Source organism: Bradyrhizobium sp. HKCCYLRH2015 (assembly GCF_051168215.1).
Classification (GTDB): domain Bacteria; phylum Pseudomonadota; class Alphaproteobacteria; order Rhizobiales; family Xanthobacteraceae; genus Bradyrhizobium.
The window spans coordinates 113,351-222,650 of the sequence record NZ_JBNPUO010000007.1; the positions used below are offsets into that span (position 1 = coordinate 113,351).

At 66.7% G+C, this 109,300-nt stretch carries 109 protein-coding genes, 3 tRNA genes, 1 pseudogene and 1 riboswitch (1 of these 114 only partly in view); of the genes and pseudogenes, 75 read left to right on the forward strand and 38 right to left on the reverse strand.

The window, feature by feature from the left end; translation table 11 throughout:
• The first annotated feature begins 116 nt into the window (after positions 1–116).
• The 4 genes from ccmB (at position 117) to ACQR1H_RS19335 (ending at position 2,423) form a co-directional block, all read left to right on the forward strand.
• Positions 117–785 carry a heme exporter protein CcmB gene (gene ccmB, locus ACQR1H_RS19320; protein ID WP_315740697.1) on the forward strand — a complete coding sequence of 223 codons (669 nt, stop codon included), beginning with the start codon at positions 117–119 and terminating at the stop codon, positions 783–785.
• A 93-nt stretch (positions 786–878) separates the two neighbouring features.
• Positions 879–1,655, forward strand: a complete 777-nt coding sequence (locus tag ACQR1H_RS19325) for a heme ABC transporter permease (RefSeq protein ID WP_315800714.1) — start codon at positions 879–881, stop codon at positions 1,653–1,655.
• A 1-nt stretch (position 1,656) separates the two neighbouring features.
• Positions 1,657–1,836, forward strand: coding sequence for a heme exporter protein CcmD (ccmD, locus tag ACQR1H_RS19330; RefSeq protein WP_315715913.1), 180 nt, complete (start codon positions 1,657–1,659; stop codon positions 1,834–1,836).
• Positions 1,833–2,423 carry a DsbE family thiol:disulfide interchange protein gene (locus tag ACQR1H_RS19335; RefSeq protein ID WP_315800715.1) on the forward strand — a complete coding sequence of 197 codons (591 nt, stop codon included), beginning with the start codon at positions 1,833–1,835 and terminating at the stop codon, positions 2,421–2,423. Before ccmD ends, ACQR1H_RS19335 begins: the two co-directional genes overlap by 4 nt.
• Before the next feature lie 215 nt (positions 2,424–2,638).
• Here ACQR1H_RS19335 and ACQR1H_RS19340 read toward each other — a convergent pair whose 3' ends face one another.
• Together ACQR1H_RS19340 and ftsY are read right to left on the reverse strand one after the other, a co-directional pair.
• Positions 2,639–3,241, reverse strand: a complete 603-nt coding sequence (locus ACQR1H_RS19340; protein ID WP_315800716.1) for a septation protein A — start codon at positions 3,239–3,241, stop codon at positions 2,639–2,641.
• Between the two features lie 85 nt (positions 3,242–3,326).
• Positions 3,327–4,274 (reverse strand): signal recognition particle-docking protein FtsY, encoded by a 948-nt coding sequence (gene ftsY, locus ACQR1H_RS19345; RefSeq protein ID WP_315800717.1) that lies wholly within the window; start codon positions 4,272–4,274, stop codon positions 3,327–3,329.
• A gap of 59 nt (positions 4,275–4,333) precedes the next feature.
• Between ftsY and ACQR1H_RS19350 the strand changes: the two genes are divergently transcribed.
• A complete protein-coding gene (locus ACQR1H_RS19350; RefSeq protein WP_434908044.1) occupies positions 4,334–5,236 on the forward strand; it encodes an RluA family pseudouridine synthase in 903 nt (300 codons plus the stop codon).
• A gap of 101 nt (positions 5,237–5,337) precedes the next feature.
• On the opposite strand, the gene mtaB is transcribed toward ACQR1H_RS19350, so the two are convergent.
• Positions 5,338–6,648: a tRNA (N(6)-L-threonylcarbamoyladenosine(37)-C(2))-methylthiotransferase MtaB gene (mtaB, locus tag ACQR1H_RS19355; protein ID WP_434908045.1), complete on the reverse strand. Its 1,311-nt coding sequence runs from the start codon at positions 6,646–6,648 to the stop codon at positions 5,338–5,340.
• Entirely contained in the window at positions 6,645–7,511 is an 867-nt protein-coding gene (gene dapF, locus ACQR1H_RS19360) for a diaminopimelate epimerase (RefSeq protein ID WP_316215508.1), read from the reverse strand. The genes mtaB and dapF overlap by 4 nt, the downstream gene beginning before the upstream one ends.
• 170 nt (positions 7,512–7,681) lie before the next feature.
• On the opposite strand from dapF, the gene ACQR1H_RS19365 reads away from it, so the two are divergent.
• Both ACQR1H_RS19365 and ACQR1H_RS19370 read left to right on the forward strand, forming a co-directional pair.
• Positions 7,682–8,452 (forward strand): GyrI-like domain-containing protein, encoded by a 771-nt coding sequence (locus ACQR1H_RS19365; protein ID WP_315800721.1) that lies wholly within the window; start codon positions 7,682–7,684, stop codon positions 8,450–8,452.
• 5 nt (positions 8,453–8,457) lie between these two features.
• Positions 8,458–9,168 carry an SIMPL domain-containing protein gene (locus tag ACQR1H_RS19370; RefSeq protein WP_434891438.1) on the forward strand — a complete coding sequence of 237 codons (711 nt, stop codon included), beginning with the start codon at positions 8,458–8,460 and terminating at the stop codon, positions 9,166–9,168.
• A 197-nt stretch (positions 9,169–9,365) separates the two neighbouring features.
• Here the strand turns inward: ACQR1H_RS19370 and ACQR1H_RS19375 are convergent, their stop codons facing one another.
• Positions 9,366–10,358, reverse strand: coding sequence for an MBL fold metallo-hydrolase (locus ACQR1H_RS19375; protein WP_316238532.1), 993 nt, complete (start codon positions 10,356–10,358; stop codon positions 9,366–9,368).
• Between the two features lie 337 nt (positions 10,359–10,695).
• Between ACQR1H_RS19375 and ffh the strand changes: the two genes are divergently transcribed.
• From ffh to ACQR1H_RS19420, 9 genes are all read left to right on the forward strand, one after another.
• On the forward strand, positions 10,696–12,243 hold the full coding sequence (ffh, locus tag ACQR1H_RS19380) for a signal recognition particle protein (RefSeq protein ID WP_434908046.1): 1,548 nt from the start codon (positions 10,696–10,698) through the stop codon (positions 12,241–12,243).
• Between the two features lie 138 nt (positions 12,244–12,381).
• Positions 12,382–12,714: a 30S ribosomal protein S16 gene (rpsP, locus tag ACQR1H_RS19385; protein WP_008964221.1), complete on the forward strand. Its 333-nt coding sequence runs from the start codon at positions 12,382–12,384 to the stop codon at positions 12,712–12,714.
• A 127-nt stretch (positions 12,715–12,841) separates the two neighbouring features.
• On the forward strand, positions 12,842–13,438 hold the full coding sequence (rimM, locus tag ACQR1H_RS19390; protein WP_316238533.1) for a ribosome maturation factor RimM: 597 nt from the start codon (positions 12,842–12,844) through the stop codon (positions 13,436–13,438).
• A 210-nt stretch (positions 13,439–13,648) separates the two neighbouring features.
• Positions 13,649–14,422, forward strand: coding sequence for a tRNA (guanosine(37)-N1)-methyltransferase TrmD (trmD, locus tag ACQR1H_RS19395; RefSeq protein ID WP_316238534.1), 774 nt, complete (start codon positions 13,649–13,651; stop codon positions 14,420–14,422).
• Between the two features lie 109 nt (positions 14,423–14,531).
• A complete protein-coding gene (gene rplS, locus ACQR1H_RS19400) occupies positions 14,532–14,915 on the forward strand; it encodes a 50S ribosomal protein L19 (RefSeq protein ID WP_315800727.1) in 384 nt (127 codons plus the stop codon).
• 407 nt (positions 14,916–15,322) lie between these two features.
• The gene (gene leuC, locus ACQR1H_RS19405) at positions 15,323–16,729 is read left to right on the forward strand and encodes a 3-isopropylmalate dehydratase large subunit (RefSeq protein ID WP_315800728.1); all 1,407 of its coding nucleotides are present in this window, start codon (positions 15,323–15,325) and stop codon (positions 16,727–16,729) included.
• 258 nt (positions 16,730–16,987) lie between these two features.
• Positions 16,988–17,314: a hypothetical protein gene (locus ACQR1H_RS19410; RefSeq protein ID WP_315800729.1), complete on the forward strand. Its 327-nt coding sequence runs from the start codon at positions 16,988–16,990 to the stop codon at positions 17,312–17,314.
• Positions 17,307–17,519, forward strand: a complete 213-nt coding sequence (locus tag ACQR1H_RS19415) for a hypothetical protein (protein WP_316180291.1) — start codon at positions 17,307–17,309, stop codon at positions 17,517–17,519. Before ACQR1H_RS19410 ends, ACQR1H_RS19415 begins: the two co-directional genes overlap by 8 nt.
• Before the next feature lie 181 nt (positions 17,520–17,700).
• A complete protein-coding gene (locus ACQR1H_RS19420) occupies positions 17,701–17,916 on the forward strand; it encodes a hypothetical protein (RefSeq protein WP_434888002.1) in 216 nt (71 codons plus the stop codon).
• An 83-nt stretch (positions 17,917–17,999) separates the two neighbouring features.
• Here ACQR1H_RS19420 and ACQR1H_RS19425 read toward each other — a convergent pair whose 3' ends face one another.
• The 4 genes from ACQR1H_RS19425 to ACQR1H_RS19440 all read right to left on the reverse strand — a co-directional run bounded on the left by ACQR1H_RS19425 (position 18,000) and on the right by ACQR1H_RS19440 (position 20,240).
• A complete protein-coding gene (locus tag ACQR1H_RS19425; RefSeq protein WP_434888001.1) occupies positions 18,000–18,698 on the reverse strand; it encodes a hypothetical protein in 699 nt (232 codons plus the stop codon).
• Between the two features lie 303 nt (positions 18,699–19,001).
• A complete protein-coding gene (locus ACQR1H_RS19430) occupies positions 19,002–19,277 on the reverse strand; it encodes a hypothetical protein (protein WP_315800733.1) in 276 nt (91 codons plus the stop codon).
• Positions 19,278–19,371: 94 nt separating this feature from the next.
• Positions 19,372–19,641 (reverse strand): hypothetical protein, encoded by a 270-nt coding sequence (locus ACQR1H_RS19435; protein ID WP_315800734.1) that lies wholly within the window; start codon positions 19,639–19,641, stop codon positions 19,372–19,374.
• 290 nt (positions 19,642–19,931) lie between these two features.
• Positions 19,932–20,240: a hypothetical protein gene (locus ACQR1H_RS19440; protein ID WP_434888034.1), complete on the reverse strand. Its 309-nt coding sequence runs from the start codon at positions 20,238–20,240 to the stop codon at positions 19,932–19,934.
• A 141-nt stretch (positions 20,241–20,381) separates the two neighbouring features.
• Here ACQR1H_RS19440 and ACQR1H_RS19445 point away from each other — a divergent pair, with 141 nt between their 5' ends.
• The 5 genes from ACQR1H_RS19445 to ACQR1H_RS19465 all read left to right on the forward strand — a co-directional run bounded on the left by ACQR1H_RS19445 (position 20,382) and on the right by ACQR1H_RS19465 (position 23,289).
• Entirely contained in the window at positions 20,382–20,780 is a 399-nt protein-coding gene (locus ACQR1H_RS19445) for a metallopeptidase family protein (protein WP_434908047.1), read from the forward strand.
• 90 nt (positions 20,781–20,870) lie between these two features.
• Complete coding sequence (leuD, locus tag ACQR1H_RS19450) at positions 20,871–21,473, forward strand: 3-isopropylmalate dehydratase small subunit (RefSeq protein WP_434908048.1); 603 nt, start codon at positions 20,871–20,873, stop codon at positions 21,471–21,473.
• 81 nt (positions 21,474–21,554) lie between these two features.
• Complete coding sequence (locus ACQR1H_RS19455; RefSeq protein ID WP_316180286.1) at positions 21,555–22,355, forward strand: hypothetical protein; 801 nt, start codon at positions 21,555–21,557, stop codon at positions 22,353–22,355.
• 111 nt (positions 22,356–22,466) lie between these two features.
• Positions 22,467–22,883 carry a DUF6455 family protein gene (locus ACQR1H_RS19460; protein WP_434881653.1) on the forward strand — a complete coding sequence of 139 codons (417 nt, stop codon included), beginning with the start codon at positions 22,467–22,469 and terminating at the stop codon, positions 22,881–22,883.
• A 34-nt stretch (positions 22,884–22,917) separates the two neighbouring features.
• Entirely contained in the window at positions 22,918–23,289 is a 372-nt protein-coding gene (locus tag ACQR1H_RS19465) for a c-type cytochrome (protein WP_434908049.1), read from the forward strand.
• A 4-nt stretch (positions 23,290–23,293) separates the two neighbouring features.
• Here ACQR1H_RS19465 and ACQR1H_RS19470 read toward each other — a convergent pair whose 3' ends face one another.
• Positions 23,294–24,172 (reverse strand): HpcH/HpaI aldolase/citrate lyase family protein, encoded by an 879-nt coding sequence (locus ACQR1H_RS19470; RefSeq protein ID WP_316238542.1) that lies wholly within the window; start codon positions 24,170–24,172, stop codon positions 23,294–23,296.
• Positions 24,173–24,273: 101 nt separating this feature from the next.
• On the opposite strand from ACQR1H_RS19470, the gene ACQR1H_RS19475 reads away from it, so the two are divergent.
• Positions 24,274–24,918: a carbonic anhydrase gene (locus ACQR1H_RS19475; protein WP_434908050.1), complete on the forward strand. Its 645-nt coding sequence runs from the start codon at positions 24,274–24,276 to the stop codon at positions 24,916–24,918.
• Positions 24,919–24,981: 63 nt separating this feature from the next.
• Here the strand turns inward: ACQR1H_RS19475 and ACQR1H_RS19480 are convergent, their stop codons facing one another.
• Together ACQR1H_RS19480 and ACQR1H_RS19485 are read right to left on the reverse strand one after the other, a co-directional pair.
• Complete coding sequence (locus tag ACQR1H_RS19480) at positions 24,982–25,503, reverse strand: TIGR00645 family protein (RefSeq protein ID WP_434908051.1); 522 nt, start codon at positions 25,501–25,503, stop codon at positions 24,982–24,984.
• A gap of 288 nt (positions 25,504–25,791) precedes the next feature.
• Entirely contained in the window at positions 25,792–26,826 is a 1,035-nt protein-coding gene (locus ACQR1H_RS19485) for an aspartate-semialdehyde dehydrogenase (RefSeq protein WP_316238545.1), read from the reverse strand.
• 114 nt (positions 26,827–26,940) lie between these two features.
• On the opposite strand from ACQR1H_RS19485, the gene ACQR1H_RS19490 reads away from it, so the two are divergent.
• Together ACQR1H_RS19490 and ACQR1H_RS19495 are read left to right on the forward strand one after the other, a co-directional pair.
• Positions 26,941–27,741, forward strand: a complete 801-nt coding sequence (locus ACQR1H_RS19490; protein ID WP_434908052.1) for a hypothetical protein — start codon at positions 26,941–26,943, stop codon at positions 27,739–27,741.
• Between the two features lie 228 nt (positions 27,742–27,969).
• A complete protein-coding gene (locus ACQR1H_RS19495; protein ID WP_315800746.1) occupies positions 27,970–28,353 on the forward strand; it encodes a hypothetical protein in 384 nt (127 codons plus the stop codon).
• A gap of 891 nt (positions 28,354–29,244) precedes the next feature.
• On the opposite strand, the gene leuB is transcribed toward ACQR1H_RS19495, so the two are convergent.
• The gene (leuB, locus tag ACQR1H_RS19500; RefSeq protein ID WP_315800747.1) at positions 29,245–30,357 is read right to left on the reverse strand and encodes a 3-isopropylmalate dehydrogenase; all 1,113 of its coding nucleotides are present in this window, start codon (positions 30,355–30,357) and stop codon (positions 29,245–29,247) included.
• Positions 30,358–30,633: 276 nt separating this feature from the next.
• Here leuB and ACQR1H_RS19505 point away from each other — a divergent pair, with 276 nt between their 5' ends.
• A complete protein-coding gene (locus ACQR1H_RS19505; protein WP_434908053.1) occupies positions 30,634–31,830 on the forward strand; it encodes a YbfB/YjiJ family MFS transporter in 1,197 nt (398 codons plus the stop codon).
• Between the two features lie 166 nt (positions 31,831–31,996).
• Here the strand turns inward: ACQR1H_RS19505 and ACQR1H_RS19510 are convergent, their stop codons facing one another.
• From ACQR1H_RS19510 to ACQR1H_RS19520, 3 genes are all read right to left on the reverse strand, one after another.
• On the reverse strand, positions 31,997–32,779 hold the full coding sequence (locus ACQR1H_RS19510; RefSeq protein WP_316215495.1) for a molybdopterin-dependent oxidoreductase: 783 nt from the start codon (positions 32,777–32,779) through the stop codon (positions 31,997–31,999).
• 14 nt (positions 32,780–32,793) lie between these two features.
• On the reverse strand, positions 32,794–33,447 hold the full coding sequence (locus tag ACQR1H_RS19515) for a cytochrome b/b6 domain-containing protein (RefSeq protein ID WP_434874206.1): 654 nt from the start codon (positions 33,445–33,447) through the stop codon (positions 32,794–32,796).
• Between the two features lie 200 nt (positions 33,448–33,647).
• Positions 33,648–34,202 carry a fasciclin domain-containing protein gene (locus tag ACQR1H_RS19520; protein ID WP_315800751.1) on the reverse strand — a complete coding sequence of 185 codons (555 nt, stop codon included), beginning with the start codon at positions 34,200–34,202 and terminating at the stop codon, positions 33,648–33,650.
• Positions 34,203–34,683: 481 nt separating this feature from the next.
• Here ACQR1H_RS19520 and ACQR1H_RS19525 point away from each other — a divergent pair, with 481 nt between their 5' ends.
• Entirely contained in the window at positions 34,684–35,049 is a 366-nt protein-coding gene (locus tag ACQR1H_RS19525; RefSeq protein ID WP_316215494.1) for a hypothetical protein, read from the forward strand.
• A 12-nt stretch (positions 35,050–35,061) separates the two neighbouring features.
• Here ACQR1H_RS19525 and ACQR1H_RS19530 read toward each other — a convergent pair whose 3' ends face one another.
• Positions 35,062–36,249, reverse strand: a complete 1,188-nt coding sequence (locus tag ACQR1H_RS19530) for a DNA topoisomerase IB (protein WP_434908054.1) — start codon at positions 36,247–36,249, stop codon at positions 35,062–35,064.
• A gap of 377 nt (positions 36,250–36,626) precedes the next feature.
• On the opposite strand from ACQR1H_RS19530, the gene acs reads away from it, so the two are divergent.
• From acs to ACQR1H_RS19545, 3 genes are all read left to right on the forward strand, one after another.
• Positions 36,627–38,579, forward strand: coding sequence for an acetate--CoA ligase (gene acs / locus ACQR1H_RS19535; RefSeq protein WP_434908055.1), 1,953 nt, complete (start codon positions 36,627–36,629; stop codon positions 38,577–38,579).
• A 105-nt stretch (positions 38,580–38,684) separates the two neighbouring features.
• Positions 38,685–39,404 (forward strand): hypothetical protein, encoded by a 720-nt coding sequence (locus ACQR1H_RS19540; RefSeq protein WP_316180267.1) that lies wholly within the window; start codon positions 38,685–38,687, stop codon positions 39,402–39,404.
• 221 nt (positions 39,405–39,625) lie between these two features.
• Positions 39,626–40,120: a L,D-transpeptidase gene (locus ACQR1H_RS19545; RefSeq protein ID WP_315800926.1), complete on the forward strand. Its 495-nt coding sequence runs from the start codon at positions 39,626–39,628 to the stop codon at positions 40,118–40,120.
• Positions 40,121–40,194: 74 nt separating this feature from the next.
• Here the strand turns inward: ACQR1H_RS19545 and ACQR1H_RS19550 are convergent, their stop codons facing one another.
• Entirely contained in the window at positions 40,195–40,431 is a 237-nt protein-coding gene (locus ACQR1H_RS19550) for a DUF1674 domain-containing protein (protein ID WP_316180265.1), read from the reverse strand.
• Between the two features lie 195 nt (positions 40,432–40,626).
• Between ACQR1H_RS19550 and ACQR1H_RS19555 the strand changes: the two genes are divergently transcribed.
• From ACQR1H_RS19555 to purH, 3 genes are all read left to right on the forward strand, one after another.
• On the forward strand, positions 40,627–41,979 hold the full coding sequence (locus ACQR1H_RS19555; RefSeq protein ID WP_434908056.1) for an RsmB/NOP family class I SAM-dependent RNA methyltransferase: 1,353 nt from the start codon (positions 40,627–40,629) through the stop codon (positions 41,977–41,979).
• 244 nt (positions 41,980–42,223) lie between these two features.
• Positions 42,224–43,939 (forward strand): heparinase II/III family protein, encoded by a 1,716-nt coding sequence (locus tag ACQR1H_RS19560; protein WP_434874204.1) that lies wholly within the window; start codon positions 42,224–42,226, stop codon positions 43,937–43,939.
• A 316-nt stretch (positions 43,940–44,255) separates the two neighbouring features.
• A riboswitch (ZMP/ZTP riboswitch) is annotated at positions 44,256–44,336 on the forward strand.
• Between the two features lie 24 nt (positions 44,337–44,360).
• Positions 44,361–45,953 carry a bifunctional phosphoribosylaminoimidazolecarboxamide formyltransferase/IMP cyclohydrolase gene (gene purH, locus ACQR1H_RS19565; RefSeq protein ID WP_315800759.1) on the forward strand — a complete coding sequence of 531 codons (1,593 nt, stop codon included), beginning with the start codon at positions 44,361–44,363 and terminating at the stop codon, positions 45,951–45,953.
• A gap of 113 nt (positions 45,954–46,066) precedes the next feature.
• On the opposite strand, the gene ACQR1H_RS19570 is transcribed toward purH, so the two are convergent.
• Positions 46,067–47,476, reverse strand: coding sequence for an MFS transporter (locus ACQR1H_RS19570; RefSeq protein ID WP_316180259.1), 1,410 nt, complete (start codon positions 47,474–47,476; stop codon positions 46,067–46,069).
• Positions 47,477–47,645: 169 nt separating this feature from the next.
• On the opposite strand from ACQR1H_RS19570, the gene ggt reads away from it, so the two are divergent.
• Positions 47,646–49,352 (forward strand): gamma-glutamyltransferase, encoded by a 1,707-nt coding sequence (ggt, locus tag ACQR1H_RS19575; protein ID WP_316215487.1) that lies wholly within the window; start codon positions 47,646–47,648, stop codon positions 49,350–49,352.
• A 168-nt stretch (positions 49,353–49,520) separates the two neighbouring features.
• Positions 49,521–50,927 (forward strand): serine hydrolase domain-containing protein, encoded by a 1,407-nt coding sequence (locus tag ACQR1H_RS19580; RefSeq protein WP_434908057.1) that lies wholly within the window; start codon positions 49,521–49,523, stop codon positions 50,925–50,927.
• A 9-nt stretch (positions 50,928–50,936) separates the two neighbouring features.
• On the opposite strand, the gene ACQR1H_RS19585 is transcribed toward ACQR1H_RS19580, so the two are convergent.
• On the reverse strand, positions 50,937–51,602 hold the full coding sequence (locus ACQR1H_RS19585; protein ID WP_316215485.1) for a glutathione S-transferase family protein: 666 nt from the start codon (positions 51,600–51,602) through the stop codon (positions 50,937–50,939).
• A 163-nt stretch (positions 51,603–51,765) separates the two neighbouring features.
• Between ACQR1H_RS19585 and ACQR1H_RS19590 the strand changes: the two genes are divergently transcribed.
• From ACQR1H_RS19590 to panE, 5 genes are all read left to right on the forward strand, one after another.
• Positions 51,766–52,338, forward strand: coding sequence for a DUF2239 family protein (locus ACQR1H_RS19590; RefSeq protein ID WP_434908058.1), 573 nt, complete (start codon positions 51,766–51,768; stop codon positions 52,336–52,338).
• A gap of 145 nt (positions 52,339–52,483) precedes the next feature.
• Positions 52,484–53,797 (forward strand): MATE family efflux transporter, encoded by a 1,314-nt coding sequence (locus tag ACQR1H_RS19595; protein WP_434908137.1) that lies wholly within the window; start codon positions 52,484–52,486, stop codon positions 53,795–53,797.
• A 103-nt stretch (positions 53,798–53,900) separates the two neighbouring features.
• Complete coding sequence (locus tag ACQR1H_RS19600; RefSeq protein ID WP_315800765.1) at positions 53,901–54,509, forward strand: 2-hydroxychromene-2-carboxylate isomerase; 609 nt, start codon at positions 53,901–53,903, stop codon at positions 54,507–54,509.
• Between the two features lie 112 nt (positions 54,510–54,621).
• Entirely contained in the window at positions 54,622–55,359 is a 738-nt protein-coding gene (locus tag ACQR1H_RS19605; protein WP_316180249.1) for an SDR family oxidoreductase, read from the forward strand.
• 114 nt (positions 55,360–55,473) lie between these two features.
• The gene (gene panE / locus ACQR1H_RS19610; RefSeq protein WP_316238556.1) at positions 55,474–56,397 is read left to right on the forward strand and encodes a 2-dehydropantoate 2-reductase; all 924 of its coding nucleotides are present in this window, start codon (positions 55,474–55,476) and stop codon (positions 56,395–56,397) included.
• Positions 56,398–56,647: 250 nt separating this feature from the next.
• On the opposite strand, the gene ACQR1H_RS19615 is transcribed toward panE, so the two are convergent.
• Together ACQR1H_RS19615 and ACQR1H_RS19620 are read right to left on the reverse strand one after the other, a co-directional pair.
• Positions 56,648–57,235 (reverse strand): c-type cytochrome, encoded by a 588-nt coding sequence (locus ACQR1H_RS19615; RefSeq protein WP_315800768.1) that lies wholly within the window; start codon positions 57,233–57,235, stop codon positions 56,648–56,650.
• 131 nt (positions 57,236–57,366) lie between these two features.
• Complete coding sequence (locus ACQR1H_RS19620) at positions 57,367–58,644, reverse strand: PQQ-dependent sugar dehydrogenase (RefSeq protein WP_315800769.1); 1,278 nt, start codon at positions 58,642–58,644, stop codon at positions 57,367–57,369.
• Positions 58,645–59,045: 401 nt separating this feature from the next.
• On the opposite strand from ACQR1H_RS19620, the gene ACQR1H_RS19625 reads away from it, so the two are divergent.
• The 3 genes from ACQR1H_RS19625 to ACQR1H_RS19635 all read left to right on the forward strand — a co-directional run bounded on the left by ACQR1H_RS19625 (position 59,046) and on the right by ACQR1H_RS19635 (position 63,345).
• Positions 59,046–60,392 carry an amidase gene (locus ACQR1H_RS19625; protein ID WP_434908059.1) on the forward strand — a complete coding sequence of 449 codons (1,347 nt, stop codon included), beginning with the start codon at positions 59,046–59,048 and terminating at the stop codon, positions 60,390–60,392.
• Between the two features lie 95 nt (positions 60,393–60,487).
• Positions 60,488–61,792, forward strand: a complete 1,305-nt coding sequence (gene pncB, locus ACQR1H_RS19630) for a nicotinate phosphoribosyltransferase (protein ID WP_434895410.1) — start codon at positions 60,488–60,490, stop codon at positions 61,790–61,792.
• 116 nt (positions 61,793–61,908) lie between these two features.
• Entirely contained in the window at positions 61,909–63,345 is a 1,437-nt protein-coding gene (locus ACQR1H_RS19635; RefSeq protein WP_434908060.1) for a caspase family protein, read from the forward strand.
• Between the two features lie 34 nt (positions 63,346–63,379).
• Here ACQR1H_RS19635 and ACQR1H_RS19640 read toward each other — a convergent pair.
• Positions 63,380–63,454: transfer RNA gene (locus ACQR1H_RS19640), tRNA-Gly, on the reverse strand.
• 289 nt (positions 63,455–63,743) lie between these two features.
• Between ACQR1H_RS19640 and trxA the strand changes: the two genes are divergently transcribed.
• Positions 63,744–64,664, forward strand: a complete 921-nt coding sequence (gene trxA, locus ACQR1H_RS19645; protein ID WP_434846061.1) for a thioredoxin — start codon at positions 63,744–63,746, stop codon at positions 64,662–64,664.
• Positions 64,665–64,712: 48 nt separating this feature from the next.
• On the forward strand, positions 64,713–65,387 hold the full coding sequence (locus tag ACQR1H_RS19650) for an LON peptidase substrate-binding domain-containing protein (protein WP_315715855.1): 675 nt from the start codon (positions 64,713–64,715) through the stop codon (positions 65,385–65,387).
• Here the strand turns inward: ACQR1H_RS19650 and ACQR1H_RS19655 are convergent, their stop codons facing one another.
• From ACQR1H_RS19655 to ACQR1H_RS19665, 3 genes are all read right to left on the reverse strand, one after another.
• Positions 65,388–66,218, reverse strand: a complete 831-nt coding sequence (locus tag ACQR1H_RS19655; RefSeq protein WP_315800774.1) for an FTR1 family iron permease — start codon at positions 66,216–66,218, stop codon at positions 65,388–65,390.
• An 11-nt stretch (positions 66,219–66,229) separates the two neighbouring features.
• Positions 66,230–66,526 (reverse strand): cupredoxin domain-containing protein, encoded by a 297-nt coding sequence (locus ACQR1H_RS19660; protein ID WP_315800775.1) that lies wholly within the window; start codon positions 66,524–66,526, stop codon positions 66,230–66,232.
• A 349-nt stretch (positions 66,527–66,875) separates the two neighbouring features.
• Positions 66,876–67,226, reverse strand: coding sequence for a hypothetical protein (locus ACQR1H_RS19665; RefSeq protein ID WP_434908061.1), 351 nt, complete (start codon positions 67,224–67,226; stop codon positions 66,876–66,878).
• Between the two features lie 90 nt (positions 67,227–67,316).
• Here ACQR1H_RS19665 and ACQR1H_RS19670 point away from each other — a divergent pair, with 90 nt between their 5' ends.
• Genes ACQR1H_RS19670 through ACQR1H_RS19680 form a run of 3 tightly spaced genes read left to right on the forward strand, consistent with a single transcriptional unit; the run spans position 67,317 to position 69,046 of the window.
• A complete protein-coding gene (locus tag ACQR1H_RS19670) occupies positions 67,317–67,859 on the forward strand; it encodes a TetR/AcrR family transcriptional regulator (protein WP_315800777.1) in 543 nt (180 codons plus the stop codon).
• A gap of 56 nt (positions 67,860–67,915) precedes the next feature.
• Positions 67,916–68,113: a Trm112 family protein gene (locus tag ACQR1H_RS19675; RefSeq protein WP_434857852.1), complete on the forward strand. Its 198-nt coding sequence runs from the start codon at positions 67,916–67,918 to the stop codon at positions 68,111–68,113.
• Positions 68,114–68,116: 3 nt separating this feature from the next.
• Positions 68,117–69,046, forward strand: coding sequence for an alpha/beta hydrolase (locus ACQR1H_RS19680; protein ID WP_434846063.1), 930 nt, complete (start codon positions 68,117–68,119; stop codon positions 69,044–69,046).
• A gap of 58 nt (positions 69,047–69,104) precedes the next feature.
• Here ACQR1H_RS19680 and ACQR1H_RS19685 read toward each other — a convergent pair.
• Positions 69,105–70,328: pseudogene (locus ACQR1H_RS19685) on the reverse strand (ubiquinone biosynthesis hydroxylase); the annotation flags it as partial.
• Between the two features lie 152 nt (positions 70,329–70,480).
• On the opposite strand from ACQR1H_RS19685, the gene tesB reads away from it, so the two are divergent.
• Entirely contained in the window at positions 70,481–71,356 is an 876-nt protein-coding gene (gene tesB / locus ACQR1H_RS19690) for an acyl-CoA thioesterase II (protein WP_315800779.1), read from the forward strand.
• Between the two features lie 5 nt (positions 71,357–71,361).
• Here the strand turns inward: tesB and ACQR1H_RS19695 are convergent, their stop codons facing one another.
• Complete coding sequence (locus ACQR1H_RS19695; RefSeq protein WP_316238566.1) at positions 71,362–72,237, reverse strand: DUF4339 domain-containing protein; 876 nt, start codon at positions 72,235–72,237, stop codon at positions 71,362–71,364.
• A 208-nt stretch (positions 72,238–72,445) separates the two neighbouring features.
• Between ACQR1H_RS19695 and ACQR1H_RS19700 the strand changes: the two genes are divergently transcribed.
• The 4 genes from ACQR1H_RS19700 (at position 72,446) to ACQR1H_RS19715 (ending at position 76,401) form a co-directional block, all read left to right on the forward strand.
• Positions 72,446–72,784, forward strand: a complete 339-nt coding sequence (locus ACQR1H_RS19700) for a P-II family nitrogen regulator (protein WP_315800781.1) — start codon at positions 72,446–72,448, stop codon at positions 72,782–72,784.
• 92 nt (positions 72,785–72,876) lie between these two features.
• On the forward strand, positions 72,877–74,187 hold the full coding sequence (locus ACQR1H_RS19705) for an ammonium transporter (protein WP_434838808.1): 1,311 nt from the start codon (positions 72,877–72,879) through the stop codon (positions 74,185–74,187).
• Positions 74,188–74,520: 333 nt separating this feature from the next.
• A complete protein-coding gene (locus ACQR1H_RS19710) occupies positions 74,521–74,859 on the forward strand; it encodes a P-II family nitrogen regulator (RefSeq protein WP_006611147.1) in 339 nt (112 codons plus the stop codon).
• Positions 74,860–74,898: 39 nt separating this feature from the next.
• Positions 74,899–76,401, forward strand: coding sequence for an ammonium transporter (locus ACQR1H_RS19715; RefSeq protein WP_315800783.1), 1,503 nt, complete (start codon positions 74,899–74,901; stop codon positions 76,399–76,401).
• A gap of 858 nt (positions 76,402–77,259) precedes the next feature.
• Here the strand turns inward: ACQR1H_RS19715 and ACQR1H_RS19720 are convergent.
• From ACQR1H_RS19720 to tsaD, 4 genes are all read right to left on the reverse strand, one after another.
• Positions 77,260–77,475, reverse strand: coding sequence for a dodecin family protein (locus ACQR1H_RS19720; RefSeq protein WP_315800784.1), 216 nt, complete (start codon positions 77,473–77,475; stop codon positions 77,260–77,262).
• A gap of 325 nt (positions 77,476–77,800) precedes the next feature.
• Positions 77,801–78,214: an EVE domain-containing protein gene (locus ACQR1H_RS19725; RefSeq protein WP_316238568.1), complete on the reverse strand. Its 414-nt coding sequence runs from the start codon at positions 78,212–78,214 to the stop codon at positions 77,801–77,803.
• Positions 78,215–78,398: 184 nt separating this feature from the next.
• Positions 78,399–79,379 (reverse strand): NAD(P)H-dependent glycerol-3-phosphate dehydrogenase, encoded by a 981-nt coding sequence (locus ACQR1H_RS19730; protein WP_315800786.1) that lies wholly within the window; start codon positions 79,377–79,379, stop codon positions 78,399–78,401.
• Positions 79,380–79,620: 241 nt separating this feature from the next.
• Positions 79,621–80,688, reverse strand: coding sequence for a tRNA (adenosine(37)-N6)-threonylcarbamoyltransferase complex transferase subunit TsaD (gene tsaD, locus ACQR1H_RS19735; protein WP_434838806.1), 1,068 nt, complete (start codon positions 80,686–80,688; stop codon positions 79,621–79,623).
• A gap of 140 nt (positions 80,689–80,828) precedes the next feature.
• Here tsaD and ACQR1H_RS19740 point away from each other — a divergent pair, with 140 nt between their 5' ends.
• From ACQR1H_RS19740 to ACQR1H_RS19765, 6 genes are all read left to right on the forward strand, one after another.
• Positions 80,829–81,557 (forward strand): uroporphyrinogen-III synthase, encoded by a 729-nt coding sequence (locus ACQR1H_RS19740; protein WP_434838805.1) that lies wholly within the window; start codon positions 80,829–80,831, stop codon positions 81,555–81,557.
• 50 nt (positions 81,558–81,607) lie between these two features.
• A complete protein-coding gene (locus ACQR1H_RS19745; protein WP_434908062.1) occupies positions 81,608–82,918 on the forward strand; it encodes a COG4223 family protein in 1,311 nt (436 codons plus the stop codon).
• Positions 82,919–82,935: 17 nt separating this feature from the next.
• Positions 82,936–84,834: a heme biosynthesis protein HemY gene (locus tag ACQR1H_RS19750; protein WP_434908063.1), complete on the forward strand. Its 1,899-nt coding sequence runs from the start codon at positions 82,936–82,938 to the stop codon at positions 84,832–84,834.
• Positions 84,835–84,984: 150 nt separating this feature from the next.
• Positions 84,985–85,060 (forward strand) — tRNA-Thr (locus ACQR1H_RS19755).
• Positions 85,061–85,975: 915 nt separating this feature from the next.
• The gene (locus tag ACQR1H_RS19760; RefSeq protein WP_316215472.1) at positions 85,976–87,181 is read left to right on the forward strand and encodes a DGQHR domain-containing protein; all 1,206 of its coding nucleotides are present in this window, start codon (positions 85,976–85,978) and stop codon (positions 87,179–87,181) included.
• A 668-nt stretch (positions 87,182–87,849) separates the two neighbouring features.
• On the forward strand, positions 87,850–89,256 hold the full coding sequence (locus ACQR1H_RS19765; RefSeq protein WP_434908064.1) for a GSCFA domain-containing protein: 1,407 nt from the start codon (positions 87,850–87,852) through the stop codon (positions 89,254–89,256).
• A 34-nt stretch (positions 89,257–89,290) separates the two neighbouring features.
• Here ACQR1H_RS19765 and ACQR1H_RS19770 read toward each other — a convergent pair whose 3' ends face one another.
• Positions 89,291–89,869 carry a hypothetical protein gene (locus ACQR1H_RS19770; protein WP_316180206.1) on the reverse strand — a complete coding sequence of 193 codons (579 nt, stop codon included), beginning with the start codon at positions 89,867–89,869 and terminating at the stop codon, positions 89,291–89,293.
• 429 nt (positions 89,870–90,298) lie between these two features.
• Here ACQR1H_RS19770 and ACQR1H_RS19775 point away from each other — a divergent pair, with 429 nt between their 5' ends.
• Entirely contained in the window at positions 90,299–90,712 is a 414-nt protein-coding gene (locus ACQR1H_RS19775; RefSeq protein WP_316180204.1) for a hypothetical protein, read from the forward strand.
• Between the two features lie 76 nt (positions 90,713–90,788).
• Here the strand turns inward: ACQR1H_RS19775 and ACQR1H_RS19780 are convergent, their stop codons facing one another.
• Positions 90,789–91,832 carry a polysaccharide deacetylase family protein gene (locus tag ACQR1H_RS19780; protein ID WP_316180203.1) on the reverse strand — a complete coding sequence of 348 codons (1,044 nt, stop codon included), beginning with the start codon at positions 91,830–91,832 and terminating at the stop codon, positions 90,789–90,791.
• A gap of 326 nt (positions 91,833–92,158) precedes the next feature.
• On the opposite strand from ACQR1H_RS19780, the gene ACQR1H_RS19785 reads away from it, so the two are divergent.
• Positions 92,159–92,446, forward strand: a complete 288-nt coding sequence (locus ACQR1H_RS19785; protein ID WP_434887976.1) for a hypothetical protein — start codon at positions 92,159–92,161, stop codon at positions 92,444–92,446.
• A gap of 115 nt (positions 92,447–92,561) precedes the next feature.
• Complete coding sequence (locus ACQR1H_RS19790; RefSeq protein ID WP_315800812.1) at positions 92,562–92,777, forward strand: cysteine rich repeat-containing protein; 216 nt, start codon at positions 92,562–92,564, stop codon at positions 92,775–92,777.
• A gap of 8 nt (positions 92,778–92,785) precedes the next feature.
• Here the strand turns inward: ACQR1H_RS19790 and ACQR1H_RS19795 are convergent, their stop codons facing one another.
• The gene (locus ACQR1H_RS19795) at positions 92,786–94,468 is read right to left on the reverse strand and encodes an MFS transporter (RefSeq protein ID WP_434887975.1); all 1,683 of its coding nucleotides are present in this window, start codon (positions 94,466–94,468) and stop codon (positions 92,786–92,788) included.
• 177 nt (positions 94,469–94,645) lie between these two features.
• On the opposite strand from ACQR1H_RS19795, the gene ACQR1H_RS19800 reads away from it, so the two are divergent.
• From ACQR1H_RS19800 to ACQR1H_RS19825, 6 genes are all read left to right on the forward strand, one after another.
• Positions 94,646–96,013 carry a hydrolase gene (locus tag ACQR1H_RS19800; protein ID WP_434908065.1) on the forward strand — a complete coding sequence of 456 codons (1,368 nt, stop codon included), beginning with the start codon at positions 94,646–94,648 and terminating at the stop codon, positions 96,011–96,013.
• Positions 96,014–96,218: 205 nt separating this feature from the next.
• Positions 96,219–97,610 carry a cytochrome P450 gene (locus ACQR1H_RS19805; RefSeq protein WP_315800815.1) on the forward strand — a complete coding sequence of 464 codons (1,392 nt, stop codon included), beginning with the start codon at positions 96,219–96,221 and terminating at the stop codon, positions 97,608–97,610.
• Positions 97,611–97,674: 64 nt separating this feature from the next.
• Positions 97,675–99,084, forward strand: a complete 1,410-nt coding sequence (locus ACQR1H_RS19810; RefSeq protein ID WP_434908066.1) for an adenylate/guanylate cyclase domain-containing protein — start codon at positions 97,675–97,677, stop codon at positions 99,082–99,084.
• A gap of 126 nt (positions 99,085–99,210) precedes the next feature.
• Positions 99,211–99,678 carry a TerB family tellurite resistance protein gene (locus ACQR1H_RS19815; protein WP_315800817.1) on the forward strand — a complete coding sequence of 156 codons (468 nt, stop codon included), beginning with the start codon at positions 99,211–99,213 and terminating at the stop codon, positions 99,676–99,678.
• A 217-nt stretch (positions 99,679–99,895) separates the two neighbouring features.
• Positions 99,896–100,675 carry an SDR family NAD(P)-dependent oxidoreductase gene (locus ACQR1H_RS19820; protein ID WP_315800818.1) on the forward strand — a complete coding sequence of 260 codons (780 nt, stop codon included), beginning with the start codon at positions 99,896–99,898 and terminating at the stop codon, positions 100,673–100,675.
• Between the two features lie 80 nt (positions 100,676–100,755).
• On the forward strand, positions 100,756–101,562 hold the full coding sequence (locus ACQR1H_RS19825; RefSeq protein ID WP_434908067.1) for a glutamine amidotransferase: 807 nt from the start codon (positions 100,756–100,758) through the stop codon (positions 101,560–101,562).
• Between the two features lie 221 nt (positions 101,563–101,783).
• Here ACQR1H_RS19825 and ACQR1H_RS19830 read toward each other — a convergent pair.
• Positions 101,784–101,859: transfer RNA gene (locus ACQR1H_RS19830), tRNA-Ala, on the reverse strand.
• 187 nt (positions 101,860–102,046) lie between these two features.
• Between ACQR1H_RS19830 and ACQR1H_RS19835 the strand changes: the two genes are divergently transcribed.
• Genes ACQR1H_RS19835 through folD form a run of 3 tightly spaced genes read left to right on the forward strand, consistent with a single transcriptional unit; the run spans position 102,047 to position 103,621 of the window.
• Complete coding sequence (locus tag ACQR1H_RS19835) at positions 102,047–102,337, forward strand: YggT family protein (RefSeq protein WP_316180194.1); 291 nt, start codon at positions 102,047–102,049, stop codon at positions 102,335–102,337.
• 9 nt (positions 102,338–102,346) lie between these two features.
• On the forward strand, positions 102,347–102,685 hold the full coding sequence (locus tag ACQR1H_RS19840) for a DUF167 domain-containing protein (RefSeq protein WP_434908068.1): 339 nt from the start codon (positions 102,347–102,349) through the stop codon (positions 102,683–102,685).
• A gap of 51 nt (positions 102,686–102,736) precedes the next feature.
• Positions 102,737–103,621: a bifunctional methylenetetrahydrofolate dehydrogenase/methenyltetrahydrofolate cyclohydrolase FolD gene (folD, locus tag ACQR1H_RS19845; RefSeq protein WP_434908069.1), complete on the forward strand. Its 885-nt coding sequence runs from the start codon at positions 102,737–102,739 to the stop codon at positions 103,619–103,621.
• Between the two features lie 120 nt (positions 103,622–103,741).
• On the opposite strand, the gene ppa is transcribed toward folD, so the two are convergent.
• Together ppa and ACQR1H_RS19855 are read right to left on the reverse strand one after the other, a co-directional pair.
• A complete protein-coding gene (gene ppa / locus ACQR1H_RS19850; protein ID WP_011923519.1) occupies positions 103,742–104,278 on the reverse strand; it encodes an inorganic diphosphatase in 537 nt (178 codons plus the stop codon).
• Positions 104,279–104,450: 172 nt separating this feature from the next.
• The gene (locus ACQR1H_RS19855; RefSeq protein WP_006611902.1) at positions 104,451–104,960 is read right to left on the reverse strand and encodes a GNAT family N-acetyltransferase; all 510 of its coding nucleotides are present in this window, start codon (positions 104,958–104,960) and stop codon (positions 104,451–104,453) included.
• Positions 104,961–105,200: 240 nt separating this feature from the next.
• Between ACQR1H_RS19855 and ACQR1H_RS19860 the strand changes: the two genes are divergently transcribed.
• The 5 genes from ACQR1H_RS19860 to ACQR1H_RS19880 all read left to right on the forward strand — a co-directional run.
• Complete coding sequence (locus tag ACQR1H_RS19860; protein WP_316180190.1) at positions 105,201–106,106, forward strand: dienelactone hydrolase family protein; 906 nt, start codon at positions 105,201–105,203, stop codon at positions 106,104–106,106.
• A gap of 9 nt (positions 106,107–106,115) precedes the next feature.
• Positions 106,116–106,583, forward strand: coding sequence for a DUF2269 family protein (locus ACQR1H_RS19865; RefSeq protein ID WP_434908070.1), 468 nt, complete (start codon positions 106,116–106,118; stop codon positions 106,581–106,583).
• A 10-nt stretch (positions 106,584–106,593) separates the two neighbouring features.
• A complete protein-coding gene (locus tag ACQR1H_RS19870; protein ID WP_434908071.1) occupies positions 106,594–107,922 on the forward strand; it encodes an SDR family oxidoreductase in 1,329 nt (442 codons plus the stop codon).
• Positions 107,922–108,332, forward strand: coding sequence for a thiol-disulfide oxidoreductase DCC family protein (locus ACQR1H_RS19875; protein WP_434908072.1), 411 nt, complete (start codon positions 107,922–107,924; stop codon positions 108,330–108,332). The genes ACQR1H_RS19870 and ACQR1H_RS19875 overlap by 1 nt, the downstream gene beginning before the upstream one ends.
• A gap of 133 nt (positions 108,333–108,465) precedes the next feature.
• On the forward strand, positions 108,466–109,300 hold the 5' portion of the coding sequence (locus ACQR1H_RS19880) for a YeiH family protein (protein WP_434908073.1). 227 nt of this gene lie beyond the right edge of the window; only the first 835 of its 1,062 coding nucleotides appear in the window; the start codon lies at positions 108,466–108,468; the stop codon falls past the right edge of the window.

The following is a 109,300-nucleotide window of genomic DNA, read 5'->3' on the forward strand; positions in this document are numbered from 1 at the left end:
CCGGAGCCACCCCCCTCCCCAGCCCTCCCCCACAAGGAGGAAGGGAACGAAGTGTGCCGGCGGTCGGAGCACGGCTCACTCCCGCGCAATGCGCCATCAGCCCAGGCCCTCCCCGCATGACCGCCCTCGGTGCCCTCATCCGCCGCGACATCCGGATTGCGCTGCGCATCGGCGGCGGCGCGTTGATCGGCGTGCTGTTCTTTCTCACCGTCGTGGTGCTGATGCCGTTCGCGGTAGGGCCCGACCTGGCGCTGCTGACCCGGCTCGGCCCCGCCATCCTCTGGCTCGGTGCCCTGCTCTCCAGCCTGCTCACCCTGGACCGGCTGTTCACCGCCGACCACGAGGACGGCTCGCTCGACCTGGTCGTGATGAGCCGGACACCGCTGGAGCTGGCCTGCGCCGCCAAGGCGCTGGCGCACTGGCTCGCCGCCGGCCTGCCGCTGGTGATCGCGACGCCCGTGCTCGGCCTGCTGCTCAACCTCGACGCCACGGCGACCGGCGCCGTCGCGCTGACGTTATTGGCGGGCACGCCTGCCCTGACCTTCATCGGCATGATCGGTGCCGCGCTGGCGGTGACCATGCACCGCGGCGGGCTGCTGCTGGCCGTCTTGGTGCTGCCACTTTCGATCCCGGTGCTGATCTTCGGCGTCGCGGCGTCGCAGGCGGCCATCGTCGGCCCGCTGCCGTTCGGGGCGCCGTTCTCGATCCTGTGCGCATTGTCGCTGGTGAGTTTCGTGATCGGCCCGTTCGCCGCTGCGACAAGCTTGCGGAACGGGCTGGATTGACCCACCGCCCGCCGGGGTTTGACCATGATCAACTCTTACCTAGCGACGCCGTGCTGATTGCCTGCAACCGCGTCCGCCGTTAACAAGGGTCTCATGTCGCTGATCGACCTCGCCAATCCCACCCGGTTCCTTGCGCTGGCGGCGCGGCTGCTGCCGTGGCTGGCGCTGGTCACGGCCGCGCTGCTGGCTGCCGGCCTGTACCTCTCCGCAGTGGCGCCCGACGACTATCAGCAGGGCGCGACCGTCAAGATCATGTTCATCCACGTGCCCAATGCCTGGCTGTCGATGTTCGTTTGGAGTATCATGAGCATCGCCTCGCTCGGCACCCTGGTGTGGCGGCATCCGCTCGCTGACGTCGCCGCCAAGGCCGCCGCCCCGATCGGCGCCAGCTTCACGTTCCTCGCGCTCCTCACCGGCTCGCTGTGGGGCCGGCCGATGTGGGGCACCTATTGGGAGTGGGATGCGCGGCTGACCTCGGTGCTGATCCTGTTCTTGATGTATCTCGGCCTGATGGCGCTGTGGCGCGCGGTCGAGGATCCCACGCGCGCGGCACGCGCCGCCGCGGTGCTGACGCTGGTTGGCGCGATCAACCTGCCGATCATCAAGTTCTCAGTCGACTGGTGGAACACGCTGCATCAACCGGCGTCGGTGATGCGGATGGGCGGTCCGGCGCTCGACAAGGCCTTCCTGATCCCGCTGCTGGTGATGGCCGTCGGCTTCACCTTCCTGTTCGTGACGCTGCACGTCGCCGCGATGCGCAACGAGATCCTGCGCCGGCGTGTCCGCAGCCTGCAGATGATGCAGGCCCGCACCTACACAACGACCGCACCAGCCGACGATGCGGCAGGCCGGATCGCGGGAGCGGCTTGACATGGACCTTGGCCCCTATACCTCCTTCATCGCCACCTCCTATCTTGCGGCGGCGCTGGTCGTGATGCTGCTGATCGGCTGGATCGCCATCGACTACCGCACCCAGAAGGCGCGCCTGCGCGCGCTCGAGGACAGCGGCATCAGCCGCCGTTCCGGCCGCGCCGCGACGGACATCCAATGACCGAACCGACAGAGCCGGCGCCGCGGCGCCGCTCATTCCTCATGCTGCTGCCGCTGGCGGTGTTCCTCGGGCTGGCGGCGCTGTTCTGGTCGCGCCTCGGCAACGGCGATCCGTCGCAGATTCCCTCCGCGCTGATCGGCCGCCCTGCGCCGGCCACACCGCTGCCGGCGCTGCCAGAGCTGGCGAAGGACGGCACGCCGGTGCCCGGCCTCGACCCGGCTGCGCTCAAGGGCAAGGTCAGCATCGTCAACGTCTGGGCATCGTGGTGCGTGCCCTGCCACGACGAGGCGCCGCTGCTGGTCGAACTCGGCCGCGACAAGCGCTTCCAGATCATCGGCATCAACTACAAGGACGGCGCCGACAACGCCCGCCGCTTCCTCGGCCGCTACGGCAACCCTTACGACGTCGTCGGCGTCGACGGCAACGGCCGCGCCGGCATCGAATGGGGCGTCTACGGCGTGCCCGAGACCTTTGTCGTCGGCCGCGAAGGCACCATCGTCTACAAGCTGGTCGGCCCGATCACGGCGCAGAACATCGACGCCGTGCTGAAGCCGGAAATCGAGAAGGCGCTGAAGGCAGGGAGTTAGTTCGCGGTCGGCAAGTCGTTAGTTTCTCGTCGTTGCAAGTGGACGTGACTGCCGAGCTCGCGCAACGACCCACGGTGTCGTCCCGGCCTTGAGCCGGGACCCATACTCCGCGGCCGTCGTGGTGGGCAAGATGTTAACGACGCGCCTGCCCCAAACTCAAGCCTGTGGTTCTGGGTCCCGGCTCAAGGCCGGGACGACAGCAGAGTTTGCCGCAACTACCCCTTGCTCACATCCCCTTCCGCGGCGTCGCTGGCTTCCAACGAGGCCGGGTCGAGGTGGTAGCGCTTGATCAGCGGCATCTGGGCGATGGCGAAGATCATGGTCAGCGGCACCACGCCGAACGCCTTGAAGCCGACCCAGAAATCGGTGCTCTGCGTGCGCCAGACGATCTCGTTCAGCACCGCCATCGCGGCGAAGAACAGCGCCCAGCGAAACGTCAGGATGCGCCAGCCCGCGGGCGTCAGATTGAACATCTGATCGAACATGATCGCGATGAAGGAGCGATTGAACAAGAGCCCGCCACCGAGCACGGCCGCGAACAGCCCGTAGATGATGGTCGGCTTGACCTTGATGAAGGTCTCGTCGTGCAGCACCAGGGTCAGCGTGCCGAACACGATGACGACGACGGCGGTCACCAGCGCCATCAGCGGGACGTGCCGCGTCACCACGTAGGACGCGATCAGCGCGGCAATGATCGCGACCATGAACGCGCCGGTCGCCGCGAACAGGTTGAACTTGGCATTGACCACGAAGAAGATGATCAGCGGACCGAGCTCGGTCGCGAGCTTGAACAGCGGGTGCGGCTGGGTCTTGTCCATTCCATATCCTGTTGGCTGCAGCCACGGCAGCGGTTGATCCGGTCGTCTCGATCTGGCGGTGGGCCGGAGCCCGGGCGTGGCGACGTCAATCCTCGATGCCGGCGATCGCCCGCGCAAAATCTCTCGCGGCGAACGGTGAGAGATCCTCGACCCCCTCGCCGACGCCGATGAAGTGCACCGGCAGCTTGAACTTCTCCGACAGCGCCACGAGGATGCCGCCGCGCGCCGTGCCGTCGAGCTTGGTCATCACGAGGCCGGTGACGCCTGCCGTACGATGAAACGCCTCGACCTGCGACAGCGCATTTTGTCCCACCGTCGCGTCGAGCACGAGCAGCACCGCATGCGGCGCCGAGGTGTCGACCTTGCGAATGACACGCACCACCTTCTCGAGCTCGTTCATCAGCTCGGCCTTGTTCTGCAGCCGGCCGGCGGTGTCGATCAGCAGGATGTCGCGGCCCTGCTCCTTGGCCGCGGTGATGGCGTTGAACGCCAGGCTCGCGGAATCAGAGCCTTGCGCGCCGGCGACGACCGGCGCCCTGGTGCGCTCGCCCCACACCTTGAGCTGCTCGATCGCGGCGGCGCGGAAGGTATCGCCCGCGGCCAGCATCACCTGCTTGCCTTCGGAGGCAAATTTCTGCGCCAGCTTGCCGATCGTGGTCGTCTTGCCGGAGCCGTTGACGCCGACGACGAGAATGACGAACGGCTTGTGGCCAGCGTCGATCGTGAGCGGCTTCGCCACCGGCGACAGCACCTTCTCGACCTCGGTCGCGACCACCGCCTTGACCTCGTCGGCACTGATCGCCTTGTCGTAGCGGCCGTGGCCTACGGCTTCGGCGATCCGCGCCGCCACCTGGGTGCCGAGATCGGCGCGCAGCAGCACGTCCTCGATGTCGTCGAGCATCGCGCGGTCGAGCTTGCGCTTGGTGACGAGATCGGCGACGGCGGTGCCGAGCGCGCCGGAGGTGCGCTTCAGGCCGGCCGACAGACGCCGCCACCACGACAGCTTGGGTGTTTCGGAGGTGGTATCGTTCATGGCGTGGTGTTAGCCCTTTCCATTCGCAAACGAAAGCTCACACCCGCGTTACGGTTTCCATGGACATTAACCAACCCACCGACGAGGAGATGCTCGCCCGCGTGCTCCACCGCGACGGGCTGATGCTGGTGATCGACAAGCCGGCCGGCATTCCCGTGCACAAGGGGCCGAAGGGCGGGCCGAACCTCGAAGCCTCGTTCGACGCGCTGCGCTTCGGCCTGCCGCGCCCGCCGGTGCTCGCGCATCGGCTCGACAAGGAAACCTCCGGATGTCTGGTGCTCGGCCGTCATCGCAAGGCAACGGCGTCGCTCGGGCTTTTGTTCAAGCATGGCAAGATTTCGAAAACCTATTGGGCTGTCGTCGAAGGCGGGCCCGACGCTGACGAGGGCGTGATCGAGCTCCCGCTCGGCAAGCTCAACGCCGAACGCGGCTGGTGGCAGAAACCGGACCCGCAGGGCCAGCCGGCGGTGACGAAATGGCGGGTGTTGGGGAGGTCATATTCTCTCACTCCCCCACCTCAGATCTCGATCTCGACTTGCGACACCGACTCCCCTCCCCCTCGCGGGGAGGGGTCGGGGGCGGGGGCGGGGGTCCCCACGGGCAGTGTCGCCCGGAGCCACCCCCCTCCCCAACCCTCCCCCACAAGGGGGGAGGGAGCGCAGGGTGCCGGGGGAGAGAGCGAACCTCAATCCACCAAGACACCCAAGCTCACTTGGCTCGCCATGGAACCGGTCACCGGCCGCACGCATCAACTGCGCGTGCACTCCGCCGCATCCGGCTGGCCGATCGTCGGCGACAACATCTACGGCAACGGGCCGCGCTTCGGCGAGCCGCGGCTGCATCTGCATGCGCGGGAGATTTCGATCCCGCTGTCGAAGAACAAGCCCCCGGTGCAGGTCGTCGCACCAGCGCCGCTGCACATGCATGAGCGGCTGCGGCTGTGCGGGTGGAACGGGGAGTGAGCCCGTCTCTCTCCACTCGTCATGGCCGGGCTTGTCCCGGCCATCCACGTCTCAGTTGCCCAAGGCCGTGGATGTCCGGGCCTTCGCCGCCCCCGAAGCGGCTACGGCCGCGCAGGCGGGTCAAGCCCGGGCATGACGGAGTCCTGGACTAACAGCCTCGCGCCATCATGCCCGACGATCATCAACCGCTGCACCGTCCCCGGCACAGCGCCGCGGACGGCCGCCGGCAGATAGTGCTCCGTCCGCCCCAGCGTCTCGCTCTCGATCAGCACCTCGCGCTCGCTGCCGATCTCGGCATCCAGACGCCGCAGCAACGCCGCCTCTCCCGCGGCCCGCAGCCTCTTGGCGCGATCGCGGATGACGGCGCCATCCACCTGCGGCATGCGCGCCGCCGGCGTGCCCGGGCGCAGCGAATACGGAAACACGTGCAGAAACGTCAGGCCGCATTCCTCGACCAGGTCGATCGAGCGCGAGAACATCTCCTCGGTCTCGGTCGGAAATCCCGCAATCAGATCGGCGCCGAGCGAGATATCCGGACGCAGCCGCCGCACCTGGTCACAGAACGCGATCGCGTCGGCGCGCGAATGTCGCCGCTTCATGCGCTTCAGGAGCAGATCGTCGCCGGCCTGCAGCGACAGATGCAGATGCGGCATCAGCCTGGCATCATCCGCGAGCGCATCGAGCAGGTCGGCATCGGCCTCGATCGAATCGATCGAGGAGATGCGTAGACGCTGCAGCTCGGGCACGTGGCGCAAGATCTGCTTGACCAATCTGCCGAGCTTCGGCGTCGCCGGCAGATCCGCGCCGTAGCTCGTCAGGTCGACGCCGGTCAACACGATCTCGGCATGGCCGCGCTCGACGAGCGTCCGCACTTGGTCGACCACGGCGCCCATCGGCACCGAGCGCGAATTGCCACGGCCGAACGGGATGATGCAGAAGGTGCAGCGATGGTCGCAGCCGTTCTGGACCTGGACGAACACCCGCGGCAGGCCGCGCTGGAAGCCGTCGACGAGATGCGGCGCCATCTCCGTCACCGCCATGATGTCGGAGACAGCGACCTTCTCGAAAGCCTCGATGCCGAATCGTGGCGAGGCCAGCGCCTGCGCCATCGCGCGCCACGCATCGGGCCGCAGCTTGTCGTCATTGCCGATGACGCGGTCGACCTCGGGCATGGCAGCGAACATGCCAGCCTGCGTCTGCGCCGCACAGCCGGTCACGACGATGCGCGCCGCGGGGCGCTCGCGCTTCAGCTTGCGGATCGATTGTCGCGCCTGCGCCACGGCTTCGTTGGTGACGGCGCAGCTGTTGACGACGATGGTGTCGTCGGCGCCGGCCGCTTCGGCATGCTTCGCGATCAGCTCAGATTCGAACGCGTTGAGCCGGCAGCCGAAGGTGACGACATCGACGCTCATGCGACGCTGGCGAACAGCTCTGGCTCGAACCGCCCCTCATATTCGAAGGTCGCGGTCCCGGTCATCAGCACGTGATCGTCGCGCTCGCGCCACTCGATCGTCAGCTCGCCGCCGGGCAGCGTCATCTGCACGATCCGGTTGGCGCGCTTCAGACGGGCCGCCGCGACCGCGGTCGCGCACGCCGCCGAGCCGCAGGCCCTGGTCAGCCCGGCGCCGCGCTCCCAGGTCCGCATCGTGATGTGGTCGCGGTCGACGATGTGGGCCAGCGTGATGTTGGCACGCTCGGGGAAGATCGGGTGGTTTTCCAGCAGCGGCCCGAAGCGCTCCAGATCATAGGCGTTGATGTCCTCGACCCAGAACACCGCGTGCGGGTTGCCCATGTTGACGACCGACGGCGAATGCAGGATCGGGGCGTCGATCGGGCCGATCTGCAGCTCGATGTAGCGGGTGTCGCGGAATTCCTCGGCGAGAGGAATCTCCTGCCAGCCGAACTTCGGCACGCCCATGTCGACGGTGTAGAGGTCGGGCGCCGGGCCCTGCCAGCAGTTCAGCAGTCCGGCGCGGGTCTCGAACGTCGCGCTGGTCTGGCCGGTCTTGCCGAACACCTGGCGCACCACGCAGCGCATGCCGTTGCCGCAGGCGCCGGACTCCGAGCCGTCATTGTTGTAGATGCGGATGAACGCTTCGGTGCCGTCGAGCCGCGGCGGCTGCAGCACCATCAGCTGATCGTACGGCACCCGGGATGCCACCGCCCGCGCCTCGTCCGGCGTGACGACATGCTTCACGTCGCGAAGATCGACCACGACGATCTCGTTGCCGATCCCGTTCATCTTGACGAAGCTGTGGTTGGCCAGCGCGCTCATGAAAATATCCAAATTGTGTCCGCCTTATATGGCGAATGGCGCGGCATTGACCAGCCTGCAGAGCGACATGACGCATCTGTCATGGGACGCCGCGCCGCCGAGCATGTTAGGACCGGTTCATTCGCCGGCACGAACCGGGCAAAGCAGCACGGCCACTGGAGAATAGTCGAATGAATCTCAGCACTTTCCGCCTCGTTCTGGCCGTGAGCTCGGTCGCGCTCCTGCTCGGCGGCACGCCCGCCCGGGCCCAGGCGCCGTCGGCCTCGCCGGCTCCGGCGGCATCGGCCACGCCTGCGCCAGCCCCGAGCGTGCTACCGGCTCCCTCGGCACCGGCCTCTCCTGCACCTGCCGCGTCGGCCAGTCCCGCGCCCGCGACCAGCCCGACGCCGGCCGCCAGCGCGAGCCCCGCGCCGTCGTCATCTCCGACCGCGGCCCAGTCCCCCGCCACGCCGCCGCCGGCCGCGGCGCCGGCCCAGGCGGGCGACGCCTTCGGTGACGAGATCAAGCTCGAGGCGAAGAAGGTTGTCCTCGTCAAGGGCACCGCCAATTGGGACAACGCATTCGATACGCTGATCGACTCCTTCAAGTCGCTGTCGGCCACGCTGGACAAGCAGGGCATCAAGCCCGCCGGCAACGGCATGATCGTCTACACCTCGACCGACGACACCGGCTTCACCTTCCTGGCCGAGATGCCGATCGAGCAGGAGCCGAAGACGCTCGGCAAGGGCATGAGCATCGGCCAGTCGCCCGAGGGCAAGGCGCTGAAGTTCGTCCATCGCGGCTCCTACGACAACATGGACAACACCTACGAGGCGATCACCAACCACCTTGATGAGCGCCGGCTGGAGGCCAAGGACACCTTCATCGAGGAGTATTTGACCGACCCCTTGAAGACGGCCGAGGACAAGCTCGTCATCAACGTCTACGTGCCGCTGAAGTGAGCACCATGATGATCAGATCGATGTTTGTTGCCACACTGGCGGCCGCTACGACACTGCCGGCGCTGGCGGACGACATCGCGCGCCAGGACACCCCGGCAATCACCGTCAGCGGCGAGGCCAGCGTGACGGCGCCGCCGGATCTGGCGCAGATCGACGCCGGGGTGGCGTCGGATGCGAAGACGGCGCGCGAGGCCGCCGAGGCCAACAATGCCGCGATGGCCAAGGTGCTCCAGGCGCTGAAGAGCGCGGGGATCGCCGACAAGGACTATCAGACGTCGCGGCTGTCGATTCAGCCGCAATATGCGCAGAACCGGCCGGGCCAGCCGGCCGTGACCGGCTATCGCGCCTCGAACCGCGTCACCATCAAGGTGCACGATGTCGGCAAGGTCGCCAGCGTCATCGACACGCTGGTCGGCGCCGGCGCCAACGACGTCGGCAACATCTATTTCAGCGTCGCCGAGCCGTCCAAGCTGCTCGACCAGGCGCGCGAGAAGGCCGTCGCCGACGCGCGCCGCAAGGCCGAGATCTACGCCAAGGCCGCTGGCGTGACGCTCGGCCAGCCGCTCAACATCGCCGAGGACGGCGCTCCGGCGCCGGTGTTCCGCGCCAAGACCTTCGCCGCGCCGATGGCCGCGACGCCGACACCGGTGGCACAGGGCGAGGAGACGCTGTCGATCACGGTCAACGTGACCTGGGCGATCAAGCCGGCGCAGTAGGTATAAGTCTGTCTCATACTGTGAGACGCGACGCGGCCACGACAAACTCAGTGTCGTCCCGGCCTTGAGCCGGGACCCATACGCCGCGGCGGATGTTATCGCGCGAGATGGAGCTGCCGGCCTTCGCAAAACTTGATTCGGTGGTTATGGGTCCCGGCTCAAGGCCGGGACGACACCATTGTTGTTGCGGCAGCGGACTAAATCTCCACCACTTGCCCCGGCTTCAGCACGCCAAAACGCTCGCGTGGGATGCCGGCCGAATCGAGCGCAGCGTGCAGGGCGTGGACGGGCGCGTCGATCGCCTCGTCGGTCAGCTGGAACGTGCCGTGGTGATGCGCCAGCGCGGCCTCCGCGCCGCAATCCTGCAGCGCCTGCACGGCATCCTCCGGGTTCATGTGCTGGTCGCGCATGAACCAGCGCGGCTCGTAGGCGCCGATCGGCAGGATCGCCAGCCTGATCGGCGCGTGCTGCTCCGCAACGCGGCGGAAATGCTTGCCCGTGCCGTAACCGGAATCGCAGACGATGTAGAGCCGGCCGCGCGGCGTCTCCAGCACGAAGCTTGCCCACAATGCCTTGTTGCGGTCGAACAGGCCGCGCGCCGTCCAGTGCCGCGTCGGCACCAGCGTCACCGCGACCTCCTCGTTCAAGGTCACGCGATCGTGCCAGTCATAGGCCTCTGCGCGGATCTTGGAGTCGGCGTCGATCATCGTGAGGTCGTTGCCGAGCGGTGTGACCACCCGCGGCGAAAATCGCGCGGTCAGCTTCGACAAGGTCCGGATATCGAGATGGTCGTAGTGCCCGTGCGAGACCAGCACGACATCGATGTGCGGCAACGCCTCGAAGGCGATGCCGGGATCATTGTGGCGTCGCGGGCCGGCGAAGGACAACGGCGAGACCCGCTCCGACCAGACAGGATCGACCAGGATATTGAGCCCGCCCGTCTGGACCAGCCAGCTGGCATGGCCGATGAAGGACAGCCGCACCGCCTCGCCGTCGATCCGGTGCGGCGGCGCGTCGGCATGCGGGCTCGGCGCCCAGGCCGGCCAGCGGGAACGCTTGCCGTTGCGGTCGAACTGCCAGCGCAGCACCTGGGAGAGGGATTTGGGCGGAACGCCGTCGGGATCGTAGAAGCGCTTGCCGTCGAAATGGTCGGTGACGGGGCCGGAATAGGTCCTGGAACGGCGCAACAAGGTCGTCCTCGCGAAGGCAAAGCTGAACTGGCTGAAGAGGTAAGCGGCCGCACAGGGTCCGGCAACGGGACGGCGCGAAGCAAGTTTCCTTGACTTTTGCGGCTGCGGAGGGTTTAACCCGGCCGAATTTCGGAAAGTTTCGTCTTTTCGAGCCACCGCCCGGCCCTGGAGGCCGGAGGTCACCGCCCGACAGCGCTGTGCGCCCTCGGGCGCAAACGTGTTTGGACTGACGGTTTCGGCCGATCTGCCGAGGCCTATATGGTCGTCATAGGCCGCAGCACGCGGCGATGACGGGCGGCAATGAAGCGAGCGCCCGGCAAGGGCAAAGGATACGGCATTGTTCGACAATCTGTCGGAAAGGCTTGGCGGCATTCTCGATCGGCTGACGGGGCGTGGTTCGCTCTCGGAAGCCGATGTCGACGCCGCGATGCGCGAGGTCCGCCGGGCGCTGCTCGAGGCCGACGTCGCACTGGAGGTTGTCCGCAGCTTCACCGAGCGCGTGCGCGAGCAGGCGATCGGCGCCACCGTGGTCAAGTCGGTCACCCCCGGCCAGATGGTCGTGAAGATCGTCCATGACGAGTTGGTCAAGACGCTCGGCGACGACAGCCAGACCATCGACCTCAATGCCGTGCCGCCGGTGCCGATCATGATGGTCGGCCTGCAGGGCTCGGGCAAGACCACCACCACTGCCAAGCTCGCCCGGCGCATGGTTCAGCGCGACAAGCGCAAGGTGCTGATGGCCTCGCTCGACGTCTACCGTCCGGCCGCCATGGAGCAGCTCGCGGTGCTCGGCCGCGACTTGGACATTCCGACCCTGCCGATCGTCGCCGGCCAGATGCCGCCGCAGATCGCACGCCGCGCCATCGAGGCCGCCAAGCTCGGCGGCTATGACGTGGTGCTGCTCGACACCGCCGGCCGCACCACGCTGGACGAGGACATGATGAAGGAGGCCGCCGAGATCAAGGCGGTCGCCAACCCGCACGAGATCCTGCTGGTCGCGGATTCGCTGACCGGCCAGGACGCCGTCAATCTCGCCCGCTCGTTCGACCAGCGCGTCGGCCTCACCGGCATCGCGCTGACCCGTATCGACGGCGACGGCCGCGGCGGCGCCGCGCTGTCGATGCGCGCGGTCACCGGCAAGCCGATCAAGCTGCTCGGCACCGGCGAGAAGACCGACGCGCTGGAGGACTTCTATCCCTCGCGCATCGCCGGCCGCATCCTCGGCATGGGCGACATCGTCTCGCTGGTCGAGAAGGCCGCGGCGAACATCGACGCCGAGAAGGCCGCGCGCGCCGCCGAGAAGATGCGCAAGGGTCAGTTCGACCTCAACGACATGCGCGAGCAGTTGCTGCAGATGTCGCAGATGGGCGGCATCAGCGGGCTCATGGGCATGATGCCCGGCATCTCCAAGATGAAGAACCAGATCGCGGCCGCCGGGATCGACGACAAGATTCTCAAGCGCCAGGTTGCGATCATCGATTCGATGACCCGCGAGGAGCGCAAGCATCCCGACCTGCTGAAGGCGAGCCGCAAGAAGCGCATCGCCGCGGGCTCCGGCCAGAGCGTCGAGCACGTCAACAAGCTCTTGAAGATGCACCGGAACATGGCCGACGTGATGAAGGCGATGGGCTCCGGCAAGCGTGGCCCGCTGGCCGGCATCGCCCAGGCGATGGGTTTTGGCGGCGGTGGCGGCATGCCCTCGCCGGAGCAGCTCAAGGCGATGGCCGAGAAGATGCCGGGCGGCATGCCCGGCGGCCTGCCGAATTTGCCGAAGGATCTTCCCGCCGGCCTGCGCGGCGGCTTGCCCAATCTTCCGGGCCTCACCGGTCTCAGCGGCAAGCCGACCCTGCCCGGCCTCGGGCTGCCTCCGGGGAAGAAGAAATGAGCTCACTCTCGTCATTGCGAGGAGCGAAGCGACGAAGCAATCCAGAGTCGCGCACGCCGCTCTGGATTGCTTCGCTTCGCTCGCAATGACGACCCATCCAACTTCGTATCAAGACATCGACACCTAAGGAGAACTTTCATGTCCGTCGTCATTCGTCTCGCCCGTGCCGGCACCAAGAAGCGCCCGGTCTATCACGTCGTCGTCGCCGACTCGCGCTTCCCGCGTGACGGCCGTTTCATCGAGCGTCTCGGCTACTTCAATCCGCTGATGCCGAAGGACAACGAGGCGCGCCTCAAGCTCGACATGGAGAAGGTGAAGGGCTGGCTCGCCAAGGGCGCGCAGCCGTCCGACCGCGTCGCCCGCTTCCTCGATGCCGCCGGCGTCAAGAAGCGCGAAGCCCGCCAGAACCCGATCAAGGCCGTGCCGCGCAAGGAGCGCAAGGCCCAGGCCGAAGCCGCCGCAAAGGGCTAAGCCTCTTGCTGCGCGAGGCCTCATGCTTCGAGACGCACGGCTTTCGCCGTGCTCTTCAGCATGAGGTGATCGCTCCTCGTCCTGAGGAGCGCGCCGTTGCGCGCGTCTCGAAGGACGAGGCCCGCTGATGTCCAAGCTCATCTGCGTCGCCAGGATCGGCGCCGCGCACGGCGTGCGCGGCGAGGTCCGCTTATGGACCTTCACCGAGGATCCGCTGGCCGTGCTGCATTTCGGTCCGCTCACGACCAAGGACGGCAGCCGATCGTTCGAGGTCGCGAAGGCGCGCGAGGCCAAGGATCATCTGGTCGCCGCGATCAAGGGCGTCACGGACCGCAATGCGGCCGAACGGCTCAACGGGCTCGAGCTCTATGTGCCGCGTGAGCGCCTGCCCGAGACCGATGACGACGAATACTACCACGCCGACCTGATCGGCTTGGCCGCCGAGACCACCTCAGGCGCCCCGCTCGGCCGCGTGCTCGCCGTCCATAATTTCGGCGCCGGCGACATCATCGAGATCGCCCCGCCCTCCGGCAGCACCTTGATGCTGCCGTTCACCAATGCCGTGGTGCCGACGGTCGATCTGGCAGGCGGCCGGGTGATCATCGAGTTGCCGGCCGAGATTGACGGCGAGGATCGAGCTTCGGCCGATGAAACGGCGTCGGCTGAGGACGATGCTGCCGCCCAAAACTCAGCTCGTCATCCCCGCGAAAGCGGGGATCCATAGCCACCGCAGCCGATTGGCTTGCGCGGAACTGGCCGCGTGCCACTTTCCAACATCACGCGGTATGGGTCCCGGATCGGCGCCGCGACGCGCTGATGCGCGTCACGGCTTGTCCGGGACGACACCGGTGGTGGAGCATCAGCCGCGAGATGACGGCGCCGCATTGAGCGATCGGGGCTCGATCTTGCTTCGCCGCTGCCGTAACAGAGCGCCATGACCACTTCGCCCTCTCCGACCGCGCCCTGGCGCGCGACTGTGCTGACGCTGTTTCCGGAGATGTTTCCCGGGCCGCTGGGCGTGAGCCTGGCCGGCCGAGCCTTGGCTGGCGGCATTTGGACGCTGGAGGCGCGCGACATCCGGGCCTCGGCGACCGACAAGCACCGGAGTGTCGATGATACGCCGGCTGGAGGCGGCCCGGGAATGGTGCTGCGCGCGGACGTGCTGGCCGCCGCGATCGATGCCGCCGCCGTTGCACCCGAACGGCCGAAGCTGCTGATGAGCCCGCGCGGTCGGCCCTTGACCCAGGCCTTCGTCCGCGAGCTTGCCGACGGTCCCGGCCCGCTGATCGTTTGCGGCCGTTTCGAAGGCATCGACCAGCGCGTCATCGACGCGCGCGAGCTGATCGAGGTCTCGATCGGAGATTATGTGCTGTCGGGCGGCGAGATCGCCGCGCTGGTGCTGATCGACGCCTGCGTGCGACTGCTGCCCGGTGTGATGGGCAAGCTCGAATCCGCCACTGACGAGAGCTTCTCCGACGGCCTACTGGAGTACCCGCAATACACTCGCCCGCAGCTGTTCGAGGGCCGTCCGATTCCGGATGTGCTCACCTCGGGCGATCACGCCAAGGTCGCGGCGTGGCGGCGCGCGCAGGCCGAGGCGCTCACGCAAGCGCGGCGGCCGGATCTGTGGGCCGAATGGCAGGTGCGCCAGACCCTGGAACAAAGCAGGACCAGCCAAAAAGCGCCAAAAAGCACGACAGACGGGTGACAAGCCTCGCGCTTTGGCTTATAGGAGCGCCCAATTCCGCAAGTGACGGCAGGAACAAGCGCAGCCCCCGCGTGACCCGGCTGGGCGCGCCGCCGATGGAGATTTACCCGTGAACCTGATTCAGCAGCTCGAAAAAGAGCAGTTCGACAAGCTGTCCGCCAACAAGACCATTCCGGAGTTCGGCCCGGGCGACACCGTGATCGTCAACGTGAAGGTGGTCGAAGGCGAGCGCACGCGCGTGCAGGCCTATGAAGGCGTCTGCATCGGCCGGTCCGGCGGCGGCATCAACGAGAGCTTCACCGTCCGCAAGATCTCCTACGGCGAGGGCGTGGAGCGCGTGTTCCCGATCCTCTCCCCGATGATCGACTCGATCAAGGTCGTGCGCCGCGGCAAGGTGCGTCGCGCCAAGCTGTATTACCTGCGCCAGCTGCGCGGCAAGTCGGCCCGCATCGTCGAGAAGCAGGACCGCCAGCAGGCCGCGGTGAACGAGTAATCGTTGCTTCCCATGGATTGACGAAGAGCGCGGGCTGGTCCCGCGCTTTTTTGTTTTGGGCACCGTCATTGCGAGGAGCGGAGCGACGAAGCAATCCAGAGTCCTCGCTCAGCCCTGGATTGCTTCGCTTCGCTCGCAATGACGGCGGGCGCAAACGCATCTCGCACTCCCTTGCCCGCGTGCTATATATCGCCCTGAAATGGTTCTAGATCGCACCAGCATGGCCTGCCGCCGCGTCGTCATCGACGATCATAGCCGGCTGCCCGGGCGGTTCTTCGGAAGGTTCGCGACGTCTGCGACGTCCGAGCTTAGGCGCGCGCTGTAAGCCGCAGCGCCTCTTCCTGATTGTTCGCGCGTGCCCGTCACGCGTCGTGTCTCAAACCTTAAATTCCCGGGAGCATTCGCTCATGTCGAAGCCGACCACCCTGTACGACAAGATCTGGAACGACCATCTGGTGCACGAAGCCGAGGACGGCACCTGCCTGCTCTACATCGACCGCCACCTGGTGCACGAGGTGACGTCGCCGCAAGCGTTCGAAGGCCTGCGCGCCACCGGGCGCAAGGTGCATGCGCCGGAGAAGACGCTGGCCGTGGTTGATCACAACGTGCCGACCACCGACCGTTCCAAGCCGAATCCGGATCCGGAGAGCATCGAGCAGATCAAGGCGCTGGCGGAGAACGCCAAGGAATTCGGCATCGAATATTACAACGAATTCGACCGCCGCCAGGGCATCGTCCACGTCATCGGCCCCGAGCAGGGTTTTACGCTGCCCGGCACCACGATCGTCTGCGGTGACAGCCACACCTCGACGCATGGCGCGTTCGGCGCGCTGGCGCACGGCATCGGCACCTCCGAGGTCGAGCACGTGCTGGCGACACAGACGCTGATCCAGAAGAAGGCGAAGAACATGCGCGTCACGGTCGACGGCGTGCTGCCGGACGGCGTGACGGGCAAGGACATCATCCTCGCCATCATCGGCGAGATCGGCACCGCGGGAGGTACCGGCTACGTGCTGGAATACGCTGGCGAGGCGATCCGCGCGCTGTCGATGGAAGGCCGCATGACCGTCTGCAACATGTCGATCGAGGGCGGCGCGCGCGCCGGTCTGGTCGCGCCCGACCAGAAGGCGTTCGACTTCCTGCGCGGCCGTCCCAAGGCGCCGCAGGGCGCCGCCTGGGACGCAGCGATGCGCTACTGGGAGACCCTGCGCTCCGACGACGGCGCGCATTTCGACCACGAGCTCCGGCTCGACGCCGCCAAGCTGCCGCCGATCGTGACCTGGGGCACCTCGCCCGAGGACGTGATCTCGGTGACCGGCGTGGTGCCCGATCCGGACAAGATCGCAGACGAGGCCAAGCGCATCTCCAAGCATCGCGCGCTGAAGTACATGGGCCTGACCGCGGGCACGAAGATCACCGACATCAAGCTCGACCGCGTTTTCATCGGCTCCTGCACCAACGGCCGCATCGAGGATCTCCGCGCCGCAGCCAAGATCGCCGAAGGCAAGACCGTCAGCGGCCACGTCAACGCGATGGTCGTCCCGGGCTCGGGCATCGTCAAGGAGCAGGCCGAGGCCGAGGGCCTCGACAAGATCTTCATCAAGGCCGGCTTCGAATGGCGCGAGCCGGGCTGCTCGATGTGCCTTGCCATGAACCCGGACAAGCTGGCGCCGGAAGAGCGCTGCGCCTCGACCTCGAACCGCAACTTCGAAGGCCGCCAGGGCTTCAAGGGCCGCACCCACCTGGTGTCACCCGCGATGGCCGCGGCGGCTGCGATCGCCGGACACTTCGTCGACGTGCGCGACTGGCGCTGATCAAGCCGCCCGGTCATCGCTTTCTGCGTTGCTCGACTTCAAAAGGCGACGTTCGTGTCAACGAACGTCGCCTTTGTTATGCCTGCCGACGCCTTCAACTTTGCGCCGGAAACGTCGGGATGTCCGGCCATTTATTTCGAACTGATCATCGACCTGCTGCAGCGCGAGCGGTTTACTGATTGTACTCTTCAAGGTTGCAATTCGAAGACAGGTCTCTTATGATTTGATGGGTCAGGCGCCGTCGGGCGGGAGAATCGTATGATTCATCCATTCAATGTCGATCCTCAAAATCCTTACGACGGCCCTGACTTCGACGAGTTCTGCATCGCAGAGAAGAGCTATTTGAGCGCGCGACGGGATCGCAGCGATTGCATCACCTGCGCGCTTTCCAAGCTCTGCCAGGCTGGCTTTGAACATCAAGTCGACCTTGCTGCACAAGGCAAGGACCCCAGCCTTACCAAGGATTGCCAACTCACAGCCGAAGACCTGACCGCCGAACGTCTTTTCGATGGGCTTACGGATGAACAAGTCGACTTCGTAAAAATTCATATCCCCGGACTTGCGAAGGAGCACGACAATGTCTGATCCCGCATCAATGCAACTTGAGGCCAAGAAGCAGCTTGCGAGCAAAGCCGAAGCCGTTGCGAAACATCAGTTGGAAGCCAAGCGCCAACTCAGCGAGAAGGCAGCGCTCGCGAGCAAGACTCAATTGGAAGCCAAGAAGCAGCTGATGGAGAAAGCCGATCTGACCAGCCGGATGCAACTGGCCTCGAAGAAAGCAAAGTCCTGACATTCGCAGTGATCGTCAGGTCGGTTGCATCTGACGATCCGCTCCTGGCGCACGACGTGATGATCGGTACGAATCTTCAGTGAAGTCTTGGCAGTTCGGCAATACTTTCTTAGGACCGCGAGCGCAAAATCCTACCACCGGACGCGCCGCGTCTGCAGAGGAACGTGCCGAGGAGCCTGACATGGCCGACAAGCCGGAATACGTCGACCTCATCCGCGATGCGACGCGCCAGCGCCGCAAGACACCGCCCGCCAAGATCGTCGCCCAGCCGGAGGCTCCGAAGGAGGAGCGGCGGTTGTCGAACTGGCCGCCCGGCCGCTTTGCCAAATGGCGCATCGAGACGCTGGTGCCGTGGAAGCTGAGCGTGAGGAACTGGCAGTTCAAGGACTGGCTCTGACTGCCGCGCACCATTCCATCCCCTTGAAATGAGAGAAGGGCGCCGTTGGGCGCCCTTCCTGTTTTGTCGAACTTCGAGCACGATCAGTAGTAGCGCCAGTGGTGGCGGTGGCGATGATGCCACCGGTGATAATGGCGCCAGTGATGACCCCGCCAATGCCGGTAGTGGCAGATGCGGCGTGGCCCGTAATGGGTCCAGACGACGCGGCAGCGACGGTAGGGATAATAGTAGCCCGTCGTATAAATCGGCGTGTAGTAGCTGCGGTAGCCGTAGAAATGGCGGCGGTGATGGTGGAAGTACGGCCGGTAGGCGTAGTGCGGGCGATAATGATAGCCACCGCCATGGAACACCGGCCGCGGACCGAATCCGCCATGGAATGCCGGGCCACCACCGTGGAAGGCCGGACGCGGGCCACCACCGCCGAAGGCATGTCCTCCCCCATGAAACGCGGGACTGCCGCCGCCACCCCTGAACATGGCGCCGCCGCCATGGAACGCCGGGCCACCGCCTCCGCCGTGGAACGCCGGACCGCCGTGGAAGCCGCCACCGCCCCCACCGTGGAATCCACCACCGCCGGGATGCCCGCCGCCACCGCCACCGGGGCCTCGGACCTGAACGGCCAACACGTCCGAAGGTGTCTGCGTGACGGAGCCGGCACCGGGACTCACCGGCGACATCGCAAGCGCAGGCCGTCCGGACGCGCCCGCCAAGACAAACAGTGTGGCCGCCGCAAGACTGAGGCGACGAGCAAGACCAGCACGCTGGTCCTTCATCCTCATCATGGTCCCTTCTCCCTGAATGCTGTGCAACGATGGACCCATGCAGCGCCGATGCTGGTCGTCCGATCGGTGGATTCGCGCACCCCCATCATGAACGTAGAGATAGCGACGTGAATGCGGCATGAATGATGCACGTTGCACGCGCATCTGCGGCGTGGCGTCGCGGCGAAGGAGATGCACGGGAGCCTCTACGTCGTCCTGCAACTCAGGATCACGGATGACGGCACAACGGCTCACGTGCTACTCGTGCGGGGACTTCGCAACTAACCACACGCAGGAAACGCAACGCGCCTTGCGGACACGGCCTCAATCGTAGAACGGCGTGAACAGAACCAAGGGTCCCGGCGGATAGGCTGGCGTGTAGTCCGTGGGACGGTCGAGATAATGCGGCACCTCTGCCGTCGCCACCACGGGCTTCGATCGGCGACCCTGCCGGCGCGGGCCAGCATCCGTGACGGTCTGACGCGCCTGCGTAACGGCGGGAGCTGCGGCGACAGGAGAGGTGGCGGCGGAACTTGCGAGCAGCATCGCCACCGTGACAATGCCGATCCCGAACCAGGTTCTGTCGACTGATGGTTTCACGGCGAATCTCGTTGCCAGCCCCCATCAACATGCAGGCCCGCAAAGCGGGCCTGCATGATTTCGGTCATTGTCTCGATCGGACGGAAAGCGCGACTTACCAGCGGCCGTGATGGCGATGTCCGTAGTGATGCGGCCGCCAGTGATGACGCGGATGGTAGTAATGCCGAGGATAATAGTGGCGCCGGGGATGCCAATGCCGGCGGCCGTGCCAATGCGCCTGAGTGGTCTCCTGCGCCGTGCCCTGCTGCACCGCGGTCGCGGCGCCCGGATTGATCAGCGACAGCGCCTGCGCGCGTTCGGCGGGGGCAGCCATCACGAGAACGGCGCCAACCGCCGCGATGCCCAACAGTTTCATCACAGTCATGAACTTCTCCCTCGATCGCCTGACATCACGTCCGGCTCCGTACATTCCGCCTTGTCAGTTGCCTGAATGGCGGCCGCAGCAGCGCGACGCAGATCAGTCTCGAACGAGCGACGTGAATGGGACATGAAGACCTGCGCAGGAGCAGAATGCCGAATGTCGCGCGTGGTTCCGCCGCAGTGCGCGACATATCGGCACTGTGTCCGGACGGTAACATCAGGGCAACGTCGCGATCGATCGCGACCAGATCATGTGCGCGCCTGCCGAGCCGATCAGTGCGGGGGACCCAGGAGTCAGCCGCGTCGCCAGATGCAACTCATATGCGGGACGATCACGGTGCCGCTCGGCCGATGCTCCGGAACATAGGTGGCATCGCATACCCGAACTGCGTTCGGCCCCGGATTGAAGCGCGGCACCACGTCGGGCTGCCAATGACCCTCGTAGCGCGGATAGATCTGGATTCGTCGTTGCCGGCGCTGCGCGGAGAGATCGGTGCTCACCTCACTCTGCACGGCGCCGCGCGCGCCGGCGGCCTGCTCCGCTCGCGCTGCCGCCGAGATCGAGACCACGACCGCCGCAGCCAGCGCCGCTCCGGCCAGCACCATCGACATCTGCCTCATCTGTCCCCCAACCCCCAGTTCGCGCGTCACGGTCGCCGGTTTCATCCCCTGCGTCAACCAGCTCCGCCACACATGTCATAGAACCAAGATGCAAGATGATCAAAGCCGGGCTAGAAGGCGGCAATGTGGACAGATCTGAAAGCCCCCTCGCTCGCCGAGATGGAAGTCATGGCGCACGAGATGTTCGAGCGTCTGCCCGAGCATTTTCGCAGGATGTGCGAGGGCATCGTCATCCGGGTCGACGACTTTCCGACCGAGGAGGTGCTCGACGAAATGCAGGCCGAAAGCGAGTTCGACCTGCTCGGCCTGTTCCAGGGCACGGGGCTGCCGTTTCGCAGCAATGACGACCTGCCGCGCCTGCCCAACATGATCTGGCTCTATCGCCGACCGATCCTCGACTACTGGGCCGAGCATGACGAGAGCCTCGGCCACATCGTCCGCCATGTGCTGATCCACGAGATCGGCCATCATTTCGGAATGTCAGACGACGACATGGAGGCGATCGAGGCGTCCGTCGACTGACCACCCGGCCGATAGCACCGGGATTTTGACTTTATCCGCCCTGCCGTTCGGGCTAAACAGCTGCCTGCCCGTATTATCGAAGGTGCCCCGATGTACAAGTTCACCACGCTGGAAGGCGTCGCCGCGCCGCTGAAGATCATCAATGTCGACACCGACATGATCATCCCCAAGCAATACCTGAAGACCATCAAGCGCACCGGCCTCGGCAAGGGCCTGTTCTCGGAGCAGCGCTACAAGGACGACGGCAGCGAGAACCCGGATTTCGTGCTCAACCAGCCGGCGTACCGCAACGCCAAGATCCTGGTCGCCGGCGACAATTTCGGCTGCGGCTCGAGCCGCGAGCACGCCCCCTGGGCGCTGCTCGATTTCGGCATCCGCTGCGTGATCTCGACCTCGTTCGGCGACATCTTCTACAATAACTGCTTCAAGAACGGCATCCTGCCGATCCGCGTGTCGCAGGCCGATCTCGACAAGCTGTTCGACGACGCCGAGCGTGGTGCCAACGCGACCCTGACGGTCGACCTCGCCAAGCAGGAGATCCGCGGCCCCGACGGCGGCACCGTCAAGTTTGACATCGACCCGTTCCGCAAGCATTGCCTGCTCAACGGGCTCGACGACATCGGCCTGACGCTGGAAAAGAAGGCCTCGATCGACAGCTATGAGGCCAAGCTGGCCGAGCGCGCCTGGGCCTGAGGCCCGCTGAGGGATGGTGAGTTCACGGGCCCCGGACCTCGTCCGGGGCCTTGTTTCGAGAGCAGCCCAGCAGGTCCGCCGTTGACGCGTGTAGTGCCCGAGGTCGTGACCTTCTGGCGGGGGCCGCTCGACCGGCTGCGCCAGACCTGCCTGCGGTCGCAGCTCGCGGCCGGCCACAAGGTCACGGTCTACAGCTTCGATCCGCTGCCCGGCCTGCCCGACGGGGTCGGCAATGCCGAGGCCGAGGCGATCCTTCCTTACGCATTCTCCGAACGTCTCAGGCCGCCGCAGCCCGACGGCAGCTGGCGCGATTGGACCACCTTGCAGTTCAGCGACTTCTTCCGGATGCGGCTGATGGCACAGCGCGCCGGCCTCTGGCTCGATGCCGACGTGCTGCTGCTCAGGCCGGTCGAGATCGATCCGGCTCTGCCCTACTTCGCCTGGGAGCGGCCGCGGCAGCTCGGCAACTCCGTGCTCTACCTGCCGCCGGAGGATCCGATCGTCGCCGAATTCACCGCGCTGATGGCGCAGGACGAGCTGACGCCGAACTGGCTGTCGCTGCGTCACCGCCTCACCTATGCGCTGCGCCGCCTGCGCGGCGGCTCCGACCGCCTGTCGGACATCCGCGTCGCCATCTTCGGCCCGGCCGCGCTGACGGCGCTGGCCCGCCGCCATGGCTCGCTGCGCCATGCGCTGCCGAAGCGCAGCTTCTACGCGGTGCATGCCGAGCCGAAGGCGTTCTTCGATCCGTCCGACTTCTCCGGGTTGATCGCCGATCCCCAGATCATCGGCCTGCACATCTCGCCGAAGGGCCGCGGCGGCGAGGCGCCGATCCCCGGCAGCCTGTATGCGTGGGCAGCCGAGCGATTTGCCCCGCGCTGACCGTCGCCGCGCAGCTTTGCGGCCGGCGCAGGGCCGATTTGCTGCTTGATCTACCGCAACGTCCACGCGGCAACCCGGTGATTGATTGCGGTCAATCATCGGAGACGTGTCATGACCGTAGACGCCAAGCCCTATCCGCGGGTTCAGTTCCTGATCGATACGTTCGCGCAATGGCTCCGGCACCGGCGAGAGCTGAGCGAGCTCCGGCAGCTCGACCGCGACGATTTCGAGCGCATCGCGATGGACCTGCAGGTCACGCCGGCCGATCTCGACGAGCTGGTCCGCCAAGGCGAGCATGCCGCCGACGAGCTGCCGCAGATGCTGAAGGCGCTCGGCATCGACGAGGCCGCGCTGGGGCGCGCCGAGCCGCTGGTGCTGCGCGACATGGAGCGCGTCTGCGCCATGTGCAAGGACAAGCCGCGCTGCCATCGCGATCTCGCCGCCGGCACGAGCGCCGAGCACTACGAGGAATACTGCCTCAACGCCCCGACCATCGACCGCCTGGGCAGCGCCGCGGTCAAGCACTGATCGCCGTCTCCCTCCCATCCAGCGGAGCAATGCGATGAGCCTGCCGAATCTGCACCGCAACATCTGGCTCCATGTCGGCGCCGCGATCCTGCTCGCGCTCGGCGCGATGCTGCTGATCCGGCTGCACAATGCCGGCGGCGTGACGCCGGCCGCCGACAGCGTGCAGGCGGGACGCAAGCTGGCGGAGGCCTGGTGCAGCACCTGCCACGCCATCGACGCCAGCGGGGCGAGAGCCCAGACCACGACCGCTCCCGATTTCGTGGCGGTCGCCAACATGCCATCGACGACCGAGCTGTCGCTCAAGGTGTTCCTGCAGAGCAGCCACCCGACGATGCCGAACGTCATCCTGACAGCCGAGCAGCGCGGCGACCTCGTCAACTACATCCTCAGCCTCCGCCGCATCTGACGCCTCACTTCGCCGCCGCCGCGATCGCGTCGGCGATCGCGATCGTGCGCCGCGCCATCTCGGCATGCAGCCGCTCGACCATGCGGCCCTCGATCTGGATCGCGCCGCGCGAGGCATTCTCCGGCAACTCGAACGCGGCGATGATCTTGCGTGCCGCAGCGACCTCGTCGGCCGGCGGGGTGAAGATCGCGTTGCAGGCGTCGATCTGGCCGGGATGGATCAGTGTCTTGCCGTCGAAGCCGAGATCGCGGGCCTGGATGCATTCCTGCGCGAATCCGTCGGTGTTGGCGAAATCGCTGTAAGGCCCGTCCAGGATCTCCAGCCCATGGGCGCGCGTCGCCAGGATGCAATGGCTGATCATCGGCAGCATCGTGGAGCGGCCCGGCAGCATGCGGATGCGGGTCTCACGCGAGATGTCGTTGGGCCCGAATACGAAGCCGGCGAGTCGCGAGCCGTCCTCGTGCACGGTGGCCGCGAGCAGATCGGCATCGAGCACGGCACGCGCCGTCTCGATCATCGCCCATACCTTCAGCGCCGGATCGGCCCCGACCTCGGCCAGACGATCCGTGACCAGGCGGAGGTCCTCGACGGTCGAGACCTTGGGAACCAGGATGCCGTCGGTCGCCGCTTGCCCGGCCATGGCGACGTCGTCGCTCCACCACGCCGTATCCAGGCTGTTGATCCGGATCAGCAGCTCCCGCTTGCCGTAGCCGTCGGCCGCAACCGCCTTGGCGATCTGGTCGCGGGCGGCCGCCTTGGCGTCCGGCGCCACCGAATCCTCGAGATCGAGGATCAGCCCGTCGGCCGGCAGGTTCCGCCCCTTCTCCAGCGCGCGTGCATTGGAGCCGGGCATGAACAGAAGACTGCGGCGCGGGCGGATCATTGCGGCGTTTCCCTTGGTTTATCGGCGCGGCCCGCGATACCATTTCGGGAGCCGGCCCGAAAGGCTTGTTCCCGGAAGCCGCATGTGTTTAGGCAGGGTCCATGATCTCGTTTCCGCAACGCCTGCTCGAAGGCTACCGCGCCTTCACCACCCAACGCCTGCCGACCGAACAGAGCCGTTACCTCGAGCTCTCGGAGCGCGGCCAGTCGCCCGAGGTGATGGTGATCGGCTGCTGCGACTCGCGCGTCTCGCCCGAGGTGATCTTCGACGTCGGTCCCGGCGAATTGTTCGTGCTGCGCAACATCGCCAACCTGGTGCCGATCTATCAGCCGGACGCCAACGCGCACGGCGTCTCGGCGGCGCTGGAATATGCCGTCACCGTGCTGAAGGTGAAGCACATCGTCATCCTGGGGCATGCCCAGTGCGGCGGCATCCGCGCCTTCGTCGACAAGGCCGCGCCGCTGTCGCCCGGCGACTTCATCGGCCGCTGGATGTCGATGTTCATCAAGCCCGGCGAGGTCGTCGAGCAGCGCACGCATGAGAGTTTCCAGGACTTCGTCACCCGGATCGAGAAGGCCGCGGTGTTCCGCAGCCTCGAGAACCTGATGACCTTCCCGTTCGTGCGCAGCCGCGTCGAGGCGGGAGACCTTCAGCTCCACGGCGCCTATTTCGGCGTCGCCGAGGGCTCGCTGTTCGTGCTCGACAGGGCGGCCAAGGAATTCAAGAGCGCGCGCGCTGGCGAATAGCGAATGGGAAGCGAGTAGTTCACCTGCCCTATTCGCCATTCGCGCCTCGCTATTCGCCGCCCATCAATGGTCGCCCGACCAGCGGTCCGACAGCGCCAGCATCAGGGTCGAGACCACGAAGGTCATGTGCACGCCGACCAGCCAGGCGAGCTTGGTCGAGTCGTAGCCGGCGTCGAGATTCATGAACGCCTTCAAGAGCTGGATCGCCGAGATCGCGACGATCGAGGCGAGCAGCTTCTGCTTCAGGCCGGCGAAGTCGACCTTGGTCATCCATTCCGGCCAGTCGGGATGGCCGCCGGGATCGATGCGCGAGACGAAGTTCTCATAGCCGGAGAACACCACGATCAGCACCAGATTGCCGGTCAGGCAGACGTCGATCAGGCTGAGCACGCCGAGGATGATGTCGCTCTCCTTGGCGTAGGGCAGATGAACGATATTCTCCCACAGCAGCAGCACGAACTTGAACAGCAGCACGACGAGGCTGACGACGAGGCCGACATAGAACGGCGCCATCAGCCAGCGGCTCTTGAACAGGAAGCCTTCAAGCCCGCGCTCGAGCGGACCCGGCGCGTGCTTGGCAGGCACGGGCGCTTGCGCCGCTGACTCGGTCTTGCTGCTCTCAGCCAATTTCGACCCCACCCCGAATCCGCTCGGTCATCCCACCAGGTCTCGCCCGCGAACGACCCTTCTGATTAGTGACTCCGTCATGCCCGGGCTTGTCCCGGGCATCCACGTGGTCCTCAACATGCCGAACGACGTGGATGGCCGGGACAAGCCCGGCCATGACGACTTAGAGACAGACGATCCCCAGACTTCCATTGTCATATGCGACGGCCATGACGCTTACCGGGGCGACGGCGCACCGTGCGTCTATTAGGCCGCCTTCTTCTTGGCGGTGATCAGCTTGCGGTTGATCAGCACTTCCGCGATCTGGATCGCGTTCAGCGCCGCGCCCTTGCGCAGATTGTCGGACACGCACCAGAAGGCGAGGCCGTTCTCGACCGTGCCGTCCTCGCGGATGCGGCTGATATAGGTCGCGTCCTCGCCGGCCGCCTCATAAGGCGTCACGTAGCCGCCCGGCTCGTGCTTGTCGATCACGAGACAGCCCGGCGCGTTGCGCAGGATGTTGCGGGCCTCGTCCGCCGTGATCGGATTCTCGAACTCGACGTTGACGGCTTCGGAGTGGCCGACGAACACCGGCACGCGCACGCAGGTCGCGGTCAGCTTGATCTTCGGATCCAGGATCTTCTTGGTCTCCGCCATCATCTTCCACTCTTCCTTGGTGAAGCCGTCTTCCATGAAGACGTCGATCTGCGGAATGACGTTGAAGGCGATGCGCTTGGGGAACTTGTTGTTGATCAGCTCGTCGTTGGTGTAGACGGCCTTGGTCTGCGAGAACAATTCGTCCATCGCATCCTTGCCGGCGCCGGACACCGACTGATAGGTCGACACCACGACGCGCGTGATCTTCGCCTTGTCATGCAGCGGCTTCAACGCGACCACGAGCTGGGCGGTCGAGCAGTTCGGATTGGCGATGATGTTCTTCTTGTTGAAGCCGGCGGCGGCGTCGGCATTCACCTCCGGCACGATCAGCGGCACGTCGGGATCCATGCGCCAGGCCGACGAGTTGTCGATGACGACCGCGCCGGCGGCGCCGATCTTGGGCGACCACTCCTTCGACACCGAGCCACCGGCCGACATCAGGCAGATGTCGACATCGGCAAAATCGTAGTGCTCGAGCGCTTTGACCTTCAGCGTGCGGTCGCCATAGGACACCTCGACGCCGACGCTGCGGCGTGAGGCCAGCGCCACGACCTCGTCGGCGGGGAATTGGCGCTCGTCGAGAATATTGAGCATTTCCCGTCCGACATTGCCGGTCGCGCCGACCACTGCGACTTTGTAACCCATCGTTCACTCTCCGAAGAAATAAGGCCGGCCGCGCATCTCAGCGGAAACCGAAGCGGCAGCGCTTCTATGCGAGAAACGTCCCTGACACAACGTTACCACGACGTCTCGCATTCGATGCAGTCCAATTCGGCCAGAACAGCCGCAGCGCCCCGATCCGGGTCCGTCCTGCAAGGGCTCAAGAGCTTCGCGGACGAGGTCTGCGGCACGTTTGCGCGCCTGTTCGCCTATGTGGGGGCTCTGGCGCTGATCGCCATGCTCGGCGTGGCCGGCTGGAACCATCTCGACCGCGGCGATGACACGCCCGGCCGCGCCGGCTGGACCTTGGCCGACGCCGCAGTGCCGGCGTTCTCGCTCCGCCTCACCGACCAGCCCGACAGGACCGCCACCTATACCGTGCTCACCCACCCCGAAGGCGGCCGCAAGGACGTGCTGCGCTGGGGCGAGCCCGCCGATCGGCCGACTGCCGAGCTCGAGGTCTACCGGTTCGGATCGGAGCGCGATGCCAGGCGTGATCCGCGGGCCGATCTCGCGGTCCGGATGGGGCGCAGCACCGCCTCCGAACTCGAGACCGCGGGCGTGATCGACAGCCGGTTCGGCCCAGTCGGCCTGGTGCGCCGGGCCGGGGCGCCCGAGGGCGCCGGGGCCTGCCTCGGCTTTCTCAAGACCATCGCCGAGCCGAGCTTGCGGATCTCCGGCTGGTCGTGCCAGGGCGTGACCATGCCGGCGCGCCGCGCCATGGTCGGGTGCATGCTCAACCGGCTGACCCTGCTGGCGCCCGACCGGCACCGCGCCCTGAGTCAGCTGTTCACGGGGTCCGATCCGCGGCGCGGCGGCTGCGACGAACCCGCCGTCGCCACCGGCAGCGTCGATTGGGTGACATCGACCGCCAATCCGAGGCTGCGCGGCGCGCTGTGAATGTCCGCCTGCGTCCGGATGTTGCTGGGCCTGACCGCGCCCCATTCGAGCGTCCGCATCGGCAGCCAAGTGACGGATTTTGATGCAACTTTCCCGCCACAGCGGGAATTTATCTTCGCTACGGCCGCGGGAATGACCTTGTGATGCCACAGCCGACCCAGATATTGTGCGGGCCAAATCATGCGCATGGCGAGCGCCCGCCCCTTTTGGCGCGAGGAAGAGGACGTGATGATCGAATTTTCTGCTGCGACCCGGGTCAAGGCCTTGGCGGTGATCGCCGCGACCGGCCTTGCCGTCACGTCTCTTGCCGTCGCCTCGGCCGATGCCGCTCCCGCCAAGCGCCGCGTCACGACCACCTATAGCAGCGGCAATCCGAACTACTCCTACCAGTCCGGCCCGCGCACCCGCATCTACATCACCCGCCGCTCCTTCCTCGACGGCGGCACCGAGGTTCTCCCCGGCGACCGCAAGTTCTCGGATTACGCCTTCCCACCGGCCGTCGGCTATCCGTCGTTCGCCCGCGAGAACCTGAACCGCCCGATCGACCGCCAGCCGCTGATGGCGCCGTCCGATCTGGGTGGCTACCCGACCCGGATTCCGATCCCCTACTGAGGACGGCAGCATCATCCGATGATCAAGGCCGGGCCCCGCCCGGCCTTTTGCTTGTGAGGAGGTGCCAAGACGCCGGAGCGTGCTGGATGCCCCGGGGCGCGGGACATGGCGATCAGGAAACATGCAGCCACCTTCTCGCGGCGCTGATGCGTCCGAGTGATGCGTCGATGTCCGCCCTCATCGGAAGCGAGGGCGCAGGGAAGGCCGAGCCTCGGCTGAGGCCCGTGGCCCCCGTGCGGAAAGAATGCACGGGGCAGGAACCACAGGTACAGCCGGACCGACCCGGCCTTCCCTGCGCGATGGTTTTCACGTTTACTCTGCGCTCTCCCCGGTGTCCGGCCTGTTAGCCACCGTCGTCGTCGGGATCATCGCCCTTCCGACTTGGCGCCAGCATCGGGACGCCAGGACCACGCAGCTTCACGTCCGCAAGAGCCTCGTTCGTCCGCATGCCCAAGGACATGCTGCGAGCCCTCGCGGCCACCGCATCCCCGCCTCACGCCTCGTGACGATCGCGAAACGCCCCTTGCAAGCGAAGCGGGATGGAGATGAGAAAACATGTATTCTGGAAAAACGAAATCGAAATCTTTGGCGCGCGGCGGACGGATCTTGCGATGCATCTGACGACGCTGGCGAAATGAGTCTTTCGACGCAGCCGAATCCGGGCTGAAAAATGTGCGCTCAAGCGTGAGAGGCCACGTCGATCGCGCGAACGACAAACTGATTTGCCCGACGAGCAGGCGGGCTACGCCGGGGTGCGACGGCGATTCGAGCCCGCGCTGATGAGTTGATCGAGCTATATCAGCAACGACGGTGCCCTCCCCTCCCCGCGAGGGGGAGGGGAGCAGACTGTCAGCGTGGCGAGAGCCCGGCTGAAATGAGCACTCGCTCCAACTATGCCGCGAGCTTCTCCAGCTCCTTGATGATCGCCTCGCCCATCTGCGTAGTCGAAGCGGGCGTCGAGCCCTCGGCCTTGATGTCGGCGGTGCGCAGACCCGAGGCCAGCACGGCGGCGATGGCGGCGTCGAGCTTGTCGGCGAGCGCGCCCATGTCGAAGGAGTAGCGCAGCGCCATGCCGAACGAGGTCAGCATCGCGATCGGGTTGGCGAGACCCTTGCCGGCGATATCCGGCGCCGAGCCGTGCACCGGCTCGTACAGCGCGCGGCGCTTGTGGGTCTTGGCGTCGACCTCGCCGAGCGAGGCGGACGGCAGCATGCCGAGCGATCCGGTCAGCATCGCCGCGATGTCCGACAGCATGTCGCCGAACAGATTGTCGGTGACGATGACGTCGAACATCTTCGGGTATTTCACCAGGTTCATGCCGCCGGAATCGGCGAGCTGGTGCTCGAGCGTGACGTCCTTGTACTCGCGATTGTGGACCGCGGTGACGACCTCGTTCCAGAGCACGCCCGACTTCATGACGTTGCGCTTCTCCATCGACGTCACCTTGTTCTTGCGCTTGCGCGCGAGGTCGAAGGCGACGCGGGCGATGCGCTCGATCTCATAGGTGTCGTAGACCTGAGTATCGATCGCGCGCTTCTGGCCGTTTCCGAGATCGGTGATGGTCTTTGGCTCGCCGAAATACACGCCGCCGGTGAGCTCCCGCACGATCATGATGTCGAGGCCCTCGACGATCTCGCGCTTCAGGCTGGAGGCATCGGCGAGCGCCGGATAGCACACGGCGGGACGCAGATTGGCGAACAGGCCGAGATCCTTGCGCAGGCGGAGCAGGCCCGCCTCGGGACGCACCTCGTAGGGAACGCCATCCCATTTCGGACCGCCGACGGCGCCGAAGATGATGGCGTCGGCCGCCTTGGCCTTGTCCATGTCGGCTTCCGAGATCGAGGCGCCATGAGCGTCATAGGCGGCGCCGCCGACCAGGCCGTCCTCGGTCTCGAACGAGGCCAGTCCCTTGGCGTTGAGCCAGCCGATCAGGCGCTTCACCTCGGCCATCACTTCGGGGCCGATGCCGTCGCCGGGCAGCAAAAGGAGCTTCTGGGTCGCCATGGTCGTTGTCCTCACGGGGCTTGTCATGCCGGGGCATTGCGCGGGCATCCATCCTTGGGATGGCTGGATTGCCGGTCTGCCTCGAGCGGATCGAAAGCAGGCGCCCGGCAATGACGGGATCTCTCAAAACGGCGGAGTGCTAAAGCCCTCCTGCGCCGTTGGCAAGCCACCATTGCCGGCGCACCACTTCTGTCGCGGCGAGGCGGGCGGTAATGTGCGCGAAAATCGCGGCCGAATAGCATGAATTGCCGGCCGATCGCCGCGCCGGAGCATGTCTTGCCAGCCTCCCCATCCGACCCGACACCGGCCCACCCGGCGTTGACCAACCTCACGCTGTCGCTGGGTCCGATCATCGGTCTCGGCATCGGCCGCTTCGCCTACGCGCTGGTGCTGCCGGACATGCGGGACAGCCTGCATTGGTCATACTCGGCGGCCGGCTTCATGAACACGGTCAACGCCGCCGGCTATCTCATCGGCGCGCTGATCGCCGCGCAGCTGGCCCGGCGCTACGGCGGCCTGGCCGCAGTGCGCGGCGGAACGCTGGCGGCGCTGGCCTCGCTCGTGGTGTGCGCCATGACCGGTGACTTCATCGCGCTCAGCCTGGCGCGGCTCGTGACCGGCATCGGCGCCGGCGTCGCGCTGGTGGCCGGCGGCGCGCTGGCGGCGCGGGTCGCCCTGGAGCGGCCGGCGCAGGCGAGCTTCGTGCTGAGCCTGTTCTATGCCGGGCCGCCGCTCGGCATCGTCATCTCCGGCCTGATCGCCCCCTTCGTGCTGCAGGCCTTCGGGCCCGGCTCATGGTGGATCGTATGGGCCGTGCTCGCCGCGGTCGGCGCGGTGCTGATCGGGCCGCTGCTCGCGATGCGGCTCCCGGCGAACGCCGCCACGGCGGAGACCCGCACCGACCGCGTCTCGCTGCGGCCGATGGCGATCTATCTGTTCGGCTACTTCCTCTACGGCGCCGGCTATATCGCCTATCTCACCTTCATGATCGCGTATGTGCGCGATCTCGGCGGCGGCGCCGCGGCGCAATCAGGCTTCTGGTGTCTCATTGGCCTCGCCGGCTTCACCACGCCCTGGGTGTGGCGGCGCGTGCTGGCGCTCGACCGCGGCGGCTGGCCCACCGCCCTCATCCTCACCATCAACGCGATCGGCGCCGCCCTGCCCTCGCTCAGCCATTCGCCTGTCATGCTGACGCTGTCGGCCGCTGTGTTCGGCATCGCCTTTTCGACCGTGACCACGGCCACCACCGCCTTCGTGCGCTTCAACCTGCCGCAGAGCGCCTGGCCGGGCGCGATCGCCGCGCTGACCATCTCGTTCGGCGTCGGCCAGACGCTCGGACCCTTCGCCGTCGGCGCGATCACCGATGCGATGGGGAGTTTGACCTATGCGCTGAACGTATCGGCGGCCTTGTTGCTGCTGGGAGCGGTGATGGCGGCGATGCAAGGCAAGTTGAAGCGCTCCGACCGCACCTAGCTCACGGTGTCGTCCCGGCGAACGCCGGGACCCATACCGCGGAAGCTATCGAGGGATGCGGCTGCCAGTTGCCTGCCTCATACCCCCCTGTGGTTATGGGTCCCGGCGTTCGCCGGGACGACAGCGGAGTGTGTCGCGCGCAGCTCGGCCTCAAGCGGACCGACGATCAGCTCCCGCTGAACGAATTGTACCCCTGATCCTCCCAATAGCCGCCCTTGTAGTCGTTGGTGATTTCCATCGCGACGACGTATTTCGGGTTCTTGAAGCCGAGCTTGGTGGGGACGCGGATCTTCATCGGGTAGCCGTAGGCGCGCGGCAGGATCTGGTCGGCGAACTTGAAGGTCATCTGGGTCTGCGGATGCAGCGCGGTGCGCATGTCCAAGGGCGAATTGTAGCCGTCCTTGTCGGCGCAGTTGAACCAGACATATTTCGCGCTGATATCCGCGCCGATCAGCTTGAGGAAGTCGCGCAAGGGCGTGCCGGTCCAGGAGCCGATCGCGCTCCAGCCCTCGACGCAGATATGACGCGTGATCTGCGTCACCTGCGGCAGCGCATGCAGCTCGTCCAGCGTCCACGACTTCTTGTTGTCGACGAGGCCGCGCACCTCGAGCTTCCAGTCAGCGGCATCGATCTCCGGCGCCTCGTCGAGCGTGTAGTAGGCATTGAACGGGAACGGCTTGGTGATCGCGCTCTCCGGGAAGGTCGGCGCCAGCGCGTCCGGATTGAACATCCAGGCCTGCACGGCGTCGTTGAACTTCGACACCTTCTTGAGCAGCTCCTCCGCCGTGTCGCCGTCGACGACGTCGCAGCCGGTGAGCAGGGTCAGCGCGCCCAGGCTGGCGCCGCCGGTGAGGAAGCGGCGCCGGGTGAGGTCGGGCATCACCTTCAACGAGTCCTTGATCAGGAGCCGCTTGTCGACGCCGGGAATGAGGAACGGACGCTTGGCCATGATACTCTCTCCTCTCAGCGACCGATGATCATCGCGCGCAGGCTCTTCGGCACCAGCAGCGCGAGCAGGATGTGGATCACCAGGAAGGCGCAGATCAGCGCCATGCAGACGAAATGGACGTAGCGCGCCGCCGGATAGTCGCCGAACAGGCTGACCAGCCAGTGCAGCTGGACCGGCTTCCACATCGACAGGCCGGTGAGCACGACGACGATGCCGATCCCGATGATGCCGAGATAGAGCAGCTTCTGCACCGCGTTGTAGGCGGTGAGGTCGTCATGGGCGAGCTTGAAGGTCAGCGCGGCCTTGAGGTCGGCGATGACGGACGCCGGCGAGACCGGCAGCAGCTTGCGGCGGAACCGGCCGGTGGCGAGACCGGTGACGAGATAAGCGAGCCCGTTCAGCATCAGCAGCCACATCGCCGCGAAGTGCCACAGCAGCGCGCCGCCGAGCCAGCCGCCGAGCGTGAAGCTGCGGTCGAAGCGGAAGTCGAACAGCGGCGAGGCGTTGTAGATCTGCCAGCCCGACATGATCATCATGATCATCGCGACGGCGTTGATCCAATGCATGACGCGCACCCAGGCCGGCTGAATGACCTTGGTCGCGACTCCAGTTGCAGGTCCCCCGGTCGCCGCGAGGGTCGAGGGGGCGCTGGTGGTGGCGCTCGTCATGGCGGTCGGCTCCGTCGCTTGCATTCGTCACGGTCATTATACGCCGGCTCGGCGGGCCCCGTTACGCTCCGGTACCGATCAAATCGATACGTGAAAACTATGGCGTTCACAAAAAAGCGAGCCGGGGTGGGCCCGGCTCGCTCCTGGTCACATCCGCGAGGAGGAGGAAGAAACGGATGTGTCCGGTGTCGCGCCGGGCCTCACGACGCCGGCATCAGCACGGTGTCGACCACGTGGATGACGCCGTTCGACTGGTTGACGTTGGGGATCGTGACCATCGAGGTGCCGCCCTTGGCGTCGACGATCATGACGTTCTTGCCCTCGCGCTTGACCGTGAGCTGCTCGCCCTCGACCGTCTTCAGCATCTGGCCGTCCTTCAGGTCGGACGCCTCGAGCTTGCCGGGCACGACGTGATAGGTGAGGATCTTGGTCAGCGTCGCCTTGTTCTCCGGCTTGACGAGGCTGTCGACGGTGCCGGCCGGCAGCTTGCCGAACGCGGTGTTGGTCGGCGCGAACACCGTGAACGGTCCCTTGCCTTCCAGCGTCTGCACGAGGCCCGCGGCCTTCACCGCGGCGACCAGCGTCGTATGATCCTTCGAGTTGACCGCGTTCTGGATGATGTTCTTCGACGGGTACATCGCCGCGCCTCCGACCATCACGGTCTTCTCCTCGGCGTGCGCGGGCGCGACGACGATCGAGGTCAGCGACAGCGCGCTGAAGGCGGCGGCAGCGAGGAAGGCAATGCGCTTGGACATGGGTAGCTCCCTAATGAAGACGGCGGCAGCGCCGCACGATGAGTTCGACTGCGACATCGATGCGTTGGAGAGCGCTGTTGCTCTCGCGTCGTGTCGGGCCGAGCTACGCCGCGTCCGGAAGCGAGTTTCGGCGCATAATTTAACGTGATCCGTGAAACCTGCGGCGATCGAGATCGTCTCGCCGACTCATTGAACGAGAACTGCGCCGCAATGTCGCAGCCTGCTGCGAACTGATCAGCTCTCTGTCGGTCATTGGCCGAGGCCGATGACCGATCACCGCCGCCATTAACTACAATGCGAGCCGAGCCCGGCCGAACCTGCCGAAAATATTGCGAGTAAGACTTTCTTAAGGTTGATTGGTCGGCACGGCGCCGGCTGCGGGAAGGGGACGTCCCGCACTGTCCGGCGCGATCGGCGGGGGTTTCCTACAGTGAACAGAACGATCTGGATTGCGGGGTTCTGCCTCGTGATAATCTGCTGCTTGCTTGCAACGAAGATGGTGCTCGCCGCGGCGACGCCCGGCGACATGAGCGACACGACCTCGTCGCTGATCCGCGAGCCCATTCCGGGCGTTGATACGCTGAGCGAGACGGATCGCAGCTTCGCGACACAGCCGATCGAGTACAACGAGGACGTCTATCTGCCACTGGTCTCGCGGGCCGTGCGGGCGGAAGGGCGTAGCGGGTCGCCGGCGCGCCGGGCGAAGGCGTCCGGCAAAGCCGCTGTGCTGCGGCCGGCCAAGCGCAATCCGCAGCCCGTGAAGACGTCGGCGGCGTCGTGCAAGCAGCTCGACCCGATCGCGCGCTTCCTCGCCTCGGCGAAGATCGGGCCGCGGTGCCAGGCTTGATCGTTTGAGGCGTCAGGCGGAGACCGCCGTCACCACTTGCGCCAGCAACTGCTCGCGCCGCGTCTGCGAGCGCTGGCCCTTCATGGTGGCGGCGAAGCGTTCGAGGATGCCGTCCTCGAACGCCGTGACGATGGTGTCGTGCACGTAGCTCTTGCGGCAGATCGCCGGCGTGTTGGTGAGCTCGTCGGCGGCGGCGCGGATCGCTTCCAGGATCTGCTTCTTGCGGCCGCGCGCGCTCGCCGCGGGCGTGATTCGCGACAAGGTCTCCAGGGCGACGGCCGAGGCCATCAGCGTGCGGAAATCCTTCAGCGAGATCTTGATGCCGGCGATCTCGCGCAGGAACGCGTTGACCTGCGTGGTCGAGACCGCGCGCACCACGCGCTGGGCGTCGCGGTATTGGAACATGCGGCGGCCGGGGACGCCGCGCAGGATGCCGACGGCCCGCACCAGCTTGGCGGCGTCGCATTCCTTGCGCACCGCCTTGCCGCCCTTGGCCTTGAAGGTCAGCACCAGGGAGTCATCCTCGAGCGTGACGTTCGACTTCAACAATGTGGTGGCGCCGCGCGTGCCGTTCAGCCGCGCATAGGACTCGTTGCCGGGACGGATCGCGGTGCGCGCGATCAGCTCGATCACGGCGGACAGCGCGAACTCGCGCGTCGGCTCGTCGCCGGCGAGATGTTTCGACACCGCGCGGCGGATGCGCGGCAGCGCGCCGACCAGCTTGGCGAGACGATGCGCCTTGCGATGCTCGCGCACCTTCTCCCAATCGGCGTGATAGCGATATTGCAGCCGGCCGGCGGCGTCGACACCCACCGCCTGCAGATGCAGGTTCGGATCGGGGGCGTAGCGCACCTCGCGATAGGCCGGCGGCACCGCCATCGCATGCAGGCGGCGAATGGTGCCGGCGTGGCGGATCGGGGTGCCGTTGGCGCGGATGAAGGTGTAGCTCTTGCCCCGCCTGATGCGGCGGATGGTCAGCGCGGTCTGGTCGCCGAGCTTCAGCCCAATGCGCCTGGCGAGTTCCTCGACCGAGGTCTTGGCGTTGCCTTGCGCGTCGGCGGTCTTGGCGTGGGCGAGATCCTTCAAGCTCAGCTTGCGGCGCGGCGGCTTGGGCGGCCACTGGCCCAGCGCCTTCGCGAGCGCGACATCGGCATCGGCCGGGCCGACCCGCGGGCTCTCGAAATTCTGCTGGTCCATCATTGCTTTAGACGCCCTGCCGTCGTTTTCATCCGCTCAATGCCCCGGAGTCCGGTTTGGTTCCGGCCGGGTTATCCACAGCTTCAAGGCGATTTAGGGGGTGACGGGCCGGATAGCGAGTCCCTAATTTCGGGCAGAACGGTTGCAAAATACCGGTGCGCGCCCCGATTCCGGGTAACCTTGATGCTGCAGACTGTAGCGACCTCCGAAGTGTGACCGGCGCGCTCAACCTCCGCGCACAATTCTTTGATCCTGCGCAGACCGCCTCCCCGCCGAAGGTCCTACTTGTCTTGCCTTGTCGCCGCCGGTTACGCGGACGCATAGTGGGAACAACGATGGCCTGCGCCGGACCACGGCGGGCCGCATGTGGAGGGTGTGAAATGTCCGAGAAGATCTACGACGTTCCGGCCGAATGGGCGAAACGCGCCTTCGTCGACGACGCGAAGTACCAGGAGATGTACGCGCGCTCGATCAAGGACCCCAACGGCTTCTGGGCCGAGCAGGCCAGGCGCGTCGACTGGGTCAAGGCACCGACGAAGATCGAGAACGTCTCCTACGCACCCGGCAACATCTCGATCAAATGGTTCGAGGACGGCGTCCTCAACGCCGCCTATAACTGCGTCGACCGCCATCTCGCCACCCGCGGCGACCAGACCGCGATCATCTGGGAGGGCGACGACCCCTCGCAGTCCAAGCACATCACCTATCGCGAGCTGCACGACGAGGTGTGCCGGATGGCCAACATCCTGCGCAACCGCAACGTCAAGAAGGGCGACCGCGTCACCATCTACCTGCCGATGATCCCGGAGGCGGCTTACGCGATGCTGGCCTGCGCCCGCATCGGCGCCATCCACTCGGTGGTGTTCGCCGGCTTCTCGCCGGACTCGCTCGCCCAGCGCATCAAGGACTGCGATTCCAAGATCATCATCACCGCCGACGAGGGCCTGCGCGGCGGCCGCAAGGTGCCGCTCAAGGCCAATGTCGACGCGGCGCTGAACAAGGTCGACAATGTCGACTGGGTCGTCGTGGTCAAGCGCACCGGCGGCAAGATCGAGATGAATCCGAGCCGCGACCTCTGGTACCACGAGGCCGCGGAGATGGTGACGACCGAATGCCCGTGCGAGCCGATGCATGCGGAGGATCCGCTGTTCATCCTCTACACCTCGGGCTCGACCGGCCAGCCCAAGGGCGTGCTGCACACCACCGGCGGCTATCTCGTCTACGCCGCGATGACGCACCAATACGTGTTCGACTATCACGAGGGCGACGTCTACTGGTGCACCGCCGACGTCGGCTGGGTCACCGGCCACAGCTACATTCTCTATGGACCGCTGGCCAACGGCGCCATCTCGCTGATGTTCGAAGGCGTGCCGAACTATCCGGACAATTCGCGGTTCTGGAACGTCATCGACAAGCACAAGGTCAACATCTTCTACACCGCGCCGACCGCGATCCGCGCCCTCATGCAGGGCGGCGACGCGCCGGTGAAGAAGACCTCGCGCGCGTCTCTGCGCCTGCTCGGCTCCGTCGGCGAGCCGATCAATCCGGAAGCCTGGGAGTGGTATCACCGCGTCGTCGGCGACGACCGCTGCCCGATCGTCGACACCTGGTGGCAGACCGAGACCGGCGGCATCCTGATCACGCCGCTGCCGGGCGCGACCAAGCTCAAGCCGGGCTCGGCGACGCGGCCGTTCTTCGGCGTCGTGCCGGAGATCGTCGATGCCGATGGCAAGACGCTGGAAGGCGCGACCGAGGGCAATCTCTGCCTCACCCGCTCCTGGCCGGGCCAGATGCGCACGGTGTATGGCGATCACGCCCGGTTCGAGATGACCTACTTCTCGACCTACAAGGGCAAGTACTTCACCGGCGACGGCTGCCGCCGCGACGCCGATGGCTATTACTGGATCACCGGCCGCGTCGATGACGTCATCAACGTCTCCGGCCACCGCATGGGCACCGCCGAGGTGGAGAGCGCGCTGGTCGCGCACGCCAAGGTCTCGGAAGCGGCCGTGGTCGGCTATCCGCACGACATCAAGGGCCAGGGCATCTACGCCTATGTCACCCTGATGGCCGGCGAGCAGCCGAGCGAGGAGCTGCGCAAGGAGCTCGTCGCCTGGGTGCGCAAGGAGATCGGCCCGATCGCCTCGCCCGACCAGATCCAGTTCGCCCCCGGCCTGCCCAAGACCCGCTCCGGCAAGATCATGCGCCGCATCCTGCGCAAGATCGCCGAGGACGAGCCGGGCGCGCTCGGCGACACCTCGACCCTTGCCGATCCCGGCGTGGTCGATGATCTCGTCCAGCACCGGCAGAACCGCAAGGAGAAGCAGGCCTAGCGCATGTCCGCTGGACCTCTCAGGAGACGGTTGGAGAACGCGGCCCGGCTGGGCTGCGTTCTCCTCGCTTTGGCGGGCGGGATCGGTCCTTCGACGGCGCAGCTCATGCCGCAGTCGCCGGAACTGAAGACCTCGGTCGCGTTCTTCTACCGGGATCCGCGCATCGAGGGCCTGGTCCACGTGTTCGCGACCCTGAAGTCGGAAGGGCGGGATTGGACCGCCTACCCGCCGGTGACCGGGCTGTTGGCGCGGTCCTTCGCGCTGCATCCGGACTGGATCGATCGGCTGGCGCCGCCGGAGGGAGACGGCAAGGCGGCTTCGGCCTTCCTGGCCGCGGTCCGGCTCTCGGGACATGCCGCTGAGGCTGGCAGGTTTCGCGGCCGTTTCGGCGCCAGCGCCCTCGACGCCACGCTGGAGGATCAGTTCGGCAGCGCTCCCGCCCGGCTCGAGGACATCACGATCAGGACCCCCACCGACCTGGACCTACTGTGGGGCGCCTCGTTCGCTGAAGGCGACGGCCGCTATGTGCGCATGATCCTCGACTTCTTCGCCTCCATCACCAATCAGTCCGAGCTCATCGCGCTCGACACCGCCCGTCTCACGGTGGCCATGGTCGGCGGTCCGAAGGACATCTACGACACGCTGGAGCAGCGCTACGACGCGGCCCAGCGCGGCCGGATGGTGGTTGCGGCCGCAGCCCTGTGGGCCATCGGATCGAACGTGCGCCAGCACGACTACGTCCGCCAGGCGACGTCCGACTACATCCACGATCATCCGCGCACATTCGCCGTCCGGGCGCTGTCGGCGATCACCCGCCTCAAATAGATTGCACGTGCCCGGCCGGGTTCGCTCCGCTGGCCCCGCCGGCGAATCCGTGTTGCGGGCCGGATTCCGGCCGAGTGTTGTTTTCAGGTCATTTACTTGCAGAGGAAGTTTTCATTTCCTCCAGCCATCCGAGTGCTCCCGCAAGAGCGGAGGTCGCAGCGATGGGGCGAAGAGGAATGGCGAGGCCGAATGGAGCGATCGGGCCGGCCGTGAAGGCGGCGATGATGGCCGCGTCGGTGGTCGGAGCCATGGTCACGACGGCCGACTCTGCGTCCGCCCGTCCCGAGCTGGTCAGCATCGCCGGCGACTATTCGCCCGGCACGATCGTGGTGAAGACCGGCGAGCGCAAGCTCTACCTCGTGCTCGATGGCAGCCACGCCATGCGCTACACGGTCGGCGTCGGCAAGGCCGGCCGGCAATGGGCCGGCACCACCAAGATCGACGGCAAGTACAGGAATCCGGCCTGGGCGCCGCCGGCCGACGTCAAGCGCGACAAGCCCAACATCCCCGACGTGATCCCCGGCGGCTCGCCGCAGAATCCGATGGGCGTCGCCGCCATGACGCTCGCGGGCGGCGAATATGCCATCCACGGCACCAATGTGCCGAACTCGGTCGGCGGCTACGTCTCCTACGGCTGCATCCGCATGCTGAACAGCGATATCACCGACCTCTACGAGCGCGTGTCGATCGGCACCACGGTGGTCGTGACCCGCTGAAGCCGAAGCGGCCGAACTGATTCTCCGTCCCCCGCGCCATCACCATGCCTGACGGCGCGCGCCCGGCGGATGTATCAGAAGTCCGAGATGATTCCCTTTTTCTCCCAGTCGCCGTAGCGGGTCGGCTCCGGTCCCTTCGGACCCTGCAGCTCCCTCGGCATTGGCGTCGCCTGCTCGGCCGCGAGACGACGCCGCTCCTCCGCCTCGGCGAGCGCACGCTGCGCGGCCGGAGTGAGCGGCTTGCGCGGATTGTCGTTGCTGGCGACCACCGACAATGCGGGCTTGCGCTCGTTGTTGGGTTCGTTGCTCATCGTACCATTCCACCGTTGCACCGGATCCTTCCCGACATCATCAGATCGTGTGAGCACGCCGGGGAAAACAGGTCTAAAAAAAGCGGAGCCGATTCTTACATTTGGCATATTCCGGTGACAGAGGACCCGCAAGCTGATGGCATGCACCCGATGGTCGCGGAACTGCCTTTCTTCTTTCGCGAGTAATTCCCAGGCATGCCTCCGCCGCGTTTTGCGACCCCTTCCGAAGTCCCAGGCCTGGCGGCACGACGCATCGCCGCCGACGTGGTCGACGGCGTGCTGCACAAGCATCGCACCCTCGACGATCAGCTCGACGGAACCGGCGCGCATCCCGGACTGAAGCATCTCGCCGACCGCGACCGCGCGCTGATGCGCCGGCTGGTCGCCACGACCTTGCGGCGGCTCGGAACGCTCGGCCACGTGCTGTCGCGGCTGCTGGATCGTGGCGTGCCGACCGACGCGCCGCGGGCGCAAAGCGCGCTGCTGATCGGCGCCGCCCAGATCCTCTGGATGGACGTTCCCGACCACGCCGCCGTCGACCTTTCCGTCCGCCTCGTGCAGGCCGACCGCCGCGCCGCGAAATATGCCGGACTCGTCAACGCGGTGCTGCGGCGCTGCGCCCGCGAGGGCGCCAGCCTGCTCGACGATGCCACCGGTCAGCCGCTTGATATCGCGCCCTGGCTGCTCAAGCGCTGGATCGATCATTACGGCGAAGCGACCGCCAGGGACATCGCCGCGGCGCTCGGCCAGGAGCCGTCGCTCGACCTCACGGTGAAGTCGGACCCGGCGCAATGGGCGTCGCGGCTGCACGGCGAGGTGCTGCCGACCGGCACCGTGCGCACCGTGCTGCATGGCTCGGTGACGGTGCTGCCGGGCTTTGCCGAGGGACAATGGTGGGTCCAGGACGCCGCTGCCGCCCTGCCGGCGCGCCTGCTCGGCGATGTCAGCGGCAAGGCCGTCGCCGACCTCTGCGCGGCGCCGGGCGGCAAGACCGCCCAGCTCGCCCATGCCGGCGCCCGCGTCACCGCGGTCGACCGGTCGCCGGCCCGGATGAACCGGCTGAAGGACAACATGACCCGGCTGCAGCTCGCGGCCGAGACGGTCGTAGCCGATGCCGCCGAATGGCAGCCGGCCGACAGCGGCGGCTTCGATGGCCTGCTGCTCGATGCGCCCTGCACCTCGACCGGTACGATCCGGCGCCATCCCGATGTCGGCTGGTTGCGCAGCGAAGCTGATATCACCGCCTTGTCAGGCCTGCAGGCGCGGCTGCTGACCCGGGCGGCCGGCCTGCTGAAGCCGGGCGGAACCCTGGTCTACTGCACCTGTTCGCTGGAGCCAGAGGAAGGCGAGCAGGTGGTCGAGCGTGTGCTAGCCGAAACCGCCGAGCTGCGCCGCATCCCGGTGACCCCCGGCGAGGTGGCGGGACTGGCCGAGCTGGTCACCCCGGCCGGCGACCTGCGCACCCTGCCCTGCCATTTGCCGCACCAGGACCCCCGGCTTGGCGGTCTCGACGGTTTTTATGCGGCGAGACTGGAGCGGCGGCCGTGAGCGTGTCATCGTGTGCGCTCTGCGTCGGCCCGGCGGCGGCCGCGCTTTGAGGGCGTCGGCGTTGCGTTAGTCCGTTAAATCCTGATTTTGCACCAGATTCTGGTCCCGCGATGGTGCTGCACCGGGGCCAAAAATGGTGTATCGGCGGCAGTTGCGATCTATGAAGGATGCGCAACCGAATCCCCCTCTGAATCCAAGGCTTGGCGTGTCCGCCGCTCAACGCAGACGCATATCGACGCTGGTGATGGGCCGCTTTGCGCGCAGCCTGATGTCCAACGTCAGCGGTGTATCGGTATCCGTGTCCGGGTTGTGGCCCGGTCGCGCCGACCGGCTCATCATTGCGCCGCATGACCTGCGCACATCGGACGCCACGCGGGCGGCCGAGATCTATGCCGGCCGTTTCGTCTTCGCCGGCAAGATCGTGACCTGCCACGGCCGTTCGATCTTCGACCTGGAGCCGCCGTCCGAGGACTGGGAGGTGGCCCTGCTCGGCTTCGGCTGGCTGCGACATCTGCGCGCAGCCGACACTGCGCTGACCCGCGCCAATGCCCGCGCCCTGGTCGACGACTGGATCACCAACCAGATCGGCCGCCATCCGCTGAGCCGCCGCGCCGACGTGCTGGCGCGGCGGGTGATCTCGCTGCTGTCGCAGGCGCCGCTGGTGCTGGCCGATTCCGACGGCAAGTTCTACCGGCGGTATCTGCGCGGCCTGACCCGCGAGATCCGCTATCTGCGCTATTCGACCATCGACATCCCGGACGGCGCGCCGCGGCTGCAGGTGCTGATCGCACTGTGTTACGCCGCGCTGTGCCTCGCCAACCAGGCCAAGCACATCCGCAGCGCGACCCGGAAACTCTCCGACGAATTGCAGCGGCAGATCCTGCCCGATGGCGGCCACGTCTCGCGCAATCCGGGCGCGCTGATCGAATTGCTGATCGACCTGCTGCCGCTGCGGCAGACGTTTGCGGCCCGCAACATCGCGCCGCCGCCGGCGCTGCTCAATGCCATCGACCGCATGATGCCGATGCTGCGCTTCTTCCGGCACGGCGACGGCAACATGGCGCTGTTCAACGGCATGGGCGGCACCCCGTCCGACCTGCTGGCGACCCTGCTCGCCTATGACGACACCCACGGCACGCCGATGGCGAGCATGCCGCATTCCGGTTTCCAGCGGCTCGACGCCGGACCGATGACGGTCATCGTCGACACCGGTCCGCCGCCACCGCCGCATCTGAGCCATGAGGCCCATGCCGGCTGCCTCGCCTTCGAGATGTCCTCCGGACCGTGCCGCATCGTGATCAATTGCGGCATGCCGTCGACCGGTCGCGACAATTGGCGTGCCTTCGCGCGCAGCACGGTGGCGCATTCGACGCTGACCTATCACAACACCTCGTCCTGCACCTTCGTCGAGATGTCGGCGATGAAGCGCCTGCTGCACGGCGCGCCGATCGTGTCGGGCCCGACGCGGGTGGAGAACTTCCGCGAGATCGTGCCCGACGGCACCGTGCTGTCGACCTCGCATAACGGTTACGCGGCCAAATTCGGCCTGATCCATCGCCGCGTGCTGGTGGCCGCCGAGGACGGCTCGCGGCTCGACGGCGAGGACACCGTGACGCCGGCGCAGGGCGCGCGGCTGCGTGGCGGCGGCTCGGACTACGCGTTGCGCTTCCATCTGCATCCCGCGGTCAAGGCCAGCCGGCTCAGCGACGGCCGCGGCGCCATGCTGGTACTGCCCAATCGCGAGGTCTGGACGTTCGAGACGTTCGACGACCGCGTCGATCTCGAGGACAGCGTGTTTCTCGCCGGCAATGACGGTCCGCGCCGCACCACCCAACTGGTGATCCGGCAGGACGCGCAGCAGGTCCCGTCGATCCGCTGGAGCTTCGTCCGCTCGTCGGTGTCGCCGACCGAGACCAACGGGCGCCGCAACGCGCGGAAAGAGCCGGAACTGCCGCTGTGAGCGGTACAGCGCCAAGGAATGAGCCGACGAATCGTGCTGCGAGATGCACGCTATATCTGCACGGACAGTAGGCTCCCTCTCCCCTTACTTACGGGGAGAGGGTCGGGGTGAGGGGCAGACGCACGGGAAGTGCACGTGGCGAGACCTGTACCCCTTCACCCGGATTGCATCTGGCGATGCAATCCGACCTCTCCCCGCAAGCGGGGCGAGGTAAGGGCACCGCCTGCGACGCGCGTTCGAGCCAACATGAGCGCTCAATCGATCCCGAGCACACACACCTCCCCGTTGTCGCCATCGGCAAAAGCTGATATGAGGCCGGCTCTCGCGCGACTGGCGACTTTGGATGGAGCACCATCGGGGAGCGCGGGATCGACCGCCGTGCGCCTGGGCAAATTGAACTCCTGCAACAGGACTCTTTGCCATGACAAACCAGCTTCGTCGCGTTCGCCGTGCTCTGCTCTCCGTTTCCGACAAGACCCGCCTCGCCGACTTCGCGCTGGCGCTCGCTGCGCGCGGCGTCGAACTGATCTCCACCGGCGGCACCGCCAAGGCCATTGCCGAGGCCGGCCTGAAGGTGAAGGACGTCTCCGACCTCACCGGCTTTCCCGAGATGATGGACGGTCGCGTCAAGACGCTGCATCCCAAGGTGCATGGCGGCCTGCTCGCCATCCGCGGCAATGACGAGCACACCGAGGCGATGAAGGCGCACAACATCGCGCCGATCGATCTCCTCGTCGTCAATCTCTATCCGTTCGAGGCCACCGCCGAGCGCGGCGCGTCGTTCAGCGACTGCATCGAGAACATCGATATCGGCGGCCCGGCGATGATCCGCGCGGCCTCGAAGAACCACGAGGATGTCGCGGTCGTCGTCGACGTCAACGACTACGAGGCCGTGCTCGAGGACCTCGCGCGCCACGAGGGCTCGACCACCTTGCTGCTGCGCCGCCGGCTTGCCGCCAAGGCCTATGCGCGCACCGCCGCCTATGATGCTGCGATCTCCAACTGGTTCGCCGCCACCATCCAGAACGACGCGCCCGACTACCGGGCCTTCGGCGGCAAGCTGATCCAGTCGCTGCGCTATGGCGAGAACCCGCACCAGCATGCGGCGTTCTACGCGCTGCCCGGCCGCCGTCCCGGCGTCGCCACCGCGCGCCAGCTCCAAGGCAAGGAGCTGTCCTACAACAACATCAACGACACCGATGCGGCCTATGAGTGCATCGCCGAGTTCGACCCGGCGCGCACCGCGGCCTGCGTCATCGTCAAGCACGCCAATCCCTGCGGCGTCGCCGAAGGCCCCGATCTCGTCACCGCCTATCAGAAGGCGCTGGCCTGCGATTCGACCTCGGCGTTCGGCGGCATCATCGCGATGAACCGCAAGCTCGACGCCGCCACCGCGCGCGCCATCACCGGCATCTTCACCGAGGTGATCATCGCGCCCGACGCCACCGACGAGGCGATCTCGATCATCGCAGCGCGCAAGAACCTGCGGCTGCTGCTCGCCGGCGCCCTGCCCGATCCGCGCGAAGCCGGCCTCACCGCCAAGACCGTGGCCGGCGGCCTGCTGGTGCAGAGCCGCGACAATGCCGTCGTCGATGACATGGAGCTGAAGGTGGTGACCAAGCGCGCCCCCACCGACGCCGAGCTGCGCGACCTGCGCTTCGCCTTCCGCGTCGCCAAGCATGTCAAGTCGAACACGATCGTCTACGCCAAGGATTCGGCGACCGTCGGCATCGGCGCCGGACAGATGAGCCGGGTGGATTCGGCGCGCATCGCCGCACGCAAGGCGCTGGATGCGGCCAGCGCGCTCAAGCTCGCCGAGCCGCTGACCAAGGGCTCGGTGGTCGCCTCCGACGCGTTCTTCCCGTTCGCCGACGGCATGCTCGCCTGCATCGAGGCCGGTGCCACCGCCGTGATCCAGCCGGGCGGATCGGTGCGCGACGACGAGGTCATCAAGGCCGCCGACGAGCACGGCATCGCCATGGTGCTCACCGGCGTCCGGCACTTCCGGCACTGAGCGCCTTCACCGTCGTTCCGGGGCGCGCGCAGCGCGACCCCGGAATCCGGAGCCGAGGCGCGAGATTCCGGGTTCGTTGCTGCGCGACGCCCCGGAATGCCCCCGGAGAGAGTTCAGGCAGCCCGCTCCGCAGGACGATCTGAACTCACGCGCGCCAGCAACAGCAATCCGGTCGCGAAGAACAGCACCAGCACCGCCATGCCGGCCTTCTGACTCGCAGTGACCGCGGTGATGGTGCCGATCAGCAATGGCCCGATGAACGACGTCACCTTGCCGGTGAGCGCGAACAGGCCGAAATACTGCGCGACGCGCTCCTTCGGCACCATGCGGATCAGCAGCGAGCGCGAGGCCGCCTGCAGCGGCGCGCCGCAGGCGCCGATGACGCAGCCGAGCAGGAGGTAGGCGCGCTCCGGCAGCGAGGCGAACAGCGGGCCGCCCGGCACGGCCGGCGTCACCGGAATGAACAGAACCGAATCACGGCTCACCATGAGAATCGCGACGATCGCGAGCAGCAGCAGCGTCATGCTGCCGGCGATCACACGCTTCGGCCCGAGAAAATCATCCAGCTTGCCGCCGAGCCAGCCACCGAACGTGCCGGCGGCGGCGAGGATGATGCCAAAGGTGCCGATCTGGATCGTGTTCCAACCGAATGTGCCGGCGGCATAGATGCCGCCGAAAGCGAACAGCGACACCAGCCCATCGGTGTAGATCATGTTGGCGAGGAGAAAGAGTGCAACGTCACGCTGCTGCGGCAGGCTGCGCAGCGTCTGCTTCAGTTGACCGAGCCCCTCGCGCACGGCCGCGCCCAGCCGGTGCCGTGCCGGAAAGTCCGGTGTGAACAGGAACATCGGCAGCACGAACACGATGAACCAGAGCCCCGTGAGCGGACCGGAGATGCGGTCGCCTTCATGGCTCACGGGATCGAGCCCGAACAGCGGCTTGAATCCAAACAGCGTGCGGCCGCTGTCGGGATTGGCGGCGAGAAAGCCGAGCACGATGATGAGCGAGAGGATGCCGCCGACATAACCGGTGGCCCATCCGGTGCCGGACAGCCGGCCGATGCGTTCCGGCGGCACCAGGGTCGGCATCATCGCGTTGTTGAACACGGTGGCGAACTCGACGCCGATGGTGGCGATCACATAGGCCGCGAGCAGCGGCGGGATCAGCTCGGGCGCGCCGGGACGCCCGATCCACATCAGCGAGGCGCCGATCACGAGCAGCGCGCCGAACGCCGCGATCCACGGCTTGCGGCGCCCGGTGGCATCGGCGATGGCGCCGAACACCGGTGACAGCAGCGCGATGACGATGCCGGCCGCGGCGGTCGCAAAGCCCCACAGCGCCTGGCCGCTCGCCGCGTCCGGCGCGACATGCGCCGCGAAATAGGGCGCGAAGACGAAGGTCGTGATCAGCGTGAAATAGGGCTGCGCCGCCCAATCGAACAAGATCCAGCTGACGACGGCCGCGCGCCCGGGATAGATTCGGCCGTCGGCAGTGCCAGAGGTCTCGATCGTGATGACGGCCATTCGAAAATCCTCTGCAATCCCAGCGTCGCGTCTCGCGACAATCACGGCGTTGCGTTTTACGCCGGCGACCCGGCCCTATAACATCTGACGATCCCAGGCGGATGTCAGCAACGGCAGAATTGCGATGACCACGTTCACGATTGATCGACGACGGCTCCTTGCGGGTTTCATGCTGTTGCTGGCCGGCTGCCTGCCCGCGCGGGCGCTGGATTCGCAAACCTTCGATATCCCGCAGCCACCCGGTATCACCGCGCCGGCGCAGCCGCCTGCCCATGGCATGGTGGTGGCACAGGAGAGGATCGCAGCCGAAGTCGGCCAGCGCATTCTCGCGCTCGGCGGCAACGCGGTCGATGCCGCCGTTGCCACCGGCTTTGCGATGGCCGTCACCTATCCGGTTGCCGGCAACATCGGCGGCGGCGGCTTCATGGTCATCCACATCGCCAAGTCCAACGAGGATATCGCGATCGACTATCGCGAGACCGGTCCCGCCGCGATCACGCGCGACATCTTCCTCGGCGCCGACGGCAAGCCCGACAACGCCAAGTCGCGCGATTCGGCGCTGTCGATCGGCGTCCCCGGATCGGTGGCGGGTCTCGCGCTGGCGCTGGAGAAATACGGCTCGGGCAAATTCACGCTGGCGCAGGTGCTGCAGCCGGCGATCGTGCTGGCACGCGACGGCATCCCCGTCGCCGACGACGTCGCCGTGACGCTGCCGATGATGGCGCCGCGGCTGGCGAAATGGAAATCATCGGCCGCGATCTTCATGCGGCCCGATGGCACCGTGCTGAAGGATGGAGACCGGCTGATCCAGCGCGATCTGGCGGCGACGCTCACCGCCATCGCCGAGCAGGGACCGCGCGGATTTTATGAAGGGCCGGTCGCCAACCAGCTCGCCAAGGCGATCCAGGATGCCGGCGGCATCATGACGGCGGACGATCTCAAATCCTACCAGCCGGTGCTGCGCACGCCGGTGCGCGGCACCTATCGCGGCTATGACATCGTGTCGATGCCGCTGCCGTCGTCGGGCGGCACCGTGCTGGTCGAGATGCTGAACATCCTCGAGGGCTTTCCGCTCGCTGAGCTGAAGCAGGGCTCGCCCGAATCGCTGCATCTGCTGATCGAGGCGATGAAGCGCGCCTATGCCGACCGTGCGCGCTATCTCGGCGACCCCGCCTTCGTCGACGCGCCGGTGCGCGCGATGCTGTCGAAGGACTATGCCGCGCGCCAGCGCGCTGGCATCGATCCCGCGCACGCCACCAGCGCCGGCGACGTGCTCAACACCAAGCCGCTGCGCGAGGGCAGCAACACCACGCATTTTTCGGTGGTCGACAATGACGGAAACGCCGTCAGCAACACCTACACGCTGAACTTCCCCTATGGCGTCGGCCTCGTCGCCGACGGCACCGGCGTGCTGCTCAACAACGAGCTCGACGATTTCACCGCCGCGCCCGGCGCCTCCAACGCCTTCGGACTGGTCGGCTTCGAGGCCAATCTGCCGGGCCCCGGCAAGCGGCCGCTGTCGTCGATGTCGCCGACCATCGTGCTGAAGGACGGCAAGCCCGTGCTCGTCACCGGCTCGCCCGGCGGCAGCCGCATCATCTCGACCGTGCTGCAGGTGATCGTCAACGTGCTCGACTATCGGATGGACGTCCGCCAGGCCGTCACCGCGCCTCGCCTGCATCACCAATGGATGCCCGACGAGGTTAGAATCGAGAAAGGCTTTGCCGATGACGTGCTCGCCGGTCTGCGCGCCCGCGGCCACAAGATCGAGGAGCCGATGGGACGGACCTCGGCCAACTCCATCCTGGTGACGCCGGATGGATTCGTCGGAGCGCCGGATCCGCGCAGCAAGGGCGCCACCGCAGCCGGGCGCTGAGGCGCCCGGTTCCTGGCCGATAGGAGGAGATCGTGGCCCGGATGACGATTTGCCGCCGCCCGGCGGGGCCCTGCACCAGCTTCCCTCCGTTGGCGTGGTGACCGAGGCGCGTTAGAAGCATACCAGGGCGCAGCGAGGCTCGCCCGCGAGACGGCGTCGGACGTTCTGGTGCATTTGCGAAGATTCGTGGTCGGTCTGTTGGTGTTTGCGGCCCTGCTGGTGGCGGGATGGCTCACCTATCGGCCTGACCGGGCGCTGCGCGTCGCGACCACCGTGGTCGCCGAGATGATCTGCGCCAAGACCTACGTCTCCGGCCTCGATCCGCAGACGGTGTTTGCGGAGACCATGGAACGGCCCGGTCTGCGCCGGTTGCGGGCCGTGATGCGCTACCGGGTGGAGCCCGACATGCGCATGGTGGAGGTGTCGCTGCTCGGCCTGCACGCCACCCGGGCCTCGTATCACGATGGTTTCGGTTGCGTGGCGCTTCAGGGTCAGAAGCCGCCTTACGTGCCCCACACCGACGTCGCTGCGCTGCGCGCCGCTGCGCCTGCTCCCGCCTTGCCCGACTTCGCCGAAGACGCTGCGGTGGAGCCCAGCGATCCCGCGCTGAAGGCGGCGCTCGATCACGCCTTCGAGGAGCCGGCCAGCCCGCCATTCCGCCGCACCAAGGCGATCGTCGTCGTCAAGGACGGTCGCCTGATCGCGGAACGCTATGCGCCGAACATCGGCGTCGATACCCCGCTCATGGGGTTCTCGATGACCAAGACGGTCACCAATGCGCTGCTGGGCATCCTCACCCGGCAGGGCAGACTGAGCCCGTCGATCCCGGCGCCGGTCGCGGAATGGCGCGAGCCGAGGGATCCGCGCCACGACATCACCATCGAGCAGTTGATGCGCATGACGTCAGGCCTGGCGCTGGACGAAACCAATTCCGGCTTCGATCCGTCGAGCCAGATGGACATCCACCGCGACATGGCGGCGTTCGCGGTGCATGCGCCGCTGATTGCGCCGCCGGGACAGCGCTGGGCCTATTCGAGCGCGAGCACCCAGATCCTGGCGCGCATCATCCGCGACGCCGCCGGCGGTCCCGAGCAGGCGATCGAATTCGCGTGGCGCGAGCTGTTCCATCCGCTCGGCATGCGCAGCGCGACGCTGCAGTTCGACGGCACCGGCACGCTGCAAGGTTACGGCAACATGCTGGCGAGCGCGCGGGACTGGGCGAAGCTGGGGCTGCTCTATCTCGGCGACGGCGTCGCCGGGGACAAGCGCATCCTGCCCGAGGGCTGGGTGGCGATGTCGGCGACCGCGACGCCGGACACCGACTATGGCGCGGGATTGTGGACCAACCGCAGCCAGCACGTTCACGCGCAGGGACGGGCGCGCGCCGGCATTCCGGCGGATGCATTCTTCGCCTTTGGCCTGCTCGGCCAGCGGCTCGTGATCATGCCGAGCCAGCGCATGGTGGTGGCCAGGCTCGGTGATTCCATCGACCCCGACGGCGACATCAAGGGCGTCGCGCGCCTGGTGCGCGAGGTGATCGCGGCGACGGAAGCCACCGCCGCGCAATCGAAATAGACGCCGGCTTCAGCGGCCGACCTCGTAGGGCCCGCCCTTCTCCAGCGCGATCTTGTAGGCCGGCCGTGCCTCGATGCGGGCGAGGAAATCCATCGCCCGCGGATGGCCCTGCTCCAGACCGCCGCGCGATGCCGCCGCCTGCAGCGGAAAGCTCATCTGGATGTCGGCCGCGGTGAAGGCCTCGCCGGCAAACCACTCGCTCTTCTGCAGCTCGCTTTCCCAGAACGCCATGTGCTGCTTGAGCTGCGGATTGACCAGCGTGGTCAGCGCCTGGTTCGACACCTTGCGCACGATCGGACGGAGCAGCGCCGGCGCACGCTTCGGCATGATGTTGAACAGCAGCTTCAGCAGCAGCAGCGGCATCGCCGAGCCCTCGGCATAATGCAGCCAGTACGAATAGCGCAGCCGCTCCGGCGTCTTCGGCGGCGGGATCAGCCGTCCCTCGCCATAGGTCTCGACGAGATATTCGACGATCGCGCCGGACTCGGCGACCGTGTTGCCGTTGTCGGTGATCACGGGCGACTTGCCGAGCGGATGAATGGCGCGCAGCTCCTTGGGCGCGCGCATGTCGGGCTGGCGCTCGTAGCGGATGATCTCGTAGGGGACGCCGAGCTCCTCGAGCAGCCAGAGCACGCGTTGCGAGCGGGAATTGTTGAGGTGGTGAACGGTCAGCATGGGGTTCCCAGGGACGGATCGGGTGGCGGGCGCCGTTCCGTAGCAGGACGGGACGGGTTCGGCGAGGCGTCCTCGGCACCGGAGCAGGGCCACAATAATTATCCGGGTAATATTGACTTTAATTTCATCCGGGTCTTATTAAGCGCATCAAAGGGACCAAGCCATGGACACTTTCACCGCATTTGCCGGCCAGACCCGGATCGCCGCCGGGCCCCTGCCCAAGGTGGCGCTGGTGCTGAAACACGCCGCGCCGAACACCGAGCCGATCGTGATCTTCAACGACCGCACCGGGCAGCCGATCGACATCGATCTGCGCGGCAGCGACCGGGAGATCCTGGCGCGCCTGCCGGTCGACGCCGGCGCGGTCGCAGACCAGCCGCCGACCGGGCCGCGCGGCCGCGGCCGGCCAAAGCTCGGGGTCGTGGCCCGCGAGGTCACGTTGCTGCCGCAGCACTGGGAATGGCTCAATGCGCAGCCGGGCGGCGCCTCGGTCGCCCTGCGCAAGCTGGTCCACGAAGCCCGCCGCGCCAACGGCGACAGCGACCGCGCCCGCGAGGCGCGCGACGCGGCCTATCATTTCATGTCGGGGATCGGCAGCAACCTGCCACAGTTCGAGGAGGCGTCCCGCGCGCTGTTCGCCGGCGATCTCGCCCGCTTCGCCGGCTTGATCGCGGACTGGCCGGCCGACATCCGCGACCATGCCGTGGCGCTCGCGCATCGCCACAGGGCCGATTGAGATCGGCTGATTTCGACAGTCAGCGAGAGCGGCCGTTCGCTCTCGCCTTCATTCCTCGCAACGCGACCGCGCGTCGAACGACGAGCGGTCGACGGAGAACCATGCCGTGTCGCCGCCAACCGCCTCGCTGCGCAAGCCGTTCCTGATGTTCGTCGTCCCGATGATGCTGAGCAACATCCTGCAATCGCTGTTCGGCACCATCAACAATGTCTATCTCGGCCAGATGATCGGCGTCGATGCGCTCGCCGCGGTCTCGGTGTTCTTCCCGGCGATGTTCTTCTTCGTCTCCTTTGTCATGGGCCTCGGCTCGGGCGCCGGCGTGCTGATCGGACAGGCCTGGGGCGCCGGCGAGCCGGCCAAGGTGAAGCAGATCGCCGGCACGACCCTGAGCATCGCGCTGCTGCTCGGCGGCCTGATCGCGGTGCTGGGCGGCGTGTTCAGCCGCGAATTGCTGACCGCGCTCGCCACGCCCGCCAACATCCTCGATGCCGCCGCGGGCTATGCCCGCATCATGATGATCACGATGCCGCTGACCTTCGCCTACATCCTGCTGTCGTCACAGATGCGCGGCGTCGGCGACACCGTGACGCCGCTGGCCTCGCTCGCCGCATCGACCACGCTCGGCCTGGTGCTGACGCCGGTGTTCATCCGCGGCTGGCTCGGCGCGCCCGTTCTCGGCGTCGCCAGTGCGGCCTGGGCCTCGGCGATCTCGACCCTGACGACGCTGGCCTGGCTCCATCTCCATCTGCGCCGGCGCAAGCACCCGCTGGCGATCGACGCGGCTTTCCTGCGCGGCATGCTGCCGGATGCGAAGCTGCTGCGGGCGGTGCTGCGGCTCGGCATCCCCGCCGCGATCGGCATGATCGTGATGTCCTTGGCAGAGATGGTGCTGATCGGCCTCGTCAACGGCTTCGGCTCGGACGCGACGGCGGCCTATGGCGCGGTCAACCAGGTGCTCGGCTATGTGCAGTTTCCGGCGCTGTCCATCGCGATCTCGGTCTCGATCTTCGGCGCCCAGGCAATCGGCCGCGGCCAGGCCAAGCAGATCGGCGACATCGTGCGGACCGGCATCGAGATGAATGTCGTGCTGACCGGCGGCCTCGTCGCGATCGGCTATCTGTTCTCACGGGTGCTGATGGGCTTCTTCATCACCGACCCAGCCGTCATCGAGGTGGCGCAGCATTCGCTGCACATCGTGCTGTGGAGCTCGGTGCTGTTCGGCATATCCATCACGTTCTCGTCGGCGATGCGCGCGTCTGGAACGGTGTGGATGCCGCTGGCGATCTCGGCGTTTGCGATCGCCGCGATCGAGGTGCCGGCTGCCACCTGGCTTAGCCACAGCATCGGACTCGACGGCGTCTGGCTCGCCTATCCCATCACATTCGCCGCGATGATGCTGCTGCAGATGAGCTATTATCTCGTGGTCTGGCGCAAGCGGACGGTGCACAGGATGATCTGATGCACTCCGATGCCTCCCGGCCGCTGGAATATGATGACCGTCATAAAACCCTGGACGGGGCTGCTGCGCTGGACCACAATGTGAAAAACCGAGGAGACCGCCCATGAGCCGTCCAGCGCCAGAATTCATGTTCGACTTCGGCAGTCCCAACGCCTATCTGAGCCACGAGGCGATTCCGGCGATCGTGCAGCGGATCGGCGTCCAGTTCTACTATGTCCCGGTGCTGCTCGGCGGCATCTTCAAGGCGACCAACAACAAGTCGCCCGCCGAGTCGCTCGCCGGCGTCAGGAACAAGCGTGAGTTCCACGAGGTCGAGACGCAGCGTTTCCTCAAGCGCTACCACGTGCAGCCCTGGGTCTGGAATCCATACTTCCCGGTGAATACGCTGAACCTGATGCGCGCGGCCATCGCCGCCCAGCTCGAAGGCGTGTTCGAGGCCTATGTCGACGCGGCGTTCCACCACATGTGGCGCGAGCCGAAGAAGATGGACGATCCCGAGATCGCGATCGCTGCGATCACATCCTCCGGGCTCGACGGGGCCAAGCTGTTCGCGCGCGCCCAGGAGCCCGAGGTCAAGGCGAAGCTCGTGGAGAACACGCAAGCCGCCGTCGAGCGCGGCGCATTCGGTTCGCCCACCTTCTTCGTCGGCAACGAGATGTTCTTCGGCAAGGAGCAGTTGCGCGACGTCGAGGAATATATCCTGGGCAAGTGATCGCCATCATCGCGAGCCGACGGGTCCGCGCGAAGCACGGCCCGACGGGCTCGCCATAGGCGAGACCCGGGGCTCCTCGCAATGACGCTGAAGTGAGATCGGGAGACAAAGCATGCAACAGCGCAACGCCACCGTCGCGGTCGTCGGGGCCGGCGACTACATCGGCGCCGAGATCGTCAAGAAGTTCGCGTCGGAAGGCTTCACGGTGTTCGCCGGCCGCCGCAATGGCGACAAGCTCGCGCCGCTGGTCGCGGAGGTCGAGGCCGCCGGCGGGCGGATCGTGGCGCGCTCGCTCGATGCCCGCAAGGAGGACGAGACCACCGCCTTCCTCAACGACGCCGACAGGCATGCGCCGCTCGAGGTCGTGATCTTCAACGTCGGCGCCAACGTGAACTTCCCGATCCTAGAGACGACGGACCGGGTGTTCCGCAAGGTCTGGGAGATGGCGTGCTGGGCCGGCTTCGTCACCGGGCGCGAGGCCGCCCGGCTGATGCTGCCCCGCGGCGGCGGCAAGATCTTCTTCACCGGCGCGACCGCGTCGCTGCGCGGCGGCTCCGGCTATGCCGCCTTCGCTTCGGCCAAGTTCGGACTGCGCGCCGTGGCGCAGGCGATGGCGCGCGAACTGATGCCGCAGAACATCCATGTCGCCCATCTCATCATCGATTCCGGCGTCGATACCGCCTGGGTCCGCGAGCGCCGCGCCCAGCTCTGGGGTCAGGAGGCGCTGGACAATCCGGACCTGCTGATGCCGCCGGCGTCGGTCGCCGGTGCCTATTGGCAGCTCTACCAGCAGCCGAAGAGCGCCTGGACCTTCGAAATGGAGATCCGGCCGTTCGGCGAGAAATGGTAGAGGCGAATGGCGAATAGGGAGTAGCGAATAGGGAATGGAGCCTATTCCCATTCGCTGCTCGCCATTCGTCACTCGCTTCTGCATGATGCGGCCCGCTCACAGAGGGATCCACCCATGCGTATTCTCGTCGTCGGCGCCGGTGCCATCGGCGGCTATTTCGGCGGCCGGCTGCGGCAGTCCGGTGCCGATGTCACCTTCCTGGTCCGCCCGCGCCGCGCGGCTGAGCTCGCCAGTGCCGGCCTCGTGATCCGCAGTCCGACCGGTGACGTCACCTTGCCCAATCCGAAGACGGTGCAGGCGGACGGTTTGAAGCAGCACTTCGACGTCGTACTGCTGAGCTGCAAGGCGTTTGATCTCGACGACGCGATCGACTCGTTTGCACCCGCGGTGGGACCTGACACCGCGATCATTCCGATGCTGAACGGCATGAGGCACCTCGACGTGCTCGACGCCAGGTTCGGTCGCGCGCGCGTGCTCGGCGGGCTCTGCGCCATCGCCGCGACCTTGAACGAGAGCCGCGAGGTGGTGCAGCTGCAGCCGATGCAGTCGCTGAGCTTCGGCGAACGCGACGGCGGATCGTCGGAGCGCGTCCGCGCGATCTTCGAGATTTTCCAGCGCGGCAATTTCAATGCGTCGGCCAGCGAGAACATCATGCAGGACATGTGGGAGAAGTGGGTTTTCCTGTCCTCGCTCGCGGCGTCGACCACCTTGATGCGCGGGCCGGTCGGCGTGATCCTGACCGCGCCGGGCGGCAAGGATTTCCTGCTCGGCATGCTCGACGAATGCAGCGCCACCGCTGCGGCTGCAGGCTACGCGCCGGCCGGCGCCTTCTTCCAGCGCGTTTCCGGCATGCTCACGGCGGAGGGTTCCCCCATGACCGCCTCGATGTTCCGCGATCTGCGCGCCGGCCTGCCGGTCGAGGCCGATCACGTCATCGGCGATCTCGTCGCCCGCGCCGATGCCGCCAAGGTCCCGGTGCCGCGGCTGCGGATTTCATATACTCAGCTGAAGGTGTACGAGGCGCAGCGGGGCAAGTAGTCCCTGACGTTGCGTGGCCTCAAGGGCGGACGCGTAAGTCAGCTCCGGCGCCACCACACACTCCGCCGTCGTCCCGGCCTTGAGCCGGGACCCATACGCCGCGGCCGTGGTGAGGCAGGCGACTGCCAGCGAACTTCCTCGATAGACTCCGCGGTATGGGTCCCGGATCGGCACCCACCGACGCTTCGCGTCGGCGGGCTTGTCCGGGACGACGGCTGTGGGTGGCGCGAGGCCTCCAGTCGATCACCCGTCACTGCACATGCGCGAGATAATGCGCGAGCGCCGTGATCTCCTCCGCGCTCAGCGGATAGGCAACATCCGTCATCGCGGCCTGGCTGCCGCCGACGCGCTGTCCGCTCTTGTAGTCGTGCAGCGCCTTGACGAGATATTCCTCGCGCTGGCCGGCGAGCCGCGCCACGCCCTTGGTGCCGGCATAGCTGTCGAGATGGCATGAGGCACAGCGGCGACCGGCGGCGGCTTCGGCGCCCTTCTTCGACAGCTCCGGATTATCGTCGGGCGGTGACTTCGCCGGCTGCAGCGAAGCGAAATAGGCGCCGAGGTTGCGGATGTCCTCGTTGTTCAGCTGATCGATGATCGGCTTCATCGCCTCGTTCTTGCGGGTGCCGGCCCGGAAGAACACCAGCTGCCACTGGATGAACTGGTCCTGCTGGCCGGCCAGCGAAGGAATGTTCTCGGTCTGCGAGATGCCGTTCTCGCCATGGCAGCCGACGCAGAGCTCGGCCTTTGCCTTGCCGGCTTCGACATCAGCCGCCTGCGCGGAGGGGCTCATCAACACCAGCGCCAGCACGCATGCCGCAGCGGCAACTCCATGACGCATGTCAAATCCTCCGAATGCCCGGCTTCGCCTGCGCGGCCGGGATCGCCACGCTCAGATCAACGCGCAGCCCCGAAAATAGTTGGGGCTGCGGCCGCCATAAGGCAGCGCGCAGCCCCGCTTTCACGACGAGATCACTTCTTCTCGTAGCTGATGCGATAGATCGCGCCGGCCCAGTCGTCCGCCACCAAGATCGAACCGTCCTTGGCGAGGATGATGTCGTCGGGACGGCCGAGGTAGCCCTGGTCGCCCTCGATGAAGCCGGAAGCGAACACCTCTTGCTTGGCGTCCTTGCCGTCGGGACCGACGATGACGCGCATGATCCGGGCGCCCTGGTACTTGTGCCGGTTCCAGGAGCCGTGCTCGGCGATCAGGATGTTGTTCTTGTACTCCGCCGGGAACTGGTCGCCGGTATAGAACTTCATGCCCAGGGGCGCGACGTGAGCCCCGAGGTTCAGCACCGGAGGCGTGAACTCCGAGCATTTGTGGCCCATCGCGAACTTCGGATCCGGCAGGTCGCCCTGGTGGCAATAGGGATAGCCGAAATGCTCGCCGAGCTTCGAGATCATGTTGAGTTTGTCGCTCGGCAGATCGTCGCTGACCCAGTCGCGCGCATTCTCCGTGAACCAGTATTTGCCGGTGCGCGGATCGACGTCGCCGCCGACGCTGTTGCGCACGCCGAGCGCATAGATCTCGGCATTGCCGGTGCGCGGATCGACGCGGCGGATCTGCGACACCGATGTCGGCGGAATGCCGATGTTGAAGGGCGGTCCGAAGGGAATATAGAACCAGCCGTCCTTGTCGACCGCGATGTATTTCCAGCCATGCGCCGCATAGGACGGCATGTCGTCATAGACGACCTTGCCCTGGCCGAGATTGTCGAGATTGGCCTCGGCGTTCTCATATTTGATCAGCTTGTCGACGGCGATGACGTACAGATTGCCGTCCTGGAAGGCGAGGCCGGTCGGCATGTTCAGGCCCTTGAGGACCGTCTTGACCTCGCGCTTGCCGCCCTTGTCGCTGATCGCATAGACGTTGCCGAGCCCGAACGAGCCGACGAACAGCGTGCCCTTGTCGCCCCAGGCCATCTGCCGCGCGGCAAGCACGCCCGAGGCCCAGACTTCCATCTTGAAGCCGTCGGGCAGCTTCACCTGCTTGACGATCTTGGCGAGCTCGGCATCGGAGGCGCCGGTCGGCGGGCCCGATGGCGGCGCCAACCCCTTCTGCGCCTCGGTCTCGTCGCCGAGGAACCAGTCGTCCGGCGGATGCGTCCAGAATTCCTTGGTGCCCGATTCGTACTTCTTGAGCGGCTTACCCGCGTCGGATTTCTGCTGCGCGCCGGCAATGCTGGTGCCGGCGAGAAGACCGATTGTTGCAAGCGCAAGAATGCTTCGGTGGAAAGCCGATGTCATCGCTTCACTCCCATGAGGCAGCTCGTCTGGCTGCGTCTACTTTTCGGAACGTATCTGAGGACGTCCTTTGGCCGGCCACGTCGAGTGGTCCTGCGCGAAAATGGTAGCACATCCTGAGCGGGTGAGAAGCGGATTGCGGCGAAGTTTGCGCGGCACTCACGAGCCGCCTCTGCACTCAAAGCATGCCAAATGCGCGCTTGATGTGCGCGCTCTTGCAACCCATCGATCGCTTTTGCGCTGACGGCAAGCACGGCCATGCGCTGTATTCATACGCACTGATCGCAGGCGCGACTGGCGGCCGCATCGCCAGTCGCTACTCTGCGGCAGCACGAGCGGGCGCGGGCCGTGCGAGAACCTCCAAGACTCGTGCCGAACAAAACTCGTGCCAAACAGGATGCCCGATGTCGCGACAGTCCGAACTTCAGACGCCGAAGGCCGGTGCAGGTGTTCTCGAGCTGCTGCGCCGGTTCGCCGCCGACCCGGCCGCGGCGGCGGGCTATGGTGAAGAATGTCTGACGAGGACACGAGCGATCGAGCCGCAGTTGAAGGCGTTCGAATATCTGCCGCGCGACGTCACGGCGAAGGCCGGACCGCTGGGCGGAATTCCCGTCGCCATCAAGGACATCATCGCCACCTCGGACATGCCGACCACCAACGGCTCGCAGATCTATCGCGATCACGTCCCGGAGGCGGACGCCTGGGTGGTCGAGCGGCTGCGCAATCTCGGCGCGACGATCTTCGGCAAGACGGTCTCGACCGAGTTCGCGTGGCGTCATCCAGGCCCGACAGTCAACCCATGGAACCCCGAGCACACGCCGGGCGGCTCATCGTCCGGATCAGCCGCGGCGGTTGCGGCGGGCCTGGTGCCGCTGGCGCTGGGCACGCAGACGCTCGGCTCGGTGATCCGGCCGGCGGCGTTCAACGGCGTCGTCGGCTTCAAGCCGAGCTTCGGCGCGATTCCCCGCGTCGGCGTGCATCCGCTCAGCCCGTCGCTCGACCATGTCGGCTTTTTCGCCCGCCGCGTCGACGACGTCGCCTTCGCCCTCTCGCTGCTGGCCGGCAGCAGCGCCGACGATCGCCACGGCCGGCCGCTGCCGGGCTTCACGGTGGATGTTGCGCAGGGCGTCGCGCCGCTCTCCAGGCCGCGGCTCGCGGTGGTACGCTTCGCCAAATGGGAGCGCGCGGAGGCGGACCAGAAGGCGGTGTTCGAGTCGGTCGTCGACACGTTGCGCAACGCCGGCGCGGCGATCACCGAGATCGAACTGAGAGAGCTCGATACGGCAAACGGGAAGGCGGTCACCACCATCATGCTCAGCGAGGCGACCACGATCTTCTCCGACCTGATCGCGCGCTATCCGGATCGCGTCAGCGCAGTCATGAAGGACCATGTCGAGAGCGGCCGCAGCAAGACCGCCATGGAATATCTCGCCGCCAAGGCCGCGCAGGCGCATCGGCAGAGGGCGCTCGCAACCGAGCTCGACGGCTTCGATGCGGTGCTCACCTTGCCGGCCTTCGGGGAAGCGCCGCGCGGCCTCGATTGGACCGGCGATGCCGAATATTGCGCGCCCTGGACCTTCGTCGGAGCGCCAGCCGTCTCCCTGCCGGCGGGGTTCGGCAATCACGGCCTGCCGCTGGGCGTGCAGATCGCCGGCCCCTATCGCAACGACCTCCACGTGCTCCGCGTCGCGAAATGGGCCGAGGCGGTGCTGACGTTCGACCCCGGCGTGCCGCTGCTGGCGCGCAAATAGCGCTCACAAGCGCGAGCCAGGATGCCGCCGCGCCGCAAGGTTCACCTGCGACAAGCCCAGTGGCGGGTTTGCGACCGGCGCTGTAGAACGATCATATGACAGTCACAGACATCGCGAGCAGGACCTATAATCACGGTTGGCGCCTCGATCCGATCGTGCGCAGCCTGCTCGACACTGATTTTTACAAGCTGTTGATGCTGCAGATGATTCGGGAGTTCTACCCGAATCAGCAGGTGACCTTCTCGGTGATCAACCGGACGAAGCGCGTGCGGCTCGGCGACGTCATCGACGAAGGCGAATTGCGCGCCCAGCTCGATCACGCCAGGACCATCCGCTTCTCCAAGAAGGAACTGATCTGGCTGGCCGGCAACACCTTCTACGGCAAGACCCACATGTTCTCGCCGGACTTCATCGCCTGGCTCGCCAATTTCCGCCTGCCCGAATACGAGCTGCACAAGTCCGAGGGCCAGTACGAGCTGCATTTCCATGGGCCATGGACGCACACCACGATGTGGGAGATCCCGGCGCTCGCCATCGTCAACGAGCTGCGCTCGCGCCAAGCGATGAAGGGCCAGGGCCGGTTCGCGCTCGACGTACTGTTCGCTCGCGCCAAGGCCAAGCTGTGGGCCAAGGTGGAGCGGCTGCGCAAGCTGGACGGCCTGCGGCTGTCGGATTTCGGCACCCGCCGCCGTCACGGCTTCCTGTGGCAGCGCTGGTGCGTCGAGGCCGTGAAGGAAGGTCTCGGCTCGTCGTTCACCGGCACTTCCAACGTGCTGCTGGCGATGGACAATGATCTCGAAGCCATCGGCACCAACGCGCATGAGCTGCCGATGGTCGCGGCGGCGCTTGCCAAGGACGATGACGAGCTTCGCTTCGCGCCCTATCGCATTCTCGACCAGTGGCGGCAGACCTATGCCGGCAACCTCCTGATCGCGCTGCCCGACGCATTCGGCACCAAGGCCTTCCTGCGCGACGCACCCGATTGGGTCGCCGACTGGACCGGCTTCCGGCCCGACAGCGCGCCGCCGATCCAGGCCGGCGAGGAGATCATCGCCTGGTGGAAATCGAAGGGACGCGATCCCAAGCAGAAGCTCCTGGTGTTCTCCGACGCGATGGACGTCGAATCCATCGAGCAGATCCATCATCGCTTCTCCGACCAGGTGCGGCTGTCGTTCGGCTGGGGCACCAACCTGACCAACGATTTCGTCGGCTGCTCGCCGGACGGCTCGGTCGACCTCGATCCGATCTCGCTGGTCTGCAAGGTGACGTCGGCGGACGGCCATCCCGCCGTGAAGCTGTCCGACAACCCGGAGAAGGCGACCGGCGACCCCGCCGAGATCGCCCGTTACCTGCGGGTGTTCGGCGACGCCGGGCGAGTGCGCACGCCGGTGGTCGTCTAGGCGGCCAACACCCGGCGGCAATTTTCTCTTTTCTGCCACGATTCTTGTTCCGGTTTTGTTCGACTTGCGGTATTACCACCGCGAGCGTTCGGATCGGATGGCAGGAGATCGTTGGCATGCGTCGGGTGATCGGCCGAGTTGGGCAGCTGCTGTCTGCAATCATCCTTGTCGTCGGCGTGATCCTGATCACCACGGGGCCGGCTGCCGCTGACAAGCGGGTGGCGTTGGTGATCGGCAACTCCATCCACGAGCGCGCGCCGCTGCTGGACGAGCCGGCGGCGGACGCCCGGCTGATCGCCGACAGCCTGTCGCGGCTGGGCTTCACCCTGAGCGGTGGTGCTGCGCAGATCGACCTCGACCGACGCGGCTTCGATCGCGCGCTGGCCGAGTTCAAGGGCCGGATCGCCGACGCCGACGTCGCGCTGGTCTACTACGCCGGCTACGGACTCAACCTTGGCGGCGCCGATTATCTCGTCCCGGTCGACGCGGCGCCGGCGACGCCCGCGGACCTGACCACCGAGCTGCGCGACCTGACTGGCATTCTGCGCGAGCTGAGCGGATCGAGCTCCCGGCAAAACGTGATCATTCTCGACGCCTTCCGCTCCAATCCGTTCGCCGGGCGCGGCATCGCCGGTCTTGCCGCCGGCCTCGTCCCGGTCGACGTTTCCGCACAGACCGTGATCTCCTTTGCCGCACAGGCCGGGACGGCGGGACAGCGCGGTCCGGACGGTCACGGCGTGTTCGCCGCCGCCCTTGCAGAAGCGCTCAAGCAGCCTGGCCAACGCCTGATCGAGACCTTCAACCAGACCAACGCGGCGGTGGAGCGCGCCACCGGCGGAGCGCAGCGCCCGCTCGTGATGTTCACGTCGATCGACGGCAGCGCCCAACTGAGCGCCGCTGCGGCGAAGCCGGCGCAGCCCGCTGGCCTGGGCGCCGGACATAGCAGCGCTCCCCTGCCCAGCCCGACCGCATCCTCCGACGCGCCGGACGCGCGGACGCCCGGACTCGCGGTGCTGTATGACGAGGATCTCTCCAACCCCAACGGCAAGCGGTATTCTGGCTCGGTGACCTGGCGGACCGAGACGGTCAAGAATGCACAATCAGGGCGGCCCACGCCGGTGATCCGTGGCGAGATCGACATTCCCGAGCGCAAGCTGAAGGTCAGCCTGCAGCTGCGCCGCAACGACGATCCCAGCCTGCCGGCCAGCCATGTCGCCGAGCTCACCTTCAGGCCCGCCGCCGATTTCGTCGGTGGCGGCGTCAGCAACGTGCCGGGAATGCTGATGAAGACGGATGAGAAGTCGCGCGGGACGCCGCTCGCCGGGCTCTCCGTCAAGATCACCGAAGGCTCGTTCCTGGTCGGCTTGTCCAACGTCGAGGCCGATCGCACACGCAATGAGGAGCTTCTCGCGCGGCGCGAATGGTTCGACATCCCGGTCGTCTATGCGAACCAGCGCCGGGGCATCCTCGCAATCGGCAAAGGTCCAAGTGGGGATCGGATATTTGCCGACGCACTCGCGGCCTGGGACAAATCCCCGGCGACGAAACGATGAGGCATAAAGCGAGAGAGCAACGGAGCGGAATTTTTGGAGCGGGCGAAGGGGTTCGAACCCTCGACCCCGACCTTGGCAAGGTCGTGCTCTACCACTGAGCTACACCCGCATCCGTGACGCCTTGGCGGCGTGGCCGCCAGCGACGGGCAGACCTATGCCAAATGCCGCGGACGAATGCAACAGGTCTGCGACAGGTTTCGTACGCCGGCGACGTTCAAATTTTAGCGGTCGGGACCGGCCGAACCGGGCCAAAACCTGCCCATCACCGGACCGCGATGGGCGCTGATTGAAATTTCCGGCTGGACCGCCACTTAAAGTGAAAGAAAACGTGTATTGAGGCGCGGCGGCGGCCGGTTCCCGGTCGCCGTCCATCGGAATTTTTTCGGACGAGGGACCCCGTGACCATTGTTGAACAGGGCGGCGGAGCGGCGCCGCAGGTGCCGGATCTGATCAAGGACACCACGACGCAGAGCTTCGTGAAGGACGTCATCGAGGAATCGAAGCGGCAGCCGGTCCTCATCGACTTCTGGGCGCCGTGGTGCGGACCGTGCAAGCAGCTGACGCCCATCCTGGAAAAGGCCGTCAAGGCCGCCAAGGGCAAGGTCAAGCTGGTCAAGATGAACATCGACGAGCATCCGGCCATCCCGGGCCAGATGGGCATCCAGTCGATTCCGGCCGTGATCGCGTTCGTCGGCGGACGGCCCGCCGATGGCTTCATGGGTGCCGTGCCCGAGAGCCAGGTCGCCACCTTCATCGAAAAGATCACCAAGGGCGTTCCCGGCGCCGGCGAGCCCGACATCGCCGAGATCCTCAAGGAAGCCGAAGCCGTGCTGGCCGAGGGCGATGCGGCCGGCGCGGCCGAGATCTATGCCGAGGTGCTCGCGGTCGACGCCGCCAACATCCCGGCGATCGCCGGGCTTGCCAAGTGCCAGGTCGAGCTCGGCGCGATCGACGAGGCCAAGCAGACGCTGGCGATGGTCCCGGACTCCAAGCGCAGCGATTCGGCGGTCTCCGCCGTGCAGGCCGCGATCGATCTGGCCGAGCAGGCCCAGTCGCTCGGGCCGGTCGGCGAGCTCGAACAGAAGGTCGCCGCCAATCCGCTCGACCACCAGGCGCGTTTCGACCTGGCGACCGCGCTGAACGCCGCGGGCAAGCGGAAGGAAGCCACCGACCAGTTGCTCGAGATCGTGAAGCGTGACCGCAAATGGAACGAGGACGGCGCGCGCAAGCAGCTCGTGCAGTTCTTCGAAGCCTGGGGCGGCGCCGACGAGGCCACCATCGAGGGCCGCAAGCGGCTGTCGACGATCCTGTTTTCGTAACCCGGCTGGGCGGGACGCGCGCTCGTTCCAGCGGACACGAGGTATCGCATGCCGATCAATGCCGAATATCGCGGTCCCGCCGAGCTGCCGGAGATCGTTCCGGTGTTTCCGTTGGCGGGAGCCTTGCTGCTGCCGCGCGGCCAAATGCCGCTCAACATCTTCGAGCCGCGTTATCTCGCGATGGTCGACGATGCGCTTCGCGACGGCCATCGGCTCATCGGCATGATCCAGCCCGACGTCACCCATTCCTCCAGCGAGGAGCGCCCGGTGCTGTTCAAGGTCGGCTGCGTCGGCCGGATCACGCAGCTCGCCGAGTCCGGCGATGGCCGCTACATCCTCGAGCTCACCGGCGTGTCCCGCTTCAAGGTGGTCGAGGAAATGACGGTGCTGACGCCCTATCGGCAGTGCAAGGTCGATTATTTCCCGTTCGTCGATGATTTCACGGCGCGCAAGGGTGAGGACGCGGTCGACCGCGAGGCGCTGCTCGCGGTGCTCACCGACTTCCTCAAGGCCAATAATCTGAAGGTCGATTGGGCCGGCATCGAAGCGGCGCCGAACGAGGCGCTCGTGAACGCGCTGGCGATGATGTCGCCCTACGGACCGGCGGAGAAGCAGGCGATGCTCGAGGCGCCGGACCTGAAGACCCGCGCCGAAATCCTCATCGCCGTGACCGAGATGGATCTCGCCAAGAAGCGGACCTCGGGCGATCCGCCGCTGCAATGATCATTCGGCGGGAGCCGCACGCGGCGCTGGCGGAGCCGCCGTCAGACGCATCAGCGCGATGGTGGCGACGATCACCCCGATGTAGACTGCAAGCTGCATCGCGGTAGGCTGATCAGTATAGCCGATCAGAGCCTTGAGCGTCCGCCCGGCGACGCCACGCTCGGGCAGAACCGCGCTCGAATCCCACACCACCTGGTCGAATGACGTCAGCCAGTTGGCGCGGGCGAGAAAGAACACCGCCTGCGCGGCCATTCCCGCCGACAACAGGGTGATCAGCACGGTGGTGGTCTTGAACAGCGCGCGCGGCGGGATGCGCATCAGACCGAGATAGGTCGCGAGACAGACGGCGACGCCGAGCAGCAGGCCAAGAACGCCGCCACCGAGCAGCGCCCGCCCGCCGCCGTCGCCGGAGGCCGCCACGCCATACAGAAACAGCGCGACCTCACTGCCCTCGCGCAACACGGCGATGGCGATCACGGTCGCCAGCGCGACCAGCGGCTTGGCGCCTTCGGCCACCGCCTGGCCCATCGTCCGCAGCTCGTTGCTCATCTCGCGGCCGTGCCGGGCCATCCAGACATTGTGCCAGGTCAGCATGATCACGGCAGCCGACAGGATCCCCGCATTGAACAATTCCTGTCCCATGCCTTCAAAGAGCTGAGTCAGCGTTCCCGCGAACGCCGCGACGATGCATGCGCCGACCAGGCCGGCAAACAGCCCCGCGCCGATCCAGCGCAGGCGATGCGGGACCGCGCTGGTGACGGCAAGCACGATGCCGACGATCAGGCCGGCTTCGAACACTTCGCGGAAGACGATGATCAGGGCGGCGAGCATGGGATCTGAACCTATTGGACGTTGACGAAGCCGCGGGCCTTTTCGTTGAAGTCGTTATAGAACTCGTAGCGCCCGGACTTCATCGCGCGGACGTTGAGAACCGCCTCGCTGTTGGCCGCGATCACCTTCTCGACCTTCAGGGTCTCGCTCTCGAACTCGATCGCCTTGCCCTCCATGTTCCTGACGCGGATGGTCAGCGGCGCGTCCGCAGGAACGGTCGGCTCCTTGGGCTCGAATTGACCATTGGCATAGGTGAGGCAGATCTCGTTCGATCCGCCGGCGTGCGCCTGCGCTGCCATCACGAGCATGCCGACGCTTCCACCTACGACGACCAACTTCCGCACCACGTCGACCAACATCGATCCGTCCCCTCTCCTATCCAGACAAGCAAATCGGAGAACGGTTGCGCGCCCCGGATCGATGTCGACACCGGGCACCCGTTCGCGACGACGAACAACTAAGCGGCTCGTCGCCGTGTCTGCAAAGAGACTCCTTCTAAGTTGGAACCATTCTTGGCGAATGTGTCGCGGCAGTGGCCTCGCGGTGAACGGAGTGCGGCCGAACGGCAGTTGAGGCGACGCGGCGGTGACGGAGCGTCACGGTGCCTTCCTCTGGCCGGGTACGTGGCGGCGCTGCGGTCGACCGGAATTCCCCGCATCAGTAGCCGGCGATGGCGAGACCGACCACGCCGGCGAGCATGACCCAGCCGAAATGCCGCCCGCGCGTCGCCAGCGCATTGGCGCCTCCAGCGAAAGCGAACACGACGATGACCGTGGCCACCGTCCAATGCCGCGCCGGCTCCGACGCCATTTGCGGGGCGACGGCGAGCAGCACGCCACAGCCGATCCACGCCACCGTGCCAGTCTGCCAGACCAGCCGCAGCAGGGTTCGCAGCCGCTCCGGCGAGATGGCGGCACGCGCGAAGACCATCGTCTCGCCGAGCACGCCATGGATCACGGCGACGGTGATCGCCAGCAGCCCCGCGCATACCAGCAGCACATCACGCATGGCACACCCTCCATACAGTTCTGTATGGAGAATGCACGACGTCCTGGCGGCCGTCAATACAGTTGTGTATGGTCGTCGCATGGAGACGACATGACCGATCAGCTCTCGGCCGACGATTGGCTGGACCAGGGATTGAAGGTGCTGGCCAGCCAAGGCTTCACCGCGCTGAAGGCGGAACCGCTGGCGAAAGCCCTGGGCGTGTCACGCGGCAGCTTCTACTGGCATTTCGCCGACGTGGCTGCGTTTCACGCCGCCCTCCTCAAGAGGTGGCGGGAGATTGCGGCCGAGCAGATCATCACCGGGGTGGAGGCGAGCGCCGGCGACCAGCCGGCGATTGCCGTGCTCCTCCGGCGCACGTTCACGGTCAAGCTCGTCCTGGAGCGCGCCGTGCGCAACTGGGCCGGATCCGACCCCGCCGCGCGCCAGGCGGTGCAGGCCATCGATAGGCGCCGGCTGGGCTATGTCGAGAGCCTGCTTGCAGCCGAGGGACTGACGCCGGCGATCGCACACGCACGCGCCCAGGTGCTGTACTGGGCTTTTCTCGGCCATGCGCTGTCGGATCGGCCGTTGCCGGCCCAGCAACTGGACACGGTCATCGACGAACTGATCCGGATCGCCCTGCACAGGCCTTGATGGACGACAAGCAGGCGCGCGATATGCTACAGAGGCGCCCGCCGGAGACCCTTGCCATGAACGCCCCGCTCGAACGCCCCGCCAATTCCGTCGATCCCAAGCTGCTCGAGATCCTGGTCTGTCCGATGACCAAGGGCCCGCTGGAATACGACGCGGCGAAGCAGGAGCTGATCTCCCGGTCGGCGAAGCTCGCCTACCCGATCCGCGACGGCATCCCGATCATGCTGCCCGAGGAAGCGCGGAAGATCGACTGACCGATGCGGTCCGTCGTGATCCGCTGCGCGCTCGCTTTGGCGCTGATGGCCCTCGCTTCGGCGGTCTCGGCCGAGGAGAGCGCCGTCCGCATTGGCCCACTCGACGCCGTCTTGACGACGCCAGCGGGTGTCGCGCGCCCGCCGGTGGCGCTGTTGATCGCCGGCTCGGGGTCGACGGACCGGGACGGCAACGGGCCGCAGCTCAAGCCGGCGACCTTGAAGAAGCTCGCCGAGCAGCTCGCCCTCCAGGGCATTGCCAGCCTGCGCTACGACAAGCGCGGCGCGCGCGGCTGGAAGGCGGAATTCGGCAAGCCTGAGGACTTCCGCTTCAAGGACTATGTCGACGACGCCGCTTCGCTGGTCGACTTCCTGCGCGGCAAGTTCGCCCGCATCGTTCTCGTCGGCCACAGCGAGGGCGGCCTGGTCGCCATCCTCACCGCCCGCCGCACCCCGGTCGACCGCCTCGTGCTGCTCACGACGTCGGCGCGGCGGCAGGGCGATCTGCTCAAGGCGCAGCTCGAGAAGAAGCTGCCGGCGGCGAAGATGGAGCCGGTCGCCAAGGCGATCGACGCCATCATGGCCGGGCAGGTCGTGGACCCGCCACCGCCCGAGCTGCCGGTCGCGCCGAGCATGCAGCCCAGCATCGGCTCCGCCTTCGCAGAGGACCCGATCGATCCGCTGAAGCAGCTCACGATCCCGATCCTGATCGTCGGCGGCGCCCGCGATCACCAGATCGCACGCCTCGACATGGTCGCGCTCGCCGCCGCCGCACCGGCCGCCAAGTCGCTGTGGCTGCCGGACATGAACCACGTCCTGGTCGACGTCGCCAATGAGGACGAGAACCTCGCCTCCTACAACGACACGGAGCGTCCGCTCGACCCCGACATGGTCGAAGCCGTCGCCGGTTTCATCACGGCCGCAGGCCCGCGCTAGCTCTTTGTTTGAGCATGATCTTTTCGGAAAACCGGTCCCCACTTTTCCGGATCATGCTTTATAACGCTTCCCCCTTCAACAGCCGCGGCATCTCCCCGGTGAGGCCCGCGGCCTGCTTGATGAACAGCTCCTTCAGCGGCGGCGCGCGATCGACGATCCCAAGGCCGATGTCGCGCACGGCGCGCAGCAAGGTCGACTTGTTCGAGAACAGGAAGTTCAGCGAGTTGGTGGCGACGCCCATCGCCATCGTGTCGAAGCGGCGCCAGCGCTGGTAGCGCTCGAGCACATCGACCTGCCCCGGATCGATCCCCATGCGCGCAGCATCGACCACGACCTCGGCCAGCGCGGCGACGTCCTTCAGCCCCATGTTGAGGCCCTGCCCCGCGATCGGATGGATCACATGGGCGGCGTCGCCGACCAGCGCCAGCCGCGGCGCGATGAAGGAGCGGGCAACGAAATAGGACAGCGGAAACGCCCGGGGCTGGTCGAGCACCTTGAGCTCGCCGAGATGCAGGCCGGCGCGCTTCTCCAGCTCGGCGTGGAATTCCTCCGCGCCCAGCTCCACAAGGCGCTTCGCTTCCTTGCGCCGCTCGGTCCACACCAGCGAGGAGCGCTTGCCGGTCAGCGGCAGGATCGCGAATGGGCCGGGCGGCAGGAAATGCTCTTCGGCGCGGCCGCCATGGTCGCGCTCATGACCGATGGTGACGACGATGCCGGACTGATCATAGTCCCAGCCATGGGTTTGGATGCCCGCACGCTCGCGCAGCTTCGAACGCGCGCCGTCGGCGGCCACCAGCAGGCTGGCTTCGCAGCGGCTGCCATCGCCCAGGGTCACTGCAACGCTGTCGCCGCGCGTCTCAAAACCGGTCACCGGCATCGCCTTGAGCTCGACGCCCGCCGCCTCCGCATGCTTGACCAGCGCGTCGATCAGGTGCCGGTTCTCGACCATGTGCGCGAACGGCTCGCCGGCCTCGACCTGGCCCGCAAAGGTCAGGAACGACGGCCGCGTCGCATCCTCGAGCTTGGAATCGGTGATGACCATGTCGAGGATCGGCTGCGCCTGCGGCGCCACGTCCGCCCAGACGCCGATCGCGTCGAACAGCTTGCGGCAGGCCGCGACGATGGCGCTGGCGCGTGGATCGCGGCTTGGCCGGTTGGCGAGCGCCGGATCGGCCACGATGACGGGCACCTCGGGGCCGAGCCCCTGCCGGAGCGCCAGCGCAAGCGCCAGGCCGGCAAAGGCGCCGCCACAAATGACAATGCTTCGCTGTGTCGTCATGGCACCCTGCTCACGGTTACTCTTGCGGGGCGATTATAGCTGGGCGAAACAGGGGCGTGAACCAAGGGCTGCCACCCCAGGCCGTCATTTCCGGATGCCTGATCCCGCCCGAACGGGGCCGGAGCGGACGGCCGAGCCAGCGAAAGCAACACGCCATGTCCAAGGGACTGATCGACCTGATCTCGATCCTCGATCTCGAGCCGATCGAGGTGAACCTGTTCCGCGGCAACAGCCCGAAGACCAGCTGGCAGCGCGTGTTCGGCGGCCAGGTGATCGGCCAGGCGATGATGGCGGCGTGCCGCACCGTCGAGGGCCGGCTGCCGCATTCGCTGCACTGCTATTTCATCCTGCCGGGCGACCCGCAGGTGCCGATCATCTACCAGGTGGAGCGCCTCCGCGACGGCAAGAGCTACGCGACGCGCCGCGTCACCGCGATCCAGCACGGCAACGCTATCTTCTCCATCATGGTCTCGTTCCACAGCGACGAGGAGAGCGCGTTCAACCATCAGGACAGGATGCCGGACGTGCCGCCGCCGGAGAAGCTGACGGCCGAGGAGATCTCCAAGCAGCCGATGTTCCAGGAGGTCTTCCAGCGGATGCCGGACTTCATCCGCCGCTATTACGAATCCGATCGTCCGATCGAATTGCGCCCGGTCGAGCTCAGCCGCTATTTCGGCCAGAAGATCGACGACGGGCGCATCCATGTCTGGATCAGGACGGCGGCGAAGCTGCCCGATGATCCGGCGCTGCACATGTGCGCGCTGGCCTATGCGTCGGACTTCTCGCTGCTTGACGCCGTGATGGCGCGCTACGGCCGCACCTTGTTCGACAAGCGCATGATGCCGGCCTCGCTGGATCATGCGATGTGGTTTCACCGCCCGTTCCGCGCCGACGAATGGCTGCTCTATGCGCAGGATTCGCCGAGCGCGCAGGGCGGCCGCGGGCTCACCCGCGGCTCGATCTTCAAGCCCGACGGCACGCTGGTCGCCTCCGTCGCGCAGGAGGGATCGATCCGCGAGCGCCGGGCCTAGCCGCATCACATCGGCTGCGCGGTGCGCGGCACGACCGCGAATTGCGACACGTACCAGGCGCTGTACCAGCGCAGCAGCCACGGGATCGGAATGATCACCGAGCTGCCGAGCACGAACGCGAAGGTGCGCCACAGCACCTGCAGGCCCGAGCCGGTGAACACGACCTCGCGCCGCGTCCCCTGGATGTTGCGGCACACCCAGCGCATCCAGGCGGTCAGCACCCAGGCCCAGCCGATGACGGTGATGCCCGACACGATCATCAGCAGGTACCAGCCGGCATAGACGACGGGGCTGCCTTCGAAATGGATCGGCAACCGCTCGCCATTCGAGGCGAGGTTGCTCAGCAGCCAGCGCAGCACCATCCAGCCCAGGAACGCCGGGGCAACCAGCGAGATGAGGTTGAGGATCGGCCGGTCGCTGAGGCCGACATAGGCCAGCACGCCCATCGCGACGAAGACGTACCAGATGTCGAGCGGCTGGCCGGTGAAGGTGAGGTTCGGCCGGCCGGGCACCCTCATCCGCTCGATCACGTAGCGGTAGAGATAGACAGCGGTCCAGGGCGTGATGACGATCAGGAACTGGCCGACGACATACAGCAGCGTCCAGCCGAGATAGGACCAGATGTCGAGCTTGACCGAGAGCGCGCCGCCCGACGCGGCGGTGCCGGCGTCGAACGCGGGCGGCGTGGCCGGCGACATGCTCGGCACGCCCGACATCAGGCCGGGAATGCGCCCGGCCTTCTCCCAGCCGGCCATGCCGTCGCTCCACAGCAGCGTCTCGGCGGTCACGACGCCCCGGGCGATCAGGTCGCGCAGTTCGTCTTCCGAAATGGGACCCTGTTGCTGGCCTTGCGCCGCGTAATACCAGGAACGATTCGACATGGGATGTCCTTGAATAGAGGATGGCAGGAACACGTCTTCAGTCTGTCGGGCGATGTCGCGTTCCGTTCAGTGATATCCGTCACTCCTTGACGTTTTCGCTTAACGCTGCGCTGATTTTGTGCCATTTGCCTAGGAACAGGCCAAAACGGCCGTCCCAAGCCTGCCTCCGAAACAGGCTGCTTCGCTCCGAGGAAACCAAGGCCCGCCCATGAAGCTCGTCGTCGCGATCATCAAACCCTTCAAGCTCGACGAGGTGCGCCAGGCCCTCACCGCGATCGGCGTCCACGGCATGACCGTGACCGAGGTCAAGGGCTACGGCCGCCAGAAGGGCCACACGGAGATCTACCGGGGCGCCGAATATATCGTGAACTTCCTGCCCAAGCTGCGCATCGAGATCGCGGTCAACTCCGAGATGGCCGACAAGGCGGTCGAGGTGATCACCACGCATGCGCGCACCGGCCAGATCGGCGACGGCAAGATCTTCGTGACGCCGATCGATCATGCCCGCCGCATCCGCACCGGCGAGACCGACACCGACGCTCTGTAAACCGTTCAAGCAGCCGCGACGGCTGCACGCCCGCCGCAACGGCGCGGCGGAGCGAACATTCTCAACCTGATCCGACATGCCGGGGGACTGCCATGGGGACCTGCGCGTCTCGTTGCCTGCGCGCGCCTGCTGCTTTGGCTGCGGCGGCCGCGATCATCTTCGTTACACCCGCACGGGCGGCAGCGCCGTCCACGATCGATCCGGCCGACACCGCCTGGATGATCGTCGCCACCGCGCTGGTGCTGATGATGACCATTCCCGGTCTGGCGCTGTTCTACTCGGGCATGGTGCGCAAGAAGAACGTGCTGGCGACCATGGCGCAGAGCCTCGCGGCGGTGATGCTGATCTCGATCCTGTGGGTCGCGTTCGGCTATTCGCTGGCGTTCGTCGGCGACGGCACCTGGATCGGCTCGCTCGACCGCGCGTTCCTCGCCGGCATGGGCATGGACAGCGTCCATCCTGGCGCCAAGACCATCCCCGAGTCGCTGTTCATGCTGTACCAGATGACGTTTGCGATCATCACGGTGGCGCTGGTGGCGGGCTCGGTCGCCGACCGCATGCGATTCTCGGCCTATCTGCTGTTCAGCATCGCCTGGTTCATCTTCGTCTATGTCCCGCTGGCGCATTGGATCTGGGGCGGCGGCTTCCTTGCGCAGGCCGGCGTGGTCGATTTCGCCGGCGGCCTCGTCGTGCATCTCTCCGCCGGCACTGCCGGGCTGGTCGCCGCGCTGGTGATGGGACGGCGCCAGGGCTATGGCAGCGAGAACCTCTCGCCGTTCGACCTGTCGCTCGCGGTGGTCGGCACCGGCCTGCTCTGGGTCGGCTGGTTCGGCTTCAATGGCGGCTCGGCGCTTGGGGCCAATGCACATGCGGTGATGGCGATCCTGACCACGCATCTCGCCGCCTGCGCCGGCGCCGTCACCTGGGGCGCGCTGGAATGGTCGACCCGGCGCAAGCCCTCGGTGCTCGGCATGATCTCCGGCGCGGTCGCCGGCCTCGGCACCATCACGCCCGCGTCCGGCTTCGTCGCGCCGTGGCACGGCCTGGTGATCGGCGCGCTCGCCGGTGTCATCTGCTACTGGGCCTGCACCTCGCTGAAGCACCGCTTCAACTATGACGATTCGCTCGACGTGTTCGGCGTCCACGGCATCGGCGGCCTGACCGGGACCCTGCTGGCCGGCGTGTTCGCGACGGCCGCGATCGGCGGCACTACCGGGCTGATCGAGGGCAACCCAAAGCAGCTTGCGGCCCAGCTCTACGGCGTCGCCGTCACACTGGTGTGGTCGGGCGGCGTGACCTGGGGTCTCCTGAAGCTGGTCAGCGCCTTCGTACCGCTGCGGGTGTCGCGCGAGCACGAGCTGGAAGGGCTCGACATCTCCCAGCATGGCGAGGCGCTGCAATAGCTGCAGCAAACGGCGCCAATTGACCTGTTCGGCGTCGCGGGATTCTGCCCGCGCCGTGGGCAGCATTGTGTCTTGAGCCTGACATGCGCAACTTTTGCGCATGCCTGCCCATTCCTTGAGCGCGGCGGAATGGCGCAGCCCCTGATGCCCCCCCTGAGGGCTGAAAAGGTCAGGATTCACCGCTCGTTAGCCCTGACCAGCCGTCTGGCACGGCATTTGATTCTATCGCCCCCGGCTGTGCCCGCGTCGTGAAGATTTTCTCCGCGTGGTGAACCTCAGTCGACAGGAAGCGCTCGGTAATGTCCGTACCGGGCCCAAGCGGGGATTGGACCCATGAAAATTGTTATGGCGATCATTAAGCCATTCAAGCTCGAAGAAGTCCGGGACGCCCTGACCGCCATCGGCGTTCATGGTCTCACGGTGACGGAAGTGAAGGGGTACGGCCGTCAGAAAGGTCATACGGAAATCTACCGCGGCGCCGAATATGCGGTGAGCTTCCTGCCCAAGATCAAGATCGAGGTCGCGATCCCCTCCGACCAGGTCGACAAGACCATCGATGCCATCTCCTCGGCCGCCAAGACCGGCCAGATCGGCGACGGCAAGATCTTCGTCATCAGCCTCGACCACGCCGTGCGCATCCGCACCGGCGAAGCGGACGCTGCGGCCCTTTGATTTCGCGCTCAAACCAGAACACTTACGGAGTAGAATAAAATGACGTTCAAACGTCCAACCAGCGCGGGATGGATCACGCTCGCCATCGCCGGGCTCTGCGTCGCAGGCCTCGCCGACGTGGCGTTCGCCGAGGACGCGCCGGCCGCCGCTGCCGCAGCCGCCCCCGTTCCCAACAAGGGCGATGTCGCCTGGATGCTCGTGTCCAGCGCCCTCGTGCTGATGATGTCCATCCCCGGCCTCGCGCTGTTCTATGGCGGTCTCGTCCGCACCAAGAACATGGCCTCGGTCCTCACCCAGGTGTTCGCGATCGTCGCCATGGTCGGCGTGATCTGGACGCTCTACGGCTACTCGATGGCCTTCACCGACGGCGGCAGCATGACCTCGTGGGTCGGCGGCTTCTCCAAGGCCTTCCTGCACGGCGTCGACGCCAACTCGACCGTTCCGACCTTCTCGAACGGCGTGGTGATCCCGGAGCTGGCCTACTTCGTGTTCCAGATGACCTTCGCGATGATCACCCCGGCCCTGATCGTCGGCGCCTTCGCCGAACGCATCAAGTTCTCGGCGGTGATGCTGTTCATCCTGCTCTGGGTGACCTTCATCTACTTCCCGATCGCGCACTGGGTCTGGTACATCGCGGCTCCCGATGACGTCGCCGCCGCTGCCAAGGCTCTCGCCGCCGCCGGCGACGCCGCTGCCAAGACCGCCGCCCAGGCCAAGCTCGACGAAGTCACCGGCGCGGTCGGCTGGCTCGCCGGCGCTGGCGCCCTCGACTTCGCGGGCGGCACCGTCGTTCACATCAATGCCGGCATCGCCGGTCTGGTGGGCGCGGTTCTGATCGGCAAGCGCACCGGCTACGGCAAGGAGCTGATGGCTCCGCACTCGCTGACCATGACCATGATCGGCGCCGCGCTGCTGTGGGTCGGCTGGTTCGGCTTCAATGCCGGCTCCAACCTGGAGTCGAACGGCGTCACCGCGCTGGCCTTCGTCAACACCATGGTTGCCACCGCTGGTGCGGCGCTGTCCTGGCTGCTGTGCGAATGGGCCGTCAAGGGCAAGCCCTCGCTGCTCGGCATCTGCTCGGGTGCGGTCGCCGGCCTCGTCGCCGTCACGCCGGCCTCCGGCTTCGCCGGCCCGATCGGCGCGCTGGTGCTCGGCCTGATCGTCTCCCCGATCTGCCTGTTCTTCGTCTCCACCGTGAAGAACGCGCTGGGCTATGACGACGCCCTCGACGTGTTCGGCGTGCACTGCATCGGCGGCATCGTCGGCGCTCTCGCCACCGGCATCCTGGTCAACCCGGCACTGGGCGGCGTCGGCATCACCGACTACACCAACATCACCGGCAACAACGCCGGCACCTACGACTTCGCCACGCAGATGCTGGCGCAGATCAAGGCTGTCGTCGCCACGCTGGTGTGGTCGGGTGTCGGCTCGGCGATCCTCTACAAGGTCGTCGACGTGATCATCGGCCTGCGCCCGACCGTCGAGCAGGAGCGCGAGGGTCTGGACATCACCGACCACGGCGAGCGCGCCTACAACTACTGAGTTCTCCCGGGACTTGGTCGTAAGCGACCAGGTCCGCAACTTCGGTTCGGGCAAATACCCGGCAATGCCCTGACCGTTGAGGGGCTCCAGCGCAAGCTGGGGCCCCTTTCTTTTTTGGCCTTTCGACTGGGCTTGTCTTTTGTCCGAGATGGGCAGCCGCAGCGCTGCGGACAGGTCGTAGAGGCCGATCGCGTGCCACACCGCCGGTGTCGTCCCCGCGAACGCGGACCCATACCGCGTGATCTTTGTAAGGGGCAGGCGGCAGGTACCACAGGTCTGGCCGAACACACCCGGCCCTCCCTGCGCAACGATTTTAACGGCTGCTTCGCGTTCTCCCTGGTGCGCCGGGCCGTCTGGCCACCATCACGAGCGCGACACGCCAGGGCATCGCCACCCGCTTGATATCAGCGTCGGGATATCAGGACCGCGCGACTTGACCGTGCGTGCATCGATCGTTCGTCCGCGCAACTAAGTCACGCTGCGTTGACACACGCCCGTCGCATCCCACTGCCAACGATCCGTGACGGTCGCGAAACGCCCCTCATGCGGCAGCAGGGACGCGCGGAAATGTTATTTGCCCGACGTTGCAAGGGGAAATGCTGCGGCAAACTAAAACGACGGGCAGTTTGCCCATGGCAGGCTTGCGGTCACGTCCATCCCGCTCGGCTTTACGGTGAGCCCGGCCATCCCCGTCCTTGTTTGCTCAAAAGGAAGACGTGGATGCCCGGGACAAGCCCGGGCATGACGGAGTAGTTAGTTCGCGATCACCGCGCCCTGATGACGGGCGTGACGCCGAATAGCACGTCCGCCGTTGCTCTGGCCGATGGGCGCTGCGAGCAATGCAAGCCGATGGACGGCTCATGCACCTTCGAACTTGAACGACACGTTGAGCTTGGCCCGATAGGCTTCCACTTTCCCCTTCGCGTCGAGCTGCATGTCCAGCTTGACGACTTCCGCGACGCGGAGGTCTCGGAGTGTTTTCGCCGCCTGTTCGACCGCATTCGCGGCCGCCTTTTCCCAGGATTCACCGCTGGTACCGATCAGCTCGATGACTTTGTAGACGCTGTCAGACATGTCGTTCTCCTGTTCGGTATGAAGCAGGAAGCAGGAGCTTCATGCCACAACCGAGCGTAGCATCACGACATCAACACGGGAAGCGCTCGGCAGAGTATTGATCCCGAAGTTCACCCAGCCTTTCAGGGCAGGATTTCCTATTCTCAGATGCGATCGCGGCCCTCTACGCCGGGAACTTCTCGACTGACGACCTGAGGGCCATGGGCAGGCACTCGGCGAAGAGATCGCAACCAGATGGTCGACGAGCCGCGCAAGAAAGGTCTGGATCTCTGAGCCGCGCCAGGGCCGGGCGCTGCTGAGCCGGCATCTTACGCCGTTCGATCGGTTATACTCCGCCCAACTTGCAGATGTGCTTCCATTCCTCCGGCGTCACCGGCTGCACCGACAGGCGCGACTGCTTGACCAGGGCCATCTCACTGAGCGTCGTGTCGGTCTTGATCGCGGCGAGCGTCACCGGGGTCTTGAACGCCTTGTGCGCCTTGATGTCGACGCAGACGAATTTGCCGGTCTTGTCGGTCGGGTCGGGATAGGCTTCCTTGATGATCTCGGCGATGCCGACGATCTCCTTCCCCTCGTTGGAATGATAGTAGAAGGCGAGGTCGCCCTTCTTCATCGCCACCAGGTTCTGCCGCGCCGTGTAGTTGCGCACGCCGGTCCAGGCCTCCCCCTTCGCGCCCTTCTCCACCTGCTGGTCCCACGACCATACCGAGGGTTCGGATTTCACCAGCCAGTAGTTCATGATGCAGTTCTCTTTTCTCTTTCCATTCATCGTGGCCGGGCAAAAGTGCGAAGCACGTCTGTCAAAGGCCCCGGCCATCCACGTCTCACCGCCAGCTCTATTATCTTAGACGTGGATGCCCGCGACAAGCGGGGGCATGACGGCGGAGGTGGCTGCGCGACCGGTAGCGCCGCGCCTACACCGCTCACTCCTCCGCCTTGAACGGGCGCAGCATCAGCGCCTCGATCGCAGCGTCGATCGTGACGCTGCCGGCGAGAATGGCGGCCACGGCCAGCGCGACCGGCATCTCGACGCCGCGCGAGGTGGCGAGCTCGACCAGCACGGGCGCGGTGTATTGTCCCTCGGCGAGCTTGCCCGCCGGCAGCGGCTCGCCGCGGCCGAGCGCGAGGCCGGCGGCGAAGTTGCGCGACTGCGGGCCGGCGCAGGTGAGGATGAGGTCGCCGAGGCCGGACAGGCCGGTCAAGGTCTCGCTGCGCGCGCCATAGGCGCGGCCGAGCCGGACCAGCTCGGCGAAACCGCGCGTGGTCAGCGCCGCCAGGGCCGAGGCGCCGAGCTGCCGTCCGGCGACGATGCCGGCGGCGATCGCCAGCACGTTCTTGGCGGCGCCGCCGATCTCGACGCCGCGCACGTCGGTCGCGTGATAGGGCCGGAAGGTCGGCGAGCCCAGTGCCTGCACCAGCGCCGCCGCAAGCGGCTCGTCGCGGGCGGCGAGCGTCACCGCCGTGGGCAGGCCGCGCGCGACATCGTCGGCGAAGCTCGGGCCGGACAGGATGGCGGGGATCGCATTCGGCGCCGCCTCGGCGATGACCTCGGTCATGAATTTGTGGGTGCCGTGCTCGATGCCCTTGGCGCAGGCGATGAGCGGTGTGCCAGGCCGAAGCAGCGGCGCGAGGTGCATGACCGCGCCGCGCAGATGCTGCGCGGGAACGACGATGAGAACGGCGTCGGCGCGGGCGGCCCGGGCGAGATCGGCGGTGACGGAGATGCTGTCGGCGAGCGGAATGCCGGGCAGGCGCGGATTCTCGCGCGCGCTGGCGATGCGCGCGGCGTGGTCGGCATCGCGGGCGTACAGCGTGACGTCACGGCCGGCGCGTGCCGCGACGGCGGCGAGCGCGGTGCCCCACGCCCCGGCGCCGATGATGCTGATGGTTTGGAAACTGATCATGCGCGGCAACCGTCGCTGCGCTCCCTCTCCCCTTGTGGGGGAGGGCTGGGGAGGGGAGTGCCACGGGCGAGAGCGTTCGTGGGGCTACGCCCACCCCCGACCCCTCCCCGCCTAGCGAAGCTCCGCTTCGCGCGGGGGTAGGGGGGCGCACCGAGTTTGCCGCGCCAGCTTGCGCTATGGCGTACAAGAGAACGAGCCAATGGATGGCGCGTGCTCGGCGCAGCCAGCGAGTCTGCCACGGTCAAAACCCCGCGCGCGTATTCGCGAACTTGCCCGGCACGCTGGCATTGGCATCCAGCAGCCAGCGGGCGCGCGGGGCGGCGTCCATGCCGTCGACCATGCCGAGCGCGAGCCGCTCCAGTCCGGCCCAGGCAATCATCGCACCGTTGTCGGTACACAGCGCCGGCGGCGGCATGATCAGGCGGGTGCCGCCGGCTTGCGCGACATCGTCGAGCGCGCCACGGATCGCCTGGTTGGCGGCGACGCCGCCGGCGGCGACCAGCGCGGTTGGCGCGCCGAAGCGCTGCTTGAACAGATCGAGGCCGACGCGCAGACGGTCGGCGGTCGACTCCAGCACCGCCGCCTGGAAGCTGGCGCAGAGGTCGGCGACATCCTGGTCGGCGATGCTCTCCAGTCGGCCGATCTCGTTGCGCACCGCGGTCTTCAATCCCGACAGCGAGAAATTCGCATCGCGGCGGCCTAGCATCGGACGCGGAAACGCAAAGCGCTGACCGTCGCCGTTGCGCGCGGCCTGCTCGACTTCAGGTCCGCCGGGATAGGGCAGGCCCAGCATCTTCGCGACCTTGTCGAACGCCTCGCCCATGGCGTCGTCGACGGTGGTGCCGAGCCTGATGTAGTCGCCGACGCCGGCGACCGCGACGATCTGGGTATGGCCGCCGGAGGCCAGGAACAGGCAATAGGGGAAGTCGATTGCATCGGTGAGGCGCGGCGTCAGCGCATGCGCCTCGAGATGGTTGACCGCGATCAGCGGGGTATTGTGGACGAGAGCAATCGCCTTGGCGGTGGTGAGGCCGACGATGACGCCGCCGATCAGTCCTGGGCCGGCCGCCGCGGCGACGCCACCGAGCGCGGCATAGTCGATGCCGGCTTCGCGCATCGCTGCGTCGATGAGATGGTCGAGCATGTCGACATGGGCGCGCGCCGCGATCTCGGGAACCACGCCGCCATAGATGGCGTGCTCGTCGGTCTGCGAGCGCACGACGTTGGACAGGATCTGCCCCTTGCCGTCCGAATCACGCGCCACCACGGCGGCGGCGGTCTCGTCGCAGGTGGTTTCGATGCCCAGCACGAGCGTTTGCGATTCGTTACCCAATCTCAACCCTTTTGGTCATTATGAGTGCGCAGAACCGCCTAACACCACGAGGTCGCCAGGTGCAATCACCCGTCCGTTGCAGCCCGGCCGATCCGTATTCGACGGGAGCATAGCACATGGCCGTGCTGGTGACCCGTCCCGCCCCCGACAATGAGCGCACCGCCGCGGCTTTGCGCGCGCGCGGCTTCGACGTGCTGCTGGCGCCGATGCTGCGCTTCGAGCCGGTCGCGCTGCCGCCTGACGCCGGCCGCGACGCCGCCGGACTGATCGTGACGTCATCGAACGCGCTGCGCGCGGCCGCGCCGCAGCTCGGAGCGTCCGCCTTGCTGCGCCTGCCGCTGTTCGCGGTCGGCGACCAGACCGCGGCGGCCGCACGCGACGCCGGCTTCACGCAAGTGATCTCGGCCGCGGGCGATGCGACGGCGTTGCGCGACCTGATCGCCAATGGCGGCGGCGTCGACGCCGGGGCCACCCTGCTCTATCTTGCGGGCGCCGACATCTCGCGCGATCTCGCCTCCGAGCTCGCCGCGCGCGGCTACGACGTGGTCACGCAGACCGTCTATCGGATGGCACAGGTGACCAGCCTGCCACGCGAGGTCTGCGACGCGTTCGCGGCAAACGCGATTCGTGCGGTGCTGCATTATTCGCGGCGGAGCGCGGCGGCGTTCGTGGCGGCGATCCGGGCCGACGGCGTCGAAATCTCGGCGCTGGCGGTGCCGCATGCCTGCCTGTCGGCCAATGTCGCCGAGGTTCTTCGAGAGGCTGGCGCGACCCAGGTCACAATCGCGGCGCATCCGGATGAAAACGACATGCTGGAGGGCCTGACCCGTGCGCTACGGTCGTGAATGGCGTAAGAGGGCCTGCTCAATCTTGCCTCAGCCAGGGAACTTCCACCATGGTCGATGAACCCGACACCGCTGCACCGGCCTCCGACACCGGGCGGCCGAAACGGCCACCGCCGACCATCGACCTGGAGCCGACCTCGCGCGAGGAGCGCCCGTCGGCCAGCGAGAGCGCGGCCGAGCGGCCGACTGCCTCGCCATGGTCCGCGCCGGCCGAAGCCTTGGCCGAGGGGTCGTCGGGCGCGGCGAGCCAGTCGCATCCGCATGCCGCCGGTGACACCGAACCGGAATCTGCTGCCAGCGAGACGCCCGAGGAGACCGTCGCCGCGGCCGAGCCGCCGCGCGCCGAGCTTCCTCCGCTCCCGCCGCCCCGCCCGGTCTCGCCCTGGATCATCGCGCCATTCTCCGGCGCGGCCGCGGCCGCGCTGGTGATCGGCGTCGGCTGGATGCTGGGCTGGCCGCAGGTCGTATCGCCGTCGGCCGTCTCACCGCAGGCGTCCGCCGTCGACGCGCTCGCCACCCGCGTCGCCGGGCTGGAGCAGCGGATCGGCAAGCCGGATGGCGCCGTGACCGGGCGGCTCGATGCCGCCGACAAGGCGATTGCAGCGCTGCGCAACGATATCGCCGGCCTGCGCGCGCAGGCCGACAAGACGGTGGCCGCGCTCAACGATGTCAGGGCGCAGCCGCGCGACGGCGCCGCGCCGGCGCCCGCACCCGAGCCGGTCGATCTCTCCGGCCTGACCGCCCGCATCGATGCGCTGGAGCAGGCGAGCAGGAGCCAGAGCGCGGCGCTGGCGCAGGAAAGCCGCAAGATCACCGAGGCCGCGGCTGCCAAGCCCACCGACGACGCGCCGCTGCGCCGTGTGGTCGCCGCGACCCTGCTCGACGTCGCCGTGCGTCACGGCGATCCCTACGGGCCGGCGCTGTCGACGGCGAAGTCGCTGGCGCCCGATCCGGCCGCGCTGAAGCCGCTGGAGGTCTTCGCCACCAGCGGCGTGCCGAGCCCCGCGGCGCTCAGCCGCGAGCTGCTCACCATCGTGCCGAAGCTCTCGCCGCCGGCGCCGGAGAGCACCACGGGAACCTCGATCCTCAGCAAGCTCTCGGCCGGCGCCTCGAGCCTGGTCAAGGTCGAGCGCACCGACGGCGCCGGCACCGATCGCGGCGCGGTGGTGGCACGGATCACCGCGGCGGCGCTGCGCAACGATTTCGCCGAGGCGCGCCGCGAGCTGAAGGGTCTCTCGCCGGAGGATCGCGCTCCCGCCAATGACTGGCTCGCACGTGCCGACGCCCGCGACGCCGCGCTGTCGACCGCCCGCAAATTCGCCGACGACGCGATGACCGCGCTCGCCAAACCCGCGCAATAGGACGCCCAAGGACGCACATGTTCCGGATCGTCATTTTCCTCATCCTGGTCGGGCTCGCCGCGGCGGGCTCGGCCTGGGTCGCCGAGCAGACCGGCGACGTCGTCTTGAATTGGGGTCCGTGGCGGATCGCCATGACCTTGCCGGTGTTCGTGCTTGCGCTCGGCCTGACCATCGCCGCCTGCGTGCTGGTCTGGAACCTGATCAGCGCGCTGCTGCGGGCGCCCGGCCGGATCCGCAAGGCGCATCGCGCCCGCCGGCATCAGCGCGGCCGGCACGCCATCACCCACGGCCTGCTCGCGATCGGCCATGGCGATTCGACCGCGGCGCGCCAGCACGCCGACACCGCCAGGCGGCTCGCCGGCGATGATCCGCTGACGCTTCTCCTGCACGCCCAGGCGGCGCAGCTCGAAGGCGACCGCGACGGCGCCCGGCGCGCCTTCCGCGCCATGGCCGAACGCCACGATACCCGCCTGCTCGGCCTGCGCGGCCTGTTCATCGAGGCGCAGCGCGCCGACGACGCCTATGCCGCCGTCATGATCGCCGACGAGGCGCTCAAGCTGGCGCCCAACGCCACCTGGGCCTCGCATGCCGTGCTCGGCTTCCGCTGCGCCGAGGCCGACTGGGACGGTGCGCTGGCGATCCTCGACAGCAACTACACCGCGGGGATGATCGACAAGCCGACCTACCGCCACCAGCGCGGCGTGCTGCTGACGGCGCGCGCGCTGGCGCTGGAGACCGCGGATCGCGACCTGTCGCGCACGAGCGCGATGGAGGCGGTGAAGCTGGCGCCCACCCTGGTGCCGGCCGCGGTACTGGCGGCGAAGTTCGAGAGCGAGGCGCATCAGGTGCGGCGCGCGATGAAGATCATCGAGGCGGCCTGGGCCGCCGGCCCGCATCCGGAGCTCGCCGACGCCTACGCCCATGTGCGGCTCGGCGATTCCGCAACCCAGCGGCTGACGCGGGTGGAGAACCTGGCCGCGCGCACGCCCGGCCATGTCGAGGGCGCGCTGGCGGTGGCGCGTGCGGCGATCGACGCCGCCGAGTTCGGCCGCGCCCGCGAGGCGCTGGCGCCGTTCACGGAGGATCCGACTCAGCGCGTCGCGATGCTGATGGCCGAGCTGGAGCGCACCGAGCACGGCGACGCCGGCAAGGCGCGGGAATGGGCGCTGCGCGCGGTGCGGGCCCGCCACGACCCGGCCTGGACCGCGGATGGTTATGTCAGCGACCGCTGGCAGCCGATCTCGCCGGTCACCGGCCGGCTCGATGCTTTCCAGTGGCAGACGCCGGTGGCGAGCCTGCCCTCGGAGCGCCACAGCGTGATCGAAAGCTCGGCCTTCGCCGAGGCCGTGCTGGCCCCGCCGGTTCGGCCGGCCCCGGTCGAAGCCGCGGTCGAACGGCCAACCGAGCCCTCGAGCGAGGCCGTGGTGATCACGCCGGCCGTTCAGGACAACGAGCCGCCGCGGCCGGCGGCGGCGGCAGAGCCCGAGCAGGCCGACCAACCGGTCGAGGAGGCGGTGGACAAGTCTGTCGACAAGCCGGTGGATATCCCTGTGGACACGGCTGAGGACAGCAAACTCATCGAGGCCTCGGCCGTCGCCGCCGAGCCCGCGCCGCCGTTGCAGGCGGCAGGTCCCGCCGAGACCGAAGCGGAGCCGGAAACAGAGGCCGAGCCGGACGCGGTCGCCGCCAAGCCGGCCGAGACCGCAGCGAGCGCGCCGACGCCGTTGTTCCGCACCCGCAACGATCTCGCGAGGCCGGCGGAGACGCCGATCCAGGCGATCGTCCCGATCATCCGGCCACCCGACGATCCCGGCGTCGACGACGAGGACCAGCCCCGCGACGAGTTCGCCGAGCAGATCGCACCCAAGGCCCAGGCCGGCGGCTGGCGCGGGTTCTGGTCGCGGTTCGGCGGCTGAGGGCCGTCAGGCCGTCCGGCTGTTCCCGGCCACACCGGTTCGATTCCGGGCCGCGGCGGCGCGCGTTGTCCTTGCCAACGGGCCGTCCGCCCGATATCAGGAGCGCGTCCGCGTCGTCCGGTCCGTGCCGGGCGCTCGCCGCTATGGTTCGCCGCAATAGCTCAGCTGGTAGAGCACGTCATTCGTAATGACGGGGTCGGGGGTTCGAGTCCCTCTTGCGGCACCACGCTTCGCCCTTCGGGCTACGCGTGGCGCAGCCGCGCTAGTGCTCGAAGGGCGAAGCGTGCCCGGCGAAGCCTCTTGCCCGGCGTAGCCCCTTGGCGAAGCCGGGCGGGCGTTTGAACCCCCGGTGCTCGCCCTAAGCCCCGCGTTCTGATCCGATCAACCCTGTCAAACAGCCCGCCTCTATCAGCAGCCTTGCTCACGCGCATGCCACCGCAACCTCGCGGCCAGTTCGGCCCGAGCTCTGCTGCAATCTGGCGTCCTCTTGAATGAGAGGGCGCAGGGAAGGCCGAGTGCCGACTGGCACCCGCGGCCCCCGTGCGAAGAAAATGCACGGGGCAGGAACCACAGGCTCAGCCGGAAACAACCCGGCCTTCCCTGCGCAATGGTTTGAACGGCTGCTCCGTGCTCTCCCAGGGGACCGGGCTTGCTTGCCCCCGTCATCGGCATCGTCGCCGACCAAGACACCAGCATCGGGGTGTCGGGACCACACGGCTTGACCGTCCGCAGCACGACGTTCGTCCGCACCTCCAGGAGATGCTGCGTCGCCCCGCGGCCACCGCTCCCCGCCGCAACGTCCCGTGACGATCGCGATACGCCCCTCTCAGTGCGGGCGGGATGGCGGGATCAAACCACTGATTTGGGGCACCTGTCAACGAAATTTCTGGTAATCAGAATTGTTGGCCTGCGCTGCTCCACTGCGGCGGCACGCCGCCGGCTCTAGGGCAGGATCCAGTAGAAAGGTCGAGAGTGAAGATCCATCTCCAGGATCTCAGATCAGGATCCTTGACACTACACCCGCACTCGTCCAGGATGAGGTGGTGGCGAAACGCCGCACAAAGCAAACGGGCCCCCCCGGCGGCAACCGGGGGAGCCCGAACGTCCAACCCATCGCTGCGAGCGAGCAGGAGAACTGATTATGTTTACCACCAATCAGCTTGAACAGGAATACACGAACATGAGCAGGGTTACCGAAGTGCCCCCCGTGTACAACCTGCCGTCGGCAATTCCGATCGTTGAAGGCCAGAAGCTCCGCACCGGTGTTCCGGTGGTGGCGGGCTATATGCCTGCCGGAGCGCTGATCCCGAACAACTATGACATTCCGACCTACAACGCCAAGTCGGGTCAGGGCTATCAGCGCCCCTTACAGGAAAACCGCGTCAACGAGTTGGTTCTTGACCTCAAGAAGAAGCGCGTCGATCTGCCCACGGCGATCCTCCTCAATCTCCGCAACCGCGAGGCCAAGCAGGCTTTGCGTGACCACACTCTGCGCCTGTCCTTTCTCCGCGACAGCGCCGCGACGAGCAAGTTGTTCCACGTTGTGGACGGGCAGCATCGCGTGGCCGCCTTCAAAAAGCTGATGGAAGAGGATCCCACGGGTAATTGGGCTGACTTTCTCATCCCGTTCATCTGCATGGTGGGTGCTACCGAACAGGAGGAGATGGAGCAGTTCTACGTGGTGAACTCGCGTGCCAAGTCGGTACGCACCGATCTCGCGTTCGCCCTGCTGCGTAAGCTCTCGGATAAGGATCCCAAGATGCTGGAGCGGCTGGAAGAAAAGGGAAGGGACTGGCAGGTGTTGGCCGAGAAGTTGGTGGAGGCTCTCGCCGAAAATAGCTCGGTGTGGCGTGGGCGCATTAGGCTGGCAGCCATGGAGAAACTGCACACCACCATGCCCTCGGCTTCGATGGTCACCTCGCTGAAGCCGTTGCTCAGTTCCTCATTCTTTAGCCGCCTCAGCTTTGCGCAGCAGCAGCAGCTTATCGAAGCGTATTGGACAGGATTGCGCGAGGTCATGCGTCCGGCGTTCGACGAGCCAAACGAGTTCGTTGTTCAGAAGGGCGTCGGCGTGATCGTTCTTCACGCTATCCTTGTTGACGTGATCGAGATTGCCAGGAATGAGGGGAAGTCGGTCGTAGATGCGACCACCTACGCCGAGATCATGTCCGAGCCCATTCAAACCCTTCAGGGCGAAGCGCAAGACGGACTTGGTTCGCCGGTCCTGGGCGTCGACTTCTGGCGAACTGCCCCGAAGGGGGCCGCAGGCTCATATAGCTCCAGCGCCGGTCGCCGTGTGCTGATCTCCAAGATCCGTCAGCTTCTTCCGAAGGTGGAGGTGGTCTGATGCGGCACCGCGCAGGGGCCAGTGGCATAAGCCTGAACGCCGCAGATGCTGCCATCGTCAAGGGGATGCTTAGACGTGGAGACCGGCAGCACGATGTAGCTGCTTGGTTTGGCGTCAACAGCGGGCGCGTCGCGGAGATTGCCACGGGGGCCAAGTTCAACACCGTTGCTGCCGCGCGGAGCGAGACCTTGCCACCGCCGGGCCCGTATCTGAGCGGGCGTGAAACGCAGAAACTCCTTGCCCAAGTTCGCCGCAACGACTGACTGGGCCTAAACAACCTATAACGCCGCGGGAGGAACCTCCGGCGGCGTTTAGTCCTTCGTCTCCGCCACGTTCAAACTCGCTAAACCGCGGTTAAGAATTGCTTAACCCAAATCGCGCCATCGTCAGGCGCGAGCCGCGGGAGAAATACCCGCACTGGCAGCAGGCGGCGATACGGCGTTTTGTTCGTTCGAATTCCGCAAATGTCGGCTGCGCTCGGGCGTACGCCAGCGGCCCCGCCGGTGGCGATCAGTATCCAAAGTCATGGTCGAGATGTCCCGTTCGCGGTCTGCGATGCGTGCGCGCGTGACAATTCGGCCTGACGCGACGACGCGCGGCTCTGGCAGCCGCAGCGGCACCGGACCAACGGCCGAAGACGCAACGCGAGACAAAGGCGACCCCGCGACATGAGCACCACTGCCCTCGACAGCCACACCCAGTTTCAAGCGATCGTCGGCCAGATCCGGACGCTCGCCTACAAATATATCGAGGACAAGGATTTCGTCAGCGCGCAGCTCGCGTTCCAGAAGCTGCTCGAGCTCGACCCCAAGGACATCAACGCGCGCTTCATCTATGCGCAGCTGATCGACGACGGCTCGCACAAGAAGCGCGCCGAGGCGCGCGACATGATGCTGGCGATCCTCGACGAGAACCCCGAGATCTTCGAGCAGGCCACCGAAGGCAATCTGCACCTGATCCGCAGCGCGGCCGTGCGCTGCAGCCATGTCGGCCCCTTCACGCGCTCGATGGAGCTGTTCCGCAAGCTCGCGGCAGCCTCCAACGAGGCCGCCGACTATTTCTCGCTCAGCGAGATCCTGACCCAGAACAACGAGTTCGAGGAGGCTGTCGCCGCGCTCGAAAAGGCGATCAAGCTGAACCCGGCCTACGACAACCCGCTCAACCGCGAGACGCTGGAGCTTTCGCGCACCAACGCCAAGAAGGGCAAGGTCAAGGACGCCAAGGCAGGCCGCGCCAAGGTTGGCCGCTATCCGGAGACCAAGGACTTCCTCGGCGACCTGCAGACGCTGATCACCAGCCACATCGCCGTGAACCTCGCCGCCGCGCCAAAGTTTCTCGACAAGAGCACGCGCTTCTTCACCATGGGCTCGTGCTTCGCGCGCAACCTCTCCAAGAGCCTCAATGACAGCGGCTACAACAGCCACCACATGGAGATCTCGGAGTACATCAACACGACCTTCGCCAACCGCGTGTTCGTCGACTGGCTGCGCGGCGCCAAGATCGATCCGGAGATCCGCGAGCGCATCGTCGAGCTGCTGCCGCCGGGATCGAGCCCGGAGAATACGCTGGCGGTCATCAAGCAGGCCGACGTGTTCATCCTGACGCTCGGCGTCGCCGCGGCGTTCTTCGACCGCGAGACCGGCGCCTTCGTGCTGCCGCGGCCGACCGCGCTGAACTCGCGGGCGCTGGCGGAGAAGTACAAGTTCCGCACCGCCAGCGTGCAGGAGAACGTCGACAACGTCCTCTACCTGATCGAGTTCATCCGCAGCATCCGGCCGGACATCAAGGTGATCGTCACCGTGTCGCCGGTGCCGCTGTTGACCTCGTTCGAATATGAATCGGTGGTGCAGGCCGACTGCCTGTCGAAGAGCACGATGCGGCTGGTCGCGCACGAGGTCGTCAACAATTCGAACCTCGCGGACATCTGGTACTGGCCGTCGTTCGAGGTATTCCGCTGGGCCGGCTCGAACGCGTCGAGCTTCTTCGCCGCCGACGACGGCGCCGCCTGGCACGTCTCGGAGGACAAGGTGTCCGCGACCGTGCGCGCCTTCGTGCAGACCTTCTCGCCGGCCTGAGCGCCGGTCGGGACGGCGATCGAAGGCGGCTGCCTCAGGGCAGCCGCTTCTTCCAGAGGCGGATGATCAGGATGCCGGCCTGGGCGTAGCCCGGGGGCGAGCTTTCCGTGCCGAACGGCGTCTTCGAATACAGCGAGCTGGAGACCAGGAAGCCGCCGACATACGGCTCCGGCAAGCCCGACAGCGCCAGGAAGCAGCGGTGGGTGAGCAGGCCGTCCTCCGGCAGATTGCCGCGCACCAGCCGGCAGTCGCCGATGCCGGTGAATGCGATGCCGTTGAGCTGGCCTTCGGTGTAGGTGCCGAGCAGGGTCGGATCCATCGCCTGACCGATACAGACCCGCATCTCGCCAATGCTCTTGTCGCCGGTCTCGGTCATGCGGCCGTCAGCCGGCCGGACCCCGACGGAGCGGATCGATAGCTGATCCTCCAGCGCCGGCGCGAAGCCGGTCTTGGTCGGCGCGCAGAAATCCGACGGCACGACACGGCCCTGGCGCACGCTCCGCGCGATGTAGATCTCCTCGACGTTGTCGTCGCCGGACTGCGCCCGGCCCTGCCCGCTGGCGGCCAGCAGGGTCACGGCCGCCAAGAACACTGCAACGATCACCCGGCGCATGCGCGCATCCTTCCTCCGAATCGATCGCTCTCCCTATCGGATTCGGCGAATCTTCTGAACAGCACCAACGAACAGTACATGGGCATACAATCATACCTCAAGTCCAGCATCTCACCGGCATCATGGGAGCACCTCGTCATGACGGTAATTTGGTAGCCACAGCCGGGTGTGCCGGATCGCCGCGGTGCCCACCGTCCAAGGGCTGCGGCCGGTGGATTTCCGGATGGGCTCGTCCCGAGCTCCCCTCGTCCTGAACGGACGTCGCCGCGACGCCGGAAAGGTTTCGAGAAAGATGCTGCGCCGATCCGCACTGCGCTGTGCCGGCATGCGCTCCATTCGCGCCTGCAACGCGGAGCGTGACCTCGGTCACATCGGGCGGCCACGCCGGCGCCTAGACCTTCCCGCAGTCAACAAAGGGGAGCTTACTCGATGCGCAAGATGATCCTGATCGGAGCCATGGTGCTCGCCTCCGCCACCGTCGCGCAGGCCGAGGGAACACGCAGCCTGTCGCTGTCGTCGAACGACGCCGCCGCGCGGGCGCCGCGTCCGACCTACGTCCAGCAAGCCGGCGAGGTCACCGTCACCCCGGCGCCAGTGCCGGCCGTTGCGGCCCAAATCCAGCCCATCGTCCCGCCCGCCGCGCCACCGGTTGCGCCAGCGGCCCCGGCCGCCGTGCCGTCGCCGCCGCAGCCCGCCGCCACCGCGGCGCCGGCACCGCAGCCGGGCTCGGTGCAGCGATCATCGCGGCGATCGACATCGGCGCGCTCGGACCGGACGCGCCGCAAGGGCTGGACCGAAGCCCGCATCGTCCGCGAGCTGCATCGCCACGGCATCTATTGGTGAGCGGCCGGCAACAGAGAGACAAACGAAAAAGGCCGGGCGAACGCCCGGCCTTTCGCGCGCAGAGGTCATGCAGCGATCACTGCGAGATGGTCTGGATCACGCTCGAGATCGGCCGCGCATTGGTCATCGTGGTCGGCAGCTTCGGATCCTGGCCGATCATCGCGTCATATTCCGGCAACGTGTCGAGCGTGCCCTTCGGCTTCATCGCGACCACCTTGTAGCCGCCGGCCTTGAGCCGGCGCAGCAAGGTCGGCAATGCGAGCGCGGTGTTCTTCTGGAAGTCGTGCATCAGGATGATGCCCTTGCCCTTCTTGTCGAGCCCGGCCATCACGGTGTTGACGACCTGGTCGGGATCCTTGGAGCGGAAGTCGAAGCTGTCGACGTCGCAGGAGAACATCGCGATGTTGCGGCTGCCGAGATAGGCCACCGCCGACGGCCGGTGCTGCAACTGCGGGAAGCGGAAGAACGGCGCCGGGTTGGTGCCGAGCGCGAACTTGACCGCGCTGAAACCCTTCTCGAGCTCCTCCTTGGCGGTCTCGTCGGTCATCTTCTTGCCGTTCAGGTTGGCGTGCGACCAGGTATGCACGCCGACGACGTGACCGGCGGCCAGCACCTGACGCAGGATCTCCGGATGATAGGTCGCGTGCTTGCCAATCGAGAAGAAGATGCCGGTGGTGCATTCGTCGGCCAGCGCCTTCAGCACCGCCGGCGTGTTGACCGGCCACGGGCCGTCATCGAAGGTCAGCACCACCTCGCGGTCGGCGAGGAAGTCGAACTGCTTGAAGTGGTCGAGGCCGAAGCCGGGGCCACCTGACGTGTCGACCATGACGGTGCGGGAGATGCCGAGCGCGTCCGGATTGGCGCAGGTCGATCTGGGCTGCACCGGCGCCGGCACGCTTGCGGCCGTACGCGTGGGAATGGTGCCGGTGGTCTCGACATCATCCTTCGCGCTGGCCTTGGCGGCAACGCGCGCCGGAGGCGGCGCCGGCTCGGACGGCTTCGCCGCTGCGCTCTGCGCGGCGGCCTTGGCGGCGCTGGGCTTCGATACGTAGTACCAGACACCGGTGATCGCCAACGCCGCGACGACGGTGGCCAGCAGCAAGCCTAACGCATGACGCATGGTTACTCTTCCCGAAAACGCGAGACACTCGATGGCGGACGCAACGCTGTCCGCCTGCTTCGATTAGCTTCCATTAGTGCCAACGAATCCTTAACGCGGTGCCAACACGGGCAGGATCAGCCAAGATTTCCAGGATGATGCCGGCGCGAGACCGGCAGTTGACCGGAGCGACATGTCGCCGCGGCCATCGGCCTGCCGAACCTGCCGGGCAGAGTTGAGCCGCCGGATCTGGCGTGACCGGCATCACGGTTGCTCGAGCGGGATCGGACCATGATGGGCGCATTGAAAACGCGGCCCGCGACATGCGGCGCCAATGGGAGCCAGCCATGACGAATTCGACCAATCTCCTGCGCAAGGCCGTTCTGACGGTCGTCGGCCTTGCCGCCGTCTCGACCTTGTCCTCGACCGCGAGCTTCGCCTTCAGCGCCGAGGCGCAGCAGATGTGCACCGGCGACGCCTTCCGGCTGTGCAGCAGCGAGATCCCTAACATCCCGGCGATCACCGCCTGCATGATCAAGAACCGCTCGTCGCTGAGCTCCGGCTGCCGCGTCGTGCTCGACCGCGAGCTGTCCAGGCGCAACGGCAAGGTCGCCGAGGCGGGCGACGCCAATTGAGAACGCTTCCGGCTCCCGCCTGCGCGCCCCGGCTGCGACCGGGGCGCTTGCGAGGCCCGGTTGTGAGCACTAAAAGCGCCGCCAAACCTTCAATGCCGGGAGCGAGGCGCCAGTCATGAACAAACTCACACTGATCATCCCCCTGGTGCTGATCGCGTCGACCGCCTCGGCCCAGCAGCAGCCCGGTCAGGACGCGTGCGCGCGCGACGTGTCACGGCATTGCCGCGCCGTGATGAACAACGGCGACCAGGCGGTGCTGGCCTGTCTCAAGGAACACCGCGCCAAGCTGTCCAAGGCCTGCGACAAGGTGCTGACCGAGCACGGGCAGTAAGCGCCCAACTAAGGCCCGCTGCGAGCCCCGGTCGCCACGGCTGGCGCCTGCTCGGCGGTGCGATCGATATCCTCCTTGGCGCGGACCGAGCCGAACGGACGCTCGAGCATCCGGCGGATGCGCACCGGGTCGGCCCCGATGTGGAAATCGATCGCGCGCTTGTGCAGCTCGCGCTCGGCGCGCGTCGAGCGGTTGCGCTGACGCAGATAGTCGATCCAGGTCGGACAGTGATAGCGCTCGGTCCACAATTCGGGATCGGCGATGTCGCGCGCGATCGACCAGCCATAGGCGCCGTTGCGCTGGCGGCTGAGCTGCACGTCCTGCATCAGGTCGTGGAAGGCGCGGGCATTGTCCTCGGCGACGCGGTACTCGATCTCGACCACCAGCGGGCCCGAGCGCGGCGTCAGCTCGAGCTGCACCTCGGGATCGGCCAGGGTCTCGCCGTCCTCGTTGCGGGCGCCGATCGGCGGCATCCGCAGCCACAGGCCGAGCAGCGGCGACAGCATCATCAGCGCTCCCGACGCCAGCAGCGCGACCTCGACGCCGGCGGCGTCGGTGAGACGTCCCCAGCCCCAACTGCCGATCGCGATGCCGCCGGAGATCGCCGCCTGGAATGCCGCCAGCGCGCGGCCCGCGACCCAGCGTGGCGCCGACAACTGCACGCCGATGTTGAACAGCGCCACCGCGAGCATCCACACCGCGCCGGCGATGACGAGCGCCGCCGCCGTCAGCACCGGCGCGGTGCTGAGCGCGACGGCCGCGGTGGCCGCGCCCAAGGTGAGCGCGCAGGTGCGGATCGCGGCCTCGCCCGACAGCCGCTTCCTGATCTCGCCGATGTTGAGCGCGCCGACCACCGCGCCCATGCCGAAGGCGCCGAGCATGATGCCGTAGGTCTGCGCGCCGCCATGCAGCAGGTCGCGCGCGACCAGCGGCATCAGCGCCGAGATCGAGCCGCCGATGATGCCAGTGACCAGCGTGCGGATCAGCACGATCCGGATCGACGGCGAGTGGACGATGTAGCGGACGCCGGAGACAATGGCACGGTTGAGCGGCTCGCGCGGCAGCCGGCTCGGCTCCACCACGCGCCGCCACAGGAACAGCGCCGCGAGCAGCGGCAGATACAGCAGCGCATTGGCCGCGAACGCCGCAACCGCGCCGGCAGCCGCGACCACGACGCCGCCGATCGCAGGTCCGAAGCTGCGCGCGATGTTGTAGCTGATGCCGTTCAGCGCGACCGCGGCCGGCAGCGTCTCCGGCGGCACCTGCTCGCTGACCGAGGATTGCCAGGCCGGCCCCATCAGCGCCATGCCGCTGCCGATGACGAAGCACAGCGCCAGCAGGCGCTCGGGCGTCACCAGCCCGTACCATGCCAGCACCGTCAGGGTGGTGGCGCCGCCGAGCGCCACCGCGAGCGCGACCAGCGCGACGATGCGCCGGTCGTACATGTCGGCGATCGCGCCGGCGGGCATCGAGATGAACATCACCGGCAGCATCAAGGCGGTCTGCACCAGCGCCACCTTGTCGGCCGACGACGTCATCTGCGTCATCGCCCAGGCGGCGCCGACCGCCTGGATCAGCAGGCCCAGGTTCGACAGCAGGCTCGCCAGCCAGATGCGGCGGAACACCGCGTGCCGGAGCGGCGCGGCGATGCTCTCGGCCGCGAACAACTCACGTTTCTGCGGCGCATTCATGCGGGTCCGTCCACGTCGCCAGGTCGCCTCCGATAAGGTCGCATCGAACTATCGCTTGATTCCGGCCGGACCTATGTGATGCCTGCGAATGTCTGCCGCTGTCCAGTGCCCAGAGCGCTCGCATCATGGATCGCAGCCAACGAACACGACATCAACAAGACCAAAGGGAGACCGCCGATGAACCTGACGCGCCGCACCATTCTGAAGGGCGTGGGAACCTTGCCCCTGCTCACGAGCGGTCTGACATTACCAGCGCGCGCGCAAACGGCGGCAGCCGCGGCCGGCGAGATGCCGCCGGTGCTGTTCGTCCACGGCAATGGCGATCACGCGGCGCTATGGATGACCACGCTGTGGCGGATGGAATCCGACGGCGTGCCGCGCACGCGCCTCGCTGCGCTGGACTTCACCGACCCGCTGGCGCGCAACGACGATTCCGTGGCGCAGCCGAGCCGCTCGTCGACCGAGGATCAGCGCCGCGAGCTGACCGAAGCGATCAAGGCCCTCAAGGAGCGCACGGGGGCGGCGCGCATCGCGCTGGTCGGCAGCTCGCGCGGCGGCAACGCGATCCGCAACGTGGTGAAGAACGGCGGCGGCGCCGATGTCAGCCATGCCGTGCTGTGCGGCACGCCCAATCATGGCGTGTTCGATTGGGAGGACAGTCCCGGCAGCGAGTTCAACGGCCGCGGCCCGTTCCTGCGCGGATTGAATGCCGGCGACGGCGAGGTGACAGAGGGCACCGCCTTCCTGACGCTGCGCAGCGACGGCCTCGACAAATATGCCCAGGCCGACGGCCGCCTGGTCGGCAAGCCCGGCGTGCCCACCGGCATCACCGCCGAGGGGCCGGCGCTGAAAGGCGCGACCAATCTCGTGATCGGCGCGCTCGACCATCGCGAGGTGGCGTTCCATCCGCGCGCGTTCCGGGAGATCTATAAGTTCATCGCCGGCCGAGAGCCGACGCAGATCGCGATCCAGCCGGAGCCGCAGGTGCGGATCAGCGGCCTGGTGACGGCAACGCCGGGCGGCGCGCCGACCAATCGCCCGGTGGCGGGCGCAAGCGTGGAGGTCTATCGCGTCTCGAGCGAGACCGGCGCACGCAATGGCGAGCCGGTGTATCGCGGCCAGACCGGCGCCGACGGACGCTGGGGTCCCGCGGAGGTCGATCCGACGTCCTATCTCGAGATCGTGCTGACTTCGCCGGGCGCGCCGATCACGCATTTCTACCGCTCGCCGTTCCCGCGTTCGTCCGACGTCGTGCATCTGCGCGCGGCGCGGCCGCTCGGCAAGGCCGATGCCGGCGCTGGAGCGATCCTCATCATGATCAGGCCGCGCGGCTATTTCGGCCTGCCCCGCGACATCGTGCTGCTCGACGGCAAGGAACCTGCCGACATACAGAAGGGAATACCGACCGATGCCGCAACGACATTGCGGCTGCCGGCGGGCGACGTCGGACGCAGCGTCACTGGACTGTTCAACGAGGAACGCATCGCCGCCCGTCTTTGGCCAGCATCTGAGAGCAGGATTGCGATGATCGAGCTGACTAATTAGTTATCGGAGTACGATGGTACGTTACAGCCTCGAAGAGCGCGGAATCGCGCTCTCCCTCTCGCATTGCGAGCGAGATGACAGCGTTACCTCTGGCAGAAGACCGTCCCTGCGCGGCGGCCCGGCGCGGCCTGCAGCCGGGGGCTCGGTTGGTCGCAATGCAGCCGATCGATGGTTCCAGGCTCGTGACAGCGTCGAGAGGCCGTGAATGAGTACCGCCGACGTCCATTATCTGCCGCAGGCACGATTGCCGCTGATACCGCCAACACCGCCGCGGGCGCCGGACAGCATGGGCGCGCTGCGCCGCGTGCTGATGATGGGCGACAACGCGATCGCGACCTGGAGCCAGCGCGCCTATGAGGACGACATCATTCGCGGCCGCTTCTTCGGCAGCTCCAGCTACATTCTCAATACGCCCGACACGATCAAGCACGTGCTGGTCGACAATTGGGAGAACTACGGCCGCACCGTCGGCGCCATCCGCGTGCTGCGTCCGGTGCTCGGCGAGGGGCTGCTGATCGCCGAAGGCAAGGCGTGGAAGCACCAGCGCCGGACGCTCGCGCCGGCTTTCACGCCGCGCGCCGTTTCCGGCCTCATCCCGCACATGGTCGCGGTGAGCGACGAGACCGTCACCAGGCTGAGGCAGCAGTGCGGGCAGCCGCTCGACCTGCGCGAGATCATGCAGCGCATGACGCTCGACATCGCCGGCCGCACGATGTTCTCGTTCGAGATGGGCCGCCACGGCGCCACCCTGCGCGATTTCGTCTACGAATATGGCGCGCGGCTGGCCAGCCCGCATCTGCTCGACATCGTGCTGCCGCTGTCCTGGCCGACACCGCGCGATGTCGCGCGCCGGCGGTTCCGCAAGCGCTGGACCGCCTTCGTCGCCATGCTGATGGCGGAGCGCCGCGCCGCCGGCAAGCTGGAGGACGCACCGCCGCGCGACCTGTTCGACCTGATGGGCGCGGCACGCGATCCCGAGACCGGCGCGGCGTTCACCGACGCACAACTCGCCGACGAGGTCGCGACCATGATCCTCGCCGGCCATGAGACCACGGCAACGGCACTGTTCTGGGCGCTGTATCTGATCGCGCTGGATCCAGCCAATCAGGACAGGCTGGCGCAGGAGGCGCGCGCCGCGACCGATCTCAGCGACCCCGATCAACTACCGTTCACGCGCGCCGTGCTGGACGAGACATTGCGGCTCTATCCGCCCGCGTTCCTGATCGCGCGCGCCGCCGGCGGCCCGGACCGGATCGCCGCGTTCCCCGTGAAGCGCGGCGACGTCGTGCTGATCTCGCCGTGGCTGCTGCACCGGCACGAGAAGCTGTGGGATGCCCCCAACGCCTTCAAGCCCGAGCGATTCGTGCCGGGCGCGCCGCCGCCGGAGCGCTTCGCCTATCTGCCGTTCGGGGCCGGCGCGCGGGTCTGCATCGGGGCGCATTTCGCGCTCGTCGAAGCCGTGCTGGCGCTGGCGCGGCTGGTCGGCGCCTTCAGGATCGAGCTCGTCGACCGCGCGCCGGTGCTGCCGGTGGGCGTGGTGACGACGCAGCCGGACCGGTCGCCGCTGTTCAAGATCACGCCCAGGATGGAGGTCTGACCGCCACGCGGCAGCCACGCTCGGCACTTGCTTGCGGGTTTGCCAAGTCCCATCTTAGCCGGGCATGAGCGACATCCAGGCGCAGCTTTCGGTTCTGAAGCAGACCGCCCATCCGGCCGTCGCCGACGCGATCATACGGCTGATCGAGTCGGGCGAAGATCACGAGCTCAACCGTATCAACGCCCTCGAGTTCTCCGCGCGCGCAGGTCTCGACGAGGAGCAGGTCATCTCCGGCTTCCTCCATGCGGCACGGATCGGCTTGTTCGATCTCACCTGGAACGTCCTGTGTCCCGGCTGCAGCGGCGTGCTCGATGCGCACGCCACGCTGAAATCCCTCCGCCATGACGATTACCATTGCGGATTATGCGCGTGCGGCTACGAGCCCTCCGTCGACGAGCAGGTCGAGGTTGCCTTCACCGTGACCTCCAAGGTCAGGCGCATCGCAGCCCACGATCCCAACACGCTGACGCTCTGGGAGTATTACAAGCAGATCTTCTGGAGCTCCGGCATCGACCTCGATCGGGAGTCCTTTGCTTCGCTGAGCGAGCAAGTGACCCTCGATGCCCTCGAGCTGCCGGCCAGCGAGAAGGCGGTGCTATCGCTGCAGCTCCCGTCGGATTTCATCATCATCTTCGAGCCGGTGACGCATTCTGCGCATTTCATCGACGTTCAGGGCGAGCCGACCAGGGAGCGCCAGCAACTCGGGCTGCTGTTCAACAAGACGCATCCTCCGACCGGTTCGGTCACCTTGCGTCCAGGCCCGCTGCGGCTGGCGCTCGACAATCAGGCCGGCGTACGGACGCTGCCGACGGTGTTCATCGCCGGCGATGCGCTCCACCATCTCCTCGGCAAGCGCCGGCCGTTCCTGACCGCCAAGCGCATCCTGTCCAACCAGACCTTCCGCGACGTGTTCAAGGCCGACAATCTCAACATCGACCAGCGGCTGAAGATCACCTCGCTGACCTTCCTGTTCACCGACCTCAAGAGCTCGACCGCGCTGTACGAACGCGTCGGCGATCTCGCGGCGTTCGACCTGGTGCGCGCCCATTTCCGCGCGCTGCTGGAGATCATCAACGCCGAGAAGGGCGCGGTGGTGAAGACGATCGGCGACGCCGTGATGGCGACCTTCATCAAGCCCGAACACGCGCTCACCGCCGGCCTGCGCATGCGCGCGGCGATGCAGCGGCTGAATGCCGAGCGCGGCACCGAGGACCTCGTGGTCAAGATCGGCATCCATGAGGGGCCGTGCCTCGCGGTGATGCTGAACGACCGCCAGGACTATTTCGGCCAGACCGTCAACATCGCCGCCCGCGTGCAGAGCCTGTCGACCGCGCAGGAGATCCACCTCACCGCGCCGGTGATCGAGAGCCCGGGCGTCGCCGACATCCTGCGCAGCGCAAAGATCGCGCCGATCCAGAAGCACGCGGCCCTGCGCGGCATCGCCGACCGGATGATGGTGTACGAAATCCCCTGAGGCCTTACCGAAATGTCATGCGCTGCGCAGGCCGCGGCGGATTGCCGGCGGCGCGTGGCATTTGCATATAATGAGCAGTTGCCGACCGGCTTGCGGCCGCCAAGGGATCCAACAGCGAAGGACGCCATGCTCGAAGGACTGCGCCAATTCATCGCCGACGTGGTTTCGCCGCACGAAACCCCGGCCTTCGACGACAACGGCTATCAGCTGGCGGCAACCGCGCTGCTGATCCACGTGATCTCGCTGGACGGCGAGCCGAGCGAGATCGAGCGGCGCAAGCTGCACGGCCTGATCGAGCTGCGCTTCGGGCTCGACCACGGCTCCGCCGACCGGCTGATCGCCCAGGCCATGCTGGCCGAGGGCGAAGCGGTCGATCTCTATCGCTTCACCAGCGTGATCATGCGCGAGGTCGATGAAGCCGGCCGCCTGCGCATCGTCGAGATGATGTGGGAGCTGGTGTTCGCCGACGGCAAGGTGACCGAGTTCGAGGACAATGTGGTCTGGCGCGCCTCGGAGCTGCTCGGCATCTCCACGCATGACCGCATCGACATCAAGCACCGGGTCGCGGCGCGCAAGTCCGGCGCTCCCGCGTGAACCGCTCTGTCTCGGCCGGAACCGGCGTGATCCGGAGATGAACAAACTTTAATTTTGTTCCGGACCTCGCCCCTGCATGTAAACCTATGTGAATCCGAAACTATTACTGCAATCTGGTGCAGGACTGCCGATCGCAGCGTCTTGCATGTTCCCGTCCGCCTATGCTCTCGTCCGCCGCTATTGGATGATGTGTGGATTGTGATCGAAGAGCAGGATTGTGGGTGAACGTGTCACGCTGGTAACGGGTGCGTCGGCCGGGATCGGCAGCGAATTGGCGCGCGTGTTTGCCGCGAACGGGCACCGGCTCGCATTGACGGCCCGGCGCGAAGACCGGCTCGCCGCGCTGGCGCAGGAGATCGCGGCCAAAGGCGGCCCGGCGCCGCTGGTGATCCCCTGTGATCTCACCTCCGCCGACGCCGGGGCGACCATCGAGGCCGCGCTGGCCGCCGCCGGCGTGGAGCTGGAATATCTGGTCAACAATGCCGGCTTCGGCCTGTTCGGCAAGGCGGTGCAGCTCGACCGCGCCGAGCAGCTGGACATGATCTCGGTGAATGTCCGCGCCCTGACCGAGCTGTCGCTGCGCTTTTCCGAGCAGTTGATCCGCAACAAGGGCGGCATTCTCAATCTGGGCTCGGTGGCCGGGTTCCTGCCGGGGCCCGGCATGGCGGTCTATTACGCCTCCAAGGCCTATGTGATCTCGTTCACCGAGGCGCTGCGCAAGGAGATGGCACCGCATGGCGTCCGGGTCACCGTGCTGTGCCCCGGTCCGGTGCCGTCGGAATTCCAGGACCGCGCCGGGTTCAAACCGGGCGTGGATTCGGTGATCCTCAACGTCTCGCCCAAGGCGGTGGCAGAGGCCGGCTACCGCGGCCTGATGGCCGACAAGCGCGTGGTGCTGCCCGGGCTCGGCATCAAGATCGTGCCGTTCCTGCTGCGCTGGTTCCCGCGGGGCTTCATCCTCGATGCGGTCGGGCGGCTGCAATTGAAGCGGAGCTGATCGCGCTGGCCCGGCCCTTGCTTTGCAATGTGCGCTCGCTCACGCGCCGTTAACCTTTGCTTAGCTATGATCGCCAGGTGATGCTCAGGCAAGACCCTTCGTTCCATCCGAACGGGCCCCAGGCGGACGTTCGGCAGCTCCATCCGAAGCCGGCCATGGCGGCTACGCCGCATCGGCCGGTCCTCATCATCCTGCACCAGGAAACCTCGAGCCCCGGCCGGGTCGGCAATGCGCTGCGCGCCCGCGGCTATCCGCTCGACATCCGCCGGCCGCGGTTCGGCGATCCGCTGCCGGAGACGCTCGATGGGCATTCGGGTGCCGTTATTTTCGGCGGTCCGATGAGCGCGAACGATCCGGATGATTTCGTCCGCCGCGAGATCGACTGGATCGAAGTGCCGCTGCGGGAGCAGCGTCCGTTTCTGGGCATCTGCCTGGGCGCGCAGATGCTGGCGATCCAGCTCGGCGCCGCAGTGGCGCCGCATCCGCAGGGGCGCGCCGAGATCGGCTATTACCCGATCCGCCCGACCCGGGCCGGACGCAAGCTGTGCCCGCATTGGCCCGACCATGTCTATCATTGGCACCGCGAAGGCTTCGACCTGCCCGACGGCGCCGAGCTGCTCGCCGAGGGCGGCGATTTTCCGGTCCAGGCCTATCAATACCAGAACGCCACCGGGCTGCAGTTCCACCCCGACGTGACCTACGCGATGATGTGCCGCTGGACCACCCGCGGCCATGCCCGGCTGGACACGCCCGGCGCCCGCCTGCGCCACCATCATTTCGAGGGCCGTGCCGTGCATGACGCCGCCGAGCGGGCCTGGCTGGCGCATTTTCTGGATGGCTGGCTGGCACGCGAGCCGGTGGCGGCGATGGCGGAGGCTGCGGAGTAGGACCGGTGATTTGAGCGGATTGGCTTGGGCGATGCTGAAACAGCCCGGCTTCGCCAAGGGGCTTCGCCGGGCACCACGCTTCGCCCTTCAGGCTACTTGCGCGGCTGCGGACGACGGCCCGCCGCCGCCCTTCGGGCTATGGCGCGGCAACCTTCGCTCGCTTCGCTATCGGATTGTTGAAATCGGCTTGCCGAGCCGAAGCTCGCGAAGCGAGCGAAGGTTGGTGGAGCCAGGCGGGATCGAACCGCCGACCTCGTCATTGCGAACGACGCGCTCTCCCAGCTGAGCTATGGCCCCGTAACACGACCGCTTCGATGTTGGGAAAAGGCGGCCGGCAGATCGGGCGCCATTTACAGTGGGTGCCGAGGTCAAGTCAAGAACGGTCACATCGCCCGTTAGCCTTGACGGGCAGCTTCCCTTGTTTGCGCCGGGGGGAACCGATATCTAGCGAATAGCCCTCCCCCCGGCCCAAGAAGTCCCCCGAATGAAGCCGATCATTTACGTTCTGATCCAGATCATCACACTTTACATGTACCTGTTGATTGCCTCGGCGATCCTGTCGTGGCTGATCGCCTTCAATGTGGTCAACACGCGCAATCAATTCGTCGCGGGTGTCGCCGAATTCCTGTACCGAATCACCGAGCCAGTGTTGGGCCCGATCAGACGCCGCCTGCCGAATTTCGGGGGGCTCGATATTTCGCCGATCATCGTGTTCTTCTTGCTTATGCTCCTCCAGATGTATCTGGCCGACTACGTCTATCCTTTCGTACCGTAGGCTCAAGGAATGGACTCGCCTCCCTGGCGCGCCGCCGCTGACGGTCTCACCGTCGCGCTGCGCGTCACGCCGCGCGGCGGCCGCGACGCGATTGACGGCGTCGAAACGCTGTCCGACGGCCGCAGCGTGCTCAAGGTCCGCGTCCGGGCCATCGCCGATGGCGGCGAGGCGAATCGCGCGGTGACCGAGCTGCTCGCCAAGGCGATCGGCGTCACCAAGGCCTCGGTGCGAATCACCTCGGGCACCACCTCGCGGCTGAAGCAGGTTGCCATCGATGGCGATCCCGCCCGGCTCGATCAGGCCTTGCGCGACCTCATTGCAGCCCATAAGCCGACCGGGAAATCCTAGAGCGGGCCGCGCTCGTGCGACCAGCGGCGAACGACGAGGCAGAGAGCAGACATGACGGCGCGCATCATCGATGGAAAAGTGATTGCGGCGGATCTGCGCGCGCAAGTCGCCCGTGAGGTCGAGCGGGTCAAGCGCGAACATGGCCTGACGCCAGGGCTGGCCGTGGTGCTGGTCGGCAACGACCCGGCGTCCGAGGTCTATGTCCGCAGCAAGCACACCCAGACCCAGGCGGCCGGCATGGCCTCGTTCGAGCACAGACTGCCGGCCGACGTGTCGCAGGACGCGCTGCTGGCCTTGATCGGCAAGCTCAACCACGATCCCGCCGTGCACGGCATCCTGGTGCAACTGCCGCTGCCGAAGGGGCTGGAGACGGAGGTCGTGATCAACGCCATCGATCCGGCCAAGGACGTCGACGGGCTGCATCCGCACAATGCCGGCCGCCTTGCGGGCGGGCAGCCGGCGCTGGCGCCATGCACGCCGCTCGGCTGCATCATCCTCAGCAAGACCATTCACGCCTCGCTGGAGGGCCTGAACGCGATCGTGATCGGCCGCTCCAACCTGGTCGGCCGTCCGCTGGTGCAGTTGCTGCTCAACGAGAACGCCACGGTGACCATCGCGCATTCCCGTTCGCGCGACCTGCCGGCGCTGACCGCGCGCGCCGATCTGGTCTACGCCGCCGTCGGCCGCCCGGAGATGGTGAAGCGCGACTGGATCAAGCCGGGCGCGACCGTGATCGACGTCGGCATCAACCGCATCCCGACGGCCGAAGGCAAGACGCGGCTGGTCGGCGATGTCGCCTATGCGGAGGTGTCGGAGGTCGCCGGCGCGATCACGCCGGTGCCGGGCGGCGTCGGCCAGATGACCGTGGCCTGCCTGCTGGTGAACACGCTGCGCGCCGCCTGCGCCATTGCCGGGCTGCCGAAGCCGGCGGTCTGAGCTCACCGTCATTCCGGGGCGATGCGCAGCATCGAGCTGAGGTGCGCAGTTGCGCACCTGAGAATCTCGAGATTCCGGGTTCAGCCGCTGCGCGGCTGCCCCGGGATGACGTCAATCATTTTACTTCTTCGCCGCCTTGGCGCGCGCGATGCCCTCGGCGATCAGCTGGTGGGCGTCGTCGGCATTGCCCCAGCGCAGCACCTTCACCCATTTGCCGGGCTCGAGATCCTTGTAGTGCTCGTAGAAGTGCTGGATCTGCTGCAGCGTGATGTCCGGCAGGTCGCTGTAGGTGCGGACCTTGTCGTAACGCTGGGTCAGCTTCGAGGACGGCACCGCGATGATCTTCTCGTCGCCGCCGGCCTCGTCCTCCATCAGCAGCACGCCGACCGGACGCACGCTCATCACCGCGCCCGGCACGATCGCGCGGGTGTTGGCGACCAGCACGTCGCAGGGATCGCCGTCATTGGACAGCGTGTGCGGGATAAAGCCGTAATTGCCGGGATAGCGCATCGCCGTATAGAGGAAGCGGTCGACGAACAGCGTGCCGGCTTCCTTGTCGAGCTCGTACTTGATCGGCTCGCCGCCGACCGGCACTTCGATGACGACGTTGACCTCGCGCGGCGGATCTTTCCCGATCGGGATGGCGTCGATGCGCATGGATGCTCCGTAGAACTTGAACGTTTCAGGGTCGGACGCCCGAGGAATGAGCGCTGGCATTCGCAGTCGCAAAAAAAACGCGGCTGCGCAACAGCTACCTCAAGCCAACACTTTCAGTTCAATTCACCGGCGCGTTAACGCTTAACGCGCCCAGAGCACAGCCGGTCCAGGCTCAGTTGGTCCAGGCAAAGGCAACCTTGTCGAGCGACTTCGGCCCGAAGCGCTCCGACGACCGCGCGACCATCCGGCCGCCCAAGGCGCGGTAGAACTCGGTGGCGGGATCGTTGTCGGACAACGCCCACACCACCATGCTCTTCAGGCCGCTCTGCGCGAGGTCGCGCTTGGCGGACTGAAAGAGCCGGCGACCGAACCCCAGCCCCTGAAATTCCGGTCGCAGATAAAGCTCGTAGACTTCGCCGTCAAAATGCAGGCTGCGGGCGCGATTGCGGCCGTAATTCGCGTAGCCTGCGACCTTGTCGTTGAACACCAGCACGCTGACGCGGCTGCCTTTGCGGATCGCGCTGTCCCACCATTGGGGGCCGCGCCGGTTGATCAGCTTCTCCAGCTCTGCGCCAGGGATGATCCCCTGGTAGGCGGAACGCCAGGCTTCATCATGGGCTGACGCCACCGCAGCCGCATCTGCAGCCTTGGCCGGACGGACTTCGATCAGGGTTGTGCTCATGAGTGGATCAAAGCAAGTCGGCGGTCCGCCTTCAAGGTGCCACGTTAAAGATCGGTTAACCTGTGGACTTTCGGCATCACCGTGGCGGAAAGCTGTGCCGAAAAGGGACAATTTCGCAACATTGTTGAGGGTCGGCGGTGCCCTGTCACCGCGCGTTCATACGTCGAACGAGAAATCGCATCCGACGGGCCGCGGCCTCGGCTAGTGTGGCGCGGGCTCAACATCTTCCCGTTCGGCTGAATGGTGCTGCTTCGCTGCGTCTCATGGTTGCTCGCGCTGGTCGTCCTGTCAGTAGCAGCCGGCGCAACGGCACAGCCGTTCGGTCCCGCGTCGCCCGAAACCGAGCCGGCGCGCCGGCAGCAATGGCTGATTCCGTCGATCGAGCCAGAAATTCCCGCGCATGCGATCCTCTATCGGCCTGCTGGCGATGGACCGTTTCCGCTGGCGGTGATCGCGCATGCCTCGACGCAGAATCCGCTGTGGCGGGCACAGCTGCCGCAGCCCACCTACACGGCGCTGGCGCGTCTCCTGGTCGGCCGGGGCTATGCCGTGCTGGTCCCGGAGCGGCTCGGGCACGGCCGCACCGGCGGTCCCTATGTCGAAGACCAGGGCGGCTGCGCCGACGCGGACTACGAGAAGGCAGGACGCGCGACGGCGGCGCAGATTTCGCGCGCGCTCGCCTACATGCGCGAGCAGCCGTTCGCGGCGAAGGGCGGCGCCGTCGTCATCGGCCATTCGGCCGGCGGCTGGGGCGCACTGGCACTCGCCGATCAGCCGCCGCAGATCGTCTCGGCAATCATCGTGTTCGCACCCGGCCGTGGCGGCCATGCCGACGACGTGCCAGGGCGCGTCTGTGCAGAGGCGCGCCTGCTCGATACGGCCCGCGTGTTCGGACTCGGCGCGCGTGCTCCGGTCACGTGGCTGGTTGCGACCAATGACAGCTACTTTCCACCAGCGCTTTCGCGTCGGCTCGCGGAGGCCTTCAATTCGGCCGGAGGCCGGGCGGGCTTCAAGCTGTTGCCAGCTTCCGGCGCGGAGGGGCATTGGATGATCGAGCACGACGACGGCGTGGCACTGGCGGCGAATTTGTTGTTGAAGGCGCTGACAACGACTCGTCGGTCGACGCATCCGATGCCGCCGAACTAGCAGGACACGATGACGCTGTATTTCCTGGTCAAATATCTCCACGTGCTCGGCGCCATCGTCATTCTCGGCACCGGCACGGGGATCGCATTCTTCATGCTGATGGCGCATCTCAGCGGCGAGGCCGCGTTCATCGCGCGCACCGCCGGCGTCGTGGTGATCGCCGACATGCTGTTCACGCTGTCGGCCGTGCTGCTGCAGCCGATCACCGGCGGCACGCTGATGTGGCTGTCGTCGACGGCCGTCACCGACGGCTGGCTGCTCACCTCGCTCGCGCTCTACGCCGTTGCCGGCCTGTTCTGGGTGCCGGTGATCTTCATGCAGATCGAGCTGCGCGACCTGGCGCGCCTCGCGGACATCGGCGCCGAGAAGCTGCCGCCGCGCTATTTCATGGTCTTCCGCCGCTGGTTCCTGTGTGGCATCCCCGGTTTCGGCGCGGTCATGGCCATCCTGTGGCTGATGATCGCAAAGCCGTTCTGAGGACAGGCGCATGATCCGTTCGGTCAACTCCCGCATCCTCGTGCTCGGCGCCTCCGGCCTGATCGGACGCTTCATCACCGACGATCTGCGCCAGCGTGGCTGTACGACGGTCGGTGTCGCGCGCGCGTTCTCGCCCTCGCAACGCGCGTCGCCGTTCGACATCGAGCTGCCGATCATGGCGCTCGATGCGCCGGCCTTGGCGAGCCTGATCCGCGCTCACGAGAGCGACGTCGTCGTCAATTGCCTCGGCGTGCTGCAGGATGGTCCGGGGAGCGATACCGCTGCCGTGCATCGCGACTTCGTCGCGCGCCTGCTCGCGGCGATCACGGCCTGCGGCCGTCGCGTGCGCTTCATCCACATCTCGATCCCCGGCATGGCCGACGAGGATCACACCGCCTTCGCCACCACCAAGCGCGAGGCGGAGCGGCTGATTGCATCCTCAGGCATTGCCCACGCCATCCTGCGCCCGGGCTTCGTGATCGCACCGTCGGCCTATGGCGGCAGCGCGATGGTCCGCGCGCTGGCAGCGCTGCCGGTCGACCTGCCGGCGAAGGATGCGGCGACGCCGTTCCAGCCGGTGGCGGTGGCGGACATCGCCACGACCATCGCCTGGCTCGCAATGCAGCCGACCGATGACGAGGCGACGCGCGCGGTGATCTGGGACCTGATGCAGCCGGAGGCGGTGACGCTCGGCGACGTCATCGGCGCGTTTCGGCGCAGTCTGGGCACAATGGATTGGCCACGCGTTGCCGTGCCCACGATCCTGATCGATCTCGGCGCTTTCGCCGGTGACCTCTGCAGCAGGCTCGGCTGGATGCCGCCGATGCGCACCACCGCGATCGCCGAGCTTCGCCGCGGTGTGCAAGGCGATCCCGCGCCATGGATCGCGGCAACCCGCATCACACCCACGACGCTGGACCGCGCCGTCGGAGCACACGGCGCCACGATTCAGGACAAATGGTTCGCGCGGCTGTTTCTGATCAAGGCGCTGGTGATCGCGAGCCTCGTGCTGTTCTGGGTCGCATCGGGGTCGATTGCGCTGTTCATCTCGTTTCCCGCGACCACCGCGATCCTAACCACGCGCGGCTGGCCCGACTGGTTCGCCGTTCCGTTCGCGGCGATCACCAGCATGATGGACATCTCGGTCGGCGTGTTGATCGCGTTCCGCAAAACGGCGACTTTCGGCCTCGCTACCGGCATCTTCGTCTCGCTCGGCTACATGGTGGGCTGCGCGGTGCTGACGCCTGATCTCTGGCTCGAACCGCTCGGCGCATTGGTGAAGACGGGACCGGCGATCGTGCTGATGCTGGTCGCGCTGCTCATGATGGACAATCGCTGATGACCAACTGGCCCGACGACGACGTGATTCTCTACGACGGCGTCTGTGTGTTCTGCTCCCGCTGGGTGCAGTTCGTGATCGCGCGCGACGCCGCCAAGCGCTTCCGGTTCACGCCGATCCAGTCGCCATACGGCACCCGGCTGGCGCAGGCCTTCGGCATCGATCCCCGGAATCCCGACACCAACGCCGTCGTGCATGGCGGCACGGCGCATTTGAAATCCGATGCTGCGCTGACCGTCTTGTCGAACCTGCCGGGCTGGAGCTGGACGCGCGCGCTGCTCGCCATTCCGAAGCCGCTGCGCGATGCGGTCTACAGCGTGGTCGCGCGCAACCGCTACCACATCTTCGGTAAATACGAATCCTGCTTCGTGCCAGATGCCGAGCTGCGCAATCGGGTGCTGGAGTCGTGATCGGGTCGGCGGAGAGATGCGGCAGCGAGCCAATTAATCGATTGAAACGAATGATACATACAATATAATCTGTTGGATCGATTGATAACAGCATGAAATTCTTCTCCCCAGACTTGGTTTGGGAGAGATTTCCATGACTGCCCCTTCGCATGATCTGATCGCCGATGCGCCCATTGCCGTTCATCATCGACCTGCGCACGCGCCGGCAGCATCGACGCTGCTGCCCGGGCTTGCGCTGTCCGCCGCGCTCGCGGCCGGCGCCTTCGGGCTGCGCCTGCTGCCGGGCCTCGGCCTGTTCAGCCCGATGATCCTGGCGATCGTGGCAGGGATGGCGCTGCACAACGTGGTCGGCACGCCGGCGCGCGCCAAGCCCGGCGTCGCCTTTTCGATGCGCCGCGTCCTGCGGCTGGCGATCATCCTGCTCGGCCTGCAGCTGACGGCGGCCCAGATCGTCGAGGTCGGCGCGCGTGGTCTCGCCGTGATCGCGCTGAGCCTCACCGGCACCTTCCTGTTCACGGTGTGGATGGGGCGGCTGCTCGGCGTCAACCGCAAGCTGGCGGAGCTGATCGCCGCGGGGACCTCGATCTGCGGCGCCTCCGCCGTGATCGCGACCAACACGGTCACGCGCGCCCATGACGAGGACGTCGCCTATGCGGTGGCCTGCGTCACGGTGTTCGGCTCGATCGCGATGTTCATCTATCCGCTGCTTCCGGCGCTGCTGCATCTCGACGCGCACGCCTTCGGCCTGTGGAGTGGCGCCTCCATTCACGAGATCGCCCAGGTGGTCGCGGCCGCGTTTCAGCAGGGCCAGCAGGCCGGCGAGTTCGGCACCATCGCCAAGCTGGCCCGCGTGATGCTGCTGGCGCCGGTCGTGCTCACGCTCGGCCTGCTGGCAACGCGGCGTGTGCGCCATGGCGGCGAGACCCGGGGCAATGCGCAGCCGCCACTGCCCTGGTTCGTGTTCGGCT

What these genes read in the sequence shown, in the direction of transcription:
- ccmB (WP_315740697.1), top strand. Translation starts at nt 117, where the DNA reads ATGACCGCCCTCGGTGCCCTCATCCGCCGCGACATCCGGATTGCGCTG.
- ACQR1H_RS19325 (WP_315800714.1), top strand. Translation starts at nt 879, where the DNA reads ATGTCGCTGATCGACCTCGCCAATCCCACCCGGTTCCTTGCGCTGGCG.
- ccmD (WP_315715913.1), top strand. Translation starts at nt 1,657, where the DNA reads ATGGACCTTGGCCCCTATACCTCCTTCATCGCCACCTCCTATCTTGCG.
- ACQR1H_RS19335 (WP_315800715.1), top strand. Translation starts at nt 1,833, where the DNA reads ATGACCGAACCGACAGAGCCGGCGCCGCGGCGCCGCTCATTCCTCATG.
- ACQR1H_RS19340 (WP_315800716.1), bottom strand. Translation starts at nt 3,241, where the DNA reads ATGGACAAGACCCAGCCGCACCCGCTGTTCAAGCTCGCGACCGAGCTC.
- ftsY (WP_315800717.1), bottom strand. Translation starts at nt 4,274, where the DNA reads ATGAACGATACCACCTCCGAAACACCCAAGCTGTCGTGGTGGCGGCGT.
- ACQR1H_RS19350 (WP_434908044.1), top strand. Translation starts at nt 4,334, where the DNA reads ATGGACATTAACCAACCCACCGACGAGGAGATGCTCGCCCGCGTGCTC.
- mtaB (WP_434908045.1), bottom strand. Translation starts at nt 6,648, where the DNA reads ATGAGCGTCGATGTCGTCACCTTCGGCTGCCGGCTCAACGCGTTCGAA.
- dapF (WP_316215508.1), bottom strand. Translation starts at nt 7,511, where the DNA reads ATGAGCGCGCTGGCCAACCACAGCTTCGTCAAGATGAACGGGATCGGC.
- ACQR1H_RS19365 (WP_315800721.1), top strand. Translation starts at nt 7,682, where the DNA reads ATGAATCTCAGCACTTTCCGCCTCGTTCTGGCCGTGAGCTCGGTCGCG.
- ACQR1H_RS19370 (WP_434891438.1), top strand. Translation starts at nt 8,458, where the DNA reads ATGATGATCAGATCGATGTTTGTTGCCACACTGGCGGCCGCTACGACA.
- rpsP (WP_008964221.1), top strand. Translation starts at nt 12,382, where the DNA reads ATGTCCGTCGTCATTCGTCTCGCCCGTGCCGGCACCAAGAAGCGCCCG.
- rimM (WP_316238533.1), top strand. Translation starts at nt 12,842, where the DNA reads ATGTCCAAGCTCATCTGCGTCGCCAGGATCGGCGCCGCGCACGGCGTG.
- trmD (WP_316238534.1), top strand. Translation starts at nt 13,649, where the DNA reads ATGACCACTTCGCCCTCTCCGACCGCGCCCTGGCGCGCGACTGTGCTG.
- leuC (WP_315800728.1), top strand. Translation starts at nt 15,323, where the DNA reads ATGTCGAAGCCGACCACCCTGTACGACAAGATCTGGAACGACCATCTG.
- ACQR1H_RS19410 (WP_315800729.1), top strand. Translation starts at nt 16,988, where the DNA reads ATGATTCATCCATTCAATGTCGATCCTCAAAATCCTTACGACGGCCCT.
- ACQR1H_RS19415 (WP_316180291.1), top strand. Translation starts at nt 17,307, where the DNA reads ATGTCTGATCCCGCATCAATGCAACTTGAGGCCAAGAAGCAGCTTGCG.
- ACQR1H_RS19420 (WP_434888002.1), top strand. Translation starts at nt 17,701, where the DNA reads ATGGCCGACAAGCCGGAATACGTCGACCTCATCCGCGATGCGACGCGC.
- ACQR1H_RS19425 (WP_434888001.1), bottom strand. Translation starts at nt 18,698, where the DNA reads ATGATGAGGATGAAGGACCAGCGTGCTGGTCTTGCTCGTCGCCTCAGT.
- ACQR1H_RS19435 (WP_315800734.1), bottom strand. Translation starts at nt 19,641, where the DNA reads ATGACTGTGATGAAACTGTTGGGCATCGCGGCGGTTGGCGCCGTTCTC.
- ACQR1H_RS19445 (WP_434908047.1), top strand. Translation starts at nt 20,382, where the DNA reads ATGTGGACAGATCTGAAAGCCCCCTCGCTCGCCGAGATGGAAGTCATG.
- leuD (WP_434908048.1), top strand. Translation starts at nt 20,871, where the DNA reads ATGTACAAGTTCACCACGCTGGAAGGCGTCGCCGCGCCGCTGAAGATC.
- ACQR1H_RS19460 (WP_434881653.1), top strand. Translation starts at nt 22,467, where the DNA reads ATGACCGTAGACGCCAAGCCCTATCCGCGGGTTCAGTTCCTGATCGAT.
- ACQR1H_RS19465 (WP_434908049.1), top strand. Translation starts at nt 22,918, where the DNA reads ATGAGCCTGCCGAATCTGCACCGCAACATCTGGCTCCATGTCGGCGCC.
- ACQR1H_RS19470 (WP_316238542.1), bottom strand. Translation starts at nt 24,172, where the DNA reads ATGATCCGCCCGCGCCGCAGTCTTCTGTTCATGCCCGGCTCCAATGCA.
- ACQR1H_RS19475 (WP_434908050.1), top strand. Translation starts at nt 24,274, where the DNA reads ATGATCTCGTTTCCGCAACGCCTGCTCGAAGGCTACCGCGCCTTCACC.
- ACQR1H_RS19485 (WP_316238545.1), bottom strand. Translation starts at nt 26,826, where the DNA reads ATGGGTTACAAAGTCGCAGTGGTCGGCGCGACCGGCAATGTCGGACGG.
- ACQR1H_RS19490 (WP_434908052.1), top strand. Translation starts at nt 26,941, where the DNA reads ATGCAGTCCAATTCGGCCAGAACAGCCGCAGCGCCCCGATCCGGGTCC.
- ACQR1H_RS19495 (WP_315800746.1), top strand. Translation starts at nt 27,970, where the DNA reads ATGATCGAATTTTCTGCTGCGACCCGGGTCAAGGCCTTGGCGGTGATC.
- leuB (WP_315800747.1), bottom strand. Translation starts at nt 30,357, where the DNA reads ATGGCGACCCAGAAGCTCCTTTTGCTGCCCGGCGACGGCATCGGCCCC.
- ACQR1H_RS19510 (WP_316215495.1), bottom strand. Translation starts at nt 32,779, where the DNA reads ATGGCCAAGCGTCCGTTCCTCATTCCCGGCGTCGACAAGCGGCTCCTG.
- ACQR1H_RS19515 (WP_434874206.1), bottom strand. Translation starts at nt 33,447, where the DNA reads ATGACGAGCGCCACCACCAGCGCCCCCTCGACCCTCGCGGCGACCGGG.
- ACQR1H_RS19520 (WP_315800751.1), bottom strand. Translation starts at nt 34,202, where the DNA reads ATGTCCAAGCGCATTGCCTTCCTCGCTGCCGCCGCCTTCAGCGCGCTG.
- ACQR1H_RS19530 (WP_434908054.1), bottom strand. Translation starts at nt 36,249, where the DNA reads ATGATGGACCAGCAGAATTTCGAGAGCCCGCGGGTCGGCCCGGCCGAT.
- acs (WP_434908055.1), top strand. Translation starts at nt 36,627, where the DNA reads ATGTCCGAGAAGATCTACGACGTTCCGGCCGAATGGGCGAAACGCGCC.
- ACQR1H_RS19540 (WP_316180267.1), top strand. Translation starts at nt 38,685, where the DNA reads ATGCCGCAGTCGCCGGAACTGAAGACCTCGGTCGCGTTCTTCTACCGG.
- ACQR1H_RS19545 (WP_315800926.1), top strand. Translation starts at nt 39,626, where the DNA reads ATGATGGCCGCGTCGGTGGTCGGAGCCATGGTCACGACGGCCGACTCT.
- ACQR1H_RS19550 (WP_316180265.1), bottom strand. Translation starts at nt 40,431, where the DNA reads ATGAGCAACGAACCCAACAACGAGCGCAAGCCCGCATTGTCGGTGGTC.
- ACQR1H_RS19555 (WP_434908056.1), top strand. Translation starts at nt 40,627, where the DNA reads ATGCCTCCGCCGCGTTTTGCGACCCCTTCCGAAGTCCCAGGCCTGGCG.
- ACQR1H_RS19560 (WP_434874204.1), top strand. Translation starts at nt 42,224, where the DNA reads ATGGGCCGCTTTGCGCGCAGCCTGATGTCCAACGTCAGCGGTGTATCG.
- purH (WP_315800759.1), top strand. Translation starts at nt 44,361, where the DNA reads ATGACAAACCAGCTTCGTCGCGTTCGCCGTGCTCTGCTCTCCGTTTCC.
- ACQR1H_RS19570 (WP_316180259.1), bottom strand. Translation starts at nt 47,476, where the DNA reads ATGGCCGTCATCACGATCGAGACCTCTGGCACTGCCGACGGCCGAATC.
- ggt (WP_316215487.1), top strand. Translation starts at nt 47,646, where the DNA reads ATGCTGTTGCTGGCCGGCTGCCTGCCCGCGCGGGCGCTGGATTCGCAA.
- ACQR1H_RS19585 (WP_316215485.1), bottom strand. Translation starts at nt 51,602, where the DNA reads ATGCTGACCGTTCACCACCTCAACAATTCCCGCTCGCAACGCGTGCTC.
- ACQR1H_RS19590 (WP_434908058.1), top strand. Translation starts at nt 51,766, where the DNA reads ATGGACACTTTCACCGCATTTGCCGGCCAGACCCGGATCGCCGCCGGG.
- ACQR1H_RS19595 (WP_434908137.1), top strand. Translation starts at nt 52,484, where the DNA reads ATGTTCGTCGTCCCGATGATGCTGAGCAACATCCTGCAATCGCTGTTC.
- ACQR1H_RS19600 (WP_315800765.1), top strand. Translation starts at nt 53,901, where the DNA reads ATGAGCCGTCCAGCGCCAGAATTCATGTTCGACTTCGGCAGTCCCAAC.
- ACQR1H_RS19605 (WP_316180249.1), top strand. Translation starts at nt 54,622, where the DNA reads ATGCAACAGCGCAACGCCACCGTCGCGGTCGTCGGGGCCGGCGACTAC.
- panE (WP_316238556.1), top strand. Translation starts at nt 55,474, where the DNA reads ATGCGTATTCTCGTCGTCGGCGCCGGTGCCATCGGCGGCTATTTCGGC.
- ACQR1H_RS19615 (WP_315800768.1), bottom strand. Translation starts at nt 57,235, where the DNA reads ATGCGTCATGGAGTTGCCGCTGCGGCATGCGTGCTGGCGCTGGTGTTG.
- ACQR1H_RS19620 (WP_315800769.1), bottom strand. Translation starts at nt 58,644, where the DNA reads ATGACATCGGCTTTCCACCGAAGCATTCTTGCGCTTGCAACAATCGGT.
- ACQR1H_RS19625 (WP_434908059.1), top strand. Translation starts at nt 59,046, where the DNA reads ATGTCGCGACAGTCCGAACTTCAGACGCCGAAGGCCGGTGCAGGTGTT.
- pncB (WP_434895410.1), top strand. Translation starts at nt 60,488, where the DNA reads ATGACAGTCACAGACATCGCGAGCAGGACCTATAATCACGGTTGGCGC.
- ACQR1H_RS19635 (WP_434908060.1), top strand. Translation starts at nt 61,909, where the DNA reads ATGCGTCGGGTGATCGGCCGAGTTGGGCAGCTGCTGTCTGCAATCATC.
- ACQR1H_RS19650 (WP_315715855.1), top strand. Translation starts at nt 64,713, where the DNA reads ATGCCGATCAATGCCGAATATCGCGGTCCCGCCGAGCTGCCGGAGATC.
- ACQR1H_RS19655 (WP_315800774.1), bottom strand. Translation starts at nt 66,218, where the DNA reads ATGCTCGCCGCCCTGATCATCGTCTTCCGCGAAGTGTTCGAAGCCGGC.
- ACQR1H_RS19660 (WP_315800775.1), bottom strand. Translation starts at nt 66,526, where the DNA reads ATGCTCGTGATGGCAGCGCAGGCGCACGCCGGCGGATCGAACGAGATC.
- ACQR1H_RS19665 (WP_434908061.1), bottom strand. Translation starts at nt 67,226, where the DNA reads ATGCGTGATGTGCTGCTGGTATGCGCGGGGCTGCTGGCGATCACCGTC.
- ACQR1H_RS19670 (WP_315800777.1), top strand. Translation starts at nt 67,317, where the DNA reads ATGACCGATCAGCTCTCGGCCGACGATTGGCTGGACCAGGGATTGAAG.
- ACQR1H_RS19675 (WP_434857852.1), top strand. Translation starts at nt 67,916, where the DNA reads ATGAACGCCCCGCTCGAACGCCCCGCCAATTCCGTCGATCCCAAGCTG.
- ACQR1H_RS19680 (WP_434846063.1), top strand. Translation starts at nt 68,117, where the DNA reads ATGCGGTCCGTCGTGATCCGCTGCGCGCTCGCTTTGGCGCTGATGGCC.
- tesB (WP_315800779.1), top strand. Translation starts at nt 70,481, where the DNA reads ATGTCCAAGGGACTGATCGACCTGATCTCGATCCTCGATCTCGAGCCG.
- ACQR1H_RS19695 (WP_316238566.1), bottom strand. Translation starts at nt 72,237, where the DNA reads ATGTCGAATCGTTCCTGGTATTACGCGGCGCAAGGCCAGCAACAGGGT.
- ACQR1H_RS19700 (WP_315800781.1), top strand. Translation starts at nt 72,446, where the DNA reads ATGAAGCTCGTCGTCGCGATCATCAAACCCTTCAAGCTCGACGAGGTG.
- ACQR1H_RS19705 (WP_434838808.1), top strand. Translation starts at nt 72,877, where the DNA reads ATGGGGACCTGCGCGTCTCGTTGCCTGCGCGCGCCTGCTGCTTTGGCT.
- ACQR1H_RS19710 (WP_006611147.1), top strand. Translation starts at nt 74,521, where the DNA reads ATGAAAATTGTTATGGCGATCATTAAGCCATTCAAGCTCGAAGAAGTC.
- ACQR1H_RS19715 (WP_315800783.1), top strand. Translation starts at nt 74,899, where the DNA reads ATGACGTTCAAACGTCCAACCAGCGCGGGATGGATCACGCTCGCCATC.
- ACQR1H_RS19720 (WP_315800784.1), bottom strand. Translation starts at nt 77,475, where the DNA reads ATGTCTGACAGCGTCTACAAAGTCATCGAGCTGATCGGTACCAGCGGT.
- ACQR1H_RS19725 (WP_316238568.1), bottom strand. Translation starts at nt 78,214, where the DNA reads ATGAACTACTGGCTGGTGAAATCCGAACCCTCGGTATGGTCGTGGGAC.
- ACQR1H_RS19730 (WP_315800786.1), bottom strand. Translation starts at nt 79,379, where the DNA reads ATGATCAGTTTCCAAACCATCAGCATCATCGGCGCCGGGGCGTGGGGC.
- ACQR1H_RS19740 (WP_434838805.1), top strand. Translation starts at nt 80,829, where the DNA reads ATGGCCGTGCTGGTGACCCGTCCCGCCCCCGACAATGAGCGCACCGCC.
- ACQR1H_RS19745 (WP_434908062.1), top strand. Translation starts at nt 81,608, where the DNA reads ATGGTCGATGAACCCGACACCGCTGCACCGGCCTCCGACACCGGGCGG.
- ACQR1H_RS19750 (WP_434908063.1), top strand. Translation starts at nt 82,936, where the DNA reads ATGTTCCGGATCGTCATTTTCCTCATCCTGGTCGGGCTCGCCGCGGCG.
- ACQR1H_RS19760 (WP_316215472.1), top strand. Translation starts at nt 85,976, where the DNA reads ATGTTTACCACCAATCAGCTTGAACAGGAATACACGAACATGAGCAGG.
- ACQR1H_RS19765 (WP_434908064.1), top strand. Translation starts at nt 87,850, where the DNA reads ATGAGCACCACTGCCCTCGACAGCCACACCCAGTTTCAAGCGATCGTC.
- ACQR1H_RS19770 (WP_316180206.1), bottom strand. Translation starts at nt 89,869, where the DNA reads ATGCGCCGGGTGATCGTTGCAGTGTTCTTGGCGGCCGTGACCCTGCTG.
- ACQR1H_RS19775 (WP_316180204.1), top strand. Translation starts at nt 90,299, where the DNA reads ATGCGCAAGATGATCCTGATCGGAGCCATGGTGCTCGCCTCCGCCACC.
- ACQR1H_RS19780 (WP_316180203.1), bottom strand. Translation starts at nt 91,832, where the DNA reads ATGCGTCATGCGTTAGGCTTGCTGCTGGCCACCGTCGTCGCGGCGTTG.
- ACQR1H_RS19785 (WP_434887976.1), top strand. Translation starts at nt 92,159, where the DNA reads ATGACGAATTCGACCAATCTCCTGCGCAAGGCCGTTCTGACGGTCGTC.
- ACQR1H_RS19790 (WP_315800812.1), top strand. Translation starts at nt 92,562, where the DNA reads ATGAACAAACTCACACTGATCATCCCCCTGGTGCTGATCGCGTCGACC.
- ACQR1H_RS19795 (WP_434887975.1), bottom strand. Translation starts at nt 94,468, where the DNA reads ATGAATGCGCCGCAGAAACGTGAGTTGTTCGCGGCCGAGAGCATCGCC.
- ACQR1H_RS19800 (WP_434908065.1), top strand. Translation starts at nt 94,646, where the DNA reads ATGAACCTGACGCGCCGCACCATTCTGAAGGGCGTGGGAACCTTGCCC.
- ACQR1H_RS19805 (WP_315800815.1), top strand. Translation starts at nt 96,219, where the DNA reads ATGAGTACCGCCGACGTCCATTATCTGCCGCAGGCACGATTGCCGCTG.
- ACQR1H_RS19810 (WP_434908066.1), top strand. Translation starts at nt 97,675, where the DNA reads ATGAGCGACATCCAGGCGCAGCTTTCGGTTCTGAAGCAGACCGCCCAT.
- ACQR1H_RS19815 (WP_315800817.1), top strand. Translation starts at nt 99,211, where the DNA reads ATGCTCGAAGGACTGCGCCAATTCATCGCCGACGTGGTTTCGCCGCAC.
- ACQR1H_RS19825 (WP_434908067.1), top strand. Translation starts at nt 100,756, where the DNA reads ATGCTCAGGCAAGACCCTTCGTTCCATCCGAACGGGCCCCAGGCGGAC.
- ACQR1H_RS19835 (WP_316180194.1), top strand. Translation starts at nt 102,047, where the DNA reads ATGAAGCCGATCATTTACGTTCTGATCCAGATCATCACACTTTACATG.
- ACQR1H_RS19840 (WP_434908068.1), top strand. Translation starts at nt 102,347, where the DNA reads ATGGACTCGCCTCCCTGGCGCGCCGCCGCTGACGGTCTCACCGTCGCG.
- folD (WP_434908069.1), top strand. Translation starts at nt 102,737, where the DNA reads ATGACGGCGCGCATCATCGATGGAAAAGTGATTGCGGCGGATCTGCGC.
- ppa (WP_011923519.1), bottom strand. Translation starts at nt 104,278, where the DNA reads ATGCGCATCGACGCCATCCCGATCGGGAAAGATCCGCCGCGCGAGGTC.
- ACQR1H_RS19855 (WP_006611902.1), bottom strand. Translation starts at nt 104,960, where the DNA reads ATGAGCACAACCCTGATCGAAGTCCGTCCGGCCAAGGCTGCAGATGCG.
- ACQR1H_RS19860 (WP_316180190.1), top strand. Translation starts at nt 105,201, where the DNA reads ATGGTGCTGCTTCGCTGCGTCTCATGGTTGCTCGCGCTGGTCGTCCTG.
- ACQR1H_RS19865 (WP_434908070.1), top strand. Translation starts at nt 106,116, where the DNA reads ATGACGCTGTATTTCCTGGTCAAATATCTCCACGTGCTCGGCGCCATC.
- ACQR1H_RS19870 (WP_434908071.1), top strand. Translation starts at nt 106,594, where the DNA reads ATGATCCGTTCGGTCAACTCCCGCATCCTCGTGCTCGGCGCCTCCGGC.
- ACQR1H_RS19875 (WP_434908072.1), top strand. Translation starts at nt 107,922, where the DNA reads ATGACCAACTGGCCCGACGACGACGTGATTCTCTACGACGGCGTCTGT.